General features: G+C 57.2%; 99 protein-coding genes, 3 tRNA genes, 1 pseudogene and 2 riboswitches (2 of these 105 running past the window's edge). Of the genes and pseudogenes, 35 read left to right on the forward strand and 68 right to left on the reverse strand.

Annotated elements, in window-relative coordinates:
* Positions 1-1989, forward strand: the 3' portion of a protein-coding gene (gene barA, locus AB2B48_RS13265) for a two-component sensor histidine kinase BarA (RefSeq protein WP_333012747.1). The gene continues 765 nt to the left of window position 1, outside the view; only the last 1989 of its 2754 coding nucleotides appear in the window; the start codon falls outside the window, past its left edge; it ends in the stop codon at positions 1987-1989.
* 81 nt (positions 1990-2070) lie between these two features.
* On the opposite strand, the gene AB2B48_RS13270 is transcribed toward barA, so the two are convergent.
* The 6 genes from AB2B48_RS13270 to syd all read right to left on the reverse strand — a co-directional run bounded on the left by AB2B48_RS13270 (position 2071) and on the right by syd (position 7583).
* Positions 2071-3210, reverse strand: coding sequence for a glycerate kinase (locus AB2B48_RS13270; protein ID WP_368299364.1), 1140 nt, complete (start codon positions 3208-3210; stop codon positions 2071-2073).
* 62 nt (positions 3211-3272) lie between these two features.
* On the reverse strand, positions 3273-4613 hold the full coding sequence (gene gudD, locus AB2B48_RS13275) for a glucarate dehydratase (protein ID WP_368299365.1): 1341 nt from the start codon (positions 4611-4613) through the stop codon (positions 3273-3275).
* 220 nt (positions 4614-4833) lie between these two features.
* Positions 4834-5277: a flavodoxin gene (locus AB2B48_RS13280; protein WP_185667994.1), complete on the reverse strand. Its 444-nt coding sequence runs from the start codon at positions 5275-5277 to the stop codon at positions 4834-4836.
* A gap of 15 nt (positions 5278-5292) precedes the next feature.
* The gene (gene truC / locus AB2B48_RS13285) at positions 5293-6075 is read right to left on the reverse strand and encodes a tRNA pseudouridine(65) synthase TruC (RefSeq protein ID WP_368299366.1); all 783 of its coding nucleotides are present in this window, start codon (positions 6073-6075) and stop codon (positions 5293-5295) included.
* Positions 6075-6404: a YqcC family protein gene (locus AB2B48_RS13290; protein ID WP_185667992.1), complete on the reverse strand. Its 330-nt coding sequence runs from the start codon at positions 6402-6404 to the stop codon at positions 6075-6077. Before AB2B48_RS13290 ends, truC begins: the two co-directional genes overlap by 1 nt.
* Before the next feature lie 633 nt (positions 6405-7037).
* Entirely contained in the window at positions 7038-7583 is a 546-nt protein-coding gene (gene syd, locus AB2B48_RS13295; protein ID WP_368299367.1) for a SecY-interacting protein, read from the reverse strand.
* 69 nt (positions 7584-7652) lie between these two features.
* Between syd and queF the strand changes: the two genes are divergently transcribed.
* The 5 genes from queF to xni all read left to right on the forward strand — a co-directional run bounded on the left by queF (position 7653) and on the right by xni (position 14067).
* Positions 7653-8498 carry an NADPH-dependent 7-cyano-7-deazaguanine reductase QueF gene (gene queF, locus AB2B48_RS13300; RefSeq protein WP_368299368.1) on the forward strand — a complete coding sequence of 282 codons (846 nt, stop codon included), beginning with the start codon at positions 7653-7655 and terminating at the stop codon, positions 8496-8498.
* A 115-nt stretch (positions 8499-8613) separates the two neighbouring features.
* Positions 8614-9978, forward strand: coding sequence for a nucleotide 5'-monophosphate nucleosidase PpnN (ppnN, locus tag AB2B48_RS13305; protein WP_035892831.1), 1365 nt, complete (start codon positions 8614-8616; stop codon positions 9976-9978).
* Positions 9979-10479: 501 nt separating this feature from the next.
* Entirely contained in the window at positions 10480-11769 is a 1290-nt protein-coding gene (locus AB2B48_RS13310) for an HAAAP family serine/threonine permease (protein WP_185667989.1), read from the forward strand.
* A gap of 53 nt (positions 11770-11822) precedes the next feature.
* Positions 11823-13190, forward strand: a complete 1368-nt coding sequence (locus AB2B48_RS13315) for an L-serine ammonia-lyase (protein WP_368299369.1) — start codon at positions 11823-11825, stop codon at positions 13188-13190.
* 121 nt (positions 13191-13311) lie between these two features.
* The gene (gene xni, locus AB2B48_RS13320) at positions 13312-14067 is read left to right on the forward strand and encodes a flap endonuclease Xni (protein WP_368299370.1); all 756 of its coding nucleotides are present in this window, start codon (positions 13312-13314) and stop codon (positions 14065-14067) included.
* Positions 14068-14125: 58 nt separating this feature from the next.
* Here xni and rlmM read toward each other — a convergent pair whose 3' ends face one another.
* The 3 genes from rlmM to gcvA are packed head-to-tail and all read right to left on the reverse strand — an operon-like array spanning position 14126 to position 16551.
* Positions 14126-15226: a 23S rRNA (cytidine(2498)-2'-O)-methyltransferase RlmM gene (rlmM, locus tag AB2B48_RS13325; RefSeq protein WP_368299371.1), complete on the reverse strand. Its 1101-nt coding sequence runs from the start codon at positions 15224-15226 to the stop codon at positions 14126-14128.
* A complete protein-coding gene (locus AB2B48_RS13330) occupies positions 15219-15614 on the reverse strand; it encodes a DUF423 domain-containing protein (RefSeq protein ID WP_123650616.1) in 396 nt (131 codons plus the stop codon). The genes rlmM and AB2B48_RS13330 overlap by 8 nt, the downstream gene beginning before the upstream one ends.
* Before the next feature lie 19 nt (positions 15615-15633).
* Positions 15634-16551 (reverse strand): glycine cleavage system transcriptional regulator GcvA, encoded by a 918-nt coding sequence (gene gcvA, locus AB2B48_RS13335; RefSeq protein WP_185667985.1) that lies wholly within the window; start codon positions 16549-16551, stop codon positions 15634-15636.
* 419 nt (positions 16552-16970) lie between these two features.
* Here gcvA and csdA point away from each other — a divergent pair, with 419 nt between their 5' ends.
* A complete protein-coding gene (gene csdA / locus AB2B48_RS13340) occupies positions 16971-18176 on the forward strand; it encodes a cysteine desulfurase CsdA (RefSeq protein ID WP_368299372.1) in 1206 nt (401 codons plus the stop codon).
* Positions 18176-18625, forward strand: a complete 450-nt coding sequence (gene csdE, locus AB2B48_RS13345; protein ID WP_368299373.1) for a cysteine desulfurase sulfur acceptor subunit CsdE — start codon at positions 18176-18178, stop codon at positions 18623-18625. Before csdA ends, csdE begins: the two co-directional genes overlap by 1 nt.
* Here the strand turns inward: csdE and tcdA are convergent.
* Positions 18610-19422, reverse strand: a complete 813-nt coding sequence (gene tcdA / locus AB2B48_RS13350) for a tRNA cyclic N6-threonylcarbamoyladenosine(37) synthase TcdA (protein ID WP_368299374.1) — start codon at positions 19420-19422, stop codon at positions 18610-18612. The two genes, csdE and tcdA, sit on opposite strands and share 16 nt — an antisense overlap.
* Positions 19423-19486: 64 nt before the next feature.
* Positions 19487-20584 (reverse strand): murein transglycosylase A, encoded by a 1098-nt coding sequence (gene mltA / locus AB2B48_RS13355; RefSeq protein ID WP_368299375.1) that lies wholly within the window; start codon positions 20582-20584, stop codon positions 19487-19489.
* A 207-nt stretch (positions 20585-20791) separates the two neighbouring features.
* On the opposite strand from mltA, the gene AB2B48_RS13360 reads away from it, so the two are divergent.
* The 3 genes from AB2B48_RS13360 to AB2B48_RS13370 all read left to right on the forward strand — a co-directional run bounded on the left by AB2B48_RS13360 (position 20792) and on the right by AB2B48_RS13370 (position 21114).
* A tRNA-Met gene (locus AB2B48_RS13360) sits at positions 20792-20868 on the forward strand.
* Between the two features lie 48 nt (positions 20869-20916).
* Positions 20917-20993 (forward strand) — tRNA-Met (locus tag AB2B48_RS13365).
* Positions 20994-21037: 44 nt separating this feature from the next.
* Positions 21038-21114 (forward strand) — tRNA-Met (locus tag AB2B48_RS13370).
* Positions 21115-21208: 94 nt separating this feature from the next.
* Here AB2B48_RS13370 and AB2B48_RS13375 read toward each other — a convergent pair.
* The 17 genes from AB2B48_RS13375 to AB2B48_RS13455 are packed head-to-tail and all read right to left on the reverse strand — an operon-like array spanning position 21209 to position 35298.
* Entirely contained in the window at positions 21209-22726 is a 1518-nt protein-coding gene (locus AB2B48_RS13375; RefSeq protein ID WP_368299376.1) for a cobyric acid synthase, read from the reverse strand.
* Positions 22723-23529 (reverse strand): energy-coupling factor ABC transporter ATP-binding protein, encoded by an 807-nt coding sequence (locus tag AB2B48_RS13380; RefSeq protein WP_220439950.1) that lies wholly within the window; start codon positions 23527-23529, stop codon positions 22723-22725. The genes AB2B48_RS13375 and AB2B48_RS13380 overlap by 4 nt, the downstream gene beginning before the upstream one ends.
* 8 nt (positions 23530-23537) lie before the next feature.
* Positions 23538-24215 carry an energy-coupling factor ABC transporter transmembrane protein gene (locus tag AB2B48_RS13385; protein ID WP_368301964.1) on the reverse strand — a complete coding sequence of 226 codons (678 nt, stop codon included), beginning with the start codon at positions 24213-24215 and terminating at the stop codon, positions 23538-23540.
* Entirely contained in the window at positions 24202-24483 is a 282-nt protein-coding gene (locus AB2B48_RS13390) for an energy-coupling factor ABC transporter substrate-binding protein (protein ID WP_220439951.1), read from the reverse strand. Before AB2B48_RS13390 ends, AB2B48_RS13385 begins: the two co-directional genes overlap by 14 nt.
* A gap of 1 nt (position 24484) precedes the next feature.
* On the reverse strand, positions 24485-25222 hold the full coding sequence (gene cbiM, locus AB2B48_RS13395; protein ID WP_220439952.1) for a cobalt ECF transporter S component CbiM: 738 nt from the start codon (positions 25220-25222) through the stop codon (positions 24485-24487).
* On the reverse strand, positions 25219-25932 hold the full coding sequence (locus AB2B48_RS13400; RefSeq protein ID WP_368299377.1) for a cobalt-factor II C(20)-methyltransferase: 714 nt from the start codon (positions 25930-25932) through the stop codon (positions 25219-25221). The genes cbiM and AB2B48_RS13400 overlap by 4 nt, the downstream gene beginning before the upstream one ends.
* Positions 25929-26708, reverse strand: coding sequence for a sirohydrochlorin cobaltochelatase (locus AB2B48_RS13405; protein ID WP_185667975.1), 780 nt, complete (start codon positions 26706-26708; stop codon positions 25929-25931). The genes AB2B48_RS13400 and AB2B48_RS13405 overlap by 4 nt, the downstream gene beginning before the upstream one ends.
* Positions 26705-27505 carry a cobalt-precorrin-6A reductase gene (locus AB2B48_RS13410; protein ID WP_368299378.1) on the reverse strand — a complete coding sequence of 267 codons (801 nt, stop codon included), beginning with the start codon at positions 27503-27505 and terminating at the stop codon, positions 26705-26707. Before AB2B48_RS13410 ends, AB2B48_RS13405 begins: the two co-directional genes overlap by 4 nt.
* The gene (locus AB2B48_RS13415) at positions 27502-28227 is read right to left on the reverse strand and encodes a precorrin-3B C(17)-methyltransferase (RefSeq protein WP_185667973.1); all 726 of its coding nucleotides are present in this window, start codon (positions 28225-28227) and stop codon (positions 27502-27504) included. Before AB2B48_RS13415 ends, AB2B48_RS13410 begins: the two co-directional genes overlap by 4 nt.
* Positions 28221-29282: a cobalt-precorrin 5A hydrolase gene (gene cbiG, locus AB2B48_RS13420; RefSeq protein WP_368299379.1), complete on the reverse strand. Its 1062-nt coding sequence runs from the start codon at positions 29280-29282 to the stop codon at positions 28221-28223. The genes AB2B48_RS13415 and cbiG overlap by 7 nt, the downstream gene beginning before the upstream one ends.
* Positions 29263-30036 carry a cobalt-precorrin-4 methyltransferase gene (locus AB2B48_RS13425; RefSeq protein ID WP_368299380.1) on the reverse strand — a complete coding sequence of 258 codons (774 nt, stop codon included), beginning with the start codon at positions 30034-30036 and terminating at the stop codon, positions 29263-29265. Before AB2B48_RS13425 ends, cbiG begins: the two co-directional genes overlap by 20 nt.
* Positions 30029-30598 carry a decarboxylating cobalt-precorrin-6B (C(15))-methyltransferase gene (locus AB2B48_RS13430; RefSeq protein ID WP_368299381.1) on the reverse strand — a complete coding sequence of 190 codons (570 nt, stop codon included), beginning with the start codon at positions 30596-30598 and terminating at the stop codon, positions 30029-30031. Before AB2B48_RS13430 ends, AB2B48_RS13425 begins: the two co-directional genes overlap by 8 nt.
* Complete coding sequence (locus AB2B48_RS13435; protein WP_368299383.1) at positions 30588-31193, reverse strand: cobalt-precorrin-7 (C(5))-methyltransferase; 606 nt, start codon at positions 31191-31193, stop codon at positions 30588-30590. Before AB2B48_RS13435 ends, AB2B48_RS13430 begins: the two co-directional genes overlap by 11 nt.
* Positions 31187-32326 carry a cobalt-precorrin-5B (C(1))-methyltransferase CbiD gene (gene cbiD / locus AB2B48_RS13440; RefSeq protein ID WP_333011411.1) on the reverse strand — a complete coding sequence of 380 codons (1140 nt, stop codon included), beginning with the start codon at positions 32324-32326 and terminating at the stop codon, positions 31187-31189. The genes AB2B48_RS13435 and cbiD overlap by 7 nt, the downstream gene beginning before the upstream one ends.
* The gene (locus tag AB2B48_RS13445; protein ID WP_185667967.1) at positions 32323-32958 is read right to left on the reverse strand and encodes a cobalt-precorrin-8 methylmutase; all 636 of its coding nucleotides are present in this window, start codon (positions 32956-32958) and stop codon (positions 32323-32325) included. Before AB2B48_RS13445 ends, cbiD begins: the two co-directional genes overlap by 4 nt.
* 10 nt (positions 32959-32968) lie before the next feature.
* Positions 32969-33928: an adenosylcobinamide-phosphate synthase CbiB gene (gene cbiB / locus AB2B48_RS13450; protein ID WP_368299384.1), complete on the reverse strand. Its 960-nt coding sequence runs from the start codon at positions 33926-33928 to the stop codon at positions 32969-32971.
* The gene (locus AB2B48_RS13455; protein ID WP_368299385.1) at positions 33925-35298 is read right to left on the reverse strand and encodes a cobyrinate a,c-diamide synthase; all 1374 of its coding nucleotides are present in this window, start codon (positions 35296-35298) and stop codon (positions 33925-33927) included. The genes cbiB and AB2B48_RS13455 overlap by 4 nt, the downstream gene beginning before the upstream one ends.
* A gap of 95 nt (positions 35299-35393) precedes the next feature.
* Positions 35394-35570: riboswitch (cobalamin riboswitch) on the reverse strand.
* A 133-nt stretch (positions 35571-35703) separates the two neighbouring features.
* On the opposite strand from AB2B48_RS13455, the gene AB2B48_RS13460 reads away from it, so the two are divergent.
* Positions 35704-36573 (forward strand): L-threonine kinase, encoded by an 870-nt coding sequence (locus AB2B48_RS13460; RefSeq protein WP_368299386.1) that lies wholly within the window; start codon positions 35704-35706, stop codon positions 36571-36573.
* Here AB2B48_RS13460 and cobD read toward each other — a convergent pair.
* Both cobD and amiC read right to left on the reverse strand, forming a co-directional pair.
* Positions 36558-37634: a threonine-phosphate decarboxylase CobD gene (cobD, locus tag AB2B48_RS13465; RefSeq protein WP_368299387.1), complete on the reverse strand. Its 1077-nt coding sequence runs from the start codon at positions 37632-37634 to the stop codon at positions 36558-36560. The genes AB2B48_RS13460 and cobD overlap by 16 nt on opposite strands.
* Before the next feature lie 6 nt (positions 37635-37640).
* Positions 37641-38891: an N-acetylmuramoyl-L-alanine amidase AmiC gene (gene amiC, locus AB2B48_RS13470; protein WP_185667962.1), complete on the reverse strand. Its 1251-nt coding sequence runs from the start codon at positions 38889-38891 to the stop codon at positions 37641-37643.
* A gap of 229 nt (positions 38892-39120) precedes the next feature.
* On the opposite strand from amiC, the gene argA reads away from it, so the two are divergent.
* The gene (gene argA, locus AB2B48_RS13475) at positions 39121-40452 is read left to right on the forward strand and encodes an amino-acid N-acetyltransferase (RefSeq protein WP_368299388.1); all 1332 of its coding nucleotides are present in this window, start codon (positions 39121-39123) and stop codon (positions 40450-40452) included.
* 137 nt (positions 40453-40589) lie between these two features.
* Here the strand turns inward: argA and recD are convergent, their stop codons facing one another.
* The 8 genes from recD to AB2B48_RS13515 all read right to left on the reverse strand — a co-directional run bounded on the left by recD (position 40590) and on the right by AB2B48_RS13515 (position 54096).
* Positions 40590-42428, reverse strand: coding sequence for an exodeoxyribonuclease V subunit alpha (gene recD, locus AB2B48_RS13480; protein WP_368299389.1), 1839 nt, complete (start codon positions 42426-42428; stop codon positions 40590-40592).
* Positions 42425-45964, reverse strand: a complete 3540-nt coding sequence (gene recB, locus AB2B48_RS13485; RefSeq protein ID WP_368299390.1) for an exodeoxyribonuclease V subunit beta — start codon at positions 45962-45964, stop codon at positions 42425-42427. Before recB ends, recD begins: the two co-directional genes overlap by 4 nt.
* Complete coding sequence (gene ptrA / locus AB2B48_RS13490; RefSeq protein ID WP_368299391.1) at positions 45961-48846, reverse strand: pitrilysin; 2886 nt, start codon at positions 48844-48846, stop codon at positions 45961-45963. The genes recB and ptrA overlap by 4 nt, the downstream gene beginning before the upstream one ends.
* Positions 48847-48999: 153 nt before the next feature.
* Positions 49000-52371 (reverse strand): exodeoxyribonuclease V subunit gamma, encoded by a 3372-nt coding sequence (recC, locus tag AB2B48_RS13495; protein ID WP_368299392.1) that lies wholly within the window; start codon positions 52369-52371, stop codon positions 49000-49002.
* Positions 52372-52383: 12 nt separating this feature from the next.
* A complete protein-coding gene (locus AB2B48_RS13500) occupies positions 52384-52704 on the reverse strand; it encodes a prepilin-type N-terminal cleavage/methylation domain-containing protein (RefSeq protein ID WP_368299393.1) in 321 nt (106 codons plus the stop codon).
* Positions 52689-53093 (reverse strand): DUF2509 family protein, encoded by a 405-nt coding sequence (locus tag AB2B48_RS13505; RefSeq protein ID WP_368299394.1) that lies wholly within the window; start codon positions 53091-53093, stop codon positions 52689-52691. The genes AB2B48_RS13500 and AB2B48_RS13505 overlap by 16 nt, the downstream gene beginning before the upstream one ends.
* Positions 53090-53644: a prepilin peptidase-dependent protein gene (locus tag AB2B48_RS13510; RefSeq protein WP_368299395.1), complete on the reverse strand. Its 555-nt coding sequence runs from the start codon at positions 53642-53644 to the stop codon at positions 53090-53092. The genes AB2B48_RS13505 and AB2B48_RS13510 overlap by 4 nt, the downstream gene beginning before the upstream one ends.
* Positions 53638-54096: a prepilin peptidase-dependent protein gene (locus AB2B48_RS13515; RefSeq protein WP_368299396.1), complete on the reverse strand. Its 459-nt coding sequence runs from the start codon at positions 54094-54096 to the stop codon at positions 53638-53640. Before AB2B48_RS13515 ends, AB2B48_RS13510 begins: the two co-directional genes overlap by 7 nt.
* 353 nt (positions 54097-54449) lie before the next feature.
* Between AB2B48_RS13515 and AB2B48_RS13520 the strand changes: the two genes are divergently transcribed.
* Together AB2B48_RS13520 and AB2B48_RS13525 are read left to right on the forward strand one after the other, a co-directional pair.
* Positions 54450-55604: a mandelate racemase/muconate lactonizing enzyme family protein gene (locus AB2B48_RS13520; RefSeq protein WP_185667953.1), complete on the forward strand. Its 1155-nt coding sequence runs from the start codon at positions 54450-54452 to the stop codon at positions 55602-55604.
* A complete protein-coding gene (locus tag AB2B48_RS13525) occupies positions 55597-56880 on the forward strand; it encodes an MFS transporter (RefSeq protein WP_368299398.1) in 1284 nt (427 codons plus the stop codon). The genes AB2B48_RS13520 and AB2B48_RS13525 overlap by 8 nt, the downstream gene beginning before the upstream one ends.
* A gap of 60 nt (positions 56881-56940) precedes the next feature.
* On the opposite strand, the gene thyA is transcribed toward AB2B48_RS13525, so the two are convergent.
* The 4 genes from thyA to rppH all read right to left on the reverse strand — a co-directional run bounded on the left by thyA (position 56941) and on the right by rppH (position 61644).
* Positions 56941-57735: a thymidylate synthase gene (gene thyA / locus AB2B48_RS13530; protein ID WP_123650647.1), complete on the reverse strand. Its 795-nt coding sequence runs from the start codon at positions 57733-57735 to the stop codon at positions 56941-56943.
* Between the two features lie 6 nt (positions 57736-57741).
* Positions 57742-58614, reverse strand: coding sequence for a prolipoprotein diacylglyceryl transferase (lgt, locus tag AB2B48_RS13535; RefSeq protein WP_185667950.1), 873 nt, complete (start codon positions 58612-58614; stop codon positions 57742-57744).
* A 240-nt stretch (positions 58615-58854) separates the two neighbouring features.
* Positions 58855-61101, reverse strand: a complete 2247-nt coding sequence (gene ptsP, locus AB2B48_RS13540) for a phosphoenolpyruvate--protein phosphotransferase (RefSeq protein WP_185667949.1) — start codon at positions 61099-61101, stop codon at positions 58855-58857.
* 12 nt (positions 61102-61113) lie between these two features.
* Positions 61114-61644, reverse strand: a complete 531-nt coding sequence (gene rppH / locus AB2B48_RS13545) for an RNA pyrophosphohydrolase (RefSeq protein ID WP_035893962.1) — start codon at positions 61642-61644, stop codon at positions 61114-61116.
* 441 nt (positions 61645-62085) lie between these two features.
* On the opposite strand from rppH, the pseudogene AB2B48_RS13550 reads away from it, so the two are divergent.
* From AB2B48_RS13550 to AB2B48_RS13570, 5 genes and pseudogenes are all read left to right on the forward strand, one after another.
* Positions 62086-62184, forward strand: a pseudogene (locus AB2B48_RS13550) (hypothetical protein); the annotation flags it as partial.
* 143 nt (positions 62185-62327) lie between these two features.
* Entirely contained in the window at positions 62328-63023 is a 696-nt protein-coding gene (gene mutH / locus AB2B48_RS13555; protein WP_185667948.1) for a DNA mismatch repair endonuclease MutH, read from the forward strand.
* A gap of 192 nt (positions 63024-63215) precedes the next feature.
* Positions 63216-63929, forward strand: coding sequence for a TerC family protein (locus tag AB2B48_RS13560; RefSeq protein ID WP_185667947.1), 714 nt, complete (start codon positions 63216-63218; stop codon positions 63927-63929).
* Between the two features lie 123 nt (positions 63930-64052).
* Entirely contained in the window at positions 64053-64271 is a 219-nt protein-coding gene (locus tag AB2B48_RS13565; protein ID WP_035893968.1) for a YgdI/YgdR family lipoprotein, read from the forward strand.
* Positions 64272-64397: 126 nt separating this feature from the next.
* Entirely contained in the window at positions 64398-65438 is a 1041-nt protein-coding gene (locus AB2B48_RS13570; RefSeq protein WP_368299399.1) for an NADP(H)-dependent aldo-keto reductase, read from the forward strand.
* Positions 65439-65524: 86 nt separating this feature from the next.
* Here AB2B48_RS13570 and lplT read toward each other — a convergent pair whose 3' ends face one another.
* The gene (gene lplT, locus AB2B48_RS13575) at positions 65525-66718 is read right to left on the reverse strand and encodes a lysophospholipid transporter LplT (RefSeq protein WP_185667945.1); all 1194 of its coding nucleotides are present in this window, start codon (positions 66716-66718) and stop codon (positions 65525-65527) included.
* On the reverse strand, positions 66711-68870 hold the full coding sequence (gene aas, locus AB2B48_RS13580; RefSeq protein WP_368299400.1) for a bifunctional acyl-ACP--phospholipid O-acyltransferase/long-chain-fatty-acid--ACP ligase: 2160 nt from the start codon (positions 68868-68870) through the stop codon (positions 66711-66713). Before aas ends, lplT begins: the two co-directional genes overlap by 8 nt.
* A gap of 614 nt (positions 68871-69484) precedes the next feature.
* Here aas and galR point away from each other — a divergent pair.
* Positions 69485-70501, forward strand: a complete 1017-nt coding sequence (gene galR / locus AB2B48_RS13585; RefSeq protein WP_333496602.1) for an HTH-type transcriptional regulator GalR — start codon at positions 69485-69487, stop codon at positions 70499-70501.
* Here the strand turns inward: galR and AB2B48_RS13590 are convergent.
* Complete coding sequence (locus AB2B48_RS13590; protein WP_368299401.1) at positions 70462-70938, reverse strand: GNAT family N-acetyltransferase; 477 nt, start codon at positions 70936-70938, stop codon at positions 70462-70464. The genes galR and AB2B48_RS13590 overlap by 40 nt on opposite strands.
* Before the next feature lie 194 nt (positions 70939-71132).
* Here AB2B48_RS13590 and AB2B48_RS13595 point away from each other — a divergent pair, with 194 nt between their 5' ends.
* Entirely contained in the window at positions 71133-72134 is a 1002-nt protein-coding gene (locus AB2B48_RS13595) for a LacI family DNA-binding transcriptional regulator (protein WP_185668074.1), read from the forward strand.
* Positions 72135-72209: 75 nt separating this feature from the next.
* Here AB2B48_RS13595 and lysA read toward each other — a convergent pair whose 3' ends face one another.
* Positions 72210-73466, reverse strand: a complete 1257-nt coding sequence (gene lysA / locus AB2B48_RS13600) for a diaminopimelate decarboxylase (RefSeq protein WP_368299402.1) — start codon at positions 73464-73466, stop codon at positions 72210-72212.
* A gap of 120 nt (positions 73467-73586) precedes the next feature.
* Between lysA and AB2B48_RS13605 the strand changes: the two genes are divergently transcribed.
* The gene (locus tag AB2B48_RS13605; RefSeq protein ID WP_220439475.1) at positions 73587-74513 is read left to right on the forward strand and encodes a LysR family transcriptional regulator; all 927 of its coding nucleotides are present in this window, start codon (positions 73587-73589) and stop codon (positions 74511-74513) included.
* Here AB2B48_RS13605 and AB2B48_RS13610 read toward each other — a convergent pair.
* Positions 74510-75202 carry an aspartate/glutamate racemase gene (locus AB2B48_RS13610; protein ID WP_368299403.1) on the reverse strand — a complete coding sequence of 231 codons (693 nt, stop codon included), beginning with the start codon at positions 75200-75202 and terminating at the stop codon, positions 74510-74512. The genes AB2B48_RS13605 and AB2B48_RS13610 overlap by 4 nt on opposite strands.
* A gap of 143 nt (positions 75203-75345) precedes the next feature.
* On the opposite strand from AB2B48_RS13610, the gene AB2B48_RS13615 reads away from it, so the two are divergent.
* The 6 genes from AB2B48_RS13615 (at position 75346) to AB2B48_RS13640 (ending at position 81731) form a co-directional block, all read left to right on the forward strand.
* Positions 75346-75672 carry a cupin domain-containing protein gene (locus AB2B48_RS13615; RefSeq protein WP_106925892.1) on the forward strand — a complete coding sequence of 109 codons (327 nt, stop codon included), beginning with the start codon at positions 75346-75348 and terminating at the stop codon, positions 75670-75672.
* 635 nt (positions 75673-76307) lie between these two features.
* The gene (locus AB2B48_RS13620; RefSeq protein ID WP_333496595.1) at positions 76308-77198 is read left to right on the forward strand and encodes a carbohydrate ABC transporter permease; all 891 of its coding nucleotides are present in this window, start codon (positions 76308-76310) and stop codon (positions 77196-77198) included.
* The gene (locus tag AB2B48_RS13625) at positions 77191-78093 is read left to right on the forward strand and encodes a carbohydrate ABC transporter permease (RefSeq protein ID WP_185670024.1); all 903 of its coding nucleotides are present in this window, start codon (positions 77191-77193) and stop codon (positions 78091-78093) included. The genes AB2B48_RS13620 and AB2B48_RS13625 overlap by 8 nt, the downstream gene beginning before the upstream one ends.
* Before the next feature lie 12 nt (positions 78094-78105).
* Entirely contained in the window at positions 78106-79233 is a 1128-nt protein-coding gene (locus tag AB2B48_RS13630) for an ABC transporter ATP-binding protein (protein WP_185670023.1), read from the forward strand.
* A 14-nt stretch (positions 79234-79247) separates the two neighbouring features.
* Complete coding sequence (locus AB2B48_RS13635; protein ID WP_185670022.1) at positions 79248-80534, forward strand: ABC transporter substrate-binding protein; 1287 nt, start codon at positions 79248-79250, stop codon at positions 80532-80534.
* Positions 80535-80603: 69 nt separating this feature from the next.
* Entirely contained in the window at positions 80604-81731 is a 1128-nt protein-coding gene (locus tag AB2B48_RS13640; RefSeq protein WP_368299404.1) for an oligogalacturonate lyase family protein, read from the forward strand.
* Positions 81732-81772: 41 nt separating this feature from the next.
* Here AB2B48_RS13640 and AB2B48_RS13645 read toward each other — a convergent pair whose 3' ends face one another.
* The 3 genes from AB2B48_RS13645 to kduI form a co-directional block, all read right to left on the reverse strand.
* Positions 81773-83191: a sugar porter family MFS transporter gene (locus tag AB2B48_RS13645; RefSeq protein ID WP_185670020.1), complete on the reverse strand. Its 1419-nt coding sequence runs from the start codon at positions 83189-83191 to the stop codon at positions 81773-81775.
* 360 nt (positions 83192-83551) lie between these two features.
* Positions 83552-84313 carry a 2-dehydro-3-deoxy-D-gluconate 5-dehydrogenase KduD gene (gene kduD / locus AB2B48_RS13650; protein ID WP_185670018.1) on the reverse strand — a complete coding sequence of 254 codons (762 nt, stop codon included), beginning with the start codon at positions 84311-84313 and terminating at the stop codon, positions 83552-83554.
* Between the two features lie 68 nt (positions 84314-84381).
* Positions 84382-85218 (reverse strand): 5-dehydro-4-deoxy-D-glucuronate isomerase, encoded by an 837-nt coding sequence (kduI, locus tag AB2B48_RS13655; protein ID WP_333500323.1) that lies wholly within the window; start codon positions 85216-85218, stop codon positions 84382-84384.
* Positions 85219-85694: 476 nt separating this feature from the next.
* On the opposite strand from kduI, the gene AB2B48_RS13660 reads away from it, so the two are divergent.
* Positions 85695-86870: an oligogalacturonate lyase family protein gene (locus AB2B48_RS13660; protein WP_185670016.1), complete on the forward strand. Its 1176-nt coding sequence runs from the start codon at positions 85695-85697 to the stop codon at positions 86868-86870.
* 160 nt (positions 86871-87030) lie between these two features.
* Entirely contained in the window at positions 87031-88236 is a 1206-nt protein-coding gene (locus AB2B48_RS13665) for an ISL3 family transposase (RefSeq protein ID WP_368299405.1), read from the forward strand.
* A 227-nt stretch (positions 88237-88463) separates the two neighbouring features.
* On the opposite strand, the gene AB2B48_RS13670 is transcribed toward AB2B48_RS13665, so the two are convergent.
* From AB2B48_RS13670 to AB2B48_RS13680, 3 genes are all read right to left on the reverse strand, one after another.
* Positions 88464-89168 carry an oligogalacturonate-specific porin KdgM family protein gene (locus AB2B48_RS13670; protein ID WP_368299406.1) on the reverse strand — a complete coding sequence of 235 codons (705 nt, stop codon included), beginning with the start codon at positions 89166-89168 and terminating at the stop codon, positions 88464-88466.
* A gap of 479 nt (positions 89169-89647) precedes the next feature.
* Entirely contained in the window at positions 89648-90829 is a 1182-nt protein-coding gene (locus AB2B48_RS13675; protein WP_368299407.1) for an acetyl-CoA C-acetyltransferase, read from the reverse strand.
* Between the two features lie 111 nt (positions 90830-90940).
* Positions 90941-91810 carry a LysR family transcriptional regulator gene (locus AB2B48_RS13680; RefSeq protein ID WP_035897651.1) on the reverse strand — a complete coding sequence of 290 codons (870 nt, stop codon included), beginning with the start codon at positions 91808-91810 and terminating at the stop codon, positions 90941-90943.
* Between the two features lie 94 nt (positions 91811-91904).
* On the opposite strand from AB2B48_RS13680, the gene AB2B48_RS13685 reads away from it, so the two are divergent.
* Both AB2B48_RS13685 and AB2B48_RS13690 read left to right on the forward strand, forming a co-directional pair.
* Positions 91905-92366 carry a multidrug/biocide efflux PACE transporter gene (locus AB2B48_RS13685; protein ID WP_185670013.1) on the forward strand — a complete coding sequence of 154 codons (462 nt, stop codon included), beginning with the start codon at positions 91905-91907 and terminating at the stop codon, positions 92364-92366.
* 111 nt (positions 92367-92477) lie between these two features.
* Entirely contained in the window at positions 92478-93707 is a 1230-nt protein-coding gene (locus AB2B48_RS13690; RefSeq protein ID WP_035897649.1) for an amino acid permease, read from the forward strand.
* 184 nt (positions 93708-93891) lie between these two features.
* Here the strand turns inward: AB2B48_RS13690 and mqo are convergent, their stop codons facing one another.
* The 7 genes from mqo to AB2B48_RS13725 all read right to left on the reverse strand — a co-directional run bounded on the left by mqo (position 93892) and on the right by AB2B48_RS13725 (position 101812).
* The gene (mqo, locus tag AB2B48_RS13695; protein ID WP_368299408.1) at positions 93892-95547 is read right to left on the reverse strand and encodes a malate dehydrogenase (quinone); all 1656 of its coding nucleotides are present in this window, start codon (positions 95545-95547) and stop codon (positions 93892-93894) included.
* 192 nt (positions 95548-95739) lie between these two features.
* A complete protein-coding gene (locus tag AB2B48_RS13700; RefSeq protein WP_368299409.1) occupies positions 95740-96513 on the reverse strand; it encodes an ABC transporter ATP-binding protein in 774 nt (257 codons plus the stop codon).
* Positions 96510-97481 (reverse strand): ABC transporter substrate-binding protein, encoded by a 972-nt coding sequence (locus AB2B48_RS13705; RefSeq protein WP_185670011.1) that lies wholly within the window; start codon positions 97479-97481, stop codon positions 96510-96512. The genes AB2B48_RS13700 and AB2B48_RS13705 overlap by 4 nt, the downstream gene beginning before the upstream one ends.
* Positions 97482-97532: 51 nt before the next feature.
* Entirely contained in the window at positions 97533-98363 is an 831-nt protein-coding gene (locus AB2B48_RS13710) for an ABC transporter permease (protein ID WP_220439480.1), read from the reverse strand.
* Positions 98364-98372: 9 nt separating this feature from the next.
* Positions 98373-99719, reverse strand: a complete 1347-nt coding sequence (locus tag AB2B48_RS13715; protein WP_220439481.1) for an LLM class flavin-dependent oxidoreductase — start codon at positions 99717-99719, stop codon at positions 98373-98375.
* Between the two features lie 134 nt (positions 99720-99853).
* On the reverse strand, positions 99854-101170 hold the full coding sequence (locus AB2B48_RS13720) for a voltage-gated chloride channel family protein (RefSeq protein ID WP_368299410.1): 1317 nt from the start codon (positions 101168-101170) through the stop codon (positions 99854-99856).
* 70 nt (positions 101171-101240) lie between these two features.
* Positions 101241-101302, reverse strand: a riboswitch (Fluoride riboswitch).
* A gap of 45 nt (positions 101303-101347) precedes the next feature.
* Positions 101348-101812, reverse strand: coding sequence for an Lrp/AsnC family transcriptional regulator (locus AB2B48_RS13725; RefSeq protein WP_185670007.1), 465 nt, complete (start codon positions 101810-101812; stop codon positions 101348-101350).
* A gap of 138 nt (positions 101813-101950) precedes the next feature.
* On the opposite strand from AB2B48_RS13725, the gene AB2B48_RS13730 reads away from it, so the two are divergent.
* Positions 101951-102562, forward strand: a complete 612-nt coding sequence (locus AB2B48_RS13730; protein ID WP_368299411.1) for a LysE family translocator — start codon at positions 101951-101953, stop codon at positions 102560-102562.
* 33 nt (positions 102563-102595) lie between these two features.
* On the opposite strand, the gene AB2B48_RS13735 is transcribed toward AB2B48_RS13730, so the two are convergent.
* From AB2B48_RS13735 to AB2B48_RS13745, 3 genes are all read right to left on the reverse strand, one after another.
* Positions 102596-102868 carry a GNAT family N-acetyltransferase gene (locus tag AB2B48_RS13735; protein ID WP_333500336.1) on the reverse strand — a complete coding sequence of 91 codons (273 nt, stop codon included), beginning with the start codon at positions 102866-102868 and terminating at the stop codon, positions 102596-102598.
* 11 nt (positions 102869-102879) lie between these two features.
* A complete protein-coding gene (yjdI, locus tag AB2B48_RS13740) occupies positions 102880-103113 on the reverse strand; it encodes a 4Fe-4S mono-cluster protein YjdI (RefSeq protein ID WP_220439484.1) in 234 nt (77 codons plus the stop codon).
* 257 nt (positions 103114-103370) lie between these two features.
* Positions 103371-104084: a porin gene (locus AB2B48_RS13745; protein ID WP_368299412.1), complete on the reverse strand. Its 714-nt coding sequence runs from the start codon at positions 104082-104084 to the stop codon at positions 103371-103373.
* A gap of 622 nt (positions 104085-104706) precedes the next feature.
* Between AB2B48_RS13745 and AB2B48_RS13750 the strand changes: the two genes are divergently transcribed.
* Entirely contained in the window at positions 104707-105483 is a 777-nt protein-coding gene (locus tag AB2B48_RS13750; protein ID WP_368299413.1) for an SDR family NAD(P)-dependent oxidoreductase, read from the forward strand.
* 102 nt (positions 105484-105585) lie between these two features.
* Here AB2B48_RS13750 and AB2B48_RS13755 read toward each other — a convergent pair whose 3' ends face one another.
* The 5 genes in view from AB2B48_RS13755 to AB2B48_RS13775 are tightly spaced (at most 44 nt apart) and all read right to left on the reverse strand, a layout consistent with a single transcriptional unit that may run on beyond the window.
* The gene (locus tag AB2B48_RS13755; RefSeq protein WP_368299414.1) at positions 105586-107691 is read right to left on the reverse strand and encodes an HlyD family efflux transporter periplasmic adaptor subunit; all 2106 of its coding nucleotides are present in this window, start codon (positions 107689-107691) and stop codon (positions 105586-105588) included.
* Positions 107691-109043, reverse strand: a complete 1353-nt coding sequence (locus AB2B48_RS13760; RefSeq protein ID WP_368299416.1) for an efflux RND transporter periplasmic adaptor subunit — start codon at positions 109041-109043, stop codon at positions 107691-107693. Before AB2B48_RS13760 ends, AB2B48_RS13755 begins: the two co-directional genes overlap by 1 nt.
* Positions 109040-109819, reverse strand: coding sequence for an efflux RND transporter periplasmic adaptor subunit (locus tag AB2B48_RS13765; protein ID WP_368299417.1), 780 nt, complete (start codon positions 109817-109819; stop codon positions 109040-109042). Before AB2B48_RS13765 ends, AB2B48_RS13760 begins: the two co-directional genes overlap by 4 nt.
* A gap of 20 nt (positions 109820-109839) precedes the next feature.
* On the reverse strand, positions 109840-111726 hold the full coding sequence (locus AB2B48_RS13770; RefSeq protein ID WP_368299418.1) for a TolC family protein: 1887 nt from the start codon (positions 111724-111726) through the stop codon (positions 109840-109842).
* A gap of 44 nt (positions 111727-111770) precedes the next feature.
* Positions 111771-115343: the end of an Ig-like domain-containing protein gene (locus AB2B48_RS13775; RefSeq protein ID WP_368299419.1), read on the reverse strand. The gene runs 11148 nt beyond the window's last position; 3573 of the gene's 14721 nt are visible here — the last part of the coding sequence; its start codon lies off the right edge, out of view; it ends in the stop codon at positions 111771-111773.

Below are 115343 nucleotides of genomic sequence, written 5' to 3' on the forward strand. Positions count from 1 at the left end.
CATAACGTCGACCAGGCCACTTCGGATCTGCGGGAAACGCTTGAGCAGATGGAGATCCAGAACGTGGAGCTGGATCTGGCGAAAAAGCGCGCGCAGGAAGCCGCGCGCATCAAGTCCGAGTTCCTGGCCAACATGTCGCACGAGCTGCGTACGCCGCTTAACGGGGTGATCGGCTTTACCCGCCTGACGCTCAAAACCGAGCTAAATCCTACCCAGCGCGACCACCTCAACACCATCGAGCGTTCGGCCAACAACCTGCTGGCGATCATCAACGACGTGCTCGACTTCTCGAAGCTGGAAGCCGGTAAGCTGCTGCTGGAAAGTATTCCCTTCCCGCTGCGGAACTCTCTTGATGAAGTGGTCACCCTGCTGGCGCACTCGGCCCACGATAAAGGGCTGGAGCTGACGCTCAATATTAAGAACGACGTGCCGGATAACGTCATCGGCGACCCGCTGCGTCTGCAACAGGTGATCACCAACCTGGTGGGTAACGCCATCAAGTTTACCGAAAACGGTAACATTGATGTGCTGGTTGAGCAGCGCGCCGTCAGCAATAACAAGGTGCAGATTGAAGTGCAGATCCGCGATACCGGGATTGGTATTCCAGAGCGCGATCAGTCTCGTCTGTTCCAGGCCTTCCGTCAGGCGGATGCCAGTATCTCCCGACGCCACGGCGGCACCGGGCTGGGGCTGGTTATCACCCAGAAACTGGTGCGCGAGATGGGCGGTGATATCTCCTTCCACAGCCAGCCAAACCGCGGTTCGACCTTCTGGTTTAACATCAACCTCGATCTGAACCCGAACGTCATCTCCGATGGCCCGGATACCAGCAGCCTGAAGGGCAAACGCATTGCCTACGTGGAGGCTAACGCCGCCGCGGCGCAGGCCACGCTGGATATGCTCGCCTCTACGCCGCTAGAGGTGGTCTACGCCGTCAGCATCGCTGCGCTCCCGGCAGAGTTTTACGACATTCTGCTGGTTGCCGTGCCGGTCTCCGTTCGCGACCTGACTATTCACCGCGAGAAGCTGAGCATGGCGCTGAATATGACCGATCACCTGGTGCTGGCGCTGCCGTGCCACGCGCAGGTCGATGCAGAAGCGCTGAAGAAGGACGGGGCATCAGCCTGTCTGTTGAAACCGCTGACCATTACCCGGCTGATGCCGGTGCTGCTGGAGTTTAGCCTCAGCACATCTTCTCAGATTGCCGTTCCGCATACCGAACATCGCCTGCCGATGACGGTCATGGCGGTGGACGATAACCCGGCCAACCTGAAGCTGATTGGCGCACTGTTAGACGATCAGGTGCAGCACGTGGAGCTTTGCGAAAGCGGCCACCAGGCCGTTGAGTGCGCCAAACAGATGAAGTTCGATCTGATTCTGATGGATATTCAGATGCCAGACATCGACGGCATTCGCGCCTGCGAGCTGATACGCCAGCTTCCGCACCAGCAGCAAACGCCGGTGATTGCCGTCACCGCTCACGCCCTGGCCGGGCAGCGCGAAAAGCTGCTGACCGCCGGTATGAACGACTATCTGGCGAAGCCGATTGAAGAGAACCGGCTGCACGATTTACTGCTGCGCTATAAGCCCGGCGTGAATGTGGTGCCTCGCCCGATGCACGCCGACCCGATTGAACCACCGGTCGACCTCAACGCGACGCTGGACTGGCAGCTGGCGCTGCGCCAGGCCGCCTATAAGCCTGACCTGGCGCGCGAGATGTTGCAGATGCTGATCGCCTTCCTGCCGGAAGTGCGTAACAAAGTGGAAGAGCAGCTCGTGGGCGAGCAGCCGGAAAATCTGGTCGATGCCATTCATAAACTGCACGGTAGCTGCGGCTACAGCGGCGTTCCGCGTCTCAAGCATTTGTGCCATCTGATTGAGAGCCAGCTGCGTAGCGGCACGGCGGCGGAAGAGCTGGAGCCGGAACTGCTGGAGCTGTTGGATGAGATGGACAATGTGACTCGGGAAACCCGGAAGATATTGGGATAGGTGCCGATCCCGGCGGCGCTTCGCTTGGCCGGGCTACATTTGATTGGTAGCCCGGGCGAGCGCAAGCGACCCCGGGGAAACCTACAGCGCCTGCCCTAGCTTAATGACCCCCGCAATATTCCGCGCTGCCATTCTCACATTCTCACCCGCCTCCGACAGTGCCTCCTCCAGCGTGCAAATGCGATACATCACGCTGAACACCGCATCAATCCCGTGCTGATGCACCACGCCGACGTCCGGTGTCAGGCTGCCAGCAATGCCAATCACCGGGATACCGTAGCGCTTAGCCACCTTCGCCACGCCCACCGGCACTTTGCCGTGAATAGTCTGGCTATCCATCCGCCCTTCACCGGTAATCACCAGACTGGCATCCGCCACCAGCGCATCAAGATGCAGCGCCTCGGTGACAATCTCAATGCCGGGCCGCAGCGTTGCGCCACAAAATGCGTACAACGCCGCCCCCATTCCCCCCGCCGCGCCGCCGCCCTCAAGCGTCAGCACATCGCGGCCTAAATCCCGCTGGATACACGTCGCATAGTGCGCCAGAGCCCGATCCAGGAACGCCACCATCTCCGGCGTCGCCCCCTTTTGCGGCCCAAACACCGCTGATGCCCCCTCTGCGCCGGTCAATGGGTTGGTAACATCGCAGGCAACATCAATCTGACAGCCCGACAGCCGGCTGTCCAGCCCGCTGATATCAATACCAGCCAGCGCCTCCAGCCCGGCGCCTCCCGGAGGAATCGGCTGTCCGTCCGCTGCCAACAGCGTTGCCCCTAGCGCCTGCACCATTCCTGCGCCGCCGTCATTAGTGGCACTGCCGCCAAGGCCAATAATAATCCGGCTCACGCCATGGTCCAGCGCGTGGCGAATGAGTTCTCCCGTTCCCCAGGAGGTGGTTTTTAGCGGATTACGCTTTGCGATAGGCACGCTTTCCAGGCCGCTTGCCGCAGCCATTTCAATAAACGCACATTGCCCATCGCCGGAAATACCGAAGAAGCCTGGCACGGGAGAACCCAACGGGCCGGTCACCTCAACCTCAAGCACTCGCCCCTGCGTTGCTGCCACCATCGCTTCTACCGTCCCCTCGCCGCCGTCGGCAACGGGCAGCTTGCAGTATTCAGCATCGGGAAACACTTCACGAAACCCATCCTCTATCGCACAGGCAACATCGAGCGCACTCAGGCTTTCTTTGTAGGAGTCAGGGGCAATCACAATCTTCATGGGCTGTCCTTATGCGAATTTGTGGCTGGGTTCTGCATACTCCAGCAGAGTCGGCGGTAAGCTTAGCGCACCATGCACGGGCGTTTGTTATCAAATGTCCAGTTTGGGATCAGGTACTGCATTCCCATTGCATCATCACGCGCGCCAAGGCCATGCTTTTTGTACAGCGCGTTAGCCTTCATCACCTGGTCCATATCCAGCTCAACGCCCAGACCCGGTTTGTTCGGTACCTGCACCATACCGCCTTTGATTTCAAACGGTTCTTTGGTCAGGCGCTGATTACCTTCCTGCCAGATCCAGTGGGTGTCAATCGCCGTAATTTTCCCTGGTGCGGCGGCCGCCACGTGGGTGAACATCGCCAGCGAAATATCGAAGTGGTTATTGGAGTGCGAGCCCCAGGTCAGGCCGAACTCATGGCACATCTGCGCCACACGCACCGAGCCCTGCATGGTCCAGAAATGCGGATCCGCCAGCGGAATATCCACCGATTGCAACGCCAGCGTATGGCCCATCTGACGCCAGTCGGTGGCAATCATGTTGGTCGCCGTCGGCAGCCCCGTCGCACGGCGGAATTCGGCCATTATTTCGCGCCCGGAGAAGCCCTGCTCCGCCCCGCACGGATCTTCGGCGTAGGCGAGCGTTCCCTTAAGGTATTTGCCAATCTTAATCGCTTCGTCCAGCGACCATGCCCCGTTCGGGTCGAGGGTCACGCGCGCCTGCGGGAAACGTTTTGCCAGCGCGACAATAGACTCCGCTTCCTCTTCGCCTGCCAGCACGCCGCCTTTCAGTTTAAAGTCGTTGAAGCCGTACTTTTCATACGCCGCTTCCGCCAGACGCACCACCGCATCCGGAGTCATCGCTTCGTCATGACGTAGCCGATACCAGTCACATTTCTCGTCCGGCTGGCTTTGATACGGCAGCGGAGTTGCATGGCGGTTCCCGATAAAGAACAGGTAGCCCAACATTTCGACTTCACTACGCTGCTGCCCTTCCCCCAGCAGTGATGCCACGTTCACGCCCAAATATTGGCCTAACAGATCCAGCATCGCCGCTTCGATACCGGTCACCACGTGAATAGTGGTGCGCAGATCGAAGGTTTGCAGGCCGCGGCCGGTCGCATCACGGTCGGCGAAGGTGTTGCGCACGGCGTTCAGTACATTTTTGTACTCGCCCAACGTTTTCCCCACCACCAGCGGAATGGCGTCTTCAAGCGTCAGGCGAATCTTCTCACCGCCGGGGATCTCTCCTACGCCCGTATGACCCGCGTTATCTTTGATAACCACAATATTGCGAGTAAAGAACGGCGCATGAGCGCCGCTCAGGTTCATTAGCATACTGTCGTGCCCGGCAACCGGGATAACCTGCATAGACGTCACTACGGGCGTGGAAGCGTGAATCGACATGGTTCAATCCTTGTTAACAATAGCGATAGCGAGAAAGGCGCATAGCATTGGGAATCTCGCTATCCATAAGATGGGATGACTTAACGCAGTATAGGAAGCGGCGAGCCGCAGCTCATCGTGCATATGCACAATTTTATTAGGGGATATTATGAGATGATGTGGCTAATGTACAAATAGCAGCCGGTACGACAGTCTCGTACCGGTGCCAGAAGAAAAACGTTTATTTCAGCAGCGTTGCCCACTGCTCAACCCACGGATTGGAGATGCTCTCCGGCTCCGGGTCTTCAGACGCATCAATCATCAGCATGTCGCCGATGCGCTGTGCGCCCTGCTCCTGCAATAGTGCGTCGAACCGCTTACCGCCGCCGCAGAAATTAGCGTAGGTGCTATCACCCAGCGCAATAATGCCGTAGCGCAGATGGGGCTGATACATATCCTGCAGATCGTTAAACAGCGGCACGATGCTATCCGGCAAATCACCCTGACCGGTGGTGGACGTCACCACCAGCACGTACTTTCCGGTATAGCTTTCCCAGTCGGAGACCATCGGGTCTTCAAATACCTTCGCCTGATGGCCAAGTCCGCTCAGAATGGTTTCCGCTTCTTCGGCCACCAACAGCGAATTGCCGTACATGGTGCCGACAAAAATCCCTACTTCAGCCATGATTTAACTCCCTGTTTACTTCTCGATAGCTTCATCCTGACCGGAGTCGGCCACAAACTCAACCCTTTCATTCTCGGGGAGAAGCCCGCGCCAGCCGAAATGTGATAGCGCCTGCATCCAGACGTCATCCAGCCCGGCGCGAATGGTCAGCGGCTCGCCGGTAAAGGGATGAGTTAATGAGAGCTGGCTGGCGTGTAGCATCAGGCGATGGCAGCCAAAATGCTGTGCGGCGCTGCGGTTCTGGCGCAGGTCGCCGTGCTTACTGTCGCCAAGAATCGGGTGACGAAGATGCGCCAGATGGCGACGCAGTTGATGCTTACGACCGGTTTTCGGCTCCAGCTCCACCAGCCCGTAGCGGGTGGTCGGGTAGCGCCCGGTGGCGACCGGCATTTCCACCGTCGCCAGGCCGCGATAGTGGGTTACCGCTGGCTGCGGGTCTTTATTTTCGCGGGCGAACTTATCGGCGATTTTATCGAGCTCTTCCACCAGCGGGTAGTCGAGCACCGCGTCGTCGGTCAGCCAGCCGCGCACGATGGCGTGATAGCGCTTCTGCATCTGGTGCTGCTCGAACTGCTGCGACAGCAGGCGGCCTGCTTCGCTGGAGAGACCCATCAGCAGTACGCCGGAGGTTGGGCGGTCAAGGCGATGGGCAGTGAAGACGTGCTGACCAATCTGGTCACGCACCGTTTGCATCACCACCACTTTTTCATCGCGATCGAGCCAGCTACGGTGAACCAGCCAACCGGAGGGCTTATTCACCGCCACCAGCCACTCATCCTGGTAAATAATTTCCAGCATCAGTGCGCATCGCTCACGAAGAAGGCGTCCAGCTGTTCCAGCGGCGGCAGAATGATCGCGCGCAGCGGATGGGCGGCATCCAGCGCCATTTCATAATAGGGAGCGATAGCAAACCCGGTTGGCAGCGGCATGCCGCCATCGAGAAGTTGGTGCATGCGCGGAATCAGCACCCATTGCAGCCACTCTAGCGGCTCCAGCGTATCCATACAGAACGGCTGGTCGCTGGCAAATGCGCTCTCATGCGGTGCCGTCTCCTGCCAGTGTTCATGCTGACGCAGCAGGTTTTCAATAAGCAGTAGTTGGTCGCGTAGGTTGTCGTGGCGTGTCATGGGAACCTCAGAGGAAACAAAATCGGGCGCAGGATATCACTAGTTGGCGGGAAACAAAAAAAGGGAGCACTGTAAAAACAGTGCTCCCGGTTCGTTTCGCAGCAATCCAGCTACTTTTGGTGCTCCCTGCTCGTCCGTGACAACTTTTCCTGTGGTCTCCTGACCATGTTCATCCCTAAACGGTTGCATCCTGCATCACACCACCCCGATGTGATTTCACCCAATCCGTGAGTGTATCCTGATCTTCCTGATCCACCAGATATCCTGTCTGGCTCTCATTCTCCGTCCTGGAGGTGTCCTTTAACGCGTACCTGCGTTATCCTCTTGCTTCATCCTGAAGCCTTTCCTTGAATCACCTTCCCGGTGTGTCCTATGAAGCGTCATCATCCTGATGTTCACTTCATTGTGCGACTCCCTGTCGACGTAGATAGAATCCGCTATTCCGCCCCGTCTTACAAGTGCCTCTCAGGCAAACACTTAAGGCTTACATCAGAGATTAAGCCTGTAGGATTCATTTATCTTATTGATATACAACGAAATGACTAAACAAATGGGATGAGTGTCTTACTTATGTTCTGGCGATCTCTCACAGGGCGTGTAAGAGATCTCTCACAAGGTGATGGGCGAATTGTCTTACAGGAGAGGCTCGAGTTGAGTCAGGAAACTCGCAAGGGAGGAGGCAAGAGGCAGACGATTACGGGTTCCGAGCGTCTCTTTGACCACTTCACCGGTCACGTTGCACACGGAAATCACGTCCAGTTCGCTGTCCAGGGTGGCGATAAAAAGCGTCGGTGAAAGCTTCAGGCGCTTTTGCGTGACCAGGTGACCAATCAGATTTTCCTGCACGCGACGGAAATCGTCGGGACTCCACACCTGCAGCAGCGTCAGGGTTTCGCCCATGAACATCGCGTGCATATCACCCGCATACTGAGTGGTATAATAGGTGTGAATGGGCTGTTGTACCACAATCTCCATTGCGCGTTCAACGCCATTTACATTCTGCTCGCCGTCAAACGGCTGAGGCTGCCAGAGCACCTCATCATCGGTCGTTGAGACCTGGCACGGGGACGGAATGCCGTAAAGTTCCTCGCTGCGCGGCAGGCTGTTGTGCTCACGCTGCCAGGCATCGCAATAGCGTTGGGTGAAAGCGTGTAATGCGTCTGCGGTCTGCTGATCCACGAATTTCTCTCTTCTGGTTAGCTAAGATACACTAGAAACAATAGTGTACCTGCTTTGTAACGGTGAAACATGTCTTCTTATGAGAACCATCAGGCGCTGTCTGGTCTGACCCTGGGTAAAACCACAGATTATCGCGATACCTACGATGCCTCTCTGCTTCAGGGCGTACCGCGCAGCTTAAACCGCGACCCGCTGGGGCTGCACGCTGATACCCTGCCATTCCACGGCGCGGATATCTGGACGCTGTATGAACTCTCCTGGCTTAACGCCAAAGGGCTGCCGCAGGTCGCAGTGGGCCACGTCGAACTGAGCCACGCGACGGTCAATCTGGTGGAGTCCAAAAGCTTCAAACTGTACCTCAATAGCTTCAACCAGACGCGCTTTGATAGCTGGGAAGCGGTACAGCAGACGCTGGAGCGCGATCTGAGCGCCTGCGCACAGGGTGTGGTGACCGTCGCGCTGTATCGTATCGATGAGCTGGAGGGCCAGCCTATTGCCCACTTCCACGGTAGCTGCATCGACAATCAGGATATCGAGATTGAGAGCTACGAATTCAACGCCGACTATCTCGACGGCGCGGCAGGAGACAAAGTGGTACAGGAGACGCTGGTCAGCCATTTGCTGAAGTCCAACTGCCTGATCACCCATCAGCCAGACTGGGGCTCCGTACAGATCCAATACCGCGGCCGGCAAATCGACCGCGAGAAGCTGCTGCGTTACCTGGTATCGTTCCGTCATCACAACGAATTCCACGAGCAGTGCGTTGAACGTATCTTCAATGACATTCTGCGTTTCTGCGCGCCGGAAAGCCTGAGCGTATACGCCCGCTACACCCGTCGCGGCGGTCTGGATATCAACCCATGGCGCTCAAACGGCGAGTTTGTCCCGGCTATTGGACGACTGGTACGTCAGTAAGCTTAACAAAATCTCAATTTTGCGCGCTTTGTTCCGCGCTGAGGTTGTAGTAAACGGGCCAGCGAGGCTATTGTAATCATCAAGGAAGACGATTTTCGTCCCGTAAGGAGTTCACTTGATTACACATATTAGCCCGCTTGGCTCAATGGATATGTTGTCGCAGCTGGAAGTTGACATGCTTAAACGCACGGCCAGCAGCGACCTGTATCAATTGTTCCGCAACTGTTCCCTGGCCGTACTGAACTCAGGTAGCCTGACCGATAACAGCAAAGAGCTGCTATCCCGTTTTGAAAGCTTCGACATTAACGTGCTGCGCCGCGAGCGCGGCGTGAAGCTTGAACTGATTAATCCCCCGGAAGATGCCTTCGTTGATGGGCGGATCATACGCTCGCTGCAGGCTAACCTGTTTGCCGTCCTGCGCGATATTCTGTTTGTCTACGGGCAAATCCATAACACCGTCCGCTTCCCGAATCTCGATCTGGAAAGCTCGACCCACATTACCAACCTGGTCTTCTCTATTCTGCGTAACGCCCGCGCGCTGCACGTCGGGGAAGCACCTAGCATGGTGGTGTGCTGGGGCGGTCACTCCATTAATGAAAACGAATACCTGTACGCTCGTCGCGTCGGTAACCAGCTTGGTCTGCGTGAACTAAACATCTGCACCGGCTGCGGCCCAGGCGCGATGGAAGCACCAATGAAAGGCGCCGCGGTAGGCCACGCGCAGCAACGCTATAAAGAAGGCCGTTTTATCGGCATGACCGAACCGTCGATTATTGCCGCTGAGCCGCCTAACCCGCTGGTGAACGAACTGATCATCATGCCGGATATCGAAAAGCGTCTGGAAGCCTTTGTCCGTATCGCCCACGGCATCATTATCTTCCCTGGCGGCGTTGGTACGGCGGAAGAGCTGCTGTACCTGCTGGGCATTCTGATGAACCCAGCGAACAAAGACCAGGTGCTGCCGCTTATCCTCACCGGCCCGAAAGAGAGCGCCGACTACTTCCGCGTGCTGGACGATTTTGTCGTGCATACGCTGGGTGAAGGTGCCCGCCGTCATTACAAAATCATCATTGATGATGAAGTGGAAGTGGCGCGTCAGATGAAGAAAGCGATGCCGCTGGTGAAAGAGAACCGCCGTGATACCGGCGATGCTTACAGCTTCAACTGGTCGATTCGCATTGCACCAGACCTGCAAATGCCGTTCGAGCCGTCGCACGAAAACATGGCGAGCCTGAAGCTCTATCCCGATCAGCCGGTTGAAGTGCTGGCCGCCGACCTGCGCCGCGCCTTCTCCGGCATCGTGGCAGGTAACGTGAAGGAAGTGGGCATTCGCGCTATCGAAGAGTTTGGGCCGTACAAGATCCACGGTGATAAAGAGATGATGCGCCGCATGGATGAACTGCTGCAGGGCTTCGTGGCCCAGCACCGCATGAAACTGCCAGGCTCTGCCTATATTCCGTGCTACGAAATCTGCGCCTGAGTCTGACCTCAGCGTAATTCACTCCCCCTTCCGGCGGTCTTTTCCGCCGGAATCTCCCTCAGAACCGTCCGTCTGACACGCCTATTCATTCACAGCCAATCGTTTGCGTTCGTTAATCAACCGCACATTATTAGCCATAGTTATGATTAAGCGCTAATAAACGCCATTTTCACCATTTTTATCAGCAAAAACATCGTATTTACCCCCTCAACCATTTACCACACATACTGCGAATGGTAGCCTTCGCGACCATTAATTTCTGTATATATTGCAATTACAGTAAAAACACCTGCAATACCCCACACGAAAAGTGGATTATTACATTTGCGATCATGATCACTGATACATTTACCAGTTAAATGTACATTTGCGCTCGTCTAAAACGGTATCGGGTAAAAATCACAAAAAAGCCGATACTTATAAAATTTAATCTTGGTTTTAACGTTATTTTTATTTTATTTGACTAAAAAATTAGCATTTTCCTTCCTCCAGGAGATACAGATGGAAAACACTCAAACCAGCACTATCGTCACAGCAGAATCTGCTAGCGGATGGCGCAAAACAGATACAATGTGGATGCTGGGTCTTTACGGCACCGCAATCGGTGCAGGCGTACTGTTCCTGCCAATCAACGCCGGCGTTGGTGGCATGATCCCGCTGATCATCATGGCTATCCTTGCTTTCCCGATGACCTTCTTCGCACACCGCGGTCTGACTCGCTTCGTGCTGTCCGGTAAAAACCCGGGCGAAGACATCACTGAAGTGGTTGAAGAGCACTTTGGTATCGGCGCAGGTAAACTGATTACCCTGCTCTACTTCTTCGCTATCTACCCAATCCTGCTGGTTTACAGCGTGGCAATCACCAACACCGTCGAGAGCTTCCTGGCTCACCAGCTACACATCACGCCGCCGCCGCGCGCGCTGCTGTCGCTGATTCTGATCGTCGGTATGATGACCATCGTTCGCTTCGGTGAGCAGATGATTGTTAAAGCGATGAGCATCCTGGTGTTCCCGTTTGTCGCCGCCCTGATGGTGCTGGCTCTGTACCTGATCCCACAGTGGAGCGGTGCAGCGCTGGAAACCCTGTCCTTCAGCAGCGCAGCCTCTACCGGCAACGGCCTGTGGATGACCCTGTGGCTGGCAATCCCGGTAATGGTGTTCTCCTTCAACCACTCACCAATCATCTCCTCCTTCGCGGTCGCGAAGCGTGAAGAATACGGCCAGGGTGCAGAGAAAAAATGCTCCTCTATTCTGGCTCGTGCCCACGTGATGATGGTACTGACCGTGATGTTCTTCGTCTTCAGCTGCGTACTGAGCCTGTCCCCAGCGGACCTGGCGGCGGCAAAAGAGCAGAACATCTCCATCCTGTCTTACCTGGCGAACCACTTTAACGCGCCGGTTATCGCCTGGATGGCACCGATTATCGCGATTATCGCTATCACCAAATCCTTCCTGGGCCACTACCTGGGCGCACGTGAAGGCTTTAACGGTATGGTTATTAAGTCTCTGCGTAGCAAAGGCAAAACCATCGAAATCAACAAACTGAACAAAATCACTGCGCTGTTCATGCTGATTACCACCTGGATCGTGGCAACCATGAACCCAAGCATCCTGGGGATGATTGAAACCCTGGGCGGCCCAATCATCGCGATGATTCTGTTCCTGATGCCGATGTATGCTATCCAGAAAGTACCGGCAATGCGTAAGTACAGCGGTCACATCAGCAACGTCTTCGTTGTCCTGATGGGTCTCATCGCTATCTCCGCTATCTCCTACTCTCTGTTTAGTTAATCACCCTGCGCCGCCCCCAGGGGCGGCGCTCTTCAATACCATAGGGACGCCTCATGATTAGCGTATTCGATATTTTCAAAATCGGCATTGGTCCTTCCAGCTCACACACCGTTGGGCCAATGAAAGCAGGCAAACAGTTCACGGACGACTTGATTGCGCGTGGGATCCTCAATGATATTACTCGCGTAGTCGTCGATGTTTACGGCTCACTCTCTCTGACCGGTAAAGGTCACCATACGGATATCGCCATCATTATGGGTCTGGCAGGAAATCTGCCTGATACGGTCGATATCGAGTCTATCCCGGCGTTTATCCAGGATGTGAACACCCACGGTCGCCTGATGCTTGCTAACGGTCAGCACGAAGTGGAATTCCCGGTTGACCAGTGCATGAACTTCCATGCCGACAACCTCTCCCTGCATGAAAACGGCATGCGTATCACCGCACTGGCGGGCGATAACGCCGTTTACAGCAAAACCTATTATTCCATCGGCGGTGGTTTTATCGTCGATGAAGAGCACTTCGGTCAGCAGACTGAAGCGCCGGTGGCCGTACCTTACCCGTACAAAAACGCCACCGACCTGCAGCGTCACTGCAACGAAACCGGGCTGTCACTCTCTGGCCTGATGATGAAAAACGAACTCGCGCTGCACAGCAAAGAAGAGCTGGAAAAGCACTTCGCTGACGTCTGGGCAGTGATGAAGGGCGGTATCGAACACGGCACCACCACTGAAGGCGTCCTGCCGGGCAAACTGCGCGTTCCGCGCCGTGCCGCAGCGCTGCGCCGCATGCTGGTAAGCCAGGATAAAATCAGCAGCGACCCAATGGCGGTGGTGGACTGGATCAACATGTTCGCGCTGGCCGTTAACGAAGAAAACGCCGCCGGTGGCCGCGTCGTGACGGCGCCAACCAACGGCGCTTGCGGGATTGTTCCTGCAGTGCTGGCGTACTACGACAAGTTTATCCGTGAAGTGAACGCCAACTCGCTGGCACGCTACATGCTGGTCGCGAGCGCAATTGGCTCACTGTACAAGATGAACGCCTCTATCTCCGGCGCTGAAGTGGGCTGCCAGGGTGAAGTGGGCGTGGCCTGCTCAATGGCGGCTGCCGGTCTGGCAGAGCTGCTGGGCGCAAGCCCGGCGCAGGTGTGCATCGCCGCGGAAATCGGCATGGAGCATAACCTCGGACTGACCTGTGACCCGGTCGCAGGCCAGGTTCAGGTACCGTGCATCGAGCGTAACGCCATTGCCTCAGTGAAAGCGGTAAACGCCGCGCGTATGGCGCTGCGCCGTACCAGCGAGCCGCGCGTGTGCCTCGATAAGGTTATCGAGACCATGTACGAAACCGGTAAAGACATGAACGCCAAGTACCGCGAAACCTCACGCGGTGGCCTGGCGATGAAAGTGGTTGCCTGCGACTAACATCATCCCCCCAGAGGCCTCGTGCAGTTTTGCGAGGCCTCTTCCCGTTTTATCCCTCGCCAATAGCCTCACTGTGCCGTGAATGTTACCCTTACCGCTCGAATCGTTAGGGAGAACACCTGTGGCCGTCCATTTGCTGATTGTTGATGCACTCAACCTGATACGCCGTATTCATGCCGTTCAGGGTTCCCCCTGTGTGGAAACCTGCCAGCATGCGTTGGATCTGCTGATTGCCCATAGCCAGCCAACTCATGCGGTGGCGGTGTTTGACGATGAGGCGCGCAATAGCGGCTGGCGGCACCAACGTCTTCCTGACTACAAGGCGGGCCGCCCGCCGATGCCAGACGATCTGCATGCCGAGATGCCTGCGCTGCGCGCCGCCTTCGAGCTACGCGGGGTTCGCTGCTGGGTCTCCAGCGGTAACGAAGCCGACGATTTAGCGGCGACGCTAGCGGTAAAAGTCGCTGGCGCAGGCCATCAGGCCACCATCGTCTCCACCGATAAAGGCTACTGCCAGCTGCTCTCGCCAAACCTGCGCATTCGCGACTATTTTCAGAAGCGCTGGCTCGACGTGCCGTTTATCGAAAAAGAGTTCGGCGTTCAGCCGCATCAGTTGCCGGACTATTGGGGGCTGGCGGGTATCAGCAGCTCGAAAGTGCCGGGTGTGGTGGGCATTGGCCCGAAGAGCGCCACCCAACTGTTAACGCAGTTTCCCACGCTGGAAGCGTTGTATGAGCATCTGGATGAGGTGCCGGAGAAGTGGCGCAAGAAGCTGGTAGAACATCAGGAGATGGCGTTTTTATGCCGCGATATCGCACGGCTGCAGACGGATTTGCATATTGATGGGAATTTGCAGCAGCTAAGGCTGAATAGATAACACCGCCCTGAAGGCGGTGCTGAACCCGGCGTCGCTGCGCTCGGCCGGGCTACAATCCTTAACGCTCGTCGCGACGGCCACCGACAGCGGCCCACAGACGACGCACGTGAACGGTTACCTCTTCGCGGTCATGGTACAGCTGACGCGCCTGAATCTGGGCGTTAATCCCGTTCTCATCAAGCCTTGCCTGGATGTGCGCCAGGTTCTGCGACAGCTCTTCATAGCGCTTTTTCATCGGCAGCTTGAGGTTGAAGATGGTCTCACGGCACCAGCCATTTACCAGCCAATCGGCCATCAGTGAGGCCACTTTCGCGGGCTTCTCAACCATGTCGCACACCATCCACGAGATATTGCTGCGGGTTGGGCGGTAACGGAAACCATCTTCACGCAGCCAGGTGACCTGTCCGGTATCCATCAGGCTCTGCGCCATTGGGCCGTTATCCACGGAGGAGACCCACATGTTGCGCTTCACCAGCTGATAGGTCCAGCCACCTGGGCAAGCCCCGAGATCGACCGCGTACATGCCGTTCGCCAGACGCTCGTCCCACTCGTCGGCAGGGATAAAGACGTGGAACGCCTCTTCCAGCTTCAGGGTTGAGCGGCTTGGAGCATCGGCCGGGAACTTCAGGCGCGGAATACCCATGTAGAACGGCGAGTTGTTGTTGCTATAGGAGTACCCGGTATAGCAGCAGCCTGGCGCGATAAAGAACACGTGCACCACCGGACGCTTGGCGGTCTCGTACGGCGCCAACACGTTGGTTTCGCGCAGCGCAGCGCGCAGCGGCACGGTGAATTTGCGGCAGAACTTCATCAGCTCTTTGCTTTCGTTGGTGTCTGCCACTTCAACGCGCAGATCGCCACCTTTCTCCACCACACCCTGCAGCATGCCGACAACCGGGGTCACGCGGTCTTCAGCCGGTAAATCTTTCAGCAGTTCGCCCACCACAATCATCTGACGCGCAAACACCAGCGAGCTAAACGGCAGCTCGCGCGCCAGTTTGTCGGCATCCCCTTCCTGATAGCATTCGAAAATCACATAGCCGGAGTTATCTTTAACGCGCGCAAAGCCAAACACTTCGCGGCGACCGGCTTTATCGGTAATTTCCGCAGCACACTCTTTCTCAAACCCAGGGCGGCAATACAGCACAACCTTATTCATGAACAACACCCTTACGCTTAAGTCGAATCGCACCAATCAACATCAAAACCCAACCGGCGAGGAAGCTGACGCCGCCCACCGGGGTAACATACGCCCACAGGCGTAAATGGGAGAGCGCGAGGCAGTACAGGCTACCGCTGAACATCACGGTGCCCAGCGCCAGAAACACGCTGCTCCAGTAGAACCAGATACTAATGCGGCGCTGCATCGCCACCGCGAGTCCGAAAATCGCCAGAGTGTGGAACGCCTGATACTCCAGGCCGGTCTGGATCCAGCCCATTTCCACAACGCCCAACGATTTACTCAGCACATGCGCGCCAAACGCGCCCAGTGCGACAAAGATAAAGCCGCTGATAGCGGCAAAAATCAGCATAAAACGGCTGGTCATGGTATTACCCTAAATTCATTTATTGTTCGTAACGGAAACGGAACGTTTCTTGTTCATGGGCCGCTTTCGCCAGTATCCACTGTCGAAAGGCCGCTATTTTACCCAGTTCAGCCTGACTGTCATGACAAACCAGATAAAACGCATTCTTACTGACCAGAACATCATTAAACGGGCACACCAGACGGCCTGCCTCAATTTCAGACTGCGCCATCACGTTGTTCGCGAGCGCAACCCCCTGTCCGTGGATGGCAGCCTGTAGCACCATGGCGCTATGGCTGAAGATCGGTCCCTGTTGTACGTTGATATGGGTGAGCCCCAGCTGGCGCGTATACGTTTGCCAGTCGCGGCGGGAAGCATCATGCAGCAGCGTGTGTTTAGCGAGATCGGCAGGCGTCTTTAACGCTTTCTCGCCGGTCAGCAGCAGTGGGGAACAGACGGGGAGCAGATACTCAGCGTACAGTTTTTCCACGCGTAGCCCCGGCCAGTTGCCGCGACCATAAAAAATCGCCACATCTACGTCGTCCGCAAGCTTATCTTCCTGGCGGTCTACAGCCTGGATTCTGACATCAATTCCCGGATAAGCTGAGTTAAAGCTTGAGAGACGCGGCACCAGCCACTGAATCGCAAAACTGGGCAATAAACTGACGGTTAACGCCCCTTTCGCGCTTCGTGCCTGTAGTTTACGCGTTGCCTCTGTTAATTGCGAAAAGATCTCTTTGATATCCTGAAAATAGCTCTGCCCTTCTTCGGTCAGAAGCAGAGAACGATTGCGCCGCCGGAACAGCTTCAGCCCCAGAAAATCCTCAAGAGACTTGATTTGGTGGCTTACTGCGGCCTGCGTCACAAAAAGCTCATCGGCCGCGCGCGTGAAGCTTAAATGGCGTGCGGCTGCATCAAATACACGTAATGCATTAAGAGGTGGCAAACGCTTTGACATGGTCCCAGAACTCAATTGTTAACTGAATTTAACAAATAGGAAACAACGATTAACCTATTAGTTTTTTTTATCTGAGCCATTATAATTTGTCCGTTGAGCTTCTACCAGCAAATACCTATCATGGCGGCACTTCCTGAGCCGGAACGAGAAGCTTTTTTTGGAATGCGTGTTCTGAAGGGCTTTTGGCTTACGGTTGTGATGTTGTGTTGTTGTGTTTGCAATTGGTCTGCAATTCAGATCACGGTAGCAAGGCTACCCTTTTTCACTTCCTGTACATTTACCCTGTCTGTCCATAGTGATTAATGTAGCACCGCCTATTTGCGGTGCTTTTTTTTGCCTCAAATTCCCCCGAACCGCTCGTCAAAGTTGAAAGCCGGGCAAAATTGCGCGACGATCTCCTTATTGATATGAGGAATTTCATGAACGCCTTCTCCCCCGCGCACTTTCGCGCCCAGTTTCCCGCCCTGCACGATGCCGGGGTGTACCTTGATAGCGCCGCCACCGCGTTAAAACCGCAGGCGGTTATCGAGGCGACAACAAATTTCTACTCGCTGAGCGCGGGTAACGTTCATCGCAGCCAGTTTGCTGAAGCACAGCGCCTGACCGCGCGCTATGAGGCCGCCCGCGACCAGGTCGCCGGTTGGCTCAACGCGCCAAGCGGCAAGGATATCGTCTGGACGCGTGGAACCACCGAAGCCATCAATATGGTGGCCCAGTGCTACGCGCGCCCTCGCCTGCAACCGGGCGATGAGATCATCGTCAGCGTCGCCGAGCACCACGCCAACCTGGTGCCGTGGCTGATGGTCGCCCAACAGACCGGCGCGAACATCGTCCAGCTACCGCTAGGCGCCGATCGCCTGCCCGACGTTGAACGGCTAACTGCGCTGATTACCCCACGCAGCCGTATTCTGGCGCTGGGGCAGATGTCCAACGTCACCGGAGGCTGCCCGAATCTGGCCCGTGCCATCACCCTCGCCCATCAGGCGAATATGATAGTGATGGTCGACGGCGCACAGGGTGCCGTCCACTTCCCGGCGGACGTGCAGGCGCTGGATATCGACTTCTACGCCTTCTCCGGTCATAAGCTTTACGGGCCAACCGGCATCGGTGCGCTGTATGGTAAAAGCGAACTGCTTGATGCCATGACCCCATGGCTCGGCGGCGGCAAGATGATAAGCGAGGTGACGTTCGATGGCTTCACCACGCAGCCGGTGCCCTATCGCCTGGAAGCGGGTACGCCAAACGTCGCCGGGGTGATTGGCCTGAGCGCGGCGCTGGAGTGGCTGTCCGACATTGACATGGCACAGGCTGAATCCTGGAGCCGGGGTCTGGCGACGCTTGCGGAAGAGGAACTGGCAAAACGACCGGGCTTTCGCTCCTTCCGCTGCCAGGACTCCAGCCTGCTGGCCTTTGATTTTGCTGGCGTTCACCACAGCGATATGGTGACGCTGCTGGCGGAATACGGCATTGCGCTGCGCGCCGGTCAGCACTGCGCTCAGCCGCTGCTCGCGGCGATGGGCGTGAGCGGTACGCTGCGCGCCTCGTTTGCCCCTTACAATACGCAGGACGACGTACAGGCGCTGGTCAGCGCCGTCGATCGTGCGCTCGAACTTCTGGTGGATTAATGACGATGCCTTTACTCGCTGAACATCCGTTCGGCACCAGCGTAACGCCTGAGACGTTGCGCCAGCAGTTTGCGGCGCTATCGCAGTGGGAAGAGAAATATCGCCAGCTGATCCTGTTAGGGAAAAAGCTTCCAGCGCTGTCGGACGAACTTAAAGCGCAGGCGCGCGAGATCCCCGGCTGCGAAAACCGCGTCTGGCTGGGCTACACTCAGACGCCAGACGGTGCGCTGCACTTCTTTGGCGATAGCGAAGGTAGGATTGTACGCGGCCTGCTGGCCGTGCTGCTGACGGCGGCGGAAGGCAAACAGCCGGCAGAGATTCTGGCAGACGATCCGCTCAACCTGTTCGATGAACTGGGGCTGCGCGGTCAACTCAGCGCCTCACGCACTCAGGGCCTGACGGCCCTAAGTGAGGCGATGATGGAAGCCGCGCGTCAGGCGCTGGCCTGACGCTCCGCCTTCGCGAGCATTTTCTTCAGCGCATGGGAAACCGCTACGAAGCCAAAGGTGGCGGTGACCATGGTCGCTGCGCCAAACCCGGCGGCGCAGTCCATGCGCTTCGGCCCTTCCGCCGTGCTTTTCATCGCACAGACTGAACCGTCCGCCTGCGGGTACACCAGCGCTTCGGTTGAGAAGACACAGTCTACGCCGAGCTTGCCTTTGCTGTTCTTCACCACGCCAAAATCGCTTTTCAGCCGCTCGCGCAGCTTCGCCGCCAGCGGGTCCTGAATGGTTTTCGCGAGGTCACTCACCTGAATCTGCGTCGGGTCAATCTGCCCGCCCGCGCCGCCGGTGGTAATCAGCGGTACCTTATAACGACGACAGTAGGCAATCAGCGCCGCTTTCGGGCGAATGCTGTCGATAGCATCCACCACGTAGCTGTAGCCCGCTCCCATGTACTCAGCGACGTTATCCGGCGTGACGAAATCGTCCACCACGGTGACGCAACACTCGGGGTTAATCTGCCGGATACGCTCGGCCATCACTTCCGCTTTCGCCAGCCCGACGTTACCGCCAAGGGCGTGAATCTGACGGTTGGTGTTGGTGACGCAGACGTCATCCATATCGATAAGCGTGATCGCACCAATGCCGGTACGCGCCAGCGCTTCCGCCGCCCAGCTACCCACGCCGCCGATACCGACCACGCACACGTGCGCATCAGCAAAAACCTGCAGCGCTTTTTCACCGTACAAACGTGCCGTGCCGCCAAAACGCTGGCGCCAGGCGTCACTGATAACCACAGACATAAAACCTCAAATTCATTGATATCGAGCATTCCCGGCGTCGCGTTGCTCGGCCGGGCTACAAGACTTAACCGCTAAACACATTCCCGCCGTTGGACGCTGTTTTCAGCACCCATACGCGGCCGTAGTGATTATACCAGCCTGCGCGATGCCCGGCATCCGGGCCGATGCCCTGGTAGATGTCGAAGTGCTGGCCCTTAATCGCGCCGCCAACATCCAGCGCCACCATCAGGCGCAGCTCGTACTGACCGTTAAACTTACCGTTATTGTCGAGCTGCGGCACTTCAGCCAGCAGCGTCGTGCCCGGCGGAATAATGCTGCGGTCAGACGCGACGGAGGCGCGGCCAATCAACGGTACGGCGCTAGCGCCTTTCACCGGGGCAAACGACTGCGGTTTAAAGAAGACGAATGAGGGGTTTTGCTCGAGCAGTTCGCGGACTTCCGCTTCGCTGTGGGTTTCACCCCAGTGGCGGATCGCCTGCATCGACATATCTTCACGCTTAACTTCACCACGGTCGATCAGCACCTTACCGATGCTTTTATACGCCCAGCCGTTTTTGCCCGCGTAGCTAAAGAAGTTCAGCGGAGAACCATCACCGAAATCAATATAACCGCTGCCCTGCACATCCATGATGAAGTTATCCATCAGCGAATTACTGTAGGCCAGTATGTAGTCATCGCTCAGCCCACCGGCATAAATGCTGGCACGGGACGGCAGCTTGCCGCGTTTAGGTGGCATGCGGTAGATCGGGTACTGGAATTCGCCCTGACGCGTATGGCGCGCCTGGACAACCGGGGTGTAGTAACCGGTAAACTGTACGTTGCCGTAGTTGTCGGTCCCTTCCATCTGCCAGGCATCAATGCCGTACTGGCGCATGGTGCGGGTATCGCCACCGGCCAGCAGCCACTGCTGCACGGCGCTATAAAGGTTGCTCTGGTTGCCGTAAAGGCGCGGAGAGGCGTTACGAATCTCATTTAACTGCTGCGCAAAGTCACCCGCGTTAATTGGCGCGCCGACGGCATCAGGTTGATTCACGAGTGAGAAAGGCTGGGTGAGTTTCCCGTCTTTATACTGTTGACCGCGATCGGTCGGTTTTGACGAACAGGCGGCTAGCATTGCCAGCAGTGCGCCCGTTGCCACATATTTGGCCCAACGTCCTTTCATGGTATTTTGTGTTCCGCATAGTCGAAAGTGCCCGGTGAAGATAACAAACCCCCAGGGGTATTGAAATGCGAACGCGACCCACGGTAACCAATTCGCACAAAAAAAGCGCAAATTGCGTCGTATCCGTACAACTTATAAAAAAATGAGTGATTTGCCGCAAAAATGGTTGCAACAAATGCTGAGCAGAGTATAGTGCGCATCCACGGACGCGGGGTGGAGCAGCCTGGTAGCTCGTCGGGCTCATAACCCGAAGGTCGTCAGTTCAAATCTGGCCCCCGCAACCAATTAAAATCAGAAGCAGTAACGTTACTCGATGGAAGAGTAATGACGGACGCGGGGTGGAGCAGCCTGGTAGCTCGTCGGGCTCATAACCCGAAGGTCGTCGGTTCAAATCCGGCCCCCGCAACCAATTAAAATCTGATGCAAGTTTACTCGATGAAGAGTAAAGACGGACGCGGGGTGGAGCAGCCTGGTAGCTCGTCGGGCTCATAACCCGAAGGTCGTCGGTTCAAATCCGGCCCCCGCAACCAATTAAAATGACACCCATATGGGTGTTTTTTTTTGCCTGTCATTCAGCCTTCCGGCTACTCTGCGCCACCCTTTCGAATGGCGCATTCCCGCACACTACGCTTCTTGATGCTCGCGCATAATCGTATAAATCTTTTCGATATCAATATGCTGACGCATTGATGCTGCCAGAATATCAAACTGCTGCGTCTTATAACGCGCATAGTGAAAATCATTATCCAGCGCCGCCAGCCCTTTACGCCCACGCAGGCCGTTGACCAGCGTACGGGTAAATTCGTCGCTATCAAACAGGCCGTGAAGATACGTACCGAAAACCAATCCGTCCTCACTGACCGCGCCGTCAGCGCTGTACTGGCCGTTTTTGCAGAGCTGCATCAACGCACAGCCCGTGCCTGACGGCGTAGTCTCACCCATATGAATCTCATAGCCACGCAGCGTCAAACCCGACACCGGCGCCAGCCAGCCCGGCAGCGCATCGCTAAGCGTCGCCGTCGCCTGAGTGGTGGTTTTCGTCGGCGCAAAACGCGTCACCACGTTCAGCAGTCCCAGGCCGGGCAAGGTCCCCAACCCCGATTCGACGTCATCGGTAAGCGTATCGCCAAGCATTTGATAGCCGCCGCAGATCCCCAGCACCGGCACGCCCTGACGCTGCGCCAGTAAAATCCCGTGCGCCAGACCGCTATCCTGAAGCCAAAGCAGGTCACCAAGGGTATTTTTACTGCCAGGCAGGATAATCAGGTCTGCGCCGGACAAATCTTCCGCATGCCGCACGTAGCGCACCCGCACGTCCGGCTGGGCCGCCAGCGCGTTGAAGTCGGTAAAGTTGGAGATATGCGGCAGCTGTACCACCGCCACGTCAATCTCATAGGCTCCGGTATGACGGTATTTGCCCTTTTGCAGCGCCACGCCGTCCTCGTCTTCCAGGTCAACGTCCAGCCACGGCATCACGCCCAATACCGGCACGTTAGTCAGCGCTTCAATCTGTTCAATGCCGGAGTGCAGCAGCGAAACATCACCGCGAAACTTATTGATAATCACCCCTTTCACCCGCGCCCTTTCGTGCTCATGCAGCAGCGCCAGGGTGCCGTAGATAGAGGCAAACACGCCGCCGCGATCGATGTCGGCTATCAGAATCACCGGGCACTGCGCCATCTCGGCCATGCCCATATTGACGATATCGCGGTCGCGCAGGTTAATTTCTGCCGGGCTGCCCGCCCCTTCCAGAACCAGCACGTCAAACTCGCTCGCCAGACTCTGGTAAACCGCCATGATCTGCTCACGCAACCGCGGCTTGTAATCGTGATAGCTGACGGCATCCATGCTGGTTGCCACCTCGCCCATCAGCACAATCTGCGCTTTGCGGTCGCTGGTTGGCTTGAGCAGAATCGGGTTCATCCGCACGTCTGGCGCGATGCCCGCCGCTTCGGCCTGAAAAATCTGCGCGCGCCCCATCTCTTTGCCGTCCGGCGTAATACCGGAGTTGAGCGCCATATTCTGCGACTTAAACGGCGCGGTGTGCAGGCCATCCTGATAGAAGATCCGGCACAGCCCCGCCACCAGCATACTTTTGCCAACATCAGAGGCGGTACCTTGCAGCATTATGGCCTGGGTCATCGATTTCCTCGTTCACGCATTTGACGGAAAAACTCCGCCTCAGTTTTACACAGCGGCAGCCCCAGCTCCGCATGCAGCTTCACCAGCCACGGCTGGCTCAGCCCCGCCTGTTCAATCAGCGCGGTACGGGCAAACACCTCGCCCGGCTCCCCCTCGGCCAGCACTTCGCCGTGGCGCAGCACGTACACCGCGTCGCTGACTTCATAAATTAAATCAATATCGTGGCTGGAAATCACCACATGATTGCCCTGTGCCACGATGCGCTTGATGATTTCAATCATCTGCGCGCGCCCGGAGGGGTCCAGCCCGGCGGTCGGTTCGTCCAGCAGCAAGTAGCGCGCCTGCAATACCAGCGCGCTGGCAATCGCCACCCGCTTTTTCTGCCCATGGCTCAGACACTGAATCGGCTGCTGACGGAAGTGCTGGGCATCGACCAGCGTCAGCGCATCGTCTACCCGGCGAGCAATCTCATCCTCCGCCACGCCGAGATTACGCAAGCTGAAAGCGATATCGCTATCAATATCGGTGTAGAAAATCTGCTGGTCCGGGTCCTGAAATACGGTCGCTACCTGCTGGCGCAGCGCCAGCAGCCCGCGCTTGCTGTAGTCCAGCGGCTTGCCTTGCCACAGCACCGCGCCCTGCTGCGGGCGCAAAAGCCCGCTGAGATTCATAAACAGCGTCGATTTCCCGCAGCCGTTGGCCCCAACGAGGCCGGTGACGGCCTGGCGCGAGAAGTCCAGCGTCAGCCCTTTAAGCGTCGGTTCCTGCTGGTAGCGAAACCAGAGGTCAGTGGTAGCCAGCATGGCGTTCCTTAGAGGTGAAAATCACCCTGATACAGTTTGATATCCAGCACGGTACTCATCTGCTGATAGCGGATTAACACACGCGTAAACAGCAGGCTCACCAGCATCGCCAGCGAGCGATAGCCCAGACGGACGTTACGATAACCAAAGCGCAGCGTCTGCGCCCGGTGAATCGCCATCGCCTCGTCCAGCAGGATAAAGATAAAGCGCCAGGTCAGCAGGATCTGCTCGATCAGCAGGCGCGGCACACGGCCGCGCTTGAGCAGCACGATAAGCTGCGGGAACGGCAGGTTCAGCACCAGCCAGAAGGTCGCGGACAATGCCGCCAGGCTGCGCCAGAAGGTCTCGTTGGCGGTCGCAAACCCGGCGGCGGTAATGCCGAGCGAGAACGACCCCAGCGGCACGCTGACCAGCAGCGCGTGCGGGTCGCGGCTGACGCTAAAGATAATCGTCACCACCCCCACCAGCAGAAAACCCAGCGGCAGCGCCATCCAGCGGAGCCAGCGCCACAGCGAGATGCGCAGCAGCCAGCAGGTAAAGCCCGCCGTCAGCGCCATCAGCAGCGCCTGCCCCAGCGGCGGCAGGCTAAAGGCCAGCACCATCATCAGCAGCCAGAGCAGAAACTTACGCTCTGGGGCGACGTGAAACCAGCGGCTCTGATAGCTCAGCCGATCAAGCCCGGTCATCATGGCGCTGGCGGCCCTTGTAGTAGCCAAGAATATAGAAGATCACCGCCGCGCCGAGGGAGCCTTGCAGGGTAAACAGCAGGCTCTCAATTTCGCCGCTCGCCGGTTCATACAGCGGGTGGAACCACGGCTCATAGCCAGGATCGACGGCGGTAATCACCCCTTCAGCCTGATCGTCAGAGCCGCCGTATTCGCCACCGTGGTTGATAAAGAACGGCAGGATAACCAGCGCAATCACCATCGCCAGCAGGATTAATGTCTTTTTCATCTTAGCGTCCCTCAGTGGCGATCAGCTGTCGCTTGGTTAACTGGTCGTAGATCATCACCGTCAGCAGACCTTCGGCAATGGCGATTGGAACCTGAGTCAGGCAGAAGATCCCCATAAATTTCAGGCTCGATCCCACAAAGCCCGTCTGCGGATCCGGGAAGGCCACGCCAAGCTGGAGTGAGGTGACAAAATAGGTCGCCAGATCCGCCAGCATCGCGCACAGGAACACCGAAACATCGCGGCGAAACCCGGCCTTGCAGGCCATTTTCCACACCAGATAGCCGACGATTGGCCCAATTACCGCCATCGACATACCATTAGCGCCGAGCGTCGTCAGGCCACCGTGCGCCAGCAGCAGCGCCTGGAACAGCAGCACGATAGCGCCGAGAATGGCCACCACGCCCGGCCCGAATAGGATAACCGCCAGCCCCACGCCGGTTGGGTGCGAGCAGCTGCCGGTAACCGAGGGGATTTTCAGCGCCGAGAGTACGAAGATAAACGCCCCGCACAGCGCCAGCAGCACCTTCTGGTTGCTGTCCTCCTGCACGATGCGACGCAGGCGCACCAGCCCGTACCACAGGCACGGTAAAAACAGCAGCCACCAGGCCAGCGCCCACATCGGCGGCAGGAACCCTTCCATGATGTGCATCGCAAAGGCTTCTTGTGGCACCACCAGCAGCAGTACCGCCGCCGCGAATCCGCTGAGCGACAGTCGCTTCAGCTGTTGTTCCAGTTTCATTGTCCTTGCTCCCACTGTTTATTCACCAGAATGGTGGAGAAATACGGCAGCGGCAGGTCGTCAGCGACCTCGCCTAACTGCCGCCAGCACTGCTCGCCGGGCAGCGTCGCCTCGGCCATCAACAGCGCGTTATCCAATAAACCTGCTTTTGCCAGCAGCGCTTTGATGCGCGGGAAGCGGCCGTAGACTTTCATCAGCACCAGACTGTCGTGCTGTGCCAGCGCGCGTTCAATCTCGTCTTCCGGCGCGGTACAGGCCACCACCGCCAGCGACTGCTGCTCCATCGCCAGCGGCGTTTTGCTGCGGGCGGCAATGGCGGCAAACGAGGTCACGCCGGGGACAATCTCCAGCCACTCCGGGCTGCCGATGCGCTGGAGTAAAAACACCCAGGTGCTGAACAGCATGGCATCGCCGAGGGTGATAAAGCCGACGTTTTTCCCGGCTTCCACTTCACGCACCAGCGCCGCCGAAACGTCGTCCCACACCGCCTCTTTTTCGGCGCTGTCGGCGCTCATCGGGAAGTGGCAGCAGCGTACCTCGGTCTGTTCACCGAGGTATTCACGCACGATGGAGAGCGCCAGGCTGTCGCCCCCCTTGCGCCCTGCCGGGGCGTAAAGAATATCCAGCGAGCCCAGAATGCGCGCCGCGCGAACGGTAATCAGGTCCGACGCACCCGGACCGGTGCTTAGGGCGTACAGTTTGCCGCTCATGCTGCCTCCAGAGACTGCTGCAGATGTTCAACGAACATGGCGCGCACCACCGGGTTTTCGCCCAGCCCGCACAGCCACGGCGTGGCCGGAATGCCCGCGGCGTTAAACAGCGTTTTCCACGAGTCCTCTTCGTCGGAAGCCATGTCGTTGATGGCGTGATCGCCCGCGACCAGCATCAGCGGCATCAGGTGGACGGCGCTGACGCCCTCTTTGCTCATGCTCTCAATCAGCACCTCCACTTCCGGGTAACTCTCCACCGCGCCGACTCGCGCCGGGAAGCGCTGGGCGGTCATCATATGGTCAAGGCAGGCGTAGGCGGCAAAGGCATGGTGGCTGGCACCGTGGCCCATAAACACCACCTTTTCGTTGGCGTTCAGCGCGGGCATTTGTTGAGTCAGCGCGCCCATCAGACGCACATAGTCGTCGTGGCCGCTCAGCAGCGGCGTGCCAAGCGTCAGGCGTTTAAACCGCGGGCGCAGGCTCTGCACTTCGCGGGCAATTTTTTCATATTCGTCGCCGTTGATGATGTGCAGCGACTGCACCGCTACGTCTTCGTATCCGAGATCCGCGAGCTTTTGCAGTGCTTCCAGCGGCGTATCGGTTTCAATGCCGTCGCGCGTTTTCAGCTTGCGGATGATCATGCCAGAGGTAAAGGCGCGGAACAGGTCGCGGTCGGGGCAACTGGCCGCCAGCTCGCGTTCGCAGGCAACAATATTCTTCTCGCAGGTATCGTGGTAGCTGGTGCCGAAGCTCACCACCAATAGGGCTTTTTTCATGCTTGATTCCTTTTGTCGTCGGCCTGCCAGCGCGCTAAGCGCTCGGCGAAGGCGGACTGACTTTCCAGTAGTTCATCGCCGGACACTAGCGGTGCCGGGCGGGTAATCACGATACAGGGAAGCCCCGCATCCAGGCAGGGCTGCACCTTTTCCAGATAGCCGCCTTCCGCGCCGGAGGCTTTGGTCACCACCACATCGGCGCGGCAATGGCGGTAAAACGCGGCGTTAAACTCGGCGCTGAACGGCGCGCAGATGGCAAAAATTTCGCCCACACCAAAGCCGAGGTCGGTGCACTGCTGCACCACGTTCGGCACCGGCAGCACGCGGGCCAGCAGCGTTTTCTCCGGCAGCCCAGCGCGCCACAGCGCCAGATCTTTGCTGCCGGTGGTCAGCAGCACCCGCTGGCCCAGCGGTTTAATCCGCTCACAGGCTTCATCAATGCTGGTGACGTAGTGCAGCAGCGGGTGCGTCAGTGCGCCCTGCTGATCCGGGCGCTGGTAGCGGCTCAGCAGTACGCCCGCCTCGGTGCACGCATCCAGCACGTTGCGGCTGACCGCTTCGGCGTAAGGATGAGAAGCGTCAATCACCCAGCGCGTACCGTGCTCGTGAAGCCAGGCCACCATTTCCGACCTTTCCAGACGCCCGCAGCGCACTTGCCCCTGAATATCGCCCGCCAGGGCCTCACCCGTGGGTGTGGCCACCGATACGGTATAGCGCACCTGCGCGGCATCCAGCTGCAGGCAAAGCGCGCGTGCATCGCTGGTGCCGCCGACCACCAGCACGTCGCCAAAACTCACAGCACGTAGCCTCGCGGTGTGATCATCAGGTCATCCTGCACGTAGGTGGTTTTGTTGCCGACGATAACCAGGCTGGTCATATCCACCGGTTCAAAATCCATCGCGCCGAGGGTCGTCAGCCATTTTTCCTGCTTTTTACGCCCGGCGGACTTCACCACGCCCACTGGCGTATCGGCGCTTTTGACGGCGGAGAGCAGTTCAAAAGCGCGCGCCAGATGCCCTTCACGGCCCCGGCTGCGCGGGTTATAGAAGCAGATAACAAAGTCGGCTTCCCCGGCGGCGATAATGCGTTTCTCAATTACCGGCCACGGGGTGAGCAGGTCGCTCAGGCTGATATGGCAGAAGTCGTGCATCAGCGGCGCGCCCAGCAGCGAGGCTGCGGCAATGCTGGCGGTCATGCCTGGGATCAGGCGCACTTCCACGTCCAGCTTCTGTTTGCTCACCAGCTCCAGCACCAGCCCCGCCATGCCGTAGATGCCCGCGTCACCGCTGCTGATCAGCGCCACATTGTGCCCCGCCTGCGCCAGCTCAATCGCCGCCTGGCAGCGTTCGATCTCTTTGCACATGCCGGTTTTGATCACCTGCTTGTCGCCGGTAAAAGCCTTCACCAGATGGGTATAGGTTTTGTAGCCCACGACGATTTCCGCCGCTTGCAGCGCCTCGACGGCTTCCATGGTCATCATGGCCTGCGAGCCAGGGCCGATTCCGATTACGCTTAACATCTGTCTGTTACTCCCAAGGTAATGGTGATGCCCTGTTCACGCAGGGTCTCGCCTAATAGATTTCCGTTACTCATCCGCCACGCTGACGGACCAGAAACGCTGCCCACCCCGACCGTCTGCTTCACAAACAGCGAGGAGGGAAAACGGTGTTCGTGTTCGCACAGGGCGGCCACGCTAAAAATGTCGAACGGCACATCGAGGTTGCTCGCCAGCTGTATCAGCCCCAGTTCATCCTGCTTCACGACGATGCTGCCGATGGCTTTCAGCGCCAACGGGTCGAGGTGATGCGCGGCAAGCTGGCGATGGAGCAGTTCGCTTATCAACGCGCAGGGCGTTCCACGGCGACAGCCAATGCCCGCCACGATGCGCCGTGGCACCAGCTTCCAGTGCGGCAATGGCAGCGCCGGCAGCGTATCGCGCAAAGTGATGCACACCAGCGCGTCCAACGGCGGGAGCGCGTTAAGGTCGGTCACGGTGATAAACCCGCGACGGTCGCAGCGGCTCACCGCCTCCGTCAGCGGCTCGTCCCACCACAGGCCAACGCGCTGCTGGCTGACCAGCATCTGGTTGACGGTTTTCACCGCCGAGCGGAAATCGTGCATCCGCGCATTGAGCTGGCAGGCCAGCGTATCCAGCGCCGCCACGTCGTTGACGTCGGTCGCGGTGGTGATAACCGGGTCAACGCCGAGAATGCCCGCCAGATGCCGGGCGAGGTTATTCGCCCCGCCGATATGCCCGGAGAGCAGGCTGATAACGTGCTGGCCGCGCTCATCAATCACCACCACCGCCGGGTCGTGGAATTTATCCACCAGCAGCGGCGCAAGCGTGCGCACCGCAATCCCGGTTGCGCCGATAAAAATCAGCGCCGTATCGCGATGAAACGCCTGACCAACGCTGGCAGCAAAGCTACCGTCAAACGGCAGAAATCCCGGCTCTACCAGCCCTTCGCGGGTGTAGCAGGCCATCGGCAGCACTGCGCTAAGCCGTTTTGCCAGCGCCACGCCGCCGGGGGTCAGGCAGAACAGCGCAATGCGCTCAGGCTTTGCGGTATTCATGGCTAAAATCAGCGTCGTAGAGGCGCGAGTAGTGGTACTCCTCGCCGAGGAAGTCGCCGACCAGAATCAGCGCCGTTTTGCGGATGTCGGCGTCGCGCACTTTGTCGGCGATATCCGTCAGCGTGCCGCGTACGGTCTGGCTCTCGGGCCAGGTGGCCTTGTAAATCACTGCCACCGGCGTGGTTGCCGGGTAGCCGCCGTCAATCAGCCGCTCGGCGACTTTGTTGATGCGCTGCACGGAGAGGTAAATCGCCATCGAGGTACGATGCTGGGCAAAGGACTCCAGTTGCTCGCGCTCCGGCACCGGGGTGCGCCCTTCGAGACGAGTGATAATGAGGCTCTGCGACACTTCCGGCACCGTATACTCGACGCCCAGTTCCGCCGCCGCGCCGAGAAACGCGCTCACGCCCGGCACCACCTGCCAGTCAATGCCGCGACGGGTCAGCTCTTCGCCCTGCTCACGCACCGATCCGTACAGCGACACGTCGCCGGTTTGCAGGCGCACCACCGTTTTCCCAGCCTTCACGCCCGCTTCCATCAGGTCGAGGATTTGCTCAAGGTGCAGCTCGGCGCTGTCGTGGCACTCGGCCTCTGCCGGGCAGTAGCTCAGCAGCTCGGGGTTAATCAGCGAACCGGCGTAAATCACCACCTGCGCCTGTTGCAGCAGGCGATAGCCTTTCAGGGTGATCAGCTCCCGGTCACCGGGGCCAGCGCCCACAAACCAGACGCTACGGGGGTCAAAGGCTTCAGCCATGATGTTCTTCCTTCTGACAGGCGATAACAAAAACGGGATTATTCGGTTTGAAGTAGTGGCCGCTGCCAAGCGCGGTCATGGCGGAAACGCTCAGCTGCTGACAGTCCAGCGCCGCGACCTTTGCCTGGCGCAGGTGGTCCAGCGCCTCATGCAGGTTCTCCTGCAAAATAAAGGTCATCACCAGCCGTCCACCGGGGCGAAGATGATGCAGCGACCAGTCAATCAGCGCCCGCAGATGGCCGCCGCTGCCGCCCATAAAAATGGCGTCGGCAGGCTCGACGATAACGTCAGGCGCTTCACCCGCCACCACGTTGATATTGCCGCAGGCAAAGCGTTCGCAGTTTTCCGCCAACAGGCGCAGCGCGGCCGGGTTGCGCTCAACGGCGGTGACGGCAAGCGTGGGATTTTGCAGCGCCGCCTCAATCGAGACGCTGCCGGTGCCGGCCCCGATATCAATCAGGTGGCTGGCCCGGTGCAGCTCCAGTTTGGCCAGCGCCAGCGCGCGTACCGCCTCTTTGGTCATCGGCACCTTTTCGCCGCGTAAAAACAGCTCATCTTTCATCGAGGATCACCACCGTGTTCATCTCATAGTCGCTCTCCACGGCGCTGACCGGCAGCCAGTGGATACGTTCATTGTCCTGCGCCAGGTTCTCGCCAATCACCATCCAGCGATGCCCTTTGCCGCGTGCCATCAGCGCCTCGGCGATGGCTTTCGGGCCGCAGCGTTTATCGGTGACCATCGCCACTTTGCGATGGCTCGCCAGCATGTCGAAGTCCACCTCACGCCCGTGGCTGCTGGTCAGCCACATGTCGTTCATATCAATGCCCGCCTGCGCGCACAGGTACTGCACGGCGCTGACACCGGGGATCACCCGCACGTTTTCACGGCCAAAGTGGGCGATAAGCCGGGTACCGATGCCGTAAAACAGCGGGTCGCCGGAGGCCAGCACCACCACGTTTTGCGCCTGCCGTTCCTCAATCCACGCCAGCACCTGGGCAATGTTGGCCCCCAGCGGGCAGCGTTCGCCGCCAAACGCAGGAAACTGCGCCAGATGACGTACGCCGCCGACCAGCGCATCGGCATGTTTCACCGCATCTGCGGCCAGCGGTGTCATCAGCTGCACGCCCGCTGGGCCCATTCCGACGACGGTTAACATTGCATGTCCTTGATGATCTCGTTGATCGGGCGGTTGCTGCCGAGGATCTGGTTATCAAAGGCAAACATGATGGCATCGCAGATGGGTGGGTTTTGCGTGAAGCGCAGCCGCTCCAGCACGCGCTGGCAGATGCGTTCGGCAAGGTGGTTGTAAATTTTCTGGAAGCCGTAAGCATCGATATGCTCCATAGCGGCTTCAGTGGTGTCGCACTCGCTCACCAGCGTGAGCAGCTCAAGCGGCGCGCCGAGCAGCGCCAGATGGGCTACCAGCGTCTCCATGCGTCCGTCGGCGATATGGCTGTGGGTGTGGAAAATTCCGGCAGCGATTTTAACCAGCTTGCCGGGGTGGCCAATCAGCACAATCTGGCGGAAGCCAAGGCGCACCGACTCTTCAATCATGTAGCCGACGAAGTTGCTCATGGTGACCACCACCTGCGAGTCAATGCCCATCTGCTCGCGTACGAAACGCTCCCCGTGGTTGCCCGGCACCAGCACCACGCGTTCCAGCCCAGCGGCGCGCTTCATCTCCAGCTCCAGCGCCAGCGATCGTTTCCAGCTCTCTTCCGACATCGGCGTCACGATGCCGGTGGTGCCGATAATCGAGATGCCGCCCAGAATGCCCAGCCGCGCGTTATAGGTTTTCTTCGCCCGCTCTTCCCCTTCCGGGGCAAAAATCTCCACCTCGGCGCCGCGCGCCGGGCCAATCGCCTCACGGACGGCGGTTTCAATGGTGTGTCGCGGGGTGCGATTAATCGCTGCGCTGCCGATGGGCAGCCCGATGCCTTTACGGGTGACGGTGCCCACACCCTCGCCGCCGCGCAGGGTAATTTCACCGCTGTCGTTGACGGTCACGCGGGCGAAAATCAGCATCCCGTGGGTGGCGTCGATATCATCGCCGCCGTCTTTGCGGATGGCGGCAATACCCTGTTGGCCTTCGACGTGCGGTGATTCAACGTTCAGGTTCAGCGTCACGCCCGACGGCGTGACAATCGAAACCTGGTGAATCAGGTGCTGGCGCATCACCATCAGCGCGGCCACTTTCGCCGCCGCCGTAGCGCTGGAGCCGGTGGTGTAGCCTTTGCGCAGCGCTTTGCCGTTATGCCACACCGGGGCGTCGAAGGCGGGTTCGCTCATCGCGCCCCCTGCAGGTGGTAGAGAATGGCGTTGACGATCGCCGCCGCGACGTTGCTGCCGCCTTTACGCCCCAGCGCGGCAATGCCCGGCAGGCTGCTTTTGCTCAGCGCCTCTTTGGATTCCGCCGCGCCGACGAAGCCAACCGGCACGCCAATCACTCCGCCAACGTCCAGCTCTTGATGCTCCATCAGACGGAACAGTGCGGTCGGCGCGTTGCCAAAGACAAACACTTTGTCGCCCTCTTCTTTCGCCGCAATATCCACCGCCGCCATCGAGCGGGTAATGCCCTGTGCTTTGGCCTCGCGCACTACGCGCGGGTCGCTGATATAGCAACGGCATTCGCCGCCGAAGGTCGCCAGCAGATTTTTATTAATGCCGGAGAGCGCCATGGTGGTGTCGGTGTAAAGCGTGCACGGGCGGCTCAGCGCGTCGCACAGGCGGGTTAATGCATCCGGCGAGAACCACAGAATATCCAGCCACTCGAAGTCGGCGGTGGTGTGGATCACCCGTTTGATAATCGCTTCGTGCAGCGGACTGGCAAAACGATACTCCGGGCGCGTGTCGGCGATAATCTCGCTGATTATCTCGAAGCTCTTGCTCTCAATCGCTTGCGGTTGCTGGATATAGTTCATGCAGTACTCCTCAGGCCGCGCCGACAAGCCAGAACCTGACTGCCATAAACAGCAGCAGGGCAAGCGTTGACGCTACCCACATCAGTCGAATCGTTCGGAAAATATCATCAATGGCAATCGGGCGATGTTCGTCGCCAATCCACGGCTTATTCACCCGCTCGCCAAAATAGTCGTTCGGGCCGCCAAGGCGAATGCCCAGTGCCCCGGCGACGGCCGCTTCCGACCAGGCGCAGTTGGGGCTGCTGTGATTTTTACGGTCGCGCCAGCCGATACGCAGCGCACGCGCGCCGTTATCGCGACAGAGAAAGGCGGCCAGGCCAATCAGCAGCCAGCTCAGGCGAGCGGGAATAAAGTTCGCCACATCGTCGAGGCGTGCGCTCACCATGCCAATGGCCCGGTATTTTTCGTGCTTGTAGCCCACCATTGAGTCGAGGGTGTTGACCGCTTTGTAGGCCATCGCCAGCGGCGCACCGCCGAGCAGCAGGAAGAAGAGCGGCGCGATAATGCCGTCGACGGTGTTTTCCGCCACCGTCTCCACCACCGCGCGGTTGATCTGTTCCGGCTGTAGCTGCGATGTATCGCGCCCGACAATCCACGACAACTTAATGCGGCTCTCAGAGAGATCGCCAGCCCGCAGCGGGCGTTCGACCGCCTGCGCCGACTGCGCGAGGCAGCGCCCGGCCAGCACGGTGAAAATCATCCATACCTCAACGCCCCAGCCCAGCCACGGATGCACGCGCGCGGCGAGGTGCAGCACGCCCCAGGAAACGGCGTAGGTCAGCCCTACCACCACCAGCCACATCACCCCACCGCCAATGCGCAGCGCAAGGTCGGAATGACAAACCCGACGCACCGCGCGTTGCACGGCGTTAATCAGGTTGCCTATCCAGCGCACCGGATGCGGCCAGCGTTGTGGGTCGCCAATAATGAAATCAAGCACCCATGCCAGACACCAGGCCAGCAGCGTCATTGGGCGCTCCTTGCGGCGGCAAACCAGTGGTTAAGCATCGACGGGTTCTGGGCGAAATGCAGGTGCAGATAGCTGGCAAAGGTATTCCCGCGCTGCCAGCCGCCGGACCACTGCTGGAGCACCGCGCCATCGCGGGTTTTGTGGCACGCCATCACCGCCGGCGTGTGCGCGGTGAAATCGGAATAGTGGAATTCGTGGCCGCGCAGTACATCGCCGGGAGCAGCAAGCAGCGTCTGCTGCAGCGCCTGCGCTTCGCAGTAGCCAAAGCGGGTCAGTCGGGTACCCATTTTGCTGTGGCCGGGCAGAATATCGGCCATCGCGTGGATATCACCGTTTTTATCTTCCAGCGTAGTGCCAAGGTACATCAGGCCGCCGCATTCGGCGTAAATCGCCACGCCGCGCGCGTGCGCGGCGCGCAGTTGCGCCAGCATCGGCCTGTTGCCTGCGAGCGCCTGGGCGTGCAGTTCCGGGTAGCCGCCGCCGAGCCAGATCATCTGGCATTCGGGCAGAGCCGCATCATGCAACGGGCTAAAACGCACAATCTTCACGCCAGCGCGCGCCAGCAGTGCCAGATTGTCGGGGTAGTAAAAGTTGAAGGCTTCATCGTCGGCAAGCGCAAGGGTCAGCCCCTCACCGCAAAGCGGCTCCGGCGGCCACTGACCAGCGGGCAGCGCGCTCAGTTCAGTGAGAGCCAGCAGCCTGTCGATATCCAGCGTACGCGATAGTGTTGCGGCAAAATCCTGCCATGGTTGCTTATCAATCGCAGATTCACGGGCGGTCACCAGCCCCAGATGACGTTCGGGCAGCGCCACGCCTTCTGCACGCGGCACGTAGCCCAGCACCGGCAGCGCGCAGTAGCGTTCGATGGCGCTTTTCAACAGCTGGAAATGACTCTCGCTGTTGACGCGATTAACGATAACGCCCGCAATATTGAGGCTCGGGTCGAAGTGCTGGAAGCCCATCACCGTGGCGGCAATGGAGGTGGAGACCGCTTTGCCATCGACCAGCAAAATCACCGGGCAGCCTAGCTGCTTGGCCATCGCCGCGCTGCTGCAGTAGTTGGGGTCGGTGCCGTAGCCGTCGTACAGCCCCATAACGCCTTCAATCACGGCGATATCGGCCTGCTGCATATGTTCGCTGAACAGCGCATTAAGGATGGAGGGGGGCAACATGAAAGCGTCAAGGTTGCGGGAGGCAACGCCACACAGCGCGGTGTGCCAGCCGGTATCGAGGTAGTCCGGCCCTACTTTATAGGGCTGAACCCGCAGGCCACGCTGCTCAAGCAGCGTCAGCAGGCCGAGCGTCACCGTGGTTTTCCCACAGCCGCTACCGGTGCCGGCGAGAATGAATGCATGCTGTCTGGCTGCCATACCCTAACCCTGTTCAGGGTGGATTTTGGGTATAGCCGCGCGCTCGCCCGGCCTGACGACCGTGCGACGCAAAGCAACCCGCTTCCCACCGAAGCTGTTGAAATAAATCAACAGGCAGGTCTTCTGGCTTAGCGTCATCCTCACCCGGCCTTCCCGATCGGTCGATCAGTGGTCATTACGGGGTCGTCAGCATCACAGCAGCGGGGGCTGCGGAGGGTTTACACCTCCTTCCCTGGCACATAACATGCCAAACCTGTTGATTGCAGATTTATGCCGACACGATGGCCCGCATAAAATAAAAGCAGGTTACTCTAGCGCCCCGGTAAAATGATTTCGTTGCGCTGCGACAATACCGGTATATTTATTTACGGTAGTTATATTTGGAACCACAAGGCAAGGGAAATCATGAGCGTTGCGCGCTGTCCGGGCTCCTGCGGAGAGCTGATTCAGGGCTGGATTCTGGGCAGTGAAAAGCTGGTCTCCTGCCCAATTGACTGGTTCAGCACGGTGGAAGTGCGCCGGGGAACGCCGCGCCCTGATGAACGCCCGCTGACGCGCCGCATGGTCAATACCCTGCTTGCCCACTGGAATTATCCCCTCGCCCTGAGCCAGACGCTGCGCATTGAAGTGGACTCGACGCTGCCGATTGCCAAAGGGATGGCGAGCAGCACCGCCGACATTGCCGCGACCGCCGTAGCCACCGCGATGCATCTGGGCCATTCACTCAGCGAATCCGAACTCGCTTCGCTCTGCGTCTCGCTTGAGCCAACGGACAGCACCCTGTTCCGCGCGCTGACGCTGTTCGACCACCATCATGCCCGCACGCAGATTGCCTGCGCGCCTGCGCCTGATTTCGATCTGCTGATCCTGGAAAGCCCGCTAATGCTGCGTACCGCCGACTATCACCGTCTGCCGCGCGAGGCCGCGCTCACGGCCAGCGCCAGCACGCTGCAGTGGGCCTGGGAAAAGGTGCAGGCCGCCTGCGACAGCAACAGCGCCAGCCTGATGGGAGAAGCCGCGACGCTCAGCGCCATCGCCAGCCAGACGCTGTTACCTAAGCCGGGCTTTGACGTGCTTTTAGAGATTGTAGAGTCCTGCGGATTATACGGCCTGAACGTGGCCCATAGCGGCAGCGTGGTCGGGCTGATGCTCGACCGCTGTCGTCACGATGTGGAGTATGTGAAATGGTCGCTGGTGCAAAGCGGGCTCGCTGAAATCTGGCCGCAGCAGCACCTGCTAAAAGCGGTGGCGGGCGGGGTTCAGCCCAGCACCTGATGCAGCGCGTCCAGCAGCTGCTGGTTTTCCGCCTCGCTGCGAATCGCCACGCGGAAATAGCGCCCGTCCAACCCCGGATAGTTGGCGCAGCTGCGGATTAAAATCCTACGCTGCAGCAGCGCATACTGCAGTTCAATCTCCGTGCGTTCACAGCGCAGGAACAGATAGTTGGCCCTGCCCGGATAAGCCTTCAGCCCCGGAATACTCTCCAGCGCCCGATAAAATCGCGCCCCTTCCGTATCAAGCCAACGCCATGTGGTCTGTTGATACTCATGGTCGTTCAGCACGATTTCTCCGGCAAGCGCCGCAAAAGCGTTGATCGACCACGGCATCTGATGTTGACGCAGCCGCGCCACCGCCCGTTCGTCGCTGTTAAGCAAATAGCCCAAACGCAGGCCGGGGATGGCGTAAAACTTGGTCAGCGAGCGCAGCACCCAGATATGCGGGTTTTGCGCGAGCAGCGGAATAAATCCCTGCTCGCCGGGAATAAAATCGATAAAGGCTTCGTCGAGAATCAGCGCAATATTCAGCGCCCGACAGCGTTCGGCCACCGTCAGCAGCAGCGCACGTTCCGGCAGCAACCCGGTCGGGTTATTCGGCGTGCAGAGAAACAGGCAGTCCACCTCGGGGGTGAGTGCATCAAGCAAACGTGAGGTTAGCTGCCAGCCGTCCTCTTCGCGAAGCGCAAAAGTGTCAATAGCGCAGTCGATGGTTTCCAGCGCCCGGCGGTACTCAGCAAAGCCCGGAGCAACCACCATCGCCCGCTTAGGCTTCAGACCATGCACGAGGGTGAAAATAGATTCAGTTTCGCCGTTGCCCGCCAGACACCACGCCGCAGGCACGCCGTGGTGCGACGCCAACGCCTGATGCAACTGCTGGTAGTCAACGTCCGGGTAGCGCTCGGCGCAGGAAAGCTGGGCAACGATCGCCTGCTTCAGGCTTTCGGGCATGCCCAGCGGATTGATATTGGCGCTGAAGTCCAGCAACTGGTCGGCGCGCAGGCCCATCAGCGCCGCCGCCTCGCGCGTGTTGCCGCCGTGGGCGCTTTTCAGCCGTGACATCGCCGGTTACCCGCGCCGCGCCAGCGTTGCGCCGTCGGCAAAGTAGGCTTTGATCCCGGCGAGAATAGATTCAGCGACTTCCTGCTGGAAAGTGGCGGTCTTGAGCTTGCGCTCCTCTTCAACGTTACTGATAAACGCCGTTTCGACGAGGATCGATGGAATATCCGGCGCTTTCAGTACCGCGAAGCCAGCCTGCTCCACCTGATTTTTATGCAGGTCGTTCACCTGCCCCAGCTTTTTGAGCACCGCTTTACCAAACTTCAGGCTGTCGGCGATGGTTAGCGACTGCACCATATCGAACATAGTGTGGTCGACGTAGCGGTCGCCGCTCTTGCTCACACCACCGATTAAGTCCGAGGCGTTCTGGGTCTGGGCGAGGTATTTCGCCGCGGTACTGGTGGCCCCTTTGGTCGACAGGGCAAAGACCGATGAGCCGCTCGGCTGGCGGCTGGTGAACGCATCCGCGTGAATAGAGACGAACAGGTCGGCACGCTGTTTCTGCGCTTTCGCCACCCGCACCTTCAACGGAATAAAAATATCTTCGTTGCGCGTCATGTAGGCTTTCATGTTGCCTTCTTTTTCAATCAGCGCACGCAGGCGACGGGCGATTTGTAGCACCACGTCTTTTTCCCGCGTTTTGTATTTACCCACTGCGCCGGAGTCTTCGCCGCCGTGGCCGGGGTCAAGCATGATAACAATCGGACGGTCGCGCCCAGCCTTGCCCGGCTGCGGGCCACTTTGCGACGGCGGCACCTGCTTTTCGAGGTCGCCCTTGTTATAGTCCTCGAGCAGCGCCAGCAGCGGATCCTGCTGTTCGGTGCTGCTGGCTGGGTAGAGATCCATCACCAGGCGTTCTTTAAACTCTGCCACTGGCGCAAGGGCGAACAACTGCGGCTTCACGTCCTGCTTCAGCTCAAACACCATGCGCACCGTTTGCGGATCGAACTGCCCTACGCGTGCGGATTTAATGAACGGGTCATCGCTGCGGATCTGCGCCCCCATGCCTTTCAGCACCGAGTTCAGGTTCACCCCTTCGAGGTCGACCACCAGACGGTCAGGATTGCTCAACGCAAACTGTCGATACTTGAGCTCACGGCTGGACTCCACCGTTACGCGCGTGTAGCTGGACGCAGGCCATATGCGCACCGCCACCACCTGACTGACGGCAGCTAACCCGACCTGACTCACGCTTAACAACCACATGGCACCGGCACCTTGTAGCAGGCGACGACGGCTCAAAGACTGACTTCCCGACATGCTCCATCCCAGGTAAAAAAAGAGAAACAAAGAATTCGCATAATACGATTGACCGAAAACTTTAACCAAAGCCGCATAAACTGTCATCTATAAAAGGGTAAACATTCGTTGGATCAGCGAAATTTGGCCGGAGGTTTTCCAATGTTTAAGCAAATTCTGGCTTGCGTTTCCGCCGAAAACAGAATAAAAATACAGTAATTACGAATAATCATGCATTGAGGGTTGTGCCGTGGTGAAGGAACGTAGAACCGAACTGGTAGAGGGGTTTCGTCATACCGTCCCCTATATTAACGCCCACCGGGGGAAGACGTTTGTCATCATGCTTGGCGGCGAAGCCATTGAGCATGAAAACTTTTCCAGCATCGTCAACGATATTGGCCTGCTGCACAGTTTAGGCATTCGTCTGGTGCTGGTCTATGGCGCGCGCCCACAGATCGATGCGAATCTGGCCGAGCATCACCATGAGCCAACCTATCACAAACATATCCGCGTCACGGATACGAAAACCCTTGAGCTGGTGAAACAGGCCGCGGGCCTGCTGCAGTTGGATATTACCGCCCGCCTGTCGATGAGCCTGAACAACACCCCGTTACAGGGTGCGCATATCAACGTGGTCAGCGGTAACTTTATCATCGCTCAGCCGCTGGGCGTCGATGACGGCATCGACTACTGCCACAGCGGACGCATTCGTCGTATCGATGAAGAAGCGATTCATCGCCAGCTCGACAGCGGCGCTATCGTGCTGATGGGACCGGTGGCCGTTTCAGTTACCGGCGAAAGCTTTAACCTGACGTCGGAAGAGATTGCCACCCAACTGGCGATTAAGCTGAAGGCCGAGAAGATGATCGGCTTCTGCTCCTCTCAGGGCGTATTTAACGAAGCGGGCGACATTATCTCTGAGCTGTTCCCGAACGAAGCTCAGGCGCGTATTGAAGAGCTGGAAAAAGAGGGCGACTACCTTTCCGGCACCGCCCGTTTCCTGCGCGGTGCGGTCAAAGCCTGCCGTAGCGGCGTGCGCCGCAGCCACCTTATTAGCTATCAGGAAGACGGCACGCTGTTGCAGGAGCTGTTCTCCCGCGACGGTATCGGTACGCAGATTGTGATGGAGAGCTCCGAGCAAATTCGCCGGGCGACCATCAACGATATTGGCGGTATTCTTGACCTGATTGCGCCGCTCGAGCAGCAGGGTATTCTGGTGCGCCGCTCCCGCGAACAGCTGGAGATGGAGATCGACAAATTCACGATTATTCAGCGTGATAACACCACCATTGCCTGCGCCGCGCTCTATCCTTTCCCGGAAGAGAAAATTGGCGAAATGGCCTGCGTGGCGGTGCATCCGGATTACCGCAGCTCCTCACGTGGTGAAGTGTTACTGCAGCGGATTGCCACCCAGGCGAAGCAGATGGGGCTTAACCACCTGTTTGTGCTGACGACGCGCAGTATTCACTGGTTCCAGGAACGCGGCTTTAAGCCGGTGGACGTGGAACTGCTGCCGGAGAGTAAGAAGCTGCTGTATAACTATCAGCGCCGGTCGAAGGTGTTGATGACGGATTTGGTGTAAGCCAGTACGCCGATCGGTTCCCTCGCCCCTCTGGGGAGAGGGTTAGGGTGAGGGGATTGCGGGCTCGGCGTTAAACCCTCACCCCAGCCCTCTCCCTTAAAAAGGGAGAGGGGGCAGTCCGAGCAAATCTTAAGACCCTATTCCATCTCTGCAAAAATCGCCGACAGGCCGCTGCGCCGTTCGGTACGCGTGGCGATTGCCTGCATAAGCAGATTTTTATCGGCGTACATCGACAGCCGCGCTTTCGCGCGGGTAATCGCCGTATACACCAGCTCACGACTCACTACCGGGACAATCTGCGTCGGCAGCACCAGCGCGGCGTGGGTGAACTCGGAACCCTGCGATTTATGCACCGTCATCGCCCAGGCGGTGTCGTGCTCCGGCAAGCGGCTTGGCTGCACCGATTTAATGGTGCCATCCGGCATCGGGAACCAGACGCGCATACCGTCACCGCGATCCAGCGCCACGCCAATATCACCGTTAAACAGCCCCAGCGCGCTGTCGTTACGCGTAATCATCACCGGACGGCCTTCATACCAGCGAGAATGACGCTGCGGCACTATCTGCCGGTGGCGCGTCAGCAGCTGTTCAAACTGTTGGTTAAGCCCGCTCACGCCCCACGGCCCTTCGCGCAGCGCGCACAACAACTGGTATTCGCCAAACGCCGCCAGCACGACCTCAGGGGCGGCTTGCTCGCGTAGCAGTTGAAGATAGTGGCCGTAACCCGCTCGCGCATCGTCGAGCATTGCGGCGTAGTCGTCAGTCGAGTGCTGCGGTTTCAGTTCAATATCGCTAAAGCGCCGGGCAAACACGGCATCGATCTCTTTCTTATCGCCCCGGTTCACCGCGCTGGCAAGCTGGCCAATACCTGAGTCGCTGCCAAAGCGATAGCTGGTTCGCAGCAGGCAAAGACTGTCGCGTAACGCCCCTGCCATCTGGCCGTCACCGGCGGGAACCGTGGCCCCGACCAGGCGGCTAAGCTGCGCGGCGCGCTCTACCGTATAGCCCGCGTTCACCCAGCTACAGATATCGCCGAGCACCGCTCCGGCCTCCACCGACGCCAGCTGGTCGCGGTCGCCGAGGAAGATGACCCGCCCGTGCGGCGGCAGCGCGTCAATCAGCCGCGCCATCATCGGCAGGTCAATCATTGAGGCTTCATCCACCACCAGCACGTCCAGATGCAGCGGGTTTCCGGCGTGGTAGCGCATCTTCTGGCTACCGGGCTGCGCGCCCAGCAGACGGTGCAGCGTGCTGGCATCGGTTGGCAGCACCGCTTTTTGCGCGTCGGTTAAATCAAGTTTTCGCAGCGCCGCGCCCAGCGATTCCGTCAGGCGCGCCGCGGCTTTACCGGTTGGCGCGGCGAGGCGAATACGACACTTCTCCGTTCCCGCCATCTGTACCAGCGCCGCCAGCAGTTTAGCAACGGTGGTGGTTTTCCCGGTGCCGGGGCCGCCGGAGATAACCGAGATACGGCGCGTCAACGCCACGGCAGCAGCCACTTTTTGCCAGTCGATCGTATCGCTTACCGGGAACAGCGCGTTGAGCGTTGCCGCAAGCTGGGCTTCATCGACGGCAAACGGCGCGTTGGTTTCGCTAAAGAAGCGCGCCACGGTGAGTTCGTTGCGCCACATGCGGTTGAGATAAAGCCTGCCACGGCTCAGGATCAGCGGCGACGGCCGTTCCCCACCGCTAACGGCCTCAGAGCTCAGCAATAGAGTCTCCCAATCCTGCGGCACGTTCACTTCGGCAAACAGCTGCTGCCAGAGTTCGCGGACGCGACCTTTCGGCTGCATAGAGGGGCTGAGATGGGAGAGCGGCAAACAGACGTGCCCTTCCCCGGCGTCGCGGCTCAGCATCGCAGCGGCGAGCATCACCGCCGGATGCTCATCTTTTGCCACCATCAGCGCAAACTGCACGTCGAGCGGGCGCAGCAGCTTCTGCTCGGCGGCTTCCAGTAAACGTTGTTCGAGCGTCATACGTTGCTCTCCTCTCCGGCAAACAGCGCGTCCATTGCCGTTATCAGCGCCGGGTCGGGCCGGGTGGTAAAGATTCCCTGCTGCCCCGCCTCGCCGTCCACGCCGCGCAGGAACAGATAAATCACGCCGCCGAAATGACGCTCATAGTCATAGTCGGCCATGCGATGACGCAGGTAGCGGTGCAGCGCCAGGCTGTAGAGCTGATACTGCAAGTCATAGCGGTGAGACTGCATTGCTTGCGCCATCGCCTCTTGGGTATAGGCTTCGCCGTTTTCGCCAAGCCAGTTGGACTTGTAATCCAGCAGGTAGTAGCGGCCATCGTGGCGGAACACAAGGTCGATAAAGCCCTTCAGCATGCCGCGCACCTGGCGGAAATCCAGCTCCGGGCAACCTGCCGACAACGGGTCATAGCGGCGGGTCACCGCGTCCAGCGCACGCGCGTCCAGCGTTTGGCTGATGGGCAGATAAAACTCCATCTCCACCTGTTTTTGCCGCTCGCTAAGCTGGTTAAGCGCAATGCCGATATCCGCCAGCGGCGCAGCCAGCACCTGGGTTATCCAGCGGGTCAGCACCGGCTCCCACGCTTCATCAAAGCCGTTGTTTTGTAGCTTTTCACGCATCCATTCCGGCGACACCGGCTGGGTAAAGTCGAGGTCTTCAAACAGGCTATGCAGGAAGGTTCCCGGTGAGGCGCCGCGCGGGAAGTGATGCGGCGTCATTGCCAGCTCGCTTTGCGCTTCGGCAGCGCCCGAGGCGTCAATATCGATACGCGGCAGCAGGTCCTGCGCCACGCTATGCCCGCGCTGCTGTAAGCCGGAGTAACTGGTAACACGCCAGTCATCAACCACGCGGCATAGCACCTGACGCGCCGCCAGATCAGGCATCTCTGATTGGGTCGCCTGCCAGCGAGCGTCGTCCGGCGCGGTCGCCAGCGTCAGGGAGATGTGTTCGTCGCACACGGCCTGCAGGCAGGCGTGTAGCCCGGAGGCATCAAGCACTTCGCCTTTTTGCAGCAGCCTTCCCGGCGCGCTGTGGTGTAATTCCGTGTCGGTCGGTTTATCGCTGCGCCGGGCAGTTAGCGGGGCGATACCCAGACTGCAATGCCAGATGGCGCGCGTTAAGGCCACATACAGCAGGCGCAGGTCTTCCGCCAGACGCTCAGCCTCCGCTAGCTCCAGGCTCTCGTCGCTTTCGTTAAGATCCAGCACCGCTTTGAAGGATTCGCGGTCGTGGTAAAACGCCTGTTTCTCTTTGCGGAAACGGGCGATAAACGGCAGCCAGACCAGCGGGTACTCCAGCCCTTTTGACTTGTGAATGGTGACTATCTGCACCAGGTGTTTATCGCTCTCCAGACGCATCTGCTGACTGGAGGCATTGGTGTCCGGTTCGGCAACCTGCTGGTTCAGCCAGCGCACCAGCGCATGCTCGCTTTCAAGCTGGGTGGCCGCTTCCTGTAGCAGCTCGCTCAAGTGCAGAATATCGGTTAAGCGCCGCTCGCCGCCGTGGGTCGCCAGCAGGTTTTCTGCCATTGACCGCGCGCTCATCAGGGCGCGAATCATCGGCATCACGCCGCGCCGCTGCCAGATAAGACGGTAGTCGCTAAACTCTTCCACCAGCGCATCCCAGGCGTTTTCGTCCTGATTCAGTCGTTCAATATCCTGTGCGTTCAGGCCAAACATCGCCGTTGCCAGCGCGCTGCGCAGCGTGTTTTCCCGTTCAGGCGTCAGCACCGCCTGAAGTACCCACAGCAGTTCCTGCGCTTCCGGGGTTTCAAACACGCTGTCGCGGTTGGAGAGGTAGACCGACGGGATCGACAGCGCGTTCAGGGCATCACGGATTAGCGACGCTTCCTGGCGGTTACGCACCAGCACGGTGATATCCGACGCCTGTACCGGGCGAGCGTTATCGCCTCGCCACAGCAGCGCGCTCCCCTGCTGGCCGCCGGTCAGCCAGTCGCGAATTTGCGCCGCGCACTGCTGAGCCATAAAGTTCTGATAATCCCCCGCGCTGATGCCTTCGCCGGGCATCAGCCATAGGTTCATCGCCGGCTGGTTTTCGCCGTCAACTTCGAAGCGTAGTGAGGCGTTTTTGGGTGCGGATTTTACCGGCAGGAACGGAATATCACGAAACATAAAGGGGTTATCAACCAGCCCAAACAGGCGGTTGACGCTTTCGACCATCCCCGGCGCGGAGCGCCAGTTGGTGTCGAGGGTATAGTGAGCCGCTACATCGCTGCGCGCGCGCATATAAGTAAATATATCCGCGCCGCGGAAGGCGTAAATCGCCTGCTTCGGGTCACCGATAAGCAGTAGTGCGGTGTCCGGTTGCTGCCGCCAGATACGGCGGAAGATGCGGTACTGCTGCGGGTCGGTGTCCTGGAATTCATCGATCATCGCCACCGGGAATCGCTGACGAATGGCGGCAGCCAGCGCGTCGCCACTGTCACTCTCCAGCGCTTCATCAAGGCGGCTGAGCATATCGTCAAAGCCCAGCTCGCCGCGTCGACGTTTTTCGCGAGCAACCGCTTCGCGGATCTCTTTCATCGCCTGGGCGATCACCAGATCGTTAAGCGTCAGCGGCGTAGACAATAAATTCTCGATGGCGCTGAACAGCGGATGAGTAGGGACTTCACCGCCCGCTTTGGTGCGCTCGGCGAGGAACGTCTGACTGAATTTTTCCAGTGCGTCGGGCAACTGGTAGTTTTTGCTCTCTTCCTGCGCCCAGGTGCTGATCTTGTCGATCCACTTACCCTGATTGCCGCGGTTGAACTTGCGCCGGTCGATGCCGGAATTTTCCAGCAGCGCATCCAGCTCGCCCACGCTCGCCAGCCAGTGACGTTTGATCTCGGCGATGTGCGCGAGGATCTTCTGGTGACGTGACGCTAGCGTTTCGGCGTCGCCGAGCGGTATTTTAAGCTCTGGCGCTTCACCCTGCAGATAGCGGTCGATAGATTTAAGCAAGTCCTGCGGCCCTTTCCACGACTCGACAATCACCTGTGCAATTTCGCGATTGAGCGGGTAACAGTGGCGTCGCCAGAAGTCGGCGCAGGCCTGGTAGCGGAGCTGGGATTCGTCTTCAATCAGCTGCTGCTCAAACAGCATGCCGGACTCAAAGGCATTCAGGCTCAGCATGCGCTGACAGAAGCCGTGGATGGTAAAGACGGCGGCATCGTCCATCTGGCGCTCCGCCAGCAGCAGAACGTTGGCCGCCTGCTGGAGGTCGTCAATTTCCGCCAGCAGGCTGGCATAGAGTGGATTATCGGTAGCGTTACGCAGACAGGCAACGCGCAGCTCGTGGATATTGCTACGAATACGCCCGCGCAGCTCTTCGGTGGCAGCCTCGGTGAAGGTCACCACCAGCAGTTCTTCGACGTTGACGGGCCGAGGAAAGGCGGCTTCGCCGCCCAGCCCCAGCAAAAGCCGCAGGTAGAGTGCGGCAATGGTGAAGGTTTTTCCGGTGCCCGCAGAGGCTTCAATCAGGCGCTCGCCGATAAGGGGTAAGCGCAGGGGATCAAGGGACTCGGCGGTTTCGGTCATTCGTCTTCTCGTCGTAAGGGTAAGGTTTGCTGCAACTCAGTAATGCTCTGCCACACTTTCCAGCCTTCAGGGTGCGCGTAGTCGGTTTTACCATTCTGGCTACCGGAGACCTGCGACAGCACCGTCATGCCCTGTGGAGCAACCACGGTCTGGTGGAAAAAGTCGGCCAGTTTTTGCGGCGTTAACAGCTTAATCTGGGCCACTACTTTAGCACGTGAATCAAAGGCCATATTACCGCGATCGAAATCTTTGCTCAGCTGCGAGGCTTCATCGCTCAGGGTTTGCGGTGCCTGCAGCATGTCTGCCACCACCGACTGCTGGATCTGAGCAAACTCTTCCGGTTTCATCGCGCGCAGTTTCTGCTCGGCGGTCGGGAAGAAGGCTTTGAAGCGCTGCCACAGGAACGACGGCTGCTTGTCGTTACTTTGCAGCAGGAACCCCATCCCCCACTGGCGGCCGACGTTCATCGAGAAGGCAAAGACGGCGTAGCCTAACTGTTCTTCGGTGCGCAGCTGCGTGTAGAACCACGGCTGGACGATTTGCGCCAGCATGGCGCTCGCCGCCGAGCTTGAGAATTCATCAACGTTTGGTGGCACAAACACCGCGGCCAGCGCCGAGTCGGTGCTGGCACCGGCTTTCTCAAAGATGACGTTTTGCTGTTTATCGACCAGCACATCTTTGTTGCGACACCATTCGCTGCCGTTAGCGCCAAGCTGGGTCTGGATGCTGCGCGCAAGGGTCGTGGACTGGTCAGCGCTCAGGTTGCCAATCACCATAAATTCTGGACGCGCCCCGGCTTTCAGCCGATCGCGGTAGTCCATCACCTCTTTGAGCGTAATTGACGGCAGCAGCGCTTTGCGGTCTTCGCGCTGGAAATAAGGCACCTGCGACACCATCTGCACCGGCATAATCGCTTGTTCGTAGGCTTTGCCTTTATCGGCAGAGTCCATCATCTGCAGGTACCAGGATTTCGCCTGTTCCAGTTGCTCTTCGGTTGGCGTGTAGCTGAAATAGCCCTGCAGCAGGGCGTCAAACAGCTGCGGCAGACGCTGGGTGTAGCCGTTAGCGTTGAGCATCAAGCCGTTATTAGCGCCGGTTGAGAAGCTGATCCCGCCGACGGCAGCCTGGTTGCTCAACTGATCGAGTGCAATACCGGCCAGGTAGTCATTCAGCGCAAACATCACCTGGTTACGGGCGCTGTCCATCGCTTTCGGGTTACGCAGAATCAGCGTGATATCAGCCTTCGGTTCGCTGGCAAAATAGCGGCTCGGCATATAGACCAGACGCAGGTTTTGCTCATCAACAATCAGCTCCGGATGCGTGTACTTTTTCTCGCTTTTAATCAGCGTGAAGTCGTCAGGAATATACGGGTTGAGCTGCGGCAGATTGAGCGTAATACCGCTGGCAGCTTTCTGCCATTTGGCGAAGGTGTCCGCGCTGATTTTATCCACCTGATACGGCGCCTCAACAAAGTAGGCCGTCTTGTTATGCGGTTCGTTCGGGCTGATATACCAGATGCGCGCGTTCTGTGGCGTCATCATTGCCAGACGGTCTTTTACTGCCTGCGGGTCGTACTGGTCGGCAATGTTCACCGCATCGAGGGTATGTGCGACCGGCACGCGAATCATGGTGTCGGCCAGCCATTCGACATAGCCCATATCACGGGTGATGGACGGGTAGCGGAAATCGAGGTTCAGCACGTGCGCCAGCTCGTCAAAGTCGCTTTTGTCGATGCCTTTCTGGCGCAGCGTATCAAGATAGCTAAAGATAGCGGCGACCACTTCATCGCGGTGCGCTAGCCCTTTGTCGGTTAAGGTGGCGGAAATCGCCAGCACACCGCTGTTGCCGTTCACCACCGGATCGGAGTCTGCGCGAATGCCCTCTACCAGCCCCTGCTTTTGCAGCCAGTCGGACAAGGTGCCCGGCGTGCGGTTGCCGATAAGATAGGTGATCAGCTCGTCGGTTTTGCTGCGGAACTGCGCGGAGTTGTTATCGATGCGAAATTCCACGCGCAGCACTTTACGCGGCAGCGCTGGCACGTAGTGAATGATAATGCCTTTCTGCGCATCGGTGACCACCGGGACGGTGATTTCCGGGCGTTCGATAGATTTGTTCGGCACACGGCCGTAGGTTTGCGCCGCAATCTGCGCCAGCTCAGGCAGCGGTTTGTTGCTGTAAATGACCGCCTTCATCAGGTTCGCGGAGTAGTACTTATTGCGAAACGCCAGCAGCGCTTCATACACCGGGCTGTCAGGCTTGTCGCTCAGCGTTTCGAGGTTACCGCCAGAGAAGCGCGCGCCGGGGTGAGCCGGGTTGATGGTTTCAGCACTCACCTGCGCCATGCGCATACCGTCGCGAGTACGCGCCATAGTCAACTCAGCATTGACAGCGTTACGCTCGCGGTCGGCGTATTTCTTTTCCAGCAGTGGTGCAGCAATGGCGTCCGCCAGGCGGTCTACCGCCCCCTGCAGCGCATCGTTTTCCACTTCCAGATAGAACGCGGTGCGATACGGCGCGGTACTGGCGTTGTGGCTGCCGCCGTGCATTTTTAAGAATTCAGCGAGGTTGTCAGGCTGCGGGTAGTTTTTCGAGCCCATCAGCGTCATGTGTTCGAGGAAATGTGCAAGGCCCGGATGCGAGTCAGGATCTTCCAGCGAGCCGACGGGCACCACCAGCGCCGACAGCGATTTCACCGCCTGCGGATCGGAAACCAGCAGGACGACCATCTTGTTGTCGAGCGTAATCGCTTGATACTGACGGGTGTCTTTTTCGCTTTTGCGGATGGTTTCCTGAATCGGTTGCCATCCGGTTTCTGCCTGACCTACGGTCGCCCAAAAGGCGGTGACGAAAACAACAATACTCAACCAGATACTGCGGGGCATTCACGGACCTCACCATTAACAGATACTTCAAAAATCAGCATGCTCTTGTGGGCAGTTTCAGCCTCAGCTTACCGCTTCGTCTGCTGCCACTCATCAGTCCGTGACTTGTGCGCATAGTAAATGAACCGATTAACTTGCGCAATTTTTATACAGTCAGGATGACTGGTTAAACCTAAATACGGGCAGCAGATACGGCGTCGTCTGCGCGATAATCGCTTCATACTGCGCAGGTTCCAGGGTGCGCCATAAACGCTGATACCAGACGTCGGCCCCTTCGCCGCTCACCACCATATTGCCTTCGTAAGCCTGTAAAAACTTGCTGCGCGCTTTCTGCAGCGAGTCTTCGTCTTCTAAGATGGCATCATTTTCGGCATCGTAACAGGCTTTTATCCATGCGCCGCCGCTCTCCGGCAGGAACAGCAACGGCTGACACATCCCCTCACGATAACCTGCAACCAGCTGTGACAGATAGGCTTTGGCCTCCTCGGCCGCCAGCGGCGGGAAGCACCACTCCCCGTCTTTGCGCAGCAGCAGACGGCTTTCACCTGCTCCACCGCTAGCACAGTAGACAAGGTGTTCCAGCCAAAGTTGCATTCCCTGTGAAACGCTAAGCAGCGAAGGCCGCCAGCGCAGCAGGCCATTTTCCTGAACCTGCGGCAGCCAGCCGGTGATATTCACCCCGTCGCAGTCGAGGTCAATTTCCATGCTTTGCCCGCTACGACGATACTCAATCACCCGGCTCGCCAGCGCGCTCATCTCCTGATGCTGAGCCTCCCAGGCTATCTCGCCAAACGGGCCGTAGGGCAGTTCACCAGCGGCACGATAGCGGCGGTACATCAGGCTGGCATCCTGTTGATCTATCAGAGAATTCAGCAGCTGCTGGTTGAGCTGGTAGCGCGTCAGCCCTTCCAGGGTGAAGGGCTCGGTATCGGGAATATCGCTCTCTTCGTTACGGAAATTAACCTGCAGGCGCATCTGGAAAAAGGCGCGCACCGGGTGCGCCCAGAAGCGCTGAAGCTGTTCGAGCGGCAGCGTGGTTAATGCGAGTGGTTCCAGCGGCTGGATAAAGTCGGAATGCGCTTCGCCCTGCTGGCTTGCCGCCGCCAGCCACTCCTGGGCATAGCTTTGCTGCTCACCGGCTTTGTAGTTGTCGGCATCAAACGGCATGCGCGGGTGCAGATGCATCACGTGACGCTTCACGCGCTGCTCGCTTTCGTCACAGTTGAGCGCTTCATCGCCCTCCAGGCAGTGGCTCTGGCCGATATAGTCCATCAGTTCCTGTACCAGCACCGACGGGTAGCGTTCGCTGTTATCCTGAATGGAACGGCCGATATAGCTGATATAGAGCGCTTTCTCCGCCGACATCATTGCTTCAAGGAACAGATAGCGGTCATCGTCGCGACGGCTTCGGTCGCCGCGTACCGGTTTCTGGCTCATCAGGTCAAAGCCGAGCGGCGCCAATGCGCGTGGGTAAATACCGTCGTTCATGCCCAGCAGGCACACCACTTTGAACGGGATGGAGCGCATTGGCATCAGGGTACAAATGTTAATTGGGCCAGCCAGGAAGCGCTGGCTGATGCGTTCCTGATCGAGGCGCTGCGCCAGTTCGTCACGCAGCAGCGTCAGCGGCACCTCACCGGCGTACTGCGACTGCACGCCCTGGGCGATAATCGCCTGCCACTGCTGCTCAATCAGCGCCAGAGCGGCTTCGGTGTCCTGATCCGGCAGGAAGAAGTCGTTCAGCATCTCACGGCATACCGGCAGCCATTCCTCCAGCGAACGCGCCTGCGTTAGCACCTGCCGCCAACGATTAAGCTGCATCAGCAGCGAGGCCAGATGCCCCACCAGTTCGGCAATCAGGCCGCTGGACTCGTCATACGGCAGCACCTCCTGCCATTCGCCCTGCTCGCTTTCCATCGCGTAGCCCAGCAGCATACGCGTGAGGCCAAAGCGCCAGGTATGCTGCCCGGTAGCCGGCAGGTCCATTTCGCGGACGTTATCGTCGTCCATACCCCAGCGTACGCCGGATTCGCTAACCCACTGACGCAGATGAAGCAGGCCCGCCTCATCAATGTTGAACCGCGCCGCCAGTACAGGCACATCCAGCAGCGCCAGCACGTCTTCGCAGGTATTGCGGCTATCAGGGAGTGACAACAGAGTGATAAACGCCTGCATCGCCGGGTGAGCCTGACGGGCGCGACGGTCCGAAATAGCGTACGGCAGATAGCGTTCACCGGTGGCGCTGCCAAACACGGCCTGAATGAACGGACTGTAGCTGTCGATATCCGCCACCATGACGATAATGTCGCGCGGCGTCAGCGTCGGGTCGGCCTCCAGCATCGCCAACAGGCGGTCGTGCAACACTTCAACTTCACGCTGCGGGCTGTGGCAAACGTGGACGGTGAGGCTGCGGTCATCTCGCGCCAGCGAGCGCTTGTTGCCGCTGTGGGCAAACTCTTCGGCGGTGCGCCCGGCAACGGCGGAGTTTTTCAGCTCCAGTACGTCGTACTGGAGGTTGTGTAATAGGTTGTCGGGTTCGATATCGACAAACGCATCCAGTTCCTGATAGCGCTCAAGCCCCGCCAGCAGGTAGATATAGTCGCGCCCCAACTTGCCCCAGGAGGCTAGCATCGGGTTGCCGACGTCTTGCTCACCGTCGTCGTTAAACAGCCCCGGCGCGTGGCTGGCATCCTGGAACAGGGGTAGTTCACGCTGTTCACGGTAGTGGCGACGCTGGCGCGCCATCAAGCGGGCCAGAAACGCCGGGTCTTTAATATCGCCCCAGTAGTAGCGGCACGGGTTGGTGAACAGCACGTAGATATCGACGTGTTTGCCCAGCGCCTGTAGCGCGTGCAGGTAAACTGGCGGCAACGCGGAGATACCACAGATAAAGACGCGCGCCGGCAGGCCTGCGGGCGGCTCGTTGCTTTTTTCCAGGGTGTCGATAAAACGCTGATAGAGGTTGGCACGATGCCACAGCGGCTGGTCCAGGGCGGCGGTGTGCTCAACCAACGCTTTCCACAGCGGTGCTTGCCACACCTGCGCCTCGCCCACGCCGTCGACTAACCTTCCCGCTTCCCACTCCGTCAGCCATTGAGGGCGGTAAACCAGATACTGGTCATAGAGGTCAGCGACGCGGGAGGCTAGCTGGAACAGCTTGCGCTTGTCGGCATCGTCAGTCAGATAGTGGCGCAGCGGCGTAAAGGCTTCATCATCCAGCATGCCCGGCAGCAGGGTCATCAGCTTCCAGCTCATGCTCTGTTTGTTAAAGGCGCTCTCGCCGGGGATTTCGGGCAGCACGCGGGTGAACATGTCCCAGATAAAGCTCGCGGGCAGCGGGAAGTCGATATTCGCGGCAATGCCAAAGCGCTGGGACAGCGTCATCTGCAGCCACTGCGCCATCCCGGTACTTTGTACGAGGATCATTTCAGGCTCGAAAGGGTCCGCCAGGCGGTCCTGCTCAACGATGAACTCCATCAATGCTTCCAGCACGTCCAGACGGTTGGAGTGGTAGACCCTTAACATATTCGCTCCTGACTACTGACTGACCGGGCAATGCAGGCGGGACATGCGCCCCTGCTTACCCATTGGGGTGGTAATAGTAGCATTGATGCTGACACAACGTTGTGACGATGTCTGTCCCCGCTGACTCGCCCAGCCCACAGGCAGTGCCAGTGCCTGCTGCTGCGTTTGCCCCCAGGCATAGCGCCACATCTGCCGGTACTGATTAAGCTCAAGGCTGCTGGTTGCCAGCACGCGATAATAACCGCCGAGCGCCGTGACAACGCTGACCATCAGGAACATCGCCAGCACCACTTCCGGCAAGCTAAAGCCTCGCATTTTCAGGGTGTCTGGCATCGCGTCGCCTCCTTTAACGGGCAAAAATCGCTCCAGCCATGCGCGGAAAACCGAATATTTCCCGCCGCCCAACTTCCCGATTGCCAGAGCATGAACGCCTCGTTTTTGGCCACCAGAAGCAGCGTGCCGTCATCAAAGAGCCGCAGGCAAACCCGCGTTATGCCTCCATACACCAGGCATTGCGCTCCGGCCTCTGCCATCCAGTTCTGGCCTTTTCCCCACTGCAACGCCGTATGTACCTCCGCGGTACGCTGAAGCGCCCGACTTTCTGCACTGACGCTCGCAGTCTGCTGCCGCAGTGCCTGGTTCAGCCCTTGCAGCATCAGGCTGCCGGTAACCAGCAGCATCAGCACCATCGCCAGCGACGACACCCCGCGCTGGCGATTCACAGGTTGTACCCCGTCACCCCATACTGCGCGCTGGCGGCAACTCCGCCCGTCGCCGTGGCCGATAAGCTAATCAACAGTTCCGGCGGAAACCCGCTGATGGTCTGACGCGATACCTGAAAAGCTGTAACGGTCGCCGTCGCCGGGTCGGTCATCTTATCCCAGCCGCTGCCGCTACAGGCTTTCACCCCACGCAGCGTCTCCAGCACGCCGGAATTCAGGCGAAAGCCAATGCTATCGGCGTTCTCCGTCGGCGACGTTTCCCAGATACCGTTGCTGTTGCCATCCCAGCGGGCGATAACACACTGCCCCTGCTCCGCGATGTGCAGCGCTTCTCCCTGGCAGCTTTCGCCACCACAGTAACCCGCACGTTGAAGATGCTTTGCCACCGTATAGACGCTCTGCCAGAGATCATCCTCCAGCGTTTGCTGGCGTATTTGCAGGAATATTCCCCGCTGCAGCGCGGGCTGGAAGCGAGAAGCCCCCAGCAGCAACACGCTGCTAATCGCCATCGCAATGAGCACTTCCAGTAGCGAAAACCCGCGCATCAGCATGTTCCCCCTTCGCATAGCCGCACTCGCCCCCCGTTTGAGATAACTACCGTCCAGCGACCCACGTCGCTAACCAGCGTTACGTTGCCCGCCCATGCGGTATTCCGCAGGCCAAAAAAGGCCAGGTTAGGCGTGATATGGCTGACGCTCACCTCCTCCCACATCGGGCGAAATACGGCGGGATTACCCGTTGGGCAGCCTGCCAGAACCGCCTCATCGGCCACCACGCACCAGCCGCTTTCGTGGCGGTGTAGTCGGAAGAGACGATCGCGGTTATGCCAGTTGGCATCGCTGCGCATCGCCATCAGGTAGCCGCGCAGTTCGCTGGCGGTTTGCCATAGCCGCTGCGACTGCTGCCAGCGGTGCCAGCCGTACAGGCCCGTTGCGCTGAGGATAAGTACCAGCGTCAGTGCTACCAGGGTTTCAATGAGGGTATAGCCCCGTTCTCTGTTCATGGCGGGCAGTATGCCGCGCGGGAAATCAGGTCACGAGAGCGATATTTGGATTTTACGAGCCTCCTTCAGCGGAATTTTCACGCTTACTAACATGCCCCTCGAAAAATGGATATCGCCGCGCAAAACGGCGACTGATACGCAAAATACGTTCCTTTCGCTTATCCATACATGCCGCGAATGGTCAATCTGCTTAATGCAAAAGCTGTGATAACTCGCACACAAATCCCAGCTATCGCCCAATTCTTGGCGAAATTTCACGCAAATCTATTGGCATCTGCATAAAACACATTAACGCCGTTTACGTGATAATAATTTTGCTAAGTCTTACCTCTACGAAAACACCCGGAATAAAAATGAAAATAGAAAAAATTGAAATCATCCGGCTCGCCATTCCTTTCGATTCCGGCAGGGAAAAGAATGGCCCGGAGCAACAGGATTATAATGCGGCCTCATCAAGGGTGACGAAGATGGAAACCCTGCTCGTTGCCGTCTATAGCGATACGGGGCTCTGCGGCTGGGGTGAAGCGTTCGGCCATCTGATTAACCCCGTCACCTTTACCGCGCTGGAAAGCGCCGTTGCCCCCTTCTTCATCAACCGGCACGTTGATTCCATTACGGGAATTGCAGCGCTAATGAAAGAAGCTGAGCAGGCCTTCCACGGTTTCGGACGCACTGGCCCCGTGCGCTATGCGCTGTCGGCTATCGATATTGCGCTGTGGGATCTGTTCGGCAAGCAGGAACAAAAACCGCTGTGGCAGATACTTGGCGGCAGCCGCAACCACATTGGGCTTTACCCTAGTCTGGTGAGCTATGACAACAAACCGGAGGCAGTCGCCCGTCAGGTCTCTCAGGTTTTCGCCCGGGGCTATCGCGAAATTAAGCTCCATGAAACAACTCGTGAAGCGGTTGCCGCCGCGCGTGAAGCGGTAGGAAACCAGGCTGAGATCATGGTTGATGTGAACTGTCCGTGGAGCGCCGAAGAGGCTTTCCGCCAGGCAGAATCATGGGCAGGGCTGAACCTGAAATGGCTGGAAGAACCTGTCTGGCCGCCGGAAGATACCGATGCGCTGACGTATGTCCGCACGGCGGGCATCCCGCTTTCTGCCGGGGAAAACGCCGCCGGAGATGGCGACCTTTATCATCTGATGGCTTCCGGCGCCGTCGATATTATCCAGCCAAGCGTCACCAAAGTGGGCGGTATTACCGCCATGCTGCGAGTGTTTGAACAGGCGAAACGCTACCCGGTAACGGTGATTCCACACTGCTTCTACTACGGCGCGGGCATGATGGCGGCCGCGCAGCTTGTGGCGCTGCTGCCCGAAACGACCCGTCTGGAGGTGCCCTGGTTACAGTGGACGCCACAGCTTCATCCCTTCCTGAATTTCCAGCCTGAGATGGTGCTGCCGGATGCGCCGGGTATTGGTTTTACGCCGGATGCCCAGGTGCTGAAAGATTACCGTATTGGCTTCGCCGTTTGCTCCACCGCGAAAGGAGAACATCATGTTTAAAAATCGCTATCGCGTGATTGTCGCCCTGCTGCTGTTCTTTGCCGGTATGCTGAACTATATGGACCGGGCCGCACTGTCGGTCATGGCGCCGCTGGTCAAAGCAGACCTGCATATTAACGATGCACAGCTTGGTTTTTTATTCAGCTGCTTCTTCGTCGGCTACTGCCTGTTCTGCTTTATCGGCGGCTGGGGGGCTGATAAATTTGGTCCGCGTAAGGTTTACGCCTGGGCGGCCACCATCTGGTCTATTTTCTGCGGTATCACTGCGCTGGTCACTGGTTTCTGGCAGCTGCTGATTGCCCGTGTGCTGTTCGGTATTGGCGAAGGGCCAATGGGCACCACCACCAATAAATCGATTTCTAACTGGTTCCCACGTAAAGAAATTGGCCGGGCAGTTGGTTTCACTAATGCCGGACAACCGCTGGGAGCCGCCATTGCTGCACCGGTAGTTGGATTAGTCGGGTTAGCATTTGGCTGGCGGGTGGCGTTTGTGGTCATCGCCCTGATGGGTATTCTGTGGGTTTGCGCCTGGCTGTGGCTGTTCCGCGATAAGCCTGAAATGCACCCTTCAGTCAGCCCGGAAGAGGCGCTGCTTATTAGCAGTCAGCGTCCTGCTACCACCGTGGTAACTGGAACCAACGTACAGTCGGAACACACCTTCTGGCATTATATCCTCTCGCCTGCGGTACTGGGTGTGGCGGCGGCGTTCTTCTGCTTTAACTACATTCAGTACTTTTTCCTCTCCTGGCTGCCGAGCTACCTGACCGACTTCCAGCATCTTGATATTAAGAGCATGAGCATCATCGGTATTCTGCCGTGGCTCGGCGCGACGCTTGGCTTCCTCGGCGGCGGGATGGTCTGCGATGCGCTGTATCGTAAGAGCGGGAATTTCCTGCTCTCTCGTAAGCTGGTGATTTTTATCGGGCTGGCCGTGGCTGCGGTTGCCGTGCTGGCCACCGCATATACCCAGAGTCTGTTTAGCGCGGTGGCCTGCATTACCGTTGCCACTGTTTTCGCCTATATGACACCGCAGGCCTGTTGGTCTCTGCTGCAGGATATTGTTCCAGCCGACCGCATTGGCACTACAGGTGGCTTCGTGCACTTACTGGCAAACCTGGCGGGGATTATGTCTCCGGCGATTACCGGTCTGCTGATTCAGTACGGCGGGGGGTATCATTCGGCCTTTATTCTGGCGAGTGTGCTGGCGGTGGTGGGGATTGTGGCACTGGTTGCGCTGGTGCGTCCGCCGCGACGTGAAGCGTTAACAACAGCCTAATCCGTCACGTTAACGTAAAAAAAAACGGCGCAGAGTGCGCCGTTTTTTATTGGGGCGCGATTAAATCGCCACTGGCGCTTTGATACCCGGGTGCGGGTCGTAGCCTTCGATTTCGAAGTCATCAAAGCGGTAGTCGAAGATAGACTCCGGCTTACGTTTAATCACCAGCTTTGGCAGCGCGCGCGGTTCGCGGGTCAGTTGCAGGGCGGTCTGTTCCATGTGGTTGCTGTACAGGTGGGTATCCCCGCCGGTCCAGACAAAGTCACCCACTTCCAGGTCGCACTGCTGCGCCATCATATGCACCAGCAGCGCATAGCTGGCGATGTTGAACGGCAGGCCGAGGAACACGTCGCAGGAGCGCTGATAGAGCTGGCAAGAGAGCTTGCCGTCAGCCACGTAGAACTGGAAGAACGCATGGCACGGCGCCAGCGCCATCTTGTCCAGTTCACCGACGTTCCACGCGGAAACGATAATACGGCGCGAGTCCGGATCGTTTTTCAGTTGGTTCATCACGGTGGTGATCTGGTCAATATGGCGGCCGTCAGGCGTAGGCCAGGCGCGCCACTGTTTGCCGTAAACCGGGCCCAGGTTGCCGTTCTCATCGGCCCATTCATCCCAGATGCTGACGTTGTTTTCGTGCAGATAGGCAACGTTGGTGTCGCCCTGCAGGAACCACAGCAGTTCGTGGATAATGGAGCGCAAATGGCAGCGCTTGGTCGTCACCAGTGGGAAACCTTCTTGCAGGTTAAAGCGCATCTGGTGGCCGAAAATGGAGACGGTGCCGGTACCGGTACGGTCGTTTTTCTGGGTGCCCTCATCGAGCACCTTCTGCATCAGTTCAAGATACTGTTTCATGCTTCCTCAGGAGATCTGTTGCTGCGGACGGCGAAACGCCCAGACCATCATAATGATACCCGCAAGCACCATCGGAATCGAAAGAATCTGCCCCATGCTGATGTACTGCACCCACTCGCCGGTGAACTGCGCGTCCGGCTGGCGGAAGAATTCAGAGATAATGCGGAACAGACCGTAGCCAATCAGGAACAGACCGGAGACCGAGCCCGCCGGGCGTGGTTTACGGATAAAGAAGTTCAGGATCAGGAACAGCACCACGCCTTCCAGCGCCAGTTCATACAGCTGGGACGCATGGCGCGGCAGCGAGCCGTAGGTATCAAACAGCGTTTGCCATTCCGGGTGAGACGGCAGCAGCGCCAGGTCTTCCGCACGGGAACCTGGGAACAACATGGTGTAGTGGAAGCTCGGGTCGACGCGGCCCCACAGTTCGCCGTTGATAAAGTTCCCCAGACGACCGCAGCCCAGACCGAACGGGATCAGCGGCGCGATGAAGTCAGAGACCTGGAAGAAGGTACGCTTGGTGCGTTTGGCGAAGATAATCATCACCACGATCACGCCAATCAGGCCACCGTGGAAGGACATCCCACCGTCCCAGACGCGGAACAGATAGAGCGGATCCTGCAGGAAGGAGTCGAAGTTGTAGAACATCACGTAGCCGATGCGCCCGCCGAGGAATACCCCGAGGAAGCCCGCATACAGCAGGTTTTCCACTTCGTTTTTGGTCCAGCCGCTGTTTGGGCGGTTCGCGCGACGCGTCGCCAGCCACATAGCAAAGATAAAGCCCACAAGGTACATCATGCCGTACCAATGCAGGGAAACCGGTCCGATGGAGAAAATTACCGGATCAAAGTCCGGGAAACGCAGATAACCACTATTCATCTGTCACCACAAATGCTTGTTATTCCGCCGAAAGTGGACAGCGGTAGAGACGCGCGCCGGAAGCTTCAGGCGCTCCAAAGGAGCGAATGATAGCACAGGGGAGATGAGAGATGATGCGGAGAAGATGTAAAAGATATGTATAAGCTGGCGTAGCCCGGGCGAGGCGTTAAGCCGACCCCGGGGCAGCATGGTGCCAATCCCGGCGTCGCATACGCTCGGCCGGGCTACCAGGAAGAAGGCCTACAGGCCGCCGCGAATCAGGCCGCCAAGGCCGCGACGTTCCATAAAGGCCGCCACCTGATGGCGCACTTCAGTCGCCATCTGCGCCTCAAGACTGCGGCGCGCCAGAGTTTCGGCATCTTCGAGATCGATATTGCGCAGCAGATACTTCACGCGCGGCACCGAGCGGCCGTTCATCGACAGATGACGGAAGCCGAGGCCCACCAGAATGGTGACGCACATTGGGTCGCCCGCCATTTCGCCGCACAGGCGTAAATCAATGCCGTAGCGCTCCGCTTCCTGGACAATCATCGACAGCACCCGAATCATGCCAGGGTGCAGGCTGTCATACATGCTGGCAACGCGCGTGTTGTTGCGGTCAACCGCCAGCACGTACTGAGTCAGGTCGTTGGTGCCCACCGAGATGAAATCGACGCGGTTTGCCAGATTCGGCAGCATAAAGATCATCGACGGCACTTCCAGCATGATCCCGATACGCGGTTTGGGGATCGCATAGCCGATCATCTCTTCCACTTCGCGTCCGGCACGGTCGATCAGGCGGCGGGCTTCGTCCACTTCTTCAAGATTGGTGATCATCGGCAGCAGAATGCTTAGATTGCCGGTTGCCGCATTGGCGCGCAGCATCGCACGAACCTGGATCAGGAAGATCTCTGGCTGATCGAGCGTGATGCGGATCCCACGCCAGCCAAGGCATGGGTTCTCTTCGCTGATCGGCATGTACGGCAGCTGTTTATCCGCGCCAACGTCAAGCGTACGCAGCGTCACCGGCTTGTCGTTGAACATCTGCAACATGCCCTGATACTGCGCCACCTGCTCTTCCTCCGACGGGAAGCCGCTTTGCAGCATAAACGGAATTTCGGTGCGATAGAGGCCAATGCCGTCGATGCGACGCCCCAGCTTCTGCTCATGTTCCGGGCTAAGGCCAGCATTGAGCATCACCTTCACGCGCTCGCCGCTTTTCAGCTCTGCCGGCCGTTCAACGTCCCCTTCCGCCAGGCGGCTAAGTTCGTTCTCTTCGCTAATAAGGCGCTGGTATTCCTGCACCAGGATCGGTTCGGGATCGACCAGCAGTTCGCCGCGATAGCCATCCACCACCAGCGTGCGCCCATGAAGGATCGCCGGCTGAATGTCTGCCCCCATCACCGTTGGAATGCCCAGCGCGCGTACCATGATTGCCGCGTGGGAGTTGGCCGCACCGTCGCGAACGACCACGCCCGCTAAACGATCCTGCGGCACTTCCGCAAGCGTCGCGGCAGAAAGTTCGTCAGCCACCAGCACAAACCGCGCGGGCCAGCCGTTTGCGCCCTGCGTGGTGTCATCGAGGTGGAACAGCAGACGCTGCCCGAGCGTACGCAGATCGCCCGCCCGTTCTTTCAGATAGCCGTCGCTCAGGGCGGCAAACTGTTCGGCGAACTTCTCGATAATTTTTTTCACCGCCCATTCGGCGACCGAGCCTTTATCGACTTCCGCGAACAGTTCGCGGCGCAGGCTGGCGTCAGAAAGCAGGTGTGAATAGAGGTCGAAAATCGCTGCCGTCTCTTTTTGCGCCCCGGCGGCATAGCGTTTGCTGTAGCGACGAAACTCATTCGCCGCCTCTTCAAGCGCCGCAGTTAAGCGCTCGCGCTCAAGCGCGGTATCCAGCGATGAGGCTTCGTAAACCTGCTCCATCAGCGGCAGGGTGGCGTCCATCCAGCCTTCGGCAATCGCCACGCCCGGCGAAGCGGGCAGCGCGCGGATGCGCGTCTGGCGGTACTGACCAAACAGCGCCGTCAGCTGAGATTGAGAGAGGATCGCCGCCATCTGGGTAGCGAGCGTCACCAGGAATGACTCTTCGCTTTCGTCGAACTGACGCAGCTCGCGCTGCTGCACCACCAGCACGCCTAGCAGCTGGCGGCGCTGAATAATCGGCACGCCGAGAAAAGCGCGGAAGCGCTCTTCTTTTACAGAGGGGATGTATTTGTAGCTGGGGTGTTTTTGCGCGTCGGCAAGGTTGATGGGTTCAGCCAGTCGGCCAACCAGGCCAACGATGCCTTCATCAAAGGCGAGCGTGATGGTACGACCGCGTGGCTTCTTCAGCCCGCGGGTCGCCATCAGGTAAAAGCAGCGTCGATCGTTGTCGGCGAGATAGACCGAGCAAACCTCTGTCTCCATCGCCTGGCAGACATCGGTAACCAGAATATCCAGCGCCTCGTTCAGACGAGGCGCACTCGCGACCTTCTCAACAATTTCGCGTAGGCGCGTGAGCATAATGTGCGTGGCTTAACCTCTTTTGCGTCGATAAGCAGGCGCGCTTTGTGGCTTTGGCGCGCTCTCCGCAAGCGCCATCACTACACTGGCGAACTCTTTCATTACCCGGCGGTAGACGTCGCGTTTAAACGAGACGACCTGACGCACCGGATACCAGTAACTCACCCAGCGCCAGCCATCGAACTCCGGCGTGCTGCTGGTCTGCATATTGATATCCGCGTCATTGCCGATCAACTGCAAGAGAAACCACTTTTGTTTCTGGCCGATACACACCGGCTTAGTGTCCCAACGCACCAAACGTTTTGGCAACTTGTAACGCAACCAGTTTCGGGTCGAAGCGAGGATCCGCACATCCTTGCGGCTTAATCCAACTTCTTCGAACAATTCCCGATACATCGCCTGTTCTGCTGTCTCACCGGGGTTTATGCCCCCTTGGGGAAATTGCCAGGAGTGCTGACCATAGCGTCGGGCCCACATTACCTGACCCTGACGATTGCAAATTACAATACCAACGTTCGGGCGGTAGCCATCGTCATCAATCACCGGACTACCTCAAAATAAGCTTCAATGTGAACGATTGTTTCACACTCGCTGGAAACGGTAAACCACTCTATTACGCCTCTACCAACGAATAACATTTGAATAACTCACAGTAATCATCAGAGTTATAAACAGAGAACCGCTCGGGTCAGCGATTTTATTCACTTTTTCTGTGGATAGAGTTGTGAAGAAGTACGGAATTACCCAGGGAAAACCCAGAGTACTCTGAATAATCGCATGCCGACCACGCTCAGTAAAATGATATTTTTCATTATGTTATTATAGTTAATCTTGATGTATTAGCGCATAACGTGACGATCATCACATGGGCGATCCTTCAATTGATGAAAGATCGAACAACGTTGGTTTTATCCACAGATTGTGCAAACATCTTAGGCATCTTTTGTGCGAAAATTCGATTTTCGTCGCACGTCAAGGCTGTAAATTGAAACAGTAGTCAGGCTTTTCCCCAGTTATCCCACTTTTCTGTGGATAACATGGTGTAAGATCCTGTTCATTGTCAGTGACCAGATTTGGAAAACCTTTTTTCAGCGGATTTTTTTATGTAATTTCTGCGTAAAAAAACGATGATAATCATCACCTTGGTTTATTTACTCAGAAAAAGTTAAACTCTATCCACACCCGGTAAAACTGTCGTTCATTTTTTCACCAAAAGGCGCATTGTTATGTCCACCCTCGCACCGCTTCCCGAATCGCCTAAAACCCAGGCTGAGCTGCTTGCTCAGGCGCAGCGTCTGGCGGGCTATTCGTTGGGAGAGCTGGCGGCGATGGCCGGTATCGTGGCGCCGAAGGATTTAAAGCGTGATAAAGGCTGGATTGGCGTACTGCTGGAGATCTGGCTAGGAGCCAGCGCCGGCAGCAAGCCCGAGCAGGATTTTGCTGCGTTGGGGGTGGAGCTGAAAACCATTCCTATCGATGCGCAGGGCCGCCCGCTGGAGACCACCTTCGTCTGCGTCGCGCCGCTGACCGGCAATTCAGGCGTCACCTGGGAGAACAGCCACGTGCGCCACAAGCTCAAACGCGTGCTGTGGATCCCAGTCGAAGGCGATCGCGCTATTCCGCTGGCCGAACGTCGGGTAGGCGCACCGCTGCTATGGACGCCAAGCGCCGAAGAAGAGCATCAGCTGCAGATGGACTGGGAAGAGCTGATGGATCTGATCGTACTCGGCCAGGTGGAGCGAATTACCGCCCGCCACGGCGAGGTGCTCCAGCTCAGGCCGAAGGCGGCCAACAGTAAAGCGCTGACCGAAGCTATCGGCGCGCAGGGGGAGCCCATCATGACGCTGCCGCGCGGTTTTTATCTCAAAAAGAACTTCACCGCCGCCCTGCTGGCCCGCCATTTTATGTTACGTACTGATTAATTTTTTTGTCCTGCCGCGCTGCGGGCTTATACTCCTCCCTGCTGCACGCAACGTGCTCGCAGGTACGCCTTTGCTCCTTCTCTGAGCGATAGCATTCGTTTCAAAGGATGAGCCGGTGCCAGCGGCGGTTGCGGGGAAGCACATCAACGTACATCGATTAACGCTTTTGTTCTATTTGGCAGGACTTATCTAATGTTATTTGCATGGATCACCGATCCCAATGCCTGGCTTGCGCTCGGCACGCTGACGATTCTGGAAATCGTCCTGGGCATCGACAATATTATTTTCCTCTCTCTGGTTGTGGCTAAGCTTCCTACTGCTCAACGTGCTCATGCCCGTCGTCTGGGGTTGATGGGGGCGATGGTAATGCGTCTGGCGCTGCTGGCCTCCATTGCCTGGGTGGTGAAGTTGACCCAGCCGCTGTTTACGCTGTTCGGCCAGGACATTTCGATTCGCGATCTGATTTTACTGGTTGGCGGGCTGTTCCTTATCTGGAAAGCCAGTATGGAGATCCACGAGACTATCGAAGGCGATGAAGAGAGCATGAAAACGAACGTCCATTCGTTTTTGGGCGCCATCGTGCAGATTATGATGCTGGATATCATCTTCAGCCTCGACTCGGTTATTACCGCCGTGGGCCTCTCTGACCATCTGTTCATTATGATGGCTGCCGTGGTGATTGCCGTGTGTGTGATGATGTTTGCCGCACGTTCAATTGGCGAGTTCGTCGAACGCCATCCATCGGTGAAGATGCTGGCGCTGTCGTTCCTGATTCTGGTTGGCTTTACGCTGATCCTCGAGAGCTTCGATGTGCATGTGCCAAAAGGCTACATTTACTTTGCGATGTTCTTCTCTATGGCGGTCGAGAGCCTCAATCTGCTGCGAAGCAAGAAAAATCCCCTTTAATCGTTCATCAACAGCCCTCAATTGAGGGCTGCATCCGGTTTTTTTAAGATTTTCCTGCTTTATGCTGTGCCTTAGGTCGGTTATTACTAGACTATTAAGAGTGCGGCGATGAAGGGGATAACGATGACAAAATGGGCAGTGTTGATTTCCGCAGTAGGTTTAGCCTTTGCAGTTTCCGGCTGTAGCAGCGATTACGTGATGGCGACAAAAGACGGTCGGATGATCCTGACCGACGGTAAGCCGGAAGTCGATGACGACACCGGGCTTATCAGCTATGAAGATCAGCAAGGTAATAAAATGCAGATCAACCGCGACGACGTGTCGCAAATTATCAAACGATAATCAGAGAGGTCAGCCGCCTGCTGGCCTTTTTTCATTTTCTGCTTTCCCTTTTTCTCCCCCTCTGCCATTTTTATATTCCTTTGTCGGGACTCTCTCCTGACGCTGTTGATAAAAGGAAGCCGGCTTATGCAGTACCACCGTATCCCCCACAGCTCGCTTGAGATAAGCACCCTCGGGCTGGGCACTATGACGTTTGGTGAACAAAATAGCGAAGCCGACGCCCACGCACAGCTCGATTATGCCGTTAGTCAGGGCATCAATCTTATCGATGTTGCCGAGATGTACCCCGTTCCTCCGCGCCCGGAAACCCAAGGGCTGACCGAGACCTATGTCGGTAACTGGCTGGCGAAGCATGGCAGCCGCGAGAAACTGGTGATCGCCTCGAAGGTGAGCGGCCCTTCGCGCAACAACGACAGCGGCATTCGCCCAAATCAGGCGCTGGACCGCAAAAACATTCGCGATGCGCTGCACAACTCGCTGACGCGCCTGCAGACCGATTATCTCGATCTCTACCAGGTGCACTGGCCGCAGCGCCCGACTAACTGCTTTGGCAAACTGGGTTATACCTGGGCCGATTCTGCACCGGTCGTGTCGCTGCTGGAGACGCTGGAAGCGCTCACCGAATATCAGCGCGCCGGCAAGATTCGCTATATTGGCGTGTCGAACGAAACGGCGTTTGGCGTGATGCGCTACCTGCATCTGGCGGATAAACACGACCTGCCGCGCATCGTGACCATCCAGAACCCGTACAGCCTGGTGAACCGCAGCTACGAAGTGGCGCTGGCAGAAGTGAGCCAGTTTGAAGGCGTTGAGCTACTGGCTTACTCCTGTCTGGCCTTCGGAACGCTCACCGGTAAATACCTGAACGGCGCGAAGCCTGCGGGCGCACGTAATACGCTGTTCAGCCGGTTCACGCGCTACAGCGGCGAGCAGACGCAGAAAGCCGTGGCGGCGTACGTCGATATCGCCAAACGTCATAACCTCGACCCGGCACAAATGGCGCTGGCGTTCGTTCGCCGTCAGCCATTCGTGGCCAGCACGCTGTTAGGCGCGACAACGATGGAGCAGTTGAAAACCAACGTTGAAAGTCTGCATCTGGAGCTAAGTGCGGAAGTGTTGGCGGAGATTGAAGCGGTGCATCAGGTTTATACCTACCCGGCACCTTAAGTTCGAGCAGTCCCAGGGCGCTTGCGCTCGCCCGGGCTACATTGATAGTGGTAGCCCGGCCAAGCGAAAGCGCCGCCGGGTTTACATCAACGGCGCTTACCCCACAGCCACAGCGCGAGAATCGCCAGCGCAAACAACACGCCAAAACCAATCCCCACGCCGACCACCGGAATATTAACCGCCACCGCCAATGAATAGAGCCCCAGCATAATCAGCATGGCGCTGTTTTCACCGAGATTTTGTACCGCGATCGCATTGCCGGAACCCACGGTCTTTTTACCGCGATCCTGCAGCAGCGCATTGAGCGGCACCACGAAGAAACCGCCACAGATACCGATGATAAACAGCAGCACGTAAGCTGGCAGCAGCGCATGCTGGAACGCGAAAATAGCGACAACCACGCCAATCAACACCCCGGCAGGCATACAGCGTGCCACGGTCTCAAGCGTCACCAGTTTTGCCGCCGCCCCCGCGCCAACCACAATCCCGACGGCGACCATCGCGTTCAGATAGGTTGGCGTCGCGTTATCGGTAATCCCCAATGCCACCGGTACCCACAGTACCAACAGGAAACGCAGCGTCACCCCAGCCCCCCAGAACATGCTGGTGCCGAGCAGAGAAAAGCGCGTTTCGCCGTTGTGCCACAGCACGTTGCAGGCATTAAAAAAGCTGTGGGTCATGGGACGAAAACGCCAGGATTGGCCCGGACGCGCTGCAGGTAGTTTCGGAATAAAGAGGTTGGCCGCCACCGCGACGCCGTACACCACCGCGCAAAGCACCAGCGCCCCTACCACGCTCCAGTCGGCCACTACACCACCGGCGACGGAGCCAATCAGAATGGCGGCAATGGTCGAGGCTTCCATTAAACCATTGGCTTTCACCAGCTTATCGCCGGTAGTAATTTCACCGAGAATGCCGTACTTCGCCGGAGAGTAAGATGCCGCGCCAATGCCCACCAGCGTATAGCCGATAAACGGGTTCAGGCCCGCGCAAATCGTCGCCGCACCGACCAGCTTCAGGCCGTTGGCGAACATCATCACTCGGCCTTTGCCGAAGCTGTCCGCCACCTGGCCGACAAACGGGGCAAAAATGATGTAAGCGCCCACAAACACCATCTGCAGAACCGGCTGGCTCCACTCCGGGTAGAACTGCTGCTTCATCAACGCCAGCACGGCAAACAGCAGCGCGTTATCGCCAAACGCCGAAAAGAACTGGGCCACAATCACCGCCATCATGCCTTTCGACAGCAGGGAATTGTTAGTGTGTACTGACTCACTCATTCGGATGTTCCGTCTCTGCGACCATGCTCTTAAGGGTGACGAAATCCGGTTTACCGCTGCCAAGCAGCGGCAGCTGTTTCAGCCAGCGAATATCTCGCGGCACCGCCAGCTCCGGTACGCCGTGGGCCCGCGCATACTGCAGCAGTTTGTCGCGGGTGAGTTCATTATCGGTGGTAAACAGCACCAGCGCCTCGCCTTTGCTGGCGTCGGTTTTCACTGAGGTGGCATGCATCTTCTCAGGCGATACCCCAAGCGCCAGCTGCTCGACTATCTCCAGCGATACCATTTCGCCGGCAATTTTGGCAAAACGCTTCGCTCGCCCCTGAATTTGTACAAAGCCCTGCGCATCAAAGGCCACGATATCACCGGTGTCATACCAGCCGGTTTCCAGCTCACCGTGTTGGTTTTCCGCCGTCGGCACTTCCAGCACGCCCGGATTCTCAACGCGCAGATAGCCCGCCATGATGTTCGGCCCCTTCAGCTGCAGGCGGCCGCCCTGTTCAATGCCCGGCACCTCCAGCAAACGTGCATCCATGCCCGGCAGAATACGCCCCACCGTACCCGGCTTCGCCGCCATCGGTACGTTGATGGAGACCACCGGCGCGCATTCGGTCACACCGTAACCTTCGAGAATGCGCAGGCCAAATTTGTCCTGCCACAGTGCTTTGGTACTCTGCTGCAGCTTTTCCGCCCCCGCCACGACATAGCGTAGACGATAGAAATCGTACGGGTTGGCGAAGCGCGCGTAGTTGGCTAAGAAGGTGGAGGTCCCAAACAGCACGGTGCAGTTGCGGTCATAGACCAACTCCGGCACCACGCGATAGTGCAGCGGGCTTGGGTAGAGGAACACTTCTGCGCCGGTCAACAGCGGTGTGAAGAGCCCCACCGTCAGGCCAAAAGAGTGGAACAGCGGCAGCGCCGACATAAATCGGTCGTTAGCGGTGAAGTCAGCGATGGTTTTAATCTGCTCGACGTTCGCCAGGATACTTTTATGGCTGTGTACCACCCCTTTCGGATGGCCTTCCGAACCGGAGGTAAAGAGGATAATCGCCGGGTCTTCCGGCTTCTGCGGCACCTGTGCGAGGCGTGGCATCAGCACGCGGGAGAAGATCCACAGCTTATCGGTAGTCGTGACATCACCTTTTAAATCTTCAAGGAACACCCAGCGCACCTGGGTGAGCTGCTCGGTCAGGTGCCAGAGTTTGCCTTTATCCAGGAAGGTTCGAGAGGTAAAGATGGTGCCGATCTGTGCGGCGGTAATGGCGCTGGTCAGCCCTTTTACGCCAGCGGTGTAGTTCATCATTGCCGGGATACGCCCACGGGCAATGGCACCAAAAATCACCGCCGCGCTGATGCCCGCGTTCGGCAGCATCAGGCCAATTTTCTCACCCTGCTTACTGTATTTTTCCAGAATACACGCCACAAACAGCGTTTTGGTCAGCAGCTTGCGGTAGCTATCCGGCTGGAAGTTAATGTCTTCCACGCACGGTTTTTTCTCGCCGTAGCGGTGCATGGCCGTCAGTAAAGATTCATACAGGGTTTCGCGCGGACGTACCGCCATGCGCGCTTCCATCATAATCTGGTGCAGCATTTCACCGGCAATTTTGCGGCGATCGCGCGCGCGCGGCGCTTCCGGCATCGGCAGCGTGGTTGGCGGCAGCAGATGCAGCGAGATACGCGGGAACAGACGCTGCTTTACCAGCCCTTTCAGGCGGCTGAAGTGGGTCAACTCCGCGCCTTCAATGCGCACCGGAATAATCGTCGCCCCGGACTTGGCCGCCACAAAGGCCGCACCGTCGTAAATCTTCATCAGCGAGCCGGATACTGAAATACGCCCTTCCGGGAATATCACTACCGGGCGGCCCTGTTCAATCAGGCGCACCAGGTGCTTGATGGACATCGGTTTGGTGGGATCTAATAGGACGAAATCGATAATGGGCGTCAGCCACCGCATAAACCATTTTTGCGAAATTGAGGTATAGACGGCAAAAACCGGACGAACGGGGAGAAACAGCGCCAATAATATGCCGTCGAGGAATGAGACGTGGTTTGGCGTAATCAGCACCTTTGGCTGGTTCAGCGCGTCGGTGTTTCCCGTCATCCTGACCCGGAAGAGCACCTTAAAAAGCTGTCGGAAAAAACGCAGAAGCATACAAACTCCTTTTGCCATAGTTTTGTTCATGAAGGTTACACGAGAAAACTGAGGAAAAGCAGTCCGTGGCAGGATCGAGATAAAAAAAAACCTGCGCATCTGCGCAGGTCGGTGTAAGTGATGAGTACGCAAAGCGCACAATAAAACATTCACCAATCAATACCTCTGGGACCGCTATTGTCGCGCCCTCCCCACTCTGCAACCAGCGGAAAAGCGCAAGAGAGTAAGCGGAAATGAAACGAGGTATTGCGATTGTCGGGAACTGTAACAGGCGGGCTCAAGGCAAAAAAAAACCTGCGCATCTGCGCAGGTTGGTGTAATCAAGTGGTCAACCTTGTGGGGCGACTTCACCTATCAATACCTCTGGGATAATCAGATTAGCAAGTCGCCTAACGCGTTCTCCAGCAGACATTCGCAACAGCGTTTCGCAAAGTGTAAGCAAACGTTTGAATTCTCGCGTTTCGTTGCAGGGCCGGTGTAACTTTTCCACAGAATGTCACGTTTGCATCATCATTGTGCAATTCGCCGTGCCACTCTCCTTGAATAGCGGGGGAATTTCCGTAACACTGTTATGGTGTAAGCGTTTACCCCCCGAATTTTGATTAAGGCATATTATGGCGACAATTAAAGATGTGGCCCGGCTTGCAGGCGTCTCCGTCGCCACCGTATCCCGCGTCATCAATAACTCCCCAAAAGCCAGCGATGCCTCACGTCAGGCCGTTTTTTCCGCGATGGAGTCACTCAGCTATCACCCTAACGCCAACGCCCGCGCGCTGGCGCAGCAGTCGACCGAAACCGTCGGCCTGGTGGTCGGCGATGTCTCCGACCCGTTCTTCGGCGCGATGGTAAAAGCCGTGGAGCAGGTGGCCTACAACACCGGCAATTTTTTGCTGATCGGTAACGGTTACCACAATGAAACCAAAGAGCGTCAGGCGATTGAGCAGCTTATTCGCCACCGCTGTGCGGCGTTGGTCGTGCATGCCAAGCTGATTCCCGACGCCGAACTGGCCGGGCTAATGAAGCAGATCCCCGGCATGGTGTTAATAAACCGCATTCTGCCCGGCTTTGAGAAGCGCTGCGTGGCGCTGGACGACCGCTACGGTGCCTGGCTTGCCACCCGCCATCTGATTCAGCAGGGCCATACTCGTATCGGCTATATTTGCTCGAACCATACGATTTCGGATGCAGAAGATCGTCTGCAGGGCTACTACGATGCTCTGAAAGAGAGCGGCCTGCCGTGCAATGAGCGGCTGGTCACCTTCGCCGAGCCGGACGAGAGCGGCGGCGAACAGGCGATGACCGAACTGTTAGGCCGCGGTAAGCAGTTTACCGCCGTCGCCTGCTACAACGATTCAATGGCTGCAGGCGCGATGGGCGTGCTCAACGATAACGGTATCGATGTGCCGCAGGAAATTTCACTGATTGGTTTCGATGATGTGCTGGTTTCCCGCTACGTGCGTCCGCGTCTGACCACCATCCGCTACCCGATTGTCACCATGGCAACCCAGGCGGCGGAGCTAGCGCTGGCGCTGGCGGATAACCGCCCGTTGCCGGATATTACCCATCTATTCAGCCCAACGCTGGTGCGCCGTCATTCGGTGATTGCACCGGGTGAAGAGGTAAAGTCGTAGCGGTATAAATGCACGGTGGTGTCCGGATAGTCCAGCGCATCACCGATGTACCGCCAGCCAAAGCGTTCGTAAAAATCCCGGCAGGCGGAATAGAGGAAAAGCTGGTCAAAGCCCTGCTGACGGGCGTAGTCGATGACATACTGCTGAAGTTTCCCCGCTAGCCCACAGCCACGCGCCGATTCCTCTACGTACAGCGCCGCCATCCACGGCCAGAGATCCTGGCGGCTTATCAGGTCGCATCGCCACAGCCCGACCGTGCCGAGCAGCGTCTCCCCTTCGGTCGCGATAAACGTTATCGGCAGCGCGGCGGGCGTCTGGCTATGCGCAATAATGCTGGCAAAAAAGTCGCGAGATAGCCCATCACCAAATGCCTCCCAGAGCCAGTCGGTAACCTGTAGGGCATGCTGCGGGGCAGCGTAGAGCGGTTGAATATTCATATCACTGTCTCGTTGTCGGCCATCAGGCATCGTCGATTATGGATTATTCGCTTATGCAAGGTGGATATTCTACCCGGCAGCGCTAAAAAGCGTGATCCCGGTGGTTATTTGCCGCTTTCATAGAGCTTATGCCGCTGAATGTCTGTGATAAACTGCGGAACAAAATGAAGTCTCAGGAAATAATAATGGCAACAATGCTGGATGTCTCAATACGTGCTGGGGTCTCAAAAGCAACGGTTTCTCGCGTGCTGAATGGTACGGGCCAGGTGAAAGAGAGCACGCGTCAGCAGGTTTTCAAAGCAATGGAAGAGTTAGGCTATCGCCCCAACTTCCTGGCGCGATCGCTGGCTAACCGCACCAGCAACAGCATTGGCCTTGTGGTTTCCACCTTCGACGGCTTCTACTTTGGTCGACTGCTTCAGCAGGCGTCACGCCAGACGGAAGCCTGGGGCAAGCAGCTGATTGTCACCGACGGTCACGATACCCCGGAGCGCGAAGAACAGGCGGTGCAGATGCTCGCCGACCGTCAGTGCGACGCCATCGTGCTGTATACCCGTCATATGAGCGAAAAGGCGATCATGTCGCTGGTCAACAGCACGCCGATGCCGCTGGTCGTCATCAACCGTGACGTCAGCCAGGCGCGCGAACGCTGCGTCTTCTTCGAACAGCAGGATGCCGCGTTTCAGGCCGTCGAATACCTGATTACCCAGGGTCACCGCGATATCGCCTGTATTACCGTTCCTATCCACACGCCAACCGGTAAAGCGCGTTTACAGGGCTATCGCCGGGCGCTGGAGCAAAACGGTATCAAGTGGGACCCGGCAAAGGTGAAGCACGGTGATTCCACCATGAACTGCGGCTATGACATGTGCAATGCGCTGCTGGAGGAGAAGGTGAAGTTCAGCGCGCTGTTCGCCTGTAACGACGATATGGCGCTCGGTGCGTCAAAAGCGCTGCATCAGGCGGGGCTTAAGATCCCGCAGGATATTTCACTGTTCGGTTTCGATGATGCGCCTAGCGCCAAATGGCTGGAGCCGGGGCTCTCTACCGTTTACTTGCCGATCGATAATATGATCGTTACCGCTATCGATCAGGCGATTAAGCTGGCAAGCGGGGAAGAGATCGAAACGATCCCGCCGTTTACCGGTACGCTGGTATTGCGTGACTCAGTGACGACGGGGCCGTATTACAAATAGTGCCAGTCCCGGGGTCGTTTCACTCGCCCGGGCTACTTTTCCGGGCGAGCGCAGCGACCCCGGGAATTCTTGCTATCAGATAAGCTCCAGCGCCAGCAGCTCTTCAATCGTCTGACGACGACGAATCAACCGCGCCACGCCGTTATCAAACAGCACCTCCGGCAACAGCGGGCGGCTATTATAGTTCGATGACATCGACGCGCCATACGCGCCGGTATCGTGCAGCACCAGGTAATCTCCCGGCACCACCGCAGGCAGCAGGCGAGTTTCGACTTTACCACCTTCCTGCTGGGTAAAGACGTCACCTGATTCACACAGCGGCCCGGCCACGACGGTCTCAATTTGCGGCACAGCATCCAGCGCGCGGCCATCGCCCGCCAGCGCGGAAATATGGTGATAGCTGCCGTACATCGCCGGGCGCATCAGATCGTTAAAGCCCGCGTCGATCAGCACAAAGTGACGACTGCCCATCTCCTTCACGCTACGCACCTGCGCCACCAGCACGCCGGATTCCGCCACCAGGAAACGGCCCGGCTCCAGCTCTAGCTTCACCGGATGGCCCAGGTGTTTCGCAATCTGCTCACGCGCGGCGTTCCAGAGACCAAAGTAGTGATCGGTGTCGATCGCCTCTTCCCCTTCACGGTATGGGATAGATAAGCCACCGCCCGCGGAGATCGCCTCAAGATCCTGACCAAACTCAATCACCTGGCGCACCATCGCGCCGCACACCTGCTCCAGATGGCCGTAGTCCACGCCGGAACCAATGTGCATGTGAATGCCCACCAGCTTCAGCTGATGATGCTGGATCACCTCAAGCGCCGCCGGAAGATCGCTATACCAGATCCCGTGCTTGCTGTTTTCACCGCCGGTATTCGTTTTCTGGCTGTGGCCGTGACCAAAGCCTGGGTTGACGCGCAGCCACACGCGGTGCCCTGGGGAAACCTGACCAAGCTGCTCCAGCATATCGATAGAGCCGGCGTTGACCGGAATGTGCAGTTCGCGCACGCGGGCCAGCGTGGCCTCATCAAGGGTATCGGCGGTAAAGACGATATCGTCCTTACCCGCTTCGTAACCGGCAACCAGCGCACGTTCGATTTCACCTAAAGAAACAGAGTCCACTTTTACGCCCTGCTCGCGCATCAGGCGCAGAATATGGATATTCGAGCACGCCTTCTGGGCAAAACGTACCACGTCAAACTGATGCAGTTTGGCAATCTGCGCGCGGATAATCTGCGCATCATACACCCACACCGGGCAGCCAAATTCAGCAGGCAGGCGCAGCAGGTTGTCAGCGGTGAGGTCGGTTTCAGTATTATTGAGCGGGCGTGGCATGGGCGGACTCCGGTAATCATCTTTTTTATGATTACGCCACAGCGCGAACCGAATAAAAAATATCGTTTTATCGCGAGTCTATGCAAAAATGATATGGAATACGTAGCCTGAGGGTCGCCCATGCCAGCCGTTAACCTGCGCCATATCGAAATTTTTCACGCCATCATGACGGCAGGTAACCTGACGGAAGCCGCCCGCCTGCTGCACACCTCACAGCCCACGGTCAGCCGCGAACTGGCGCGCTTCGAGCAGGTGCTGGGGCTCAAGCTGTTTGAGCGCAGCCGCGGTCGTCTGCATCCTACCGTTCAGGGGCTGCGGCTGTTTGAAGAGGTACAGCGCTCCTGGTACGGGTTGGATAGGATCGTCAGCGCTGCGGAAAGCCTGCGCGAGTTCCGCCAGGGCGAGCTCTCGATTGTCTGCCTGCCGGTCTTTTCCCAATCCTTTTTGCCGCCGCTGCTACAGCCGTTTCTGACCCGCTACCCGCAGGTGAATATTCAGATCGTGCCGCAGGAGTCGCCGCTGCTGGAAGAGTGGCTGTCGGCGCAGCGCCATGATTTGGGCATTACCGAGACGCTGCATACGCCAGCAGGCACCGAGCGTATGCCGCTGCTGACGCTAAATGAAGTGTGCGTGCTGCCGCAGGATCACCCGCTGGCGGAAAAAGCGGTGCTGACGCCCGCCGATTTTCAGGGCGAGAACTACATCAGCCTGTCGCGCACCGACAGCTATCGCCAGCTGCTGGACACGCTGTTTAATGAACAGCAGGTGAAGAGAAGGATGGTGGTGGAGACGCACAGCGCCGCTTCTATTTGTGCGATGGTCAGAGCGGGCGTCGGCATTTCGGTGGTCAACCCGCTGACCGCACTCGACTACGCCAACAGCGGCGTCGTCATTCGACGCTTTAGCATCGATGTGCCGTTTACCGTCAGCCTGGTTCGCCCGATACACCGCCCCCGCTCCGCGCTGGTCGAGGCCTTTATGGCCCACCTGCAACAGAGCCTGTCGCAGATAACGACGCCGCTGGAGGCGGTGCTGAGCGAGCGTTAAGAGAGCATAAATTCAACCGCATCCGCTGCATGAATCGCCGCGGTATCAAACACCGGCAGCGGGCTCAGCGCTGTCGGCACCAGCAGGCCAATCTCCGTACAGCCGAAAATCACCCCTTCCGCCCCCTGACGCGCCAGGGTTTCAATCACGCTGAGGTAATAGTCGCGCGAGGTGTCGCTGAACTCGCCCAGGCACAGCTCATCGAAAATAATCTGGTTAATCTTCTGACGTTCATCCTGCTCAGGAATCAGCGTGTTAATGCCAAATTCCTGCTGTAAGCGCCCGCGATAGAAATCCTGCTCCATGGTATAGCGGGTGCCGAGCAGCGCCACGTTGGTCATCTTCTGCTGGCTGATAGCGCGGCCGGTCGCATCGGCGATGTGCAGGAACGGCGCGTCACAGGCGGTTTCGATATCCTCGGCAACTTTATGCATGGTGTTGGTACACAGCACGATACCTTCGGCTCCCGCCTGCTGAAGACCTACCGCCGCCTGGGCCAGAATATCGCCCGCTTTCTGCCAGTCACCCTGAGACTGACAAAGCTCAATCTCGTGGAAATCCACGCTGTGCAGCAGGATCTGCGCCGAATGCAGGCCGCCCAGTCGTTGCTTTACCCCTTCATTAATCAGGCGATAGTAAGGAATAGTGGATTCCCAGCTCATGCCGCCCAGAAGACCGATCGTTTTCATGCCGTTTACCTTGTTTGGTGTCGTACTGCTAGTGAACCAAAGTTGTGATCAACTTTCCACATCTGCGGCGATAGATTTCTTTTTGATCGTTTCTGAGATAAATTTAATGAAACAACGTTTCAACATACCAACAGGACCGCCTGATGTTTATTTTTCATAAAGAAACCACCCTTGAAGATCTGGGCAATGGCGTAACCCGCCGCATTCTCGCGCACGATGGCAAAATGATGGCCGTTGAGGTGAACTTCGAGCAAGGCGCCATCGGCCCGATGCACAACCACCCGCACGAGCAGTTAACCTACGTGCTGTCCGGCGAATTCGAATTCACCATCGGTGATGAAAAGCACGTCGTTGCCGCAGGCGACACGCTGTATAAGCAGCCGAACATCATGCACGGCTGCGTGTGCCTGAAAGCGGGTACGCTGCTGGATACCTTTACGCCGATGCGCCAGGATTTCCTTAAAGCCTGATATCGTATAAAAACAGCCGGGTGTCGTTTCACGATCCCCGGCTTTTTTTTATTACTATATTCGTCCTGGCCCTGCTTGTTTACGCGTTAAATATTCGTTATTTCCGATGAAACCTATCACGTCTAATCATTATCCGCATACCGACAAACGGTATTCATTACCTTGCTCAACTTCATATTTATTGCTGCGGCACGCTATTTCCTGCATCGCTAAAAATTAGTGGGTTAATCATTTGAACGATCAACTATATCGTTTTTTTTAGGCCGTCAACTTCCATACCAGATCTCCCTGAAAGTGCTGTAATACCTGCAAAAACGCCATCGCCATCACTTTAATGAAACATCGTTTCGACTTCGATCACACTTTCACGATTAATCGAATGACGCAGAAACAAATCGCAATAAAATAAATTTAAAACGGTGTTTTATAAAAAGCCCTCACAAAGAGCAAGATTTTAAAACACCAACGAACCAGACAATGGATAGCGAAAAAAGATTTTGAATTACATTTACTTACAGGGAAAGGCTGAATGACCGATAACAAGCTAACACTTTAAACACCCAGGCGCCAACAGGCGCGGGGGATGTAACAGACACCCAATCCGTTTGACACACTTGTTCGCCAGGTAGGTATGTATGAATGAAAACAGAATGTTGGGATTGGCCTGGATTTCACCCTATATCATTGGGTTGATAATCTTCACGGCCTTCCCGTTCGTTTCATCTTTCTTCCTCAGTTTTACTGAGTATGACTTGATGAGTCCGCCGGTATTTAACGGCATTGAGAACTATCGCTACATGTTTACAGAAGATGCCCTCTTCTGGAAATCCATGGGCGTCACGTTCGCCTACGTATTTTTAACTATCCCATTAAAGCTCGCTTTTGCTTTAGGGATTGCGTTTGTTCTGAACTTTAAATTACGCGGTATCGGCTTCTTCCGTACGGCTTACTATATTCCGTCTATCCTCGGTAGCTCCGTGGCTATCGCCGTACTGTGGCGCGCACTCTTCGCCATCGACGGCCTGCTGAACAGCTTTATCGGCGTGCTGGGCTTCGATCCGGTTAACTGGCTGGGCGAACCGTCACTGGCGCTGATGTCCGTTACCCTGCTGCGCGTATGGCAGTTCGGTTCCGCGATGGTTATCTTCCTGGCCGCACTGCAAAACGTACCGCAGTCCCAGTATGAAGCCGCGATGATCGATGGCGCATCCAAATGGCAGATGTTCATGAAAGTGACCGTGCCGCTGATTACGCCGGTTATCTTCTTCAACTTTATCATGCAGACCACCCAGGCATTCCAGGAGTTTACCGGCCCGTACGTGATTACCGGCGGTGGCCCAACCTACTCGACGTATCTGTTCTCGCTGTACATCTACGACACGGCGTTCAAGTACTTCGATATGGGCTATGGCGCCGCGCTGGCATGGGTCCTGTTCCTGGTAGTGGCTATCTTCGCAGGCATTGCCTTTAAGTCTTCAAAATACTGGGTGTTCTACTCCGCCGATAAGGGAGGCAAAAATGGCTGATATCCAACAAATCTCCGACGCAAGAACCATCGCAGAGCGTGAGGTTGCCCGCACCCTTCGTCGCGAGAAGATCAACGCCTGGATCCGTTACGTCATCCTGCTGATCGTCGGTCTGTTAATGCTCTACCCGCTGGCCTGGATGTTCTCGGCGTCGTTCAAACCGAACCACGAGATCTTCACCACGCTGAGCCTGTGGCCAGCACACGCCACCTGGGATGGCTTTATTAACGGCTGGAAAACCGGTACCGAGTACACCTTCGGTCATTACATGCTGAACACGTTCAAGTATGTGATTCCTAAGGTCATTCTGACCATTATCTCCTCCACCATCGTGGCGTACGGCTTTGCCCGCTTCGAGATTCCATGGAAGAAATTCTGGTTCGCTACGCTCATCACCACCATGCTGCTGCCGAGCACCGTACTGCTGATTCCTCAGTACCTGATGTTCCGCGAAATGGGCATGCTGAACAGCTACATGCCGCTGTACCTGCCGCTGGCCTTCGCCACGCAAGGGTTCTTCGTCTTCATGCTGATTCAGTTCCTGCGCGGCGTACCGCGTGACATGGAAGAAGCGGCGCAGATTGACGGCTGTAACTCCATCCAGGTGCTGTGGTACGTGGTAGTACCGATTCTGAAGCCAGCGATTATCTCCGTCGCACTGTTCCAGTTCATGTGGTCCATGAACGACTTTATCGGCCCGCTGATCTACGTCTATAGCGTTGATAAGTATCCGATTGCACTGGCACTTAAAATGTCCATCGACGTGACCGAAGGCGCGCCGTGGAACGAAATTCTGGCAATGGCGAGCATCTCCATTCTGCCATCTATCATTGTGTTCTTCCTGGCGCAGCGCTACTTCGTACAGGGCGTTACCAGCAGCGGAATTAAAGGTTAAGAGGGATATATCATGGCTGAAGTTATTTTCAACAAACTGGAAAAAGTGTACTCCAACGGCTTCAAAGCGGTACATGGTATCGACCTGAAAATCGCTGAAGGTGAGTTCATGGTGATCGTCGGTCCATCCGGCTGCGCCAAATCCACCACCCTGCGTATGCTGGCAGGACTTGAAACCATCAGCGGCGGCGAAGTCCGCATCGGCGAGAAAATTGTTAACAACCTCGCGCCAAAAGAGCGTGGGATTGCGATGGTGTTCCAGAACTATGCGCTTTATCCGCACATGACCGTGCGTGAAAACCTGGCGTTCGGCCTGAAGCTGAGCAAGCTGCCGAAAGCGCAGATTGACGCACAGGTTAACGAAGCGGCGAAAATCCTCGAACTGGAAGAGCTGCTGGACCGTCTGCCGCGCCAGCTCTCCGGCGGTCAGGCGCAGCGTGTGGCCGTAGGCCGTGCGATTGTGAAAAAGCCAGACGTGTTCCTGTTCGATGAACCGCTGTCTAACCTGGATGCCAAGCTGCGTGCGTCGATGCGTATCCGTATTTCCGACCTGCACAAGCAGCTGAAGAAATCCGGCAAGCCTGCGACCACCGTCTACGTGACCCACGATCAGACCGAAGCGATGACCATGGGCGACCGCATCTGCGTGATGAAGCTGGGCCACATCATGCAGGTAGACACTCCGGACAACCTGTACCACAAGCCGAAAAACATGTTCGTCGCCGGCTTTATCGGTGCACCGGAAATGAACATCCGCTCCTGCAAGCTGGTGAATAAAGAAGGCACTCTGAACCTGGCGATTGGCGATGAGTTCATGGCGCTCAGCGAAGGGCTGAACCAGAAACTGGCCGGTCATGACAATGAAGAAGTGTTCTACGGTATCCGTCCTGAATTCGTCTCGCTGTCCGACGAGCCGTTTGCTGAAGGCGGCTGCAGCGGTGAAATGGTTCGCGTGGAAAACATGGGCCATGAGTTCTTCGTTTACCTGAAAGTGGCGAACTACGAGCTGACGGCACGAATCCCTTCAGATGAAGCTAAACCAATGATTGATAAGGGGCTTCATCGTAAGGTGTACTTCAAGTTTGATATGAATAAATGCCATATCTTTGATGCTAAAACTGAACAGAACCTCTCCCTATAATCTGGAGTATTAAAATGAAAAAAGTGCTTTTAAGCGCAGCAATCTCCGCCACTCTGGGTCTGACCGCCCTTCCTTCGATGGCAAAGGATGTTGACCTTCGTATGTCCTGGTGGGGCGGCAACGGCCGTCACCAGGTGACTCTGAAGGCGCTGGAAGAGTTCCACAAGCAGAACCCGGACATTAACGTGAAGGCTGAGTACACCGGTTGGGACGGCCACTTATCCCGTCTGACCACTCAGATTGCTGGCGGCACTGAACCGGACGTGATGCAGACTAACTGGAACTGGCTGCCGATCTTCTCGAAAAACGGCGACGGCTTCTACGATCTGAACAAAATGAAGGACGTGATCGACTTAAGCCAGTTCGATGCCAAAGAGCTGCAGTCCACCACCGTGAACGGCAAGCTGAACGGGATCCCAATCTCCGTTACCGCTCGCGTGTTCTACTTCAACGATGAGACCTGGAAACAGGCAGGCGTAGCCTACCCGAAAACCTGGGACGATCTGCTGGCGGCGGGTAAAACCTTCGAAAGCAAGCTGGGCAAACAGTACTTCCCGGTGGTTCTGGAGCACCAGGATACCCTGGCGCTGCTGAACTCCTATATGACGCAGAAGTACAACATTCCGGCTATCAACACGGACACCAAGAAGTTCTCTTACTCCAAAGAGCAGTGGGTTGAGTTCTTCCAGATGTACAAAAAGCTGGTCGACAGCCACGTGATGCCTGATACCAAGTACTACGCGTCCTTTGGTAAGAGCAACATGTATGAAATGAAGCCGTGGATCCAGGGCGAATGGGGCGGTACTTACATGTGGAACTCCACCATTAACAAGTACTCCGATAACCTGAAGCCACCAGCGAAGCTGGAGCTGGGTAGCTATCCAATGCTGCCGGGCGCTACCGACGCGGGTCTGTTCTTCAAACCAGCACAGATGCTCTCCATCGGCAAATCCACCAAGAACCCGGAAGCCGCTGCGAAAGTCATCAACTTCCTGCTGAACAGCAAAGAAGGTGTCGATACCTTAGGTCTGGAACGTGGCGTGCCGCTGAGCAAAGTCGCGGTGAAATACCTGACCGAAGACGGCATCCTGAAAGAGAGCGATCCTTCCGTTGCGGGCCTGCGTCTGGCGCAGTCTCTGCCAGCGAAGCTGAGCGTCTCTCCTTACTTTGACGATCCGCAGATCGTTGCCCAGTTCGGCACCACGCTGCAGTACATCGACTACGGCCAGAAATCCGTAGAAGAAGCAGCAGCGGACTTCCAGCGCCAGGGCGAGCGTATTCTGAAACGCGCCATGCGCTAATCGCGATTTAGCTATCAATACCCTGCAACTTCCGGTTGCGGGGTATTTTTTTATTCAAGGAGAAAGCACATGAAAGGCAAAATCATCCCGCTGAATTTCCGTACGCAGAAAGACAGCGAAACCGGTCACGAGGTGATCCGGATGACGCCACCGCACATTATTTGCCACCGAAACTACTTCTACCAAAAATGCTTTACCCGCGACGGCGGCAAGCTGATTTTTGGCGGCGCATTCGAGGGGCACTGGAACTACTATTTACTGGATATTGCCGCTCAGCAGGCGACCCAGCTTACCGACGGCGCGGGGGATAACACCTTCGGCGGCTTCCTGTCTGGCGACGATCAATCTTTATGGTATGTGAAAGACACGCGCCAACTGAGACGCCTGGATCTCTCGACGCTGGAAGAGTACGTGATCTACGAAGTGGACGATGAGTGGGTTGCCTACGGCACGTGGGTCGCGAACTCAGACTGCACGAAACTCGTCGGCATCGAAATTAAAAAAAGCGACTGGCAGTCGTTAACCGACTGGTCGAAGTTCCGCGCCTACTACTTTACCAACCCGGAATGCCGTCTGATTAACATCGACCTGAAAACCGGAGAACAGCGGACCATCCTGCAGGAAAAACGCTGGCTCGGGCACCCTATCTACCGCCCGTTTGACGATAAGACCGTGGCGTTTTGTCACGAAGGCCCGCGTGACGCCATCGACGCGCGCATGTGGCTGGTCAATGAAGACGGCAGCAACGTTCGCTGCGTACGTCAGCATCAAAAAGGGGAAAGTTTTACCCACGAATTCTGGGTGCCGGACGGCTCCGCGCTTTACTACGTGGCGCACCAGGAGAACAGCCCGCACCGTTATCTCTACAGCGCCGACCCGCAGACGCTGGAAAATCACCAGCTGATGGCGATCCCGCCCTGCTCGCACCTGATGAGTAACCACGACGGTTCCCTGGTGGTTGGTGACGGTGCGCCGCATAACACCGGCGACATCAGCCTGAACGATCCGTTTATCTGGGTATTCAATTTGAAAACCGGGGAGAAGACGGCGATTTGCCAGCATAACAGCAGTTGGAAGGTACTGGACGGCGACCGTCAGGTTACGCATCCGCATCCGTCGTTTTCGCCGGACGGTGAGTGGGTGCTGTATACCTCGGACGCTGAGGGAATGCCGGCATTGTATTTAGCGAAGGTGTAGAACTGAGCTTGCCCGGCGGCGCAGCGCCGCCGGGTTCCTGATTAGACGCCGATATCCCGCAATTTCTCGCCTTTCATCAGCTTACGTTCAATGTGCTCCAGCGTAACCCCTTTGGTTTCCGGAATCAGCCAGAAGGTCACGCCGATAAAGGCCACGTTCAGCACGGTATAGAGCCAGAACGTCCCCGCTGCGCCGATGGAATCCAGCAGCGTCAGGAAGGTTGCGCCGATAATCATGTTCGACACCCAGTTGGTGGTGGTAGAACAGGTGATACCGAAGTCGCGGCATTTCAGCGGCTGAATTTCAGAGCAGAGGATCCACACTACCGGTGCCGCGCTCATCGCATAGCCCGCAATGCACATCATGGTCATACCGACGGAGAGCCAGGAGAGCCCGCTGCTCGCGGTGCCATTATCAAACTGCATCAGGCAGTAGCCCAGCACCAGCGTACCGATAGCCATCACCGTAAAGCCAATTTTCAGCGCCGGTTTACGTCCGGCTTTATCGACGGTAAACACCGCAATAAAGGTGGCGAACATAAAGGTTAAACCGACCACCAGGGTGGCAATCATCTGCTGCTCGGTCGTAGTGAAGCCCGCCATTTTGAAGATGCGCGGCGCGTAGTACATGATGATGTTCATGCCGGTAAACTGCTGCATCGCCTGCAGCAGCATGCCGAGGAACACCGCGCGGCGCACGTTGCGATTCACCTTAAACAGCGCCCAACCGCCCTGCTTCAGCTTCAGGCTTTCACGAATTTCATTCAGCTCGTCGCGCGCTTTTTCAGACGTGTCACGCAGCATGCGCAGCACCTCTTCCGCTTCAATATGACGGCCTTTTTCCGCCAACCAGCGCGGGCTGTTCGGCAGGAACACCACCAGCACAATCAGCACCAGAGCAGGCAGCGCCAGCACGGCGAGCATCGCGCGCCAGTTGCCGCTGTAGCTAAATGCGGTGTCGGAGAGAAACGCCATCACGATACCCAGCGTCACCATCAGCTGGTACATGCTGATCATTTTGCCACGCACGTTTTCACTCGCCATTTCGGACAGATACAGCGGCGCGGTATACGAGGCGATACCCACGGCAACGCCGAGGATAACCCTGGCGACCAGCAGCATTTCGACGTTAACGGCAAAACCGGAGCCCAGTGAACCGGCCACGAACAGCACGGCGCCGACCATCAGGCTGTATTTACGGCCCAGGCGGAACGACAGCCAACCGTTGAAGAGCGCACCGATGGCGGCCCCCAGCATCATACTGCTGACCACCCACTCCTGCAGGCGGTTAGAGAGCACGAAGTGATCGGTGATAAAGGGCAGCGCCCCGGCAATCACCCCGATATCAAGACCAAAGAGCAGCCCCGCCACCGCAGCGGCAAAGGAAACAAACATATTCATGCGCCGGGTATCGCGCTGGGCGTTCGGCATTAACGTTGAATCGTTGCTGATTGAAGTCATTTTTTTCCTGCCAGACAAAGTAAGACATGGAATGAAAATACGAGATAGGCGCACCAGACCGTCAGGCCATAAACGTTATTAATATGGATGATATTGCTGCATAGGTCGGTTTTGTGATGGACATTCGACTTTCGCATGGAAGTGAAACCCGTTACATATCGTCAAAAAACCCTACAACACATGCATTACTATTTTTTGATAGGTGAAGGTGCATGGACGATATGAATATGTGGATATGGATGATTAAAGACCCTGACGTTGCCTGTGCCATCCGTAGCCCGGCCGGGCAAAGCGACGCCAGGGATCCTACAGACATAAAAAAACCTGCCGAAGCAGGTTTTTTCACATCCAGACGCTAACTTAGCGAGCCAGCCAGCCGCCATCCACCGCGACGGTGTAGCCGTTGATGTAGTCAGACGCCGGAGAAGCCAGGAAGACGATTGGCCCCATCAGATCGCTTGGCAGACCCCAACGACCCGCTGGAATACGGTCAAGGATCGCCGCGCTACGCTCTTCGTCAGCGCGCAGCTGCTGGGTGTTGTTGGTGGCCATGTAGCCCGGTGCAATCGCGTTCACGTTGATACCGTGTTTCGCCCACTCGTTCGCCATCAGACGGGTTACGCCCATCACGCCGCTTTTAGACGCGGTGTAAGACGGCACGCGGATGCCGCCCTGGAAGGAGAGCATGGAGGCGATGTTGATAATTTTGCCGCCGTTACCCTGCGCGATGAAGTGCTTAGCCGCAGCCTGAGACATGAAGAACACGCTCTTGATGTTCAGGTTCATGACGTCATCCCAGTCTTTTTCGCTGAAGTCGATCGCGTCTTCACGACGAATCAGACCCGCGTTGTTTACCAGGATATCGATATGGCCGAATTCAGCCACCGCGCGCTCCAGCAGTTCTGGAATGCCATCGATTTTACGCAGGTCAGCGGTCAGGCTCAGGAAGCGACGACCCAGTGCGGTAACGCGTTCGATGGTTTCGGTTGGCTCAACGATGTTGATACCAACGATGTCGCAGCCCGCTTCCGCCAGACCCAACGCCATACCTTGACCCAGACCGGTATCGCAACCAGTAACCACGGCAACTTTGCCCTGCAGAGAGAATGAATCCAAAATCATTTTATATTCCTTGTCGTTTTGCGCCTGTACCGGACAGGCATCATTAATCTAATGCTTGCTGTCCGCGACTAGCGCAGATCCCTAACTGCTACATGATCCATGTCATCAAAGACCTGGTTCTCACCCACCATTCCCCAGATGAAGGTGTAAGCCTTCGTACCGACGCCGGAATGGATTGACCAGCTCGGTGAAATCACCGCCTGTTCATTGTGCATAACAATATGACGCGTTTCCTGCGGCTGCCCCATCATATGGAACACGCAGCTGTCTTCATCCATGTTGAAGTAGAAGTACACTTCCATGCGGCGCTCGTGGGTATGGCACGGCATGGTGTTCCACAGGTTACCTGGCGCCAGTTCGGTCAGGCCCATGCTGAGCTGGCAGGTTTCCAGCACATCAGGAACAAAGTATTTATTGATGGTACGGCGGTTGCTGGTGAGGTTATCCCCCAGCGTAACCGGCGCAACGTCTGCAGGGGTGACCTTTTTGGTCGGGTACGTGGTGTGGGCCGGAGCGCAGTTATAGTAAAACTTCGCTGGTTTCGCCGCATCAATGCTGGCGAACACCACTTCTTTCGCACCTTTACCGACGTACAAAGCATCGCGATGGCCAATTTCATAGCACTGGCCGTCAACGGTAATCGTGCCCGCACCGCCAATGTTGATGACACCCAGTTCGCGGCGCTCGAGGAAATAGCTGACGCCAAGCTGCTTGCCAACTTCACCGCCGACAGAGACCGTTTTCGCCACTGGCATAATGCCGCCAACGATAATGCGGTCGATATGGCTATACACCATGGTGTATTCATCAGCAGTGAAAACCTGTTCAACTAAAAACTCGTCTCGAAGGCCCTGCGTATCCAGCGTCTTAGCATGAGCGCTATGAATGCTCTGTCTTACTTCCACCTGAACCTCCAGGAAAATGTGGTTTTGTCTTCTATATTAGAAACGAAACTGCGTTCCGCTTTGTTTAATGCTTGTATCTTATCCCTGATGAAATGGGTTTTCAATTACAAATAAAACATCGTTTCATTTTTTCTGCGTAATAATATCAAAAATGCAAAAGCGATCACGAATATGCACTTTTGTCGCGTTGCAAAAAAACAAAAAACACTATTATTCATCCAGTTACAGGTTTCTTTGAAAAATTACCACTTTAGTAGAAAGGATGTCGTGAAAACAAAGGCAAGCTTGACAAGCGGCAGATTGGCTACACAAAAAAGTAGCAGAAATGATGATTTTTCGTATAAAGTGAGTCTGACATCACAAACAATGAAACGCTGTTTTGATAAATTGATACCCAATTTTTAAAATAACATCAGAATCGGCCAGCACGGGAGATAGCACCCTGCGACCGCTAGAGTGAGTGAAAGGAGAGCATCATGGCTAAAGGCATGCGGGTTAAATTGAACTATGAGGTCAGCCGCGACCCAGATACCGGCGCGGAGGTCACCCGCTTAACGCCACCGGAAGTAACGTGTCATCGTAACTACTTCTATCAGAAGTGTTTCTTTAATGATGGCAGCCACCTGTTATTTGCCGGCGAGTTCGATGGCCACTGGAACTACTATTTACTGGATGTCGCCAACGCCGAAGCCGTACAGCTGACCGAAGGCGCGGGTGATAACACTTTTGGCGGCTTCCTCTCTCCGGACGATAAATCACTCTACTATGTGAAGAACGACCGTACTCTGCTGGAAGTTAACCTGAAAACCCTGGTCGAGCGTGAAGTGTACCGCGTGCCGGATGAGTGGGTTGGCTACGGCACCTGGGTATCAAACAGCGACTGCACCAAGCTGGTTGGCATCGAAATCGCTAAGAGCGACTGGACGCCGCTGAACGACTGGCAACTGTTCCACGATTTCTTCCATAAAGGCCCACACTGCCGCCTGCTGCGCGTTGACCTGAAAACCGGTGAAAGCGCGACGATCCACGAAGAAAAAATCTGGCTCGGCCACCCAATCTATCGTCCGTTTGACGATAGCACCGTAGCCTTCTGCCACGAAGGCCCGCACGATCTGGTCGACGCGCGTATGTGGCTGGTTAATGAAGACGGCAGCAACGTTCGTAAAGTCAAAGAACACGCGGAAGGCGAAAGCTGCACGCACGAATTCTGGGTGCCAAACGGCTCCGCGCTGGTGTACGTCTCTTACCTGAAAGGGCAGCAGGGTCGCACCATCTACCGCTTTAACCCGGACACCAACGTAAACGAAGCGCTGATGCAGATGCCGGCCTGTTCTCACCTGATGAGCAACTTCGACGGCACGATGCTGGTTGGCGACGGTTCCGGTACGCCGGTTGATGTGAAAGACACCAGCGGCTACACCATCGATAACGATCCCTACCTGTATGCGTTCGACGTGGCGAAACAGGCTTACTTCCGCATTGCTCGTCACGATACGTCATGGGCAACGGTACAAAACAGCCGTCAGGTAACGCACCCGCATCCGTCCTTTACCCCAGACGACAGCGCAGTGCTGTTCAGCTCTGACAAAGACGGTAAGCCGGCGCTGTACATTGCCAAACTGCCTGCCGAACGTGTGTTAGTAAAAGCGTAATAAATCTAAGTTTTGTGTTTCTGTAACTGGCCTTGCCCTCCTCTGGAGGGCTTTTTTTTGGTTCATCGCAGGTTAGCGTGAACCAATAGAAAACGGCAGTAAGAACGTTTAGGTTTGTATTCGCCAAAACACACCCTGAACCTTCAAAACTGCCGTTACTATGAATGCTAACCTGACTTCTCTTTTCTGGAAAGGATTCAGTGTCTTTTCCTGCACTGAAATTGCCCACGATACCCTGCTCATCCGCCTTCAGCCCGCAACTTCGCAGCCACCCTGTTGCCGTGGATGTCACCGCAGTACACCCCATATTCACGATACTACCCTGCGACGGGTCAGGGAGCGTGAGCTCCTCAACTGGAAGGTCTGGCTGGATGTGCCTGTCTGCCGTCTGCGCTGTTCATCCTGCGGCATTATGACCGAAAAAATCGACTGGCTGCCTGAGCGTCAGCGATACACCGCCACCCTGTCAGCGTGGGTTGAATCGCTCGTCCGGTTACTGCCGATTAAGCATGTCGCCAGCCTGACCGGACTGCACTGGCATACCATTAAAAATATCGATTACCGGAGGATGCTACGTGAAGTTCGCGAGCCACAGCGGCATCTCCTGCGACGTCTGATGATGGATGAGTTCGCCCTGTTTAAAGGTCACCGTTACGCCACCGTCGTGGCTGACGCCGATACACAGCAGGTGCTGTGGGTGGGAGAAGGTCGCAGCAGAGCGGCCTTCCGGCCCTTCTTCACCTGGCTGGGAGCGGAGGGGTGTGCTGCCATAGAATCTGTTGCCATGGATATGAACACCGCATTCGACCTGGAGGTCAGGGAGCACTGTCCCCAGGCACAGGTAGTGTATGACTTGTTCCATGTGGTCGCGAAGTTCGGTCGTGAGGTCATTGACCGTGTCAGAGTTGACCAGGCAAACCGGTTACGGGAGAACCCAAAGTCCCGGCGGGTCATCAAACGTAGTCGCTGGCTGTTGCTGCGCAACCCGGAGAACCTGCCGGAAGGACATGAGGTCAGGCTGTCAGAGTTGCTGGAAGCCAATCAGCCGTTAAATACCGTCTATGTGATGAAAACGGCGCTGAAAGAGCTGTGGTATGCGCCGAATGAACAGGAAGCGGTGCGGCGCTGGGATGAGTGGTACAGACAATCTCAGGAAAGCGGTATAAAGGCACTGAAACAGTTCGCTGACAAGCTAAAGGGATATGTGGGCGGAATAATAGCCAGTGCGGCGCACAGACTCAATACCAGCGTACTGGAAGGGATGAACAATAAGATCAAGGTGATAAAGAGAATGGCGTATGGGTACCGGGATAACGACTACTTCTTCCTGAAAATCAAAGCAGCGTTCCCCGGTAAAATGCGATGAACCTTTTTTTTGGCTGTTTTTTCGGTTGGAGCAGGAACCCTCACCCTAACCCTATCCCTTAAAAAGGGAGAGGGAACATTCCGTGCGGGAATGAATAACTGCACCCAACGGTCCCCTCGCCCCTTTGGGGAGAGGGTTAGGGTGAGGGGAAAACAGCACACTGCCACAAAAACGAAAACCCCCGGCTAAATGCTCCGGGGGGAAAACGGATGAGGGTCCGAATTTATTTAGAAGGAGTAAGCAACACCTACACGTAAACGGGTCTGACGCTCATCGGTAGATTTCACGCCCACGTTACCCACTTCAAAGTACGGGGACCAGTTCTTATCCCATTTATACGCCAGCTTAGCGTTATATTCGGTGCTGTACGGTTTGTTGTTGTTACGATACAGGCTCTTATGCTGATCGTCGGCTACCGTACTGCGTGCATACACGTAGTTCAGCTCTGCACGCCAGTCGCCCATCGCCCAACCAACCCAGGTATCCACTTTGTTAACTTTATCGTCAACGCCGCCACTTGCCGGTACGCGGGTGTATTCATAACGGTAACGAGCTGCGACGTAGAAACCATTATCAAAGCTGTACTGCGCATGCAGATAAGGTTTGTAGATTGAGAAGCTGTCCTTACTCTCAATGTTAAAGCCTGGGTTCAGGGCAAAGTTATCTGTCGCCTTCCAGCGCCAGTTAATGGACTCTTCGTGACCATTACCCACCACTTCGTTAAACGGACGATCCTGTTTATCAGCATCACCACCCGTTTTCCATTTTGCTTCCACGCCAAAACCAAGACCGTTATCAAAACGATGGGATACCGCAACACGGTCTGCGTTGGTGCCGCTGTCAACATATTCATGACGCAGGTCAACGGTTACCGCAGATGCAGCGAAAGACATACCAGATAATACGGCCAGGGCCAGAGTTTTCTTAAGCATTTGCCATCCCTCAATTAAAATTATGTTTCTTTTTTATGAAATTGGATTTTATTTTTTCCGGTTATGTATTTTAGTGATCAAGATCGTAATTATTTGTTTCATAAAATCCGGCACACGAAGGACGTGATAAAGCTCAACAAAAAATCGAAGATCCCCCTTAAAAATAAAACTCAGATCACAAACTTTTATATGATTGTATTTTTAATTAAATTAAAATCCATTAATAACAGTAACTTACACAAAAAAAATAACCATAGTTATTCTTAGCAATAGTAATAATTTATGTTTTACTAATAATCTGCCTAAGCGTCATCTCATACGCACCATTTACAACTGATACAAATAAACATAAATACATAAAGGAATGAACTAGACAGAAACCCATTTCTATTCTCATAAACTCAGGCATATAAACAAAAAAGACCTCAATTGAGGTCTTTCTGGAAGGGGGGAATTGAGGGGAAACTAAAGCGTTATTACTAAGTATCGCGTTCGACGGCAAGCGCCACACCCTGACCGCCGCCGATGCACAGCGTGGCCAGTCCTTTACGGGCATCGCGTTTCACCATTTCGTGAACCAGTGACACCAGGATACGGCAGCCCGAAGCCCCGATAGGATGCCCTAATGCAATCGCCCCGCCGTTGACGTTGACCTTCTGCTCGTTCCATTCCAGCATTCTGCCCACCGAAATGGCCTGCGCAGCAAACGCTTCGTTGGCTTCAATCAGATCAACATCGCTCAGTTGCCAGCCGGCTCGTTCAAGGCAGCGGCGAGTCGCATAGACCGGTGCGATACCCATCAACGCAGGGTCGACGCCAACGCTGGCGAAAGCGCGGATCCTGGCAAGGATCGGCAACCCCAGCTCCAGCGCTTTGCTTTCACTCATCATCAGCACCGCCGCTGCGCCGTCATTAATGGACGACGCGTTGCCCGCGGTCACGGAACCCGCCTGATCAAAAGAGGGAACCAGACGCGCTAACGCTTCGGCGCTGGCATCGGTTTGCGGCTGTTCATCGGTATCGACAATGTGTGAACCGCCAGGCTGTAGATTGACGACCGGGACAATTTCATCGCGAAAACGTCCAGAGTCGATGGCCCGACGGGCCTTGTGCTGTGAGCTAAGCGCCCACGCATCCTGCTGCTCGCGGCTGATACCATACTCGCGCGCCAGGTTCTCCGCCGTCACGCCCATATGGTAATCGTTGAAGGCATCCCACAGGCCGTCGTGCACCAGGCTGTCAATTAGCTGGCTGTTGCCAAGCTGCGCGCCGGTGCGGCTATCGGTCAGCACGTGTGGGGCGCGGCTCATGTTCTCCTGCCCACCGGCAATCACCACGTCGGCTTCACCGCACTGAATCGCCTGCGTGGCCAGATGCAGCGCTTTCAGACCTGAACCACACACATCATTGATGGTAATCGCCGAGACGGTGTTCGGCAGACCGCCTTTAATCGCAGACTGTCGCGCCGGGTTCTGTCCGGTTCCCGCCGTTAATACCTGACCAATGATCACCTCATCGATGGTCGCGGCGGAAATTCCGCTACGTTCGACCAGGGCATTAATCACCAGGCTCCCCAACTCCACGGCGGAATGGCGGGCAAGCGCCCCCTGAAAACAGCCTATGGGCGTACGGACAGCACCTACGATAACGACGTCTTTCATCTCGACCTCAGCGCAAAATTATCCGCGTATAGTAGATGATTGTTATCAACTATTTTCGTAATTGTTTAAAAAAAGTGAGTTTTATCACAAAGGAAATTCACCCCGTTTCATTCAGGCTGAAACCTGCTGCAAATACTGACGCAGCCAGCTTCCCGCCGCCCCCAGCGGCGAGGCTTTATGCCATAGAAGGTCGGTCGATACCGAGATTGGCCAGCCCACAATATCCAGCATAGTCAGCTCCGCCGAGCGTGCAAATTCGTCCACCAGCGCGCAGGGCAATGCACACCAGCCTAGTCCCTGCGCCGCCATGCTCAGCAGCATCAGGTAGTTTGGTGCAGACCACACGGGCCCACGCGCAGGGGTAGTGTGGTTCTCCAGATAAGTATTGAGTCGCAACTCACGCCAGGTGCTCAACTGCTCCCACTCCAGCCCTCGCTCGGCGGCCAGGGGATGCGTCGGCGACACGTAAATCGCCATACGCGTCTGCATCGGCAAACGGGTGTGGCCAATATCGGTAGGATAACTATCCCGCGCTTCAATTAAGCCAACCTGCGCACGCCCTTTTTGCAGCAGATCCACCACGTCGTCATCTTCCCCGACCAGGCACTCAAACTCCGTGTGCGGAAAACGGCGGTCAAACTGGGCCAGCAGATCTTCGAGCACGTCGGGATGCAGCGTATCGGAAAGCACAAAGGTCAGCCGCGCTTCGGTCTCACCGCTAAGCGACACCGCCAACTCATCCAGCCGTTCGCTGGCGCTCAGAATGGCCTGTACGTAGCTCAGCACCCGCTGCCCTTCGGCGGTCAGCAGCGGCTGACGCGTGGAACGGTCAAACAGCGTCACGCCGAGATCCGCCTCAAGATGAGCAATGGCGGTGCTGATAGTGGACTGGCTTTTCCGCAAACGGCGCGCCGCCGCTGAGAAAGAGCCGCAGGAGACGGTTTCGACAAACGCGGTCAGGGCTTCGGGAGAATAGCGCATGATGTATCTACTTTATCGATGGTTTCTATCTTTTACTTATCATATTTATCCATAAAATGCCCACTATCGCATTCCATAAATCAAAGGTCACAAGATGCAAAACGATTCATTACATCGCAGAAAACTCCCGGAGCGTATCTTCCATGCCGTGTGCTTCGAGGGGATCGCCACCGCGATCCTCGCCCCTACCGCAGCCTACCTGATGCAGCGATCCGTACTTGAAATGGGCGGGCTGACGGTCATTCTGGCCACCACCGCGATGATCTGGAATATCATCTATAACGCGGGTTTCGACCGCTTCTGGCCGGTGACCCGCGTTATCCGTACCGCTAAAGTCCGTGCGCTGCACGCGCTCGGCTTTGAGTGCGGGTTTATCGTCATCGGGGTGAGCATCGTGTCGCTGGTGCTGGGCGTGACGCTCCTGCAGGCGCTGACGCTGGAGATTGGCTTCTTCTTGTTCTTCCTGCCCTACACCATGCTCTACAACTGGGTTTACGACACCCTGCGCGAGCGCATCATCAAGCGCCGTCAACAGAACCTTTACGCGAGAAATTAATCCACTTTTCAGGCCGATAACAATCGGTCTGAAAATGTTCAGCCACACGAAAAGCTAATTATGGTAAATTATCCGCCATTTTTTTGGTTTTATGGTTGATATATTCAGATAATGTCTAAAATTTGGTCTAAAGAAGAGACGCTATGGAGCTTTGCCTTATATGGCACAGCCGTCGGCGCGGGGACCCTTTTCCTGCCCATCCAGCTTGGCGCCGCAGGTGCCGTGGTGCTGTTTATTACCGCCCTCGTCGCCTGGCCCCTGACTTACTGGCCGCATCGCGCCTTATGTCAGTTCATCCTGTCCGCTAACACCCCGGCAAGCGTTGGCATCACCGGTGCCGTCAGCCACTATTACGGCAAAAAGATCGGCAACCTGATTACCACGCTCTACTTCGTTGCCTTTTTCGTGGTGGTATTGATTTACGCCGTCGCCATTACTAACTCGCTGACCGAGCAGATTGGTCACCATATGCCGGTCGACCTCACGACACGAGCGTTGGTCAGTCTTGGCGTCGTACTGTTGCTGAACCTGATTTTCCTGACGGGCCGTCAGACCACCATCAAGGTGATGGGCATGCTGGTCTTCCCGCTGATTGCCTACTTCCTGTTCCTGTCTATCTATCTGACCGGAAGCTGGCAGCCGTCGCTGCTGACCACGCAGATGGAAGTCAGCACGCATACCTTACACCAGGTGTGGTTATCCATTCCCGTGATGGTTTTCGCTTTTAGCCATACGCCGATTATCTCCACCTTCGCCATCGACCGGCGGGAGAAATATGGCGAGCAGGCCATGGGTAAATGCAAAAAAATCATGAAGGTGGCGTATCTGGTCATCTGCCTGAGCGTGCTGTTCTTTGTGTTCAGTTGCCTGATGTCGATTCCACCGTCCTATATCAATACGGCGAAAGCGGAAGGCGTGACCATCCTTTCCGCGCTGTCGATGATGCCGAACTCTCCGAGCTGGCTGTCGATTTCCGGGATAGTGGTCGCCGTGGTCGCGATGTCGAAATCGTTCCTCGGCACCTATTTCGGGGTGATTGAAGGGGCCAGCGAGATGGTGAAATCGTCGCTGAACCAGGTCGGCGTTCGCAAGAGCCGCTCGTTTAACCGCGGGCTCTCTATCCTGCTGGTGTCAGCGGTGACCTTTATCGTCTGCTGCATTAACCCAAATGCGATTTCGATGATCTACGCCATCAGCGGCCCGCTGATTGCTATGATTCTGTTTATCATGCCAACGCTGTCGACCTACCTGATCCCGTCGCTCAAGCCTTACCGTTCTATTGGTAGCCTGATTACGCTGATTGTCGGCCTGCTGTGCGTGTCGGTGATGTTCTTCGGGTAAGCGCATCACGGATGTAAAAAAGGCCTGTCGGGGAAACCCGGTAGGCCTTTTTTGTTGGCTAAATCATGGTAGCCCGGACGAGGCGTTTACGCCGACTCCGGGGAGGTTCGATACCATATGCAGGCTTGTCGCACTCCCCGGCGGCGCTTCGCTTGGCCGGGCTACGGTTCTGAACAGCCTGCTGTTACAGCGCCATATCGTGCTGTGGTGACGCCTTCTCTGGCTGCTCTGCCGGTTTTGCCTGAGCAACTGGGGCTGCTGGCATCTGAATCACCGGCGGCTTGGTCAGCTCCAGCGTGGCGGCGGTGTCATCCCAAACCTGCTGGGTCAGCGCAACGTTGCCGTTCAGGTTCTGGCCAAAGCTCGGAACGATACCGCGAATTTTGCTCTGCCATTCCGGTGAGTTGAACTGCTCCGGGAACAGCTTTTTAATCACGTTCAGCGTGATTGGCGCAGCGGTAGAGGCGCCCGGCGATGCGCCCAGCAGCGCAGAGATGGTGCGCTGTTGGTCAACCACCACTTCGGTCCCCAGCTTCAGCACGCCGCCTTTGTCCGCATCTTTCTTGATGATCTGCACGCGCTGGCCTGCCTGAATCAGCTTCCAGTCCTCTTTACGCGCCTCGGGGTAGTACTCTTTCAGCGCGGCAAAACGGTCGTCATCGCTCAGCATCACCTGGCTCACCAGGTATTTCACCAGGTCGAAGTTATCCAGGCCCACATGCGTCATCGGCATCACGTTGCTGGTTGTGGTAGTGCTCAGCAGGTCGAAGAATGACCCCTGCTTAAGGAACTTGGTGGAGAAGGTCGCGAATGGCCCAAACAGCACCACGCGCTTGCCATCGATAAAGCGCGCATCGATATGCGGCACCGACATCGGCGGCGCACCCACGGAGGCCTGACCGTAAACTTTTTCCATATGCTGACGAGTGACGTCCGGGTTTTCAGTCATCAGGAAAGAGCCGCCGACCGGGAAGCCCGCGTAGTTGTCTGCTTCCGGAATGCCGGTTTTCTGCAGCAGCTTCAGCGCCCCGCCGCCCGCACCGATAAAGACATACTTCGCGTCAATCGCGTGCTGCTTACCGCTGTTCACATCTTCAATGGTGACGTGCCAGGAGTTATCGCCGTTGCGTTTGAATTCAGTTACTTCAGAGGAGGTTTGCAGCGTGAAGTGGTTGTTCTTCTGCAGGCTGCCGATCAGCTGACGGGTAATTTCGCCGTAGTTAACGTCGGTGCCGACCGGCGTCCAGGTGGCAGCGACTTTTTGCTGCGGGTCACGACCGGCCATCACCAGCGGCGCCCACTGGGCAATTTGCTGATGATCGGTGGAGAATTTCATGCCCTGGAACAGGGTGGTTTTTTGCAGCGCGTCGTAGCGTTTGCCGAGGTACTCCACGTTTTTATCGCCCCAGACGAAGCTCATGTGCGGTGTGGAGTTAATAAAGGCATGGGGATTATTCAGAATGCCGCGCTTCACCTGCGAGGACCAGAATTGGCGGGAAATCATAAACTGTTCGTTAATTTCCAGCGCCTTAGTCACGTCGATGGTGCCGTCCGGGCGCTCCGGCGTGTAGTTCAGCTCCATATTAGCGGAGTGGCCGGTACCGGCGTTATTCCAGCCGTTAGAAGATTCCATCGCGACTTTATCGAGCTTCTCCACCATCACCTGTTTCCAGTCAGGCTGTAATTCCTGTAACCAGGTGCCCAGTGAGGCGCTCATGATCCCGCCGCCAATCAGCAGGACGTCGGTTTTTTCAGTGGTATTGGTATCTGCGTAAGCCGCTGAATTGACCAGCAGCGCGATGGTCGCCAGAGTAAATAGTTTTTTATTAATAGCAGGCATAATGATGATATTCGCATAGCTAAATGTAATGTGTGCGCTAATAGTAGCGCACTTTTACATTATTTTAAAATACCACTTACTTTCCACTTAGAGTTATTAACAAATTACTTTCTTTGCTTTTTTTAATTAAAAAAAGCATCCGCATTATTTGCGTGGAAATAAAACTCAAATAATTTAATTTTAATTCAGCAATTAATGCAGCCCGAATTCCGCCATAAGCTGCTGGCGTAACAGAACAAAATCCGTGCTGCTACGTTCACGCGGTCGCGGTAATGTCACCTCAATGGTGCGAATCGGGTCGCCTTTCATTTTTGGCAAAATAATCACCCGATCGGCAAGGTAAATCGCCTCTTCCAGATCGTGCGTCACCAGCACCATCGTCATCTTTTCCGCATCACGAATGCGCGCCAGCTCCTCCTGCATAGTGATTTTAGTCATCGCATCCAGCGCCCCGAGCGGCTCATCCAGTAGCAGGATCTCCGGCTGGATGGTTAGCGCTCTGGCAATACCGACACGCTGGGCCATGCCGCCGGAAAGCTGGTTGGGCAGCGCCTGCTCGCAGTGGCTGAGCCCCACCAGCTCAATCGCCTCTTTCGCCCGCGCCCTGGCCTGCTTGCGCGACACGCCCTGCACGTCGAGGCTAAAGCTGACGTTTTCCAGCACCGTCAGCCACGGCAGCAGACGCGGCTCCTGGAAAATCACTGCCCGCTCGCGGCTCATGCCGTGTACCGCCTGGCCGTCAATCACCACGTCGCCCGCATCCGGCGTTTCCAGCCCCGCAAGTATTCGCAGCAGCGTGGTTTTCCCGCAGCCGCTGGGCCCGACGATGGCGATACTCTGCCCACTTTCAATCTGTAAGTTAAGGTCGCGGAAGACATCAAACGGCTTCCCCTCAAGGGAAAAAGTCTTACGTAAGCGGCGAATCGAGATATCGCCGCGGGCAATCTGCGTGGTTGATGTCATCATACACCTTCCGTTTTCAGCAAAATATTTGACGCTTTAAGCTGGCCTTTTTTCAGCACGCCGTCGCGTTCAAGAATATCCAGCCAGAACTGCACATCGTGAGGTTCTGACAGTCCGCCTTTGCGGACACCGTAGCCGGTGAAGTACTGCGCCACGTCAGGGTTCTCGCCGCGTTCTTTCAGGATTTTCGCCATAATGTCACGCACCTGCGCCGGGTTATCGCGGGCATAATCCAGCGCACGAGCCGATTCAACTACGAAAATACGCGCCGCATCCGGGTGCTGTTTGACGAAGTCGGAACGCAGCACCGTAAAGCCACCGGCAATCGGCCCCAGCACGTCCGCATCGTTGAAGATTGGGCGCAGGCCGCCGTGGCTGCGCGCGACGCCTTCAAAGGTGGTTTGCCAGTAGCCAAAGGCGGCCACGTCGACCTGACCCGAACGCAATGTCTGTTCAAGCTGCGGGCCGGGAACCGCGACCGGTTTGGCGGCGTTTTCCGGCAGATTCGCCTGGTGCAGCGCTTCACGCAGGGTATAGTCCAGATGCGCGCCCAGGGTGTTTACCGCCACGCTTTTTCCGACTAAATCTTTGATCGACTTAATCGGGCTGTCCTCCTTCACATAGAAGATAGATTTGGTGGTTTCGTTGATGCCATTGGTCGGGTAAGCCGCCACAAAGTCGTTACCGTTAGCGATGGCATTAATCACCGCTGGCGTCGCCGCTGAACCAACATCAATGCTGCCGGAAGCCAGTGCAAATAAAGACTCCGGGCCACCGCTGGCGTAGCCGGCATTTTTAATCGACACGCCGGTGCCTTTAAAATATCCCAGCGCTTCCGCCAGTTCGTGAGCGGAAATACCGCCGTAGCTCGCCATATAGCGCATCGTGACTTCATCCTGAGCACGAACCGACGCACTAACACCCAATAAGAAAAGCACCGCAACCCACGCAGAATAGAACTGTTTTTTCATTATAAAAATTCCTTTATGGCGATAAGTAAAAACGTAAAATAACGTACAAAATTAACGGCTACGGATATTCCATCGACACAGGCGACGTTGCAGCACCACCAGAATCGCGTTCGCTAATAACCCGGCAAACGCCAGCAGGAATATCGCGGCAAACATCATGGGTATTTGGAAGTTATATTGCGCATTCATCACCCTGAAACCGATCCCCTGATTCGCCCCGATCATTTCGGCAGCAATCAGCAGCAGCAGCGCGGTGGTGGCCGACAGGCGCAGGCCGATAAAAATAGAGGGAACGGAAGCGGGAACGATCACCCGGTAGAACAGCGTCAGGCGCCCGGCGCCAAAGGTGCGCGCCATCTCCAGCAGTTTGGTATCCACCTCTTTCACGCCGCTGATGGTCGACAGCAGAATCGGGAACAGCGCCGCCCAAAAGATCACGAACACTTTGGAGGTTTCCCCTAAGCCCAGCAGCAGGATAAAGATCGGATACAGCGCCAAGGCCGAGGTCTGGCGGAACAACTGTAAGATAGGATCCAGCGCCTGCTCCAGCGGGCGAATCTGGCCCATAAACAGCCCCAGCGGGATCCCCACCACGATAGCGGCAGCGAAAGCCAACCCGGCACGCTGAAGGCTGATGGTAATATCACCCAGCAGCGCGCCTTGGGTGATACCGTTCCACAATGCAACAAAGATTTTATCCAGCGGCGGGATGATCGCCGCGTTCAGCCAACCGGCGGTGCTGGCAATCTGCCAGCCGGCAAAGAACAGCACCAGCAGGCCGTAGCGCGCAATCAACGACAGGCTACGCTGATACCACACCTGGTAGGCAGGCTTAGCCTGCACGCGCGCCTTCAGGCGAATTCGGGTCGTGGAATAGAACATTGCGCCTCCTTAAGCCACTTTGCTGTTACGCACGGCGCTGTAGCGGTTGCTGGCAAACGGTAGCCCCAGATTTTCACGCAGCGTTTTGCCCTCATACTGAGTACGGAACAGCCCGCGTTTTTGTAAAATCGGCACCACCAGTTCGATAAAGTCGTCCAGGCCGCCAGGAAGCCACGGTGGCAGCACGTTGAAGCCATCGGCGGCTTCGTTTTCAAACCACGCCTGTAGCGTATCTGCCACCTGTTCGGCGCTGCCCACCACGGTGAAATGACCGCGCGCGGTCGCCACCCACTGGTAGAGCTGGCGAATGGTGAAGTTGTTTTCATCGGCAATCTGGCGAATCAGCTCAGGACGCGATTTCATCCCTTCGGTCACCGGCAGCGGTGGCAGCGGGCCGTCCGGGTCGAATTTGCCGAGATCGATGCCGCCACCGGCCAGGCCATTCAGCAAGGCGATGCCGTCGGCTTCGACAATCAGCGAAGTCAGCTTGTGATACTTCTCTTTCGCCTCTTCCTCCGTTCGCCCAATGAACGGCGCGACGCCAGGCATAATCAACACATGGTTAGGGTTACGGCCGACGGCGCGAGCGCGTGATTTAATATCGCGATAGAAGTCCTGCGCGGTGTCGAGATGCTGATGCGAGGTAAAGATCACTTCGGCCGTCGCGGCAGCCAGCGCACGACCGCTTTCAGATTGCCCCGCCTGCACAATCACCGGCTGACCCTGCGCCGAGCGCGGCACGTTCAGCGGCCCACGTACTTTGAAGAATTTGCCGACGTGATCGGTGTTGTGCACCTTGCTACGGTCGAAGAATTGGCCTGAGGCTTTGTCACGTAAAAACGCGTCGTCTTCAAAGCTATCCCACAGTTTTTTCACTACTTCAACGTGCTCTTTCGCCCGCTGGTAGCGGTACTCATGCGGATGCTGGGTATCCAGATTAAAGTTGTGCGCCGCCGCTTCGGTGGCGGTGGTCACCACGTTCCAGCCCGCGCGCCCGCCGGAGATGAGATCCAGCGAAGCAAACTTGCGCGCCAGATTGTAGGGTTCTTCGTAGGTGGTGGAGGCGGTGGCGATAAAGCCGATATTTTGCGTCAATGGCGCCAGCGCCGAAAACAGGGTAACCGGCTCGAAGCCCGCCACTTTCGCGGTACCGCCGTCGGTCACGCCGGAAGCGGGGATCGCCAGGCCGTCAGCCAGGAAGTAGGCATCAAACAGGCCGCGTTCGGCGGTCTGAGCAAGCTGCTTATGGAATTCAAAGCTGGTCGCGCCATCGGCGGGAGCGTCCGGGTGACGCCACGCCGCGATATGCTGGCCGCCGCCGGGAAGGAAAGCCCCTAATTTGATCTGTCTGCTCATTCTGGTTTCTCCTGATTCGATGCCGAAAGTGGGCTGAAACCAAGATAGCCAGAATGCGCAGCCATTCTGAAATAACAAATATTGAGTTAGTTATTTACATTTTTGCAATAAACCAGTTAGCGGCGCTAGCGACGTCATGATGCTTTCGTTTCCTCAACGACGGTTTCAGGACGGTGACTTTCACGCTGCCAGGCAGGAAGCTCCGCCAGCTTTATTCCTTCCGGCACCACGCTGTGCTTCAGGCAGGCTACCCGCTGGGAACGATAAATACCGGTATAGCCCGAGACCAGATAGGCCACCACGCAGGCCATCGCGGCATACACGCCGATATCCGCGCCGAACAGTTCAATCGCCATCAGCGTCGAGGCAATTGGTGTATTCGCCGCGCCGGCAAAGACCGCCACAAATCCCAGCCCTGCCAGGAAAGCAAACGGCAGATGCAGCAGCGGGGCCAGCGCATTGCCAAGCGTAGCGCCGACGTAAAATAGCGGCGTCACCTCCCCGCCTTTAAATCCGCTGCCGAGCGAGGTGACGGTAAAGATCAGTTTGCCGAGGAAATCCCACGGCGCGAGCGGGTGCTGGAAAGCATCCACAATCACCGGAATACCAAGACCGATGTAGCGGTCAGCATGCAGCAGATAGACCGCCGCAGCGACCACCGCCCCGCCGATAAACGGGCGCAGTGGCGCATAGGCAATCCGTTTTTTCATCATGCCGCCAATCAGGTGAGTGGCATCGGCAAACACCCGGGAAGCCAGGCCGAAGCAGCAGCCCGCCACAATAACCGCACCCAGCACCCAGGCCGACATCACCGGAATAGATGACATCGCATAGTGCGTATGGTGCACGCCCCACATCAGGCCGACCTGATCCGCCACCACCGCCGCGACCAGACAGGGGAAAATCGCGGTGTAGTGCATGCGCCCTATCGCCATCACCTCAAGGCCGAAAATGGCCCCGGCAAGCGGGGTACCAAATACGGAAGAAAAGCCCGCGCTGACGCCCGCCATCAGCACCATGCGGCGCGCATCGTTATCCAGCCCTAGCAGCGGCGTGAACCGATCGGCAATCGAGGCGCCCATTTGTACCGCCGTGCCTTCACGGCCAACCGACGCGCCGAACAGATGAGACACCACCGTGCCGATAAACACCAGCGGCGCCATTCGCAGTGGAATGGTGTTAGCCGGGCTATGTACCTCTTCCAGTATCAGGTTGTTCCCCGCCTCTACCGAACGGCCGAGGCGCAGATAGATCCAGCCCACGGCAAACCCGGCGAACGGGAGCAGCAGGATAAGCCAGTGATGCTGAAGGCGTGTGACGGTCGCCCAGTCGAGCGAGAAGAGAAATAAAGCAGATGCGTAGCCGACGAGCACGGCAATAACCACAGCCAGCAGGAGCCACTGTATCAGGAAGAAAAGCGAGTTTTTACGAGCGAAGTGTTCAGAGTGCATTGACGCATCCTTAGATGAATTAATCATCCTGGACGCAGTAGAGGTGTGCCTGTTCATTCCCGGTCCAGGAATATAAACAGGCATCATCAGCCACACGGCGGTTCAAGGGGGAATGCCATCCCCTATGAATGAATATTAGCACACGAATCGTTTCAGCCAAATACTTTGTGGCCGAGGTTATTTCAGCGTCTCCAGCGGGAAAGGACGATCCTGCACCACCGTTTTCATCACCAGCGTTGAGCGCAGATGCTGCACACCCGGCATCGCCGACAGCTTTTGATCGTAGAGCTTCTGGAATGAGGAGAGATCGCGCGTCACCACCTGCATCAGATAGTCCGGGTCGCCGAACAGTCGCTGGGCCATCACGATCTGCGGGATCTCTTCCACCGCCTCTTCAAACGCGCTAACCGCCTTCCTGTCGCCCTCTTTCAGGGTCGCAAAGACCAGCGCGACGAAGTTAAAGCCCATTTTCCCTGGGTCGAGGTTAGCGCGGTAGCCGGTAATCACCCCTTCCTGCTCCAGCGCCCGCAGACGTCGGTGGCACGGCGACAGACTCAGATTTACCCGTTCGGCAAGCTCAGTGATAGATAAACGGCCATCGGCCTGTAGCTGCGCAAGAATTTTTCGATCGATACTGTCCATTTAGAAGATTCTCTCTTTCAGGCCGGGTTTTCAGCATAACATTGAAAGCTCATTGCGCGGCAATACCGATATTCTTTCCTGACATTCAGTAAGGGTTTTCGGGGTTAACGTGATGAGCAAACGCGAGGCAATTCGGGTATGGAAATGAGTTTGGTGGCAGGGTTCTGGCTGGTTTCGTTTTTGCTTATCATGACGCCGGGGGCTGATTGGGCCTACACCATCAGCGCCGGGATCCACGGGCGAACCATTGTGCCTGCGGTGGCGGGGCTGATGTCCGGCCACCTACTGGCGACGATTATTGTGGTGGCGGGCGTTGGCGTGCTGATTGCGGGGCATCCGCTGGCGCTGTCGGCGATTACGCTGCTGGGAGCATGCTATCTGCTGTGGCTCGGTGTGTCGCTGCTACGCCATCCAGCAACGGTGTCCAGCGCCGCGCAGCAAAGCGGCGGCTGGAACCAGTGGGCGCTGAAAGGCATGTGCATCAGCGGCCTCAACCCGAAAGTCTTTCTGCTATTTCTGGCGCTGCTGCCGCAGTTTACTGACCCGCACGGCCAGTGGTCGGTGGCAATGCAGATGTCGGCGCTCGGGGTAATGCATCTCATCACCTGCACGATTATCTATTTACTGGTGGGATACGGTTCACGCGCGCTACTGGCAAGTCGCCCGCAGGCGGCGCGGGTTGTCAGCCGTTTTTCAGGTGGGTTGATGGTGCTTATCGCCGTGACGCTGCTGTTCGAACAGCTTCGCTAGTGAAGATGCGCCAGCTCACGCTGGCGCGGCGTTTCAGGCGCGAATATCGTCATACTCGCGGGTATTATCAAATTCATGTTTCGCAAACGGGCACAGCGGGATGATTTTGCGCTGTTCCTGACGCATCTTCTCCACCACCTTAGCCACCAACTGTTTGCCAACGCCCTGCCCCTTCAGGCTAGGGTCGACGTCGGTGTGTTCAATAATGCTCAGATGCTCGCCGGTGGGAACAAAGACGATTTCCGCCACCTGATTACCGTCGCTATCGTTAACGTAGAACTTGTTATGGCCTTCCAGAATGTCCATGTTTCCCTCTCTTAATCGTGATGACGGTATTTCAGCGCCCCGCTTGGACAGGTGTCGATAACGCGCACCACCGTTTGCGCGTCAACCTCGTCCGGGATGATCCACGGTTTGCGCTTCAAATTGAACAACTTGCTGCTCCCACGAACGCAGTTCCCCGAGTGCTGGCACATCGTGGTGTTGAAGTAGACATCAATCTTCTCCCCGGTATAGACACGATAGCCTGCGTCCAGTAGTTCCTTATCCATGACATTGCCTCTATTTTTTATATGGGTTCGAGACTAAGCATAGACCTGTCCGGGAGGGAGTTTCATCATCTGATGCGAAAAACCACAGCGAGGAAGTTTTTATTCGTGGGAGAAGGCGAAGTATCGTTATGATGGAAAATAATTAAAAATAGCCGATGCAAGCAGCCAAATAATAAAGAGTGGGTATTATCTAATGTGTTTCAATGAAAAGATGTAACCCCGGCAATAATGCCGGGGTTATACCAACGCGAAAGATATTAGAACGAGTATGCTACACCGACACGGAAACGGGTCTGGCGTTCGTCAGTCGTTTTCACACCAACGTTACCAATTTCGCCGTATGGCGCCCAGTTTTTATCAATCTTATACGCCACTTTGACGTTATATTCCTGAGAGTACGGTTTGTTATTGTTACGATACAGGCTCTTATTCTGCTCGTCTGCAACCGTACTGCGGGCATACACATAGTTCAGCTCTGCACGCCAGTCACCGAATACATAACCCGCCCAGGCATCGCCACGGTTGACTTTGTCATCCGGAGACTTTGAGGTTGAAGGGTAACGGGTGTAGTCATAACGATAACGCGCAGCTACGTAGAAGCCATTATCGAAGCTGTACTGCACGCGCAGGTTTGGTTTGTAAATAGTGCGACTGTCGTTACTTTCAATATTAAAGCCAGGCGTCACAGAAAAATTCTTATTAGCTTTCCACTGGTAGCTGATCGTTTCTTCGTGGCCGTTGCCCACAAAGTCATTATAAGCTCTATCAGTATGATCGCCGCCTGATTTCCATTTTGCTTCAACGGAGAAACCTAGCCCATTAGCAAAGCGGTGAGAAACGGAAACGCGGTCTGCGTTGGTCTTATCTTTGCTGCCACCATCAATAAATTCATGACGAAGATCGACAGTGACTGCAGATGCTGCGAAAGAGGCGCCACACAAAGCCATCATGACCAGAGATTTCTTAAACATGCAATAACCCTCAATTGAAATTATGTTTCATTTTTATGGAATTGCATTTTATTTTTTTAGAAGATTTGTTTTAGTGATCGAGATCGTAAAGATTTATTTCATGAATGTATGGATGACTGGGACGTGATGAGCCTCAAGTAATTAGCCATTGACTATCCCAAAATAGCGTCATAGATCACATCAAAGATTAACTTACATTAAATTTACATATCTTTATAATTATAATTTGCCATTATAAATCAATAATATAAAACAATTAGTCACTCACGTTATTTATTACAGATTAATAATGACACTATCCAACAATATGAATATTAAGCGTTAACGCTATAACTAGTTACATTTCTTCCTATTTAACTGCCTATTTCAGAATAAGAATCAGCCATTTTTGGTAGGCTATTAGACGGTCGACCAGGCATACCTTAACCATGGTGATTTAACGCTCCACAGTAATACCCACCTCCTCTCTCCCCGCTTGAAAACATCCATGCTGCATCACGAGATAGTTTTTCTTTATCGGCACGCGATTTCTTCTGATTCGTCACGCTCGGCGCTCGCTGCCATCATGGCTCCACAGCAAACGGCATGTCGCCGTGAAATGAACAACCCATCGAGGTCAGCAATGAGCGCATTATTCTCCGGTAAAAAATTATTAGTGGTTGGCGGTACCAGCGGTATGGGTTTTGAAACCGCAAAACTGGTACTGAAAAACGGCGGCAGCGTGGTGCTGGTGGGTAATCGCCAGGATAAAGCAGAGCAGGCTCGCCAGGCACTGATGGCCGATGGTCAGGTCTCCATCATCATTGCCGACCTGATGAAAGAAGAAGGAATGCAGCACGTCATTAACACCATTAACGCAGAACATCAGGACATTAGTCTGCTGGTCAACGCCGCAGGTGTCTTCTTCCCGAAAGCGTTCACCGAGCACGAGATGGCGGACTACGACATGTATATGAGTATCAACCGTGCGACCTTCTTTATTACCCGTGACGTGGTGCGCAACATGGTGAATGCCGGTATCCAGGGCGCTATCGTCAATATCGGTTCGATGTGGGCGCAGCAGGCCATTGGCGCAACGCCATCTTCTGCCTACTCCATGGCGAAAGCGGGCCTGCACGCGTTGACTAAAAATCTGGCTATTGAGTTGGGTAGTAAAGGGATCCGCGTAAACGCCGTCTCTCCGGCAGTGGTACACACCCCGATCTACGAAGGCTTCATTCCGAAAGAAGAGGTAGGCACGGTGATGAGCAGCTTTGACAGCTTCCACCCGATTGGTCGCGTCGGTACGCCTGGCGATGTCGCTGAAGCCGTCTCCTTCCTGCTGTCTGATAAAGCAGGCTGGGTCACCGGCGCTATCTGGGACGTTGACGGTGGCGTGATGGCGGGCCGTAACGCCTGATAAGGCTGGTATGGGCGGGGGATGCCAATGCTGAACAGCCTCAGCCCACACACATGTGGGCTGAAAGCGCTCATTACGCGGGCGCTCGGCAAAGCCCGACCGTTATCCCTCTTTCCCTAGCCCGCTTTGCTGAATGAGCATCAGCATCGCGCTGTTGATCCAGCGATGCGCCAGGCTCTGGCGTTCGCTCTCCACCACGACCTTAACCGGCATCTCCCGGGTCACTTTGTCACTCCCCGTCTGACCCTGAATCGATACCCGATACCAAACCCCCTCGGGCTTAAGCTCTTTGGCAGGAACGCCCGGAGCCAGCGCGATTTCACCACCGGACGCTTTGGCCAGCGCCAGAGAAGGCAGTTTCGTCAGGCTGTGCTGATCGACTGAGACCACCGCCCCCGTTAATGGCGCTATCTGACCGGGCAGGAAGACTTTCGCGGCGGCCCCCACTTTCATCCTGCCCAAATCGTCTTCGGTGACCAGCGCGTCAACCTGCCAACTGCGGCTATCAATAACGGTGGCGATCCGCTCACCCGGCGATACCCAGCTTCCCTCCAGGAACGTTAGATTACGCTCCTCAAGACGGCCATCAATAGACGCCACCAACTGCAGACGACGCATCTCCATGGTGCCAGCCTGCTGCTGCAAGGCGAACTGACGCGCCATCTGATCGGCCAGCACCTGTCTTGCCGCACTCTCCTTTTCCAGCCCCTGCGCCCCACGGGCATTCGCCTCCCAGGCCTGACGCATGGCAAGGGCTTTGTGTTCGTCGGTTTCAGGCTGAGGAGCGGCCAGTTCAAAGAGGAGCTGTCCTTTCTTTACCGTCTCGCCGTCGCTGACCCGTACTTTTAACATTCTGGCGCCAAAGGGGGTGTAGAGGGGCTGGACCAGGGCGGCATCAATCACGCCAGGCAGGGAGACGCTGCGCGACCAGGGCAGCAGGACTGCCGCCAGCAATACCGCCACTACCAGCACAATGCGCACCCGCCTGGCAGGGCGAATTTCACCGCGACGCAGCCACCAGATTTTCATTTCTCGAATCATAGGTAATACCACGAAGGTGAGGATCTCAACCAAAAACAGCACCACGCCCAGCGCCTTGAAGAAGGCGTGATAGACCACGACGGCAATGCCGATAAACAGCATAAACCGGTAGATCCAGGTGACGAAGGCGAACAGCGTCAGCAGGCGGGCAAAGCCCGGTGAGACGTTATCTGGTAGCGGATCCTCAAGTCCGAACAGCCCTTTGCGCATCGCCCGTTTTGCCCACTGTCCTGCGCGCTCATGCAGGCCGGGGAAATCGAGCCAATCGCAAAGAATAAAGTAGCCATCAAAACGCATAAACGGGCTGGCGTTGACCATCACCGTCATCACCCAGGCGGTGGTTGCCAGAAAGAACAGCGCATTTTTGAACGCCCCTTCCGGCGCAAAAGACCACAATAGCGTTGCCCAGGCCGCCAGTACCAACTCGGCCATGATCCCCGCGCAGGCAATCTTCAGCCGCTGCGTCGAACGGTTGAGCTTCCAGCTTTCGCCGGTGTCGGTATAGGCCATGGGCAGCATGACCAGCAGCGCCACCCCCATATGCCCCACCCGCACACCATAGCGGGTCGCCATAAAGGCATGCCCCAGCTCGTGCCAGCATTTAGAGAAGATCAGCGCCAGCATAAAGCCCAGCGCCCCCTGCCAGCTTACCGCCGTACGCAACGTGGCTTCCACGGAGTCCCACTGGCGAGCCGCTAACAGCAGCCCGGTGAGACCCGCTACCGCCGTCAGCAGTAAGAAGGTGCGCGAGAAGAAAAAACGCACCCATGGCAGTAGCTTTTTAAGCAGTCCGGCGGGATGCAGCAGCGGGATGCGGATAAACAGATAACTGTGAAGCAGGTGGGTCCAGAGACTCTTCTGCGGCCGCAAACGAGGAATTTTCAGCAGCTGGTGCTGCTGTAAAAAACCGACGAATTCGTCCACATCCTGCGGCGCTACCTGCAACGTGGTATCGGCGTTAATCGCCTCAGCAATGCGCTCCGCTTTACCCAGTGACCAGCGCTTGAGGATTTCAATCTCCAGCCAGCCCAGGCGGAACCAGAGATTCCGCACCGGATCGTTCAGATGCCAGGCCGGAGAACCGTCACGGTTGATACCCGCTTCCCGCAGGTGCAACTCTTCACGCAGCGCGGGCCATACCGGACTCATGCCAGCGATGTTGGTCATCACCAGCCTACCCAAGCGCGCAGGGTCGCCAGCGGACGACGTAGCAGCAGATAGCCCAACGCTTTCCAGTCACCCGAGACACGCGCGGTGCCCTGCAATCCGATACGAGCATCGGCGGTGTTACCCTGCAATGAACCGCGCAGCACGTAGCTTGCCACGCCATTCGGGGCTTCGACCGTCTGATATCCGGCGTAGTCCAGGGTCGCGCTGAGCGGACTGAGCGGAGCGACTTTCAGGAAAATCGTCATCGGCGCGCCCGGTTTCAGGTTGGTGGATTCGCTGGCGGGAGCCCAGGCCCGGACGCCCGGTTTGTCAGGGTCGGCCAGCAGCCCAATGCGTTCCCCGGTCTGCACCGGACGCCCGGCCCAGTCATCGGGATCGGAATAAACAAATACCCCGTTGCGCGGCGCGCGGATGGTGAGTTTATCCAGCTCGCGCTGCAGAGAAACCACCTCCACCTGCTTCTCGCGCCAGCGTCCTTCCGCCATCGCCAGCTCCGATTTAGCCTGCTGATCCTCAATGGCTTTCTGCGAGGCCTGGTGCAGCGTCGTATCGGCGGTTGCCAGCTCCGCCGTTGCCACCGCCAGCCGGTTACGCAGGGTGGTGTCATCCAGCAGCGCCAGCACATCGCCTTTTTTCACCGTCACGTTCGGCAGCGCCACCATCCTCTGGATCACCCCCTGTTCCGGGGAGGCAATCACTTCGCTCTCAAGCGAGACAATTTCCGCCGGGACCAGGGTGTACTCCCGCACCGGAATGCAGAAGATCAGCCCCAGCGCCAGTACGACCGCCAGGAGGCGTTTGCCGCCGCTGCGCTGCCAGGCCTTTTGGAGCGCCGATGGTCTGGCGGTCAGCGCCCAGCTGGCGTAGCCGTAAAGCCCGCAAAGTTGTAGCAAAGCAAACTCTGGCGACTCCGGGGTTAAGGTGCCAGGCCAGGGATTATCCCGTCCGAGATACAGCAGGGAGAGAAGCTCTCCCTGTGGGCCGGTGAGTGGGAAAACCCAGACGTACTGCGGCAGCCATTCATCCCACTGTGCCTGCAGAGGCTCGCTCAGCATCGGCGCGGTCAGCGGCAGTAGGCGCGCGCCTTCCGCCAGCTTCTGGCAGCGCGGAATGATCTCCGCGCTGACCTCGGCAAGCCATAAGGCGTAAGGGGTGTTGCGATCCACATCGTTGAGGCCGGAATGGGCCACCAGCTGGGCCCGTTTTTCTCCCGTCACCCGCATCAGCGCGGCCTGGCGGTATTCCACCAGCTGGCGCGTTTCATTGCAGATGACAAAGCCCAACTCGCTGTAATCCTTTATTTTTTCGATCCGCGCAGCAAGACGCCAGCCGTTGACGCCTGCGATCACGATGCCGCTCCCACCGCCGGACAGGTGGTATCACCCGTCGCACACTGTGGCACCGCCTGGCCGCTCATCCCCGGCAGCACGCCTTCGACCTTGTCCGGAAACGCGGCTTCAATCTCAACCGTCTGGCTCACCGCATCCACGCGGGCACTGATATTGGTCACCGTCAGCAGATAGTGTTTGCCCGTTTCGCCAACGGTGGCGTCCAGTTTGACGCCCGGTTTCAGCCAGGTAATCCAGCTCGAGGGGACGTTCAGGCGCGCTTTTGGCGTGCCGCTACCCACCAGATCAATCACCCCGCCGCCGGACGATACGCCCTGTCCTTCTTTGACATAAATCCGCGCGACCCGGCCGTCAAAGGGGGCGACAAATCGGCACTGGGCGAGCTGAGCATCGAAGATCCCCATCTGACCTTTGGTGCGGTTTACCTCTGCCGCCGCCAGTCCAACTTCCAGTTGGGCCGCAGAGTTGAGCCCCTGCAGCTTGGCTTTCGCTTCATAACGCAGTTGGGCGGCGTGATACTCCGCCTGGGCGGCATTACGCCGGGCAGTGAGATCCGCGCAGTCCAGCGTCGCCAGCACTTTGCCAGCCGCCACGCTTTCACCCAGCTGAACGTTCACTTTGGCGATGCGCCCCGCCACCACGCTCGACAGCGGACTCTCTTTATTCGCCTGCACCATAAAACGCGCCGGGCCGTTACTCGACAGCGCCTCTTCGGCCTGCAGCGGGAGCACCGCGAGCCCGATCAGGGCAGATAACACCATTAACATCGACTTCATACTGAATTCCTGTGGAGCCATTAAGGACGAGCCAGAGGGGCAATGCGCGCGCCGCTGATCCGCTGAATATCATCCGTCACCGACAGCGCCGCCGCCTGGGCCAGGGCGCTCAGGGTTCGGGTGCTGGTGTCATCCGGGAGGTAGCTTTGATACTGGCGCGACAGGCGAACGTTGTCATCCCGGTCGATAAGATCCAGCGTCCACTGCCCCTTGCGTGCCGTACTGCTGCTGAGGATCGTGAACTGCATCCGTAAACGCAGGCTTTGCGGGGAATCATCCAGGGAAATCTGGTTCGCCGCCAACACCTGGTTGACCGACTGGACAATCGCCGCCCGGCTGACCCCAGCAGGGATGCGCCCGACCTCAACACGCAGGCTCTGTGCCTGTTGGGTTTGCAGCGCCGTATTGGCAAACACCGTCTGTTCTTCCCGGCGCAGGCTGGCGGCAATCGCGCTCGACAGGCTGGCGACATCGGTCTGCTGCACCTGCTCCGGCAGCAGGTCAATGCCCACCGAGTTCAGCACCCGACCATAGGCGGCCTGAGCCTCAGCATAGGAACCGGCCATCTGGAAGCGGGAGACAATAGAACGTGCCTGGGTACGCAGCGTCTCGAGATCGCTGGTCAGAGAGTTGTCGGAACCGGCGCGGGAGATGCTCGCCAGACGCTGATCGACCTGGGCGGACTGATCGGCAATCTGGAAGTCGTAGACCGCCAGCTTATAGCGCTCCACCGCCACGCGCACCTGGGTTAACACCGCCATGCTGAGCGCCATCCGGCGGGCATCGTCCGTCTGTTTACGCGCATCGTTATTGTTGTTGATAGCCGGAATGCTGATCAGTTTAAACAGGTTCATCGACACGCCGACGCCACCCTGTATCCAATTTTCGTTGTACAGGTAGTCATTGGAGTCGTAGTTAACCCCGGCAAACAGGTTCAGATTCGGGAACAGGGAGGCTATCTGACGCTTGGTTTCATAGCTGTCGATGCGCGCTTTGTAGTCCTCTTCACGCAGCTCAGGACGTCGCTCCAGCGCCATCTGCTCGAGCTTGTTCACATCTTGCGGTACCGCCGAGAGCGGCAGCGGTTTGTCGTCCAGCACCACCGGCGTGCCTGGCGGCACGTTCATCAACGCCAGCAGTTCGCTTTTCGCCATCTCCATCTGCTGACGTTTCTGGTTCAGCGTCGTCATGGCATCCAGTAACGCTCGCTGATACTCCAGTCCCTCCACCGGCGGCAGAATGCCCGCCTGCTCCGCTTCGCGGGTTTTTGCCAACGCTGAGGCTATCTGATCCGCCAGCGGTTCGGTCTCCTTCAGCAGACGCTGTGCCCCCAGCGCACGCCAATAGGCGTCACGCACCTCCTGAACGATGTTCTGTAGCACCTTGCGGCGGCGCTCTTCGGCAATGTTCACTTCATCCGCCTGCTGCTGGGCGCGGAAATAACTCATGCCAAAATCGAGAACGTCCCAGGAGAAGGTCGCATCGGCAAGATAGTGTTCCCGCTCCTCTGAGGTAGAGGGCCGCAGGCTCACCACGCCGTCATCGATGCCCACGCTGGTGCCGCCGGAGTCATTGTTACGCCAGCGGTATCCCGCATCGGCCATCAGCTTCGGCAGCATATCCTGGGAGGAGAGATCCAGCTGGGAGCGGGCCAGCGTGGTTTCCATCATTTTCAGACGATAATCGAGGTTGTATTTCAGCGCGCGGGCCATCGCATCCGAGAGCGTCAGAGTGCCAGAAACCGCCTCCTGATCGCGGTACATCGCCGCCCGATCCTGATTCACCCGATTGGTAATTTCATCCTGGGTCAGCGGCGTAGGCTTGATGGCGCCACAGCCGCTCAGGAGCACCGCCCCCACCAGCAGGCCCAGCGGCGCGAAGCGAAAACGACGTGGTGAAGATGCCATTACGGGCACCGCAACATTTAACATTTCAACATTCCCATCATTCATCATTTGGCCTGCTTCACCACCACGGCGGGCAGTACGATTGTATTTTGTGGTTCCTGGCGGTGTAACGCAGCCAGTTGTGCGGTGAGCGACGGCGCAGCGTGAACGGTCTCTTTCGCCGGGGCCATCGCTAACGGATTCGCCTGTGGATGCTCAACGGGCACATGCGGGAGGTCGCGTTCATCGACATGTCTTACGCTGAAGGGGCTGAAGGCATCCCACAGTGCATTTTGCCCAAGCGTGTTGGCGCCCGACTCGGCGATATCCCGCTGCTGGCGGGTGTTGTCGTACCAACGCTGGAACAGTACCGCCTGCTCCATTACCGGCGCATCGGCCTGTTCAATGCCATAGCCGAGCATCGCCAGTTTGTGGTTGGCGCGGATAGCGTGGATAGCGTCATGGCTTTCCAGCTCATACACCATCGGCAGAATGAACAGCCCCGGCGTGAAGCTCAGACGCGACGAAGGCCGCTCTGGACGTTTGCCAAACAGATCGTCGCGCCAGCCGTCAGGATCGGAAACCAGCGGCATTGGCGTCACGCCGTGGATCACGACCGTCAGCGTGGACTGATACGTACTGCCGTCAGCATCCTGAAGGGTGTAAACGAAGACCTCACGCAGGGTGGCATTAGCATCCAGGCTGGCGACACGGGAATCGCTGCGGTTGATCTCGTAATGCCAGTTGCCATTGGCATCAAGGCGCAGCTCGCCATACGCCCCGTGAGTGATGCCGTTGACCTGACCAGCGCGACCGGTGTTGTCCGAGGTAATCGCCACCACCGGGCCGTTGGCCGCCGGGCCATCCGCCCCCGCGGTGTCGTTGGCAAACAGGTTGCCGCTATGATTGTATTGCGCCCGATCCTGGTAAATATCCGCGCTGTCCGGCTGCGCCTGCGGCGCATCGTCAAGCACCGTGAGCCTCAGCTCACCGCCGATTTCGCCATTCACCGTCACGCTAAAGGTGATGTGCTGCGGCACCGCATTCTGATGCGTCATCGCCTGGGTCTGCACGTAGCGATAGCTCAGCACCCCGTGGGTGGCATCGCTGACGGCATAGTTGACGATCTCCAGACGGCCAAAGCCAAAGTCCACCAGCCCAGGGTGCTGCGCCGAGAACTGTTGCAGTTGCGCCAGGGTAAAGCTGCGCCCGTTGACGGTCAGGGTCTGCGCCGGATCGAAGGCCGAGACCTGCAGCGTCCCGGTCGTGATGTTGCTGCCGTTGCTATTGCGTAGCCCCTCTTCAGAGACCGTCAACTCCAGCACCGGCTTGACCAGTACCTCCACGGTGACGGTCTCCGTTACGCCGCCGCTGGTCACCGTGTAGGTGTAGCGATCGGCGCCGACATAATCCGGCTGCGGCACGTAGCGGATCCGGCCGTCCGGCAGCAGCGTCACGTTGCCATGCTGCCCCTGGCTCACGCCGGTAACCTGACGGGTAGGATCTTCGAACGTGTCGTTCGCCAGTACGTCGGTCACCAGTTCGCCGCCTTTCAGCAGCGCGCCGCGATCGTCGACGCCGTCGGCCACCGGGTTAACAACAATGGCCAGTCGGCCGCTGGTGTCACCGTTGTCGTTGCCGTCAGTGACCTCCCAGGTGATGACCGGCACGGTGCCGTTCCAGTCAGCAAAAGGACGGAAGCTGAACTGGCGATCGCTGGTCAAGGTTAAGGTGCCTTTGCCAGCAATAACGACGGTGCGGCTGCCGTTGGCAGGCACGTCATAGTGGCCAGGATCGCCGTCAACGGTAAAGCCGGTCACCCGCACGACGTCATTATCCGCATCCGTAATCGGCAGTTGGCCCTGCAAGGTACCGCCATCTTCATTCATCTGCGTGCTCACGTCGTGAGCGACGGGCGCCTGGTTGGTGACCCATACCACCACCGTTGCCGTCTCTTCCACGCCGCCGCTGCGCACGGTGTAGCTGAAGCTGTCAAAGCCGACAAAGCCCGGGCGCGGCGTGTAGACCACCTTGCCCAGCACAATGGCCGCGGTGCCTTCCATCGGCGCGCTGACGCCGATAAGGGTCGCGTTCGGGTTGCTGAAGGTGTCGTTCGCCAGTACATCAATGGTGCCTGGGAAGCTGGCGTGGATCGTCGCGCCGTCCTGGTTCGCGTCCACCACCGGGCTGACGCTGAGATCGAGCGTCTGCGAGGCAAGGCCGTTCTGGTTGCCGTCCGATACGGTGTAGCTGATTTGCGGCACCGTGCCGTTCCAGTCCTCTACCGGGCGGAACAGGTAGTCGCCGTTGGCCTGCAACGTGATCTGCCCCACGCCCGCGATGGTCACGGTGCTGCCCGGCTGGAATACGCCCGGCAGCGTGCCGACGCGGAAATCCACCACTTTCAGGGGGTCGCCGTCGCCGTCATGGTCGTTGACCAGCACGTTGCCGGTCGCCAGCGTATCTTCCGCTACCACCTTGCTGTCCGGCTGGGGCTGCGGCGCGTTGTTCCATACTTCAACGGTCACGGTCGAGGTTTCCAGCACCCCGCCGCTCATCACCGTATAGGTAAAGCTGTCGACCCCAACGTACCCCTGATCCGGGATATAGGTCATTTTGCCGTTAGTGATAAGCACCTTCCCGTGTCCGGCGCTGCCGGTCGAGACGATCTGCTTATCATGGTTACTGAAGCTGTCATTGCTGAGTGCGTCAACCACCAGCGTCTGACCCGCATGCACCCGCTGATAGTCCGGCTGCGCATCAGCCACCGGCGTGACCGTCAGGTTGAGTTGCCCCGTGACCTGACCGCCATCGTGGCCGTCGCTGACGGTGAAGGTGATGGCCGGCACCGTGCCGTTCCAGTCCGCCACCGGCACAAAGGTATAGCCACCATCGGCGTTCAGAGTAAAAGTGCCCATCCCCGGAATGGTGTAACCGCTGCCCGGCAGATGCGGTGCCGTTTCCCCTGACAGCGACCAGCTTACGACGCTGAGGGTGTCCGTCGGGTCGGCGTCATGCACGTTAGCAATGACGTTGCCCGCAAGCACGCTGTCTTCCGGCCCGGAGACCGGCGCAAGCGGCGTCAGCACCGGGCAGCTGTTGGTGACGGTGACGGTTACCAGCGCCACTTCGGTGCGCCCGCCGCTGGTCACGGTATAGGAATAGGTATCCTGGCCGACAAAGGCCGGGTCCGGGGTATAGATAATGTGCTGGCCATCCGGGCTGATAGTCACCCGGCCATGCTGGCCCTGGCTGGCGCCGGTAATGGTGCGATCGGCATTGCTGAAGGTGTCGTTATCCATCGGGCTTTGCAGCGACGACTGCCCGGCATGCAGACTGTAGTTGTCGTTGTGTGCGTCGACCTCCGGGGTGACGAAGATAAACAGCGTGCCGTCCACCGCACCGTTGTTTTTGCCGTCAGTCACGGTGTAGATGATTTCCGGCACCATACCGTTCCAGTCAGCGACCGGGGTAAAGATAAAGTCGCGGTTGGCGAAGACCTGTAAGGTGCCGACGCCCGGAATGTTCACCAGCTTGTCATTCGCGCCATCCAACAGCGTGGTGACATTATTCACGCTCACCGACAGTAGGGTCAGGACATCGCCTTCAGGGTCGGTGGCAGTAAACTCCCCCGCCAG

Source organism: Kluyvera sichuanensis, from assembly GCF_040930405.1.
GTDB lineage: Bacteria > Pseudomonadota > Gammaproteobacteria > Enterobacterales > Enterobacteriaceae > Kluyvera > Kluyvera sichuanensis.

What these genes read in the sequence shown, in the direction of transcription:
- AB2B48_RS13270 (WP_368299364.1), bottom strand. Translation starts at nt 3,210, where the DNA reads ATGAAGATTGTGATTGCCCCTGACTCCTACAAAGAAAGCCTGAGTGCG.
- gudD (WP_368299365.1), bottom strand. Translation starts at nt 4,613, where the DNA reads ATGTCGATTCACGCTTCCACGCCCGTAGTGACGTCTATGCAGGTTATC.
- AB2B48_RS13280 (WP_185667994.1), bottom strand. Translation starts at nt 5,277, where the DNA reads ATGGCTGAAGTAGGGATTTTTGTCGGCACCATGTACGGCAATTCGCTG.
- truC (WP_368299366.1), bottom strand. Translation starts at nt 6,075, where the DNA reads ATGCTGGAAATTATTTACCAGGATGAGTGGCTGGTGGCGGTGAATAAG.
- AB2B48_RS13290 (WP_185667992.1), bottom strand. Translation starts at nt 6,404, where the DNA reads ATGACACGCCACGACAACCTACGCGACCAACTACTGCTTATTGAAAAC.
- queF (WP_368299368.1), top strand. Translation starts at nt 7,653, where the DNA reads ATGTCTTCTTATGAGAACCATCAGGCGCTGTCTGGTCTGACCCTGGGT.
- AB2B48_RS13310 (WP_185667989.1), top strand. Translation starts at nt 10,480, where the DNA reads ATGGAAAACACTCAAACCAGCACTATCGTCACAGCAGAATCTGCTAGC.
- AB2B48_RS13315 (WP_368299369.1), top strand. Translation starts at nt 11,823, where the DNA reads ATGATTAGCGTATTCGATATTTTCAAAATCGGCATTGGTCCTTCCAGC.
- rlmM (WP_368299371.1), bottom strand. Translation starts at nt 15,226, where the DNA reads ATGAATAAGGTTGTGCTGTATTGCCGCCCTGGGTTTGAGAAAGAGTGT.
- AB2B48_RS13330 (WP_123650616.1), bottom strand. Translation starts at nt 15,614, where the DNA reads ATGACCAGCCGTTTTATGCTGATTTTTGCCGCTATCAGCGGCTTTATC.
- gcvA (WP_185667985.1), bottom strand. Translation starts at nt 16,551, where the DNA reads ATGTCAAAGCGTTTGCCACCTCTTAATGCATTACGTGTATTTGATGCA.
- csdA (WP_368299372.1), top strand. Translation starts at nt 16,971, where the DNA reads ATGAACGCCTTCTCCCCCGCGCACTTTCGCGCCCAGTTTCCCGCCCTG.
- csdE (WP_368299373.1), top strand. Translation starts at nt 18,176, where the DNA reads ATGACGATGCCTTTACTCGCTGAACATCCGTTCGGCACCAGCGTAACG.
- tcdA (WP_368299374.1), bottom strand. Translation starts at nt 19,422, where the DNA reads ATGTCTGTGGTTATCAGTGACGCCTGGCGCCAGCGTTTTGGCGGCACG.
- mltA (WP_368299375.1), bottom strand. Translation starts at nt 20,584, where the DNA reads ATGAAAGGACGTTGGGCCAAATATGTGGCAACGGGCGCACTGCTGGCA.
- AB2B48_RS13375 (WP_368299376.1), bottom strand. Translation starts at nt 22,726, where the DNA reads ATGACCCAGGCCATAATGCTGCAAGGTACCGCCTCTGATGTTGGCAAA.
- AB2B48_RS13380 (WP_220439950.1), bottom strand. Translation starts at nt 23,529, where the DNA reads ATGCTGGCTACCACTGACCTCTGGTTTCGCTACCAGCAGGAACCGACG.
- AB2B48_RS13385 (WP_368301964.1), bottom strand. Translation starts at nt 24,215, where the DNA reads ATGACCGGGCTTGATCGGCTGAGCTATCAGAGCCGCTGGTTTCACGTC.
- AB2B48_RS13390 (WP_220439951.1), bottom strand. Translation starts at nt 24,483, where the DNA reads ATGAAAAAGACATTAATCCTGCTGGCGATGGTGATTGCGCTGGTTATC.
- cbiM (WP_220439952.1), bottom strand. Translation starts at nt 25,222, where the DNA reads ATGAAACTGGAACAACAGCTGAAGCGACTGTCGCTCAGCGGATTCGCG.
- AB2B48_RS13400 (WP_368299377.1), bottom strand. Translation starts at nt 25,932, where the DNA reads ATGAGCGGCAAACTGTACGCCCTAAGCACCGGTCCGGGTGCGTCGGAC.
- AB2B48_RS13405 (WP_185667975.1), bottom strand. Translation starts at nt 26,708, where the DNA reads ATGAAAAAAGCCCTATTGGTGGTGAGCTTCGGCACCAGCTACCACGAT.
- AB2B48_RS13415 (WP_185667973.1), bottom strand. Translation starts at nt 28,227, where the DNA reads ATGTTAAGCGTAATCGGAATCGGCCCTGGCTCGCAGGCCATGATGACC.
- cbiG (WP_368299379.1), bottom strand. Translation starts at nt 29,282, where the DNA reads ATGAATACCGCAAAGCCTGAGCGCATTGCGCTGTTCTGCCTGACCCCC.
- AB2B48_RS13425 (WP_368299380.1), bottom strand. Translation starts at nt 30,036, where the DNA reads ATGGCTGAAGCCTTTGACCCCCGTAGCGTCTGGTTTGTGGGCGCTGGC.
- AB2B48_RS13430 (WP_368299381.1), bottom strand. Translation starts at nt 30,598, where the DNA reads ATGAAAGATGAGCTGTTTTTACGCGGCGAAAAGGTGCCGATGACCAAA.
- AB2B48_RS13435 (WP_368299383.1), bottom strand. Translation starts at nt 31,193, where the DNA reads ATGTTAACCGTCGTCGGAATGGGCCCAGCGGGCGTGCAGCTGATGACA.
- cbiD (WP_333011411.1), bottom strand. Translation starts at nt 32,326, where the DNA reads ATGAGCGAACCCGCCTTCGACGCCCCGGTGTGGCATAACGGCAAAGCG.
- AB2B48_RS13445 (WP_185667967.1), bottom strand. Translation starts at nt 32,958, where the DNA reads ATGAACTATATCCAGCAACCGCAAGCGATTGAGAGCAAGAGCTTCGAG.
- cbiB (WP_368299384.1), bottom strand. Translation starts at nt 33,928, where the DNA reads ATGACGCTGCTGGCCTGGTGTCTGGCATGGGTGCTTGATTTCATTATT.
- AB2B48_RS13455 (WP_368299385.1), bottom strand. Translation starts at nt 35,298, where the DNA reads ATGGCAGCCAGACAGCATGCATTCATTCTCGCCGGCACCGGTAGCGGC.
- AB2B48_RS13460 (WP_368299386.1), top strand. Translation starts at nt 35,704, where the DNA reads ATGAGCGTTGCGCGCTGTCCGGGCTCCTGCGGAGAGCTGATTCAGGGC.
- cobD (WP_368299387.1), bottom strand. Translation starts at nt 37,634, where the DNA reads ATGTCACGGCTGAAAAGCGCCCACGGCGGCAACACGCGCGAGGCGGCG.
- amiC (WP_185667962.1), bottom strand. Translation starts at nt 38,891, where the DNA reads ATGTCGGGAAGTCAGTCTTTGAGCCGTCGTCGCCTGCTACAAGGTGCC.
- recD (WP_368299389.1), bottom strand. Translation starts at nt 42,428, where the DNA reads ATGACGCTCGAACAACGTTTACTGGAAGCCGCCGAGCAGAAGCTGCTG.
- recB (WP_368299390.1), bottom strand. Translation starts at nt 45,964, where the DNA reads ATGACCGAAACCGCCGAGTCCCTTGATCCCCTGCGCTTACCCCTTATC.
- ptrA (WP_368299391.1), bottom strand. Translation starts at nt 48,846, where the DNA reads ATGCCCCGCAGTATCTGGTTGAGTATTGTTGTTTTCGTCACCGCCTTT.
- recC (WP_368299392.1), bottom strand. Translation starts at nt 52,371, where the DNA reads ATGTTAAGGGTCTACCACTCCAACCGTCTGGACGTGCTGGAAGCATTG.
- AB2B48_RS13500 (WP_368299393.1), bottom strand. Translation starts at nt 52,704, where the DNA reads ATGCCAGACACCCTGAAAATGCGAGGCTTTAGCTTGCCGGAAGTGGTG.
- AB2B48_RS13510 (WP_368299395.1), bottom strand. Translation starts at nt 53,644, where the DNA reads ATGCTGATGCGCGGGTTTTCGCTACTGGAAGTGCTCATTGCGATGGCG.
- AB2B48_RS13515 (WP_368299396.1), bottom strand. Translation starts at nt 54,096, where the DNA reads ATGAACAGAGAACGGGGCTATACCCTCATTGAAACCCTGGTAGCACTG.
- AB2B48_RS13520 (WP_185667953.1), top strand. Translation starts at nt 54,450, where the DNA reads ATGAAAATAGAAAAAATTGAAATCATCCGGCTCGCCATTCCTTTCGAT.
- AB2B48_RS13525 (WP_368299398.1), top strand. Translation starts at nt 55,597, where the DNA reads ATGTTTAAAAATCGCTATCGCGTGATTGTCGCCCTGCTGCTGTTCTTT.
- thyA (WP_123650647.1), bottom strand. Translation starts at nt 57,735, where the DNA reads ATGAAACAGTATCTTGAACTGATGCAGAAGGTGCTCGATGAGGGCACC.
- lgt (WP_185667950.1), bottom strand. Translation starts at nt 58,614, where the DNA reads ATGAATAGTGGTTATCTGCGTTTCCCGGACTTTGATCCGGTAATTTTC.
- ptsP (WP_185667949.1), bottom strand. Translation starts at nt 61,101, where the DNA reads ATGCTCACGCGCCTACGCGAAATTGTTGAGAAGGTCGCGAGTGCGCCT.
- mutH (WP_185667948.1), top strand. Translation starts at nt 62,328, where the DNA reads ATGTCCACCCTCGCACCGCTTCCCGAATCGCCTAAAACCCAGGCTGAG.
- AB2B48_RS13560 (WP_185667947.1), top strand. Translation starts at nt 63,216, where the DNA reads ATGTTATTTGCATGGATCACCGATCCCAATGCCTGGCTTGCGCTCGGC.
- AB2B48_RS13565 (WP_035893968.1), top strand. Translation starts at nt 64,053, where the DNA reads ATGACAAAATGGGCAGTGTTGATTTCCGCAGTAGGTTTAGCCTTTGCA.
- AB2B48_RS13570 (WP_368299399.1), top strand. Translation starts at nt 64,398, where the DNA reads ATGCAGTACCACCGTATCCCCCACAGCTCGCTTGAGATAAGCACCCTC.
- lplT (WP_185667945.1), bottom strand. Translation starts at nt 66,718, where the DNA reads ATGAGTGAGTCAGTACACACTAACAATTCCCTGCTGTCGAAAGGCATG.
- aas (WP_368299400.1), bottom strand. Translation starts at nt 68,870, where the DNA reads ATGCTTCTGCGTTTTTTCCGACAGCTTTTTAAGGTGCTCTTCCGGGTC.
- galR (WP_333496602.1), top strand. Translation starts at nt 69,485, where the DNA reads ATGGCGACAATTAAAGATGTGGCCCGGCTTGCAGGCGTCTCCGTCGCC.
- AB2B48_RS13590 (WP_368299401.1), bottom strand. Translation starts at nt 70,938, where the DNA reads ATGAATATTCAACCGCTCTACGCTGCCCCGCAGCATGCCCTACAGGTT.
- AB2B48_RS13595 (WP_185668074.1), top strand. Translation starts at nt 71,133, where the DNA reads ATGCTGGATGTCTCAATACGTGCTGGGGTCTCAAAAGCAACGGTTTCT.
- lysA (WP_368299402.1), bottom strand. Translation starts at nt 73,466, where the DNA reads ATGCCACGCCCGCTCAATAATACTGAAACCGACCTCACCGCTGACAAC.
- AB2B48_RS13605 (WP_220439475.1), top strand. Translation starts at nt 73,587, where the DNA reads ATGCCAGCCGTTAACCTGCGCCATATCGAAATTTTTCACGCCATCATG.
- AB2B48_RS13610 (WP_368299403.1), bottom strand. Translation starts at nt 75,202, where the DNA reads ATGAAAACGATCGGTCTTCTGGGCGGCATGAGCTGGGAATCCACTATT.
- AB2B48_RS13615 (WP_106925892.1), top strand. Translation starts at nt 75,346, where the DNA reads ATGTTTATTTTTCATAAAGAAACCACCCTTGAAGATCTGGGCAATGGC.
- AB2B48_RS13620 (WP_333496595.1), top strand. Translation starts at nt 76,308, where the DNA reads ATGAATGAAAACAGAATGTTGGGATTGGCCTGGATTTCACCCTATATC.
- AB2B48_RS13625 (WP_185670024.1), top strand. Translation starts at nt 77,191, where the DNA reads ATGGCTGATATCCAACAAATCTCCGACGCAAGAACCATCGCAGAGCGT.
- AB2B48_RS13630 (WP_185670023.1), top strand. Translation starts at nt 78,106, where the DNA reads ATGGCTGAAGTTATTTTCAACAAACTGGAAAAAGTGTACTCCAACGGC.
- AB2B48_RS13635 (WP_185670022.1), top strand. Translation starts at nt 79,248, where the DNA reads ATGAAAAAAGTGCTTTTAAGCGCAGCAATCTCCGCCACTCTGGGTCTG.
- AB2B48_RS13640 (WP_368299404.1), top strand. Translation starts at nt 80,604, where the DNA reads ATGAAAGGCAAAATCATCCCGCTGAATTTCCGTACGCAGAAAGACAGC.
- AB2B48_RS13645 (WP_185670020.1), bottom strand. Translation starts at nt 83,191, where the DNA reads ATGACTTCAATCAGCAACGATTCAACGTTAATGCCGAACGCCCAGCGC.
- kduD (WP_185670018.1), bottom strand. Translation starts at nt 84,313, where the DNA reads ATGATTTTGGATTCATTCTCTCTGCAGGGCAAAGTTGCCGTGGTTACT.
- AB2B48_RS13660 (WP_185670016.1), top strand. Translation starts at nt 85,695, where the DNA reads ATGGCTAAAGGCATGCGGGTTAAATTGAACTATGAGGTCAGCCGCGAC.
- AB2B48_RS13665 (WP_368299405.1), top strand. Translation starts at nt 87,031, where the DNA reads ATGAATGCTAACCTGACTTCTCTTTTCTGGAAAGGATTCAGTGTCTTT.
- AB2B48_RS13670 (WP_368299406.1), bottom strand. Translation starts at nt 89,168, where the DNA reads ATGCTTAAGAAAACTCTGGCCCTGGCCGTATTATCTGGTATGTCTTTC.
- AB2B48_RS13675 (WP_368299407.1), bottom strand. Translation starts at nt 90,829, where the DNA reads ATGAAAGACGTCGTTATCGTAGGTGCTGTCCGTACGCCCATAGGCTGT.
- AB2B48_RS13680 (WP_035897651.1), bottom strand. Translation starts at nt 91,810, where the DNA reads ATGCGCTATTCTCCCGAAGCCCTGACCGCGTTTGTCGAAACCGTCTCC.
- AB2B48_RS13685 (WP_185670013.1), top strand. Translation starts at nt 91,905, where the DNA reads ATGCAAAACGATTCATTACATCGCAGAAAACTCCCGGAGCGTATCTTC.
- AB2B48_RS13690 (WP_035897649.1), top strand. Translation starts at nt 92,478, where the DNA reads ATGTCTAAAATTTGGTCTAAAGAAGAGACGCTATGGAGCTTTGCCTTA.
- mqo (WP_368299408.1), bottom strand. Translation starts at nt 95,547, where the DNA reads ATGCCTGCTATTAATAAAAAACTATTTACTCTGGCGACCATCGCGCTG.
- AB2B48_RS13700 (WP_368299409.1), bottom strand. Translation starts at nt 96,513, where the DNA reads ATGATGACATCAACCACGCAGATTGCCCGCGGCGATATCTCGATTCGC.
- AB2B48_RS13705 (WP_185670011.1), bottom strand. Translation starts at nt 97,481, where the DNA reads ATGAAAAAACAGTTCTATTCTGCGTGGGTTGCGGTGCTTTTCTTATTG.
- AB2B48_RS13710 (WP_220439480.1), bottom strand. Translation starts at nt 98,363, where the DNA reads ATGTTCTATTCCACGACCCGAATTCGCCTGAAGGCGCGCGTGCAGGCT.
- AB2B48_RS13715 (WP_220439481.1), bottom strand. Translation starts at nt 99,719, where the DNA reads ATGAGCAGACAGATCAAATTAGGGGCTTTCCTTCCCGGCGGCGGCCAG.
- AB2B48_RS13720 (WP_368299410.1), bottom strand. Translation starts at nt 101,170, where the DNA reads ATGCACTCTGAACACTTCGCTCGTAAAAACTCGCTTTTCTTCCTGATA.
- AB2B48_RS13725 (WP_185670007.1), bottom strand. Translation starts at nt 101,812, where the DNA reads ATGGACAGTATCGATCGAAAAATTCTTGCGCAGCTACAGGCCGATGGC.
- AB2B48_RS13730 (WP_368299411.1), top strand. Translation starts at nt 101,951, where the DNA reads ATGGAAATGAGTTTGGTGGCAGGGTTCTGGCTGGTTTCGTTTTTGCTT.
- AB2B48_RS13735 (WP_333500336.1), bottom strand. Translation starts at nt 102,868, where the DNA reads ATGGACATTCTGGAAGGCCATAACAAGTTCTACGTTAACGATAGCGAC.
- yjdI (WP_220439484.1), bottom strand. Translation starts at nt 103,113, where the DNA reads ATGGATAAGGAACTACTGGACGCAGGCTATCGTGTCTATACCGGGGAG.
- AB2B48_RS13745 (WP_368299412.1), bottom strand. Translation starts at nt 104,084, where the DNA reads ATGTTTAAGAAATCTCTGGTCATGATGGCTTTGTGTGGCGCCTCTTTC.
- AB2B48_RS13750 (WP_368299413.1), top strand. Translation starts at nt 104,707, where the DNA reads ATGAGCGCATTATTCTCCGGTAAAAAATTATTAGTGGTTGGCGGTACC.
- AB2B48_RS13755 (WP_368299414.1), bottom strand. Translation starts at nt 107,691, where the DNA reads ATGACCAACATCGCTGGCATGAGTCCGGTATGGCCCGCGCTGCGTGAA.
- AB2B48_RS13765 (WP_368299417.1), bottom strand. Translation starts at nt 109,819, where the DNA reads ATGAAGTCGATGTTAATGGTGTTATCTGCCCTGATCGGGCTCGCGGTG.
- AB2B48_RS13770 (WP_368299418.1), bottom strand. Translation starts at nt 111,726, where the DNA reads ATGGCATCTTCACCACGTCGTTTTCGCTTCGCGCCGCTGGGCCTGCTG.